This window comes from Actinoplanes utahensis (assembly GCF_016862455.1).
Lineage (GTDB): Bacteria > Actinomycetota > Actinomycetes > Mycobacteriales > Micromonosporaceae > Actinoplanes > Actinoplanes utahensis.
Genome location: NZ_BOMZ01000042.1, coordinates 56,989 through 169,151 on the forward strand (window position 1 = coordinate 56,989; position 112,163 = coordinate 169,151).

Annotated in this window: 103 protein-coding genes and 2 pseudogenes (2 of these 105 only partly in view); 45 read left to right on the plus strand and 60 right to left on the minus strand. The window is 72.2% G+C overall.

Annotated features, from left to right (window positions below; translation table 11 throughout):
• Positions 1 to 268, minus strand: partial view of a glucose-1-phosphate thymidylyltransferase RfbA gene (rfbA, locus tag Aut01nite_RS15535; protein ID WP_043531933.1) — the 5' end (the start) only. Its footprint begins 587 nt before the window's first position; only the first 268 of its 855 coding nucleotides appear in the window; it begins with the start codon at positions 266 to 268; its stop codon lies beyond the left edge, outside the window.
• A 45-nt stretch (positions 269 to 313) separates the two neighbouring features.
• On the opposite strand from rfbA, the gene rfbB reads away from it, so the two are divergent.
• The 5 genes from rfbB (at position 314) to Aut01nite_RS15560 (ending at position 4,139) form a co-directional block, all read left to right on the plus strand.
• Positions 314 to 1,291 (plus strand): dTDP-glucose 4,6-dehydratase, encoded by a 978-nt coding sequence (rfbB, locus tag Aut01nite_RS15540; protein WP_043531935.1) that lies wholly within the window; start codon positions 314 to 316, stop codon positions 1,289 to 1,291.
• Positions 1,291 to 2,136, plus strand: coding sequence for a dTDP-4-dehydrorhamnose reductase (gene rfbD, locus Aut01nite_RS15545; protein ID WP_173476736.1), 846 nt, complete (start codon positions 1,291 to 1,293; stop codon positions 2,134 to 2,136). Before rfbB ends, rfbD begins: the two co-directional genes overlap by 1 nt.
• Positions 2,137 to 2,262: 126 nt before the next feature.
• Entirely contained in the window at positions 2,263 to 3,018 is a 756-nt protein-coding gene (locus tag Aut01nite_RS15550; protein ID WP_043531937.1) for a sulfite exporter TauE/SafE family protein, read from the plus strand.
• Between the two features lie 209 nt (positions 3,019 to 3,227).
• Positions 3,228 to 3,935 (plus strand): sulfotransferase-like domain-containing protein, encoded by a 708-nt coding sequence (locus Aut01nite_RS15555; RefSeq protein ID WP_043531939.1) that lies wholly within the window; start codon positions 3,228 to 3,230, stop codon positions 3,933 to 3,935.
• A gap of 12 nt (positions 3,936 to 3,947) precedes the next feature.
• Positions 3,948 to 4,139 (plus strand): hypothetical protein, encoded by a 192-nt coding sequence (locus Aut01nite_RS15560; RefSeq protein ID WP_043531941.1) that lies wholly within the window; start codon positions 3,948 to 3,950, stop codon positions 4,137 to 4,139.
• A gap of 29 nt (positions 4,140 to 4,168) precedes the next feature.
• Here the strand turns inward: Aut01nite_RS15560 and Aut01nite_RS15565 are convergent, their stop codons facing one another.
• On the minus strand, positions 4,169 to 5,074 hold the full coding sequence (locus Aut01nite_RS15565) for an aminotransferase class IV (RefSeq protein WP_043531943.1): 906 nt from the start codon (positions 5,072 to 5,074) through the stop codon (positions 4,169 to 4,171).
• A gap of 622 nt (positions 5,075 to 5,696) precedes the next feature.
• Entirely contained in the window at positions 5,697 to 6,392 is a 696-nt protein-coding gene (gene deoC, locus Aut01nite_RS15570) for a deoxyribose-phosphate aldolase (RefSeq protein ID WP_043531945.1), read from the minus strand.
• 69 nt (positions 6,393 to 6,461) lie between these two features.
• On the opposite strand from deoC, the gene Aut01nite_RS15575 reads away from it, so the two are divergent.
• On the plus strand, positions 6,462 to 7,184 hold the full coding sequence (locus Aut01nite_RS15575) for a GntR family transcriptional regulator (RefSeq protein WP_043531947.1): 723 nt from the start codon (positions 6,462 to 6,464) through the stop codon (positions 7,182 to 7,184).
• Between the two features lie 68 nt (positions 7,185 to 7,252).
• On the opposite strand, the gene Aut01nite_RS15580 is transcribed toward Aut01nite_RS15575, so the two are convergent.
• Entirely contained in the window at positions 7,253 to 20,680 is a 13,428-nt protein-coding gene (locus Aut01nite_RS15580; RefSeq protein ID WP_204037545.1) for a non-ribosomal peptide synthetase/type I polyketide synthase, read from the minus strand.
• 132 nt (positions 20,681 to 20,812) lie between these two features.
• Here Aut01nite_RS15580 and Aut01nite_RS15585 point away from each other — a divergent pair, with 132 nt between their 5' ends.
• The 4 genes from Aut01nite_RS15585 to Aut01nite_RS15600 are packed head-to-tail and all read left to right on the plus strand — an operon-like array spanning position 20,813 to position 24,250.
• On the plus strand, positions 20,813 to 21,748 hold the full coding sequence (locus Aut01nite_RS15585; protein WP_043531949.1) for an ABC transporter ATP-binding protein: 936 nt from the start codon (positions 20,813 to 20,815) through the stop codon (positions 21,746 to 21,748).
• Positions 21,745 to 22,497 carry an ABC transporter permease gene (locus Aut01nite_RS15590; protein WP_043531951.1) on the plus strand — a complete coding sequence of 251 codons (753 nt, stop codon included), beginning with the start codon at positions 21,745 to 21,747 and terminating at the stop codon, positions 22,495 to 22,497. The genes Aut01nite_RS15585 and Aut01nite_RS15590 overlap by 4 nt, the downstream gene beginning before the upstream one ends.
• Before the next feature lie 17 nt (positions 22,498 to 22,514).
• On the plus strand, positions 22,515 to 23,660 hold the full coding sequence (locus Aut01nite_RS15595) for a sensor histidine kinase (protein WP_152629071.1): 1,146 nt from the start codon (positions 22,515 to 22,517) through the stop codon (positions 23,658 to 23,660).
• The gene (locus tag Aut01nite_RS15600) at positions 23,657 to 24,250 is read left to right on the plus strand and encodes a response regulator transcription factor (protein WP_043531953.1); all 594 of its coding nucleotides are present in this window, start codon (positions 23,657 to 23,659) and stop codon (positions 24,248 to 24,250) included. Before Aut01nite_RS15595 ends, Aut01nite_RS15600 begins: the two co-directional genes overlap by 4 nt.
• 122 nt (positions 24,251 to 24,372) lie before the next feature.
• Here Aut01nite_RS15600 and Aut01nite_RS15605 read toward each other — a convergent pair whose 3' ends face one another.
• Positions 24,373 to 24,519, minus strand: coding sequence for a hypothetical protein (locus Aut01nite_RS15605; RefSeq protein WP_173476737.1), 147 nt, complete (start codon positions 24,517 to 24,519; stop codon positions 24,373 to 24,375).
• 131 nt (positions 24,520 to 24,650) lie between these two features.
• Between Aut01nite_RS15605 and Aut01nite_RS15610 the strand changes: the two genes are divergently transcribed.
• Positions 24,651 to 25,394, plus strand: coding sequence for an SDR family NAD(P)-dependent oxidoreductase (locus Aut01nite_RS15610; RefSeq protein WP_043531954.1), 744 nt, complete (start codon positions 24,651 to 24,653; stop codon positions 25,392 to 25,394).
• Between the two features lie 25 nt (positions 25,395 to 25,419).
• Here the strand turns inward: Aut01nite_RS15610 and Aut01nite_RS15615 are convergent, their stop codons facing one another.
• On the minus strand, positions 25,420 to 27,552 hold the full coding sequence (locus Aut01nite_RS15615) for a molybdopterin oxidoreductase family protein (RefSeq protein WP_201775629.1): 2,133 nt from the start codon (positions 27,550 to 27,552) through the stop codon (positions 25,420 to 25,422).
• A 110-nt stretch (positions 27,553 to 27,662) separates the two neighbouring features.
• Between Aut01nite_RS15615 and Aut01nite_RS15620 the strand changes: the two genes are divergently transcribed.
• On the plus strand, positions 27,663 to 28,175 hold the full coding sequence (locus Aut01nite_RS15620; protein WP_043532149.1) for an RNA polymerase sigma factor: 513 nt from the start codon (positions 27,663 to 27,665) through the stop codon (positions 28,173 to 28,175).
• Positions 28,172 to 28,750, plus strand: a complete 579-nt coding sequence (locus Aut01nite_RS15625) for a hypothetical protein (RefSeq protein ID WP_043531957.1) — start codon at positions 28,172 to 28,174, stop codon at positions 28,748 to 28,750. Before Aut01nite_RS15620 ends, Aut01nite_RS15625 begins: the two co-directional genes overlap by 4 nt.
• On the opposite strand, the gene Aut01nite_RS15630 is transcribed toward Aut01nite_RS15625, so the two are convergent.
• Both Aut01nite_RS15630 and Aut01nite_RS15635 read right to left on the minus strand, forming a co-directional pair.
• Complete coding sequence (locus tag Aut01nite_RS15630; RefSeq protein WP_043532151.1) at positions 28,732 to 29,385, minus strand: DUF3159 domain-containing protein; 654 nt, start codon at positions 29,383 to 29,385, stop codon at positions 28,732 to 28,734. The two genes, Aut01nite_RS15625 and Aut01nite_RS15630, sit on opposite strands and share 19 nt — an antisense overlap.
• Before the next feature lie 177 nt (positions 29,386 to 29,562).
• Complete coding sequence (locus Aut01nite_RS15635; protein ID WP_043531961.1) at positions 29,563 to 30,165, minus strand: MBL fold metallo-hydrolase; 603 nt, start codon at positions 30,163 to 30,165, stop codon at positions 29,563 to 29,565.
• Positions 30,166 to 30,233: 68 nt separating this feature from the next.
• On the opposite strand from Aut01nite_RS15635, the gene Aut01nite_RS15640 reads away from it, so the two are divergent.
• A complete protein-coding gene (locus tag Aut01nite_RS15640; protein WP_043531963.1) occupies positions 30,234 to 30,722 on the plus strand; it encodes a SigE family RNA polymerase sigma factor in 489 nt (162 codons plus the stop codon).
• On the plus strand, positions 30,719 to 31,786 hold the full coding sequence (locus tag Aut01nite_RS15645; protein ID WP_043531965.1) for a hypothetical protein: 1,068 nt from the start codon (positions 30,719 to 30,721) through the stop codon (positions 31,784 to 31,786). The genes Aut01nite_RS15640 and Aut01nite_RS15645 overlap by 4 nt, the downstream gene beginning before the upstream one ends.
• Before the next feature lie 67 nt (positions 31,787 to 31,853).
• Here Aut01nite_RS15645 and Aut01nite_RS15650 read toward each other — a convergent pair whose 3' ends face one another.
• The 3 genes from Aut01nite_RS15650 to Aut01nite_RS15660 all read right to left on the minus strand — a co-directional run bounded on the left by Aut01nite_RS15650 (position 31,854) and on the right by Aut01nite_RS15660 (position 34,011).
• A complete protein-coding gene (locus Aut01nite_RS15650) occupies positions 31,854 to 32,681 on the minus strand; it encodes a DUF4142 domain-containing protein (protein WP_236643116.1) in 828 nt (275 codons plus the stop codon).
• 190 nt (positions 32,682 to 32,871) lie between these two features.
• Entirely contained in the window at positions 32,872 to 33,459 is a 588-nt protein-coding gene (locus tag Aut01nite_RS15655) for a hypothetical protein (RefSeq protein ID WP_043532154.1), read from the minus strand.
• Positions 33,460 to 33,633: 174 nt separating this feature from the next.
• Positions 33,634 to 34,011: a YccF domain-containing protein gene (locus Aut01nite_RS15660; protein WP_236643117.1), complete on the minus strand. Its 378-nt coding sequence runs from the start codon at positions 34,009 to 34,011 to the stop codon at positions 33,634 to 33,636.
• Between the two features lie 56 nt (positions 34,012 to 34,067).
• On the opposite strand from Aut01nite_RS15660, the gene Aut01nite_RS15665 reads away from it, so the two are divergent.
• Both Aut01nite_RS15665 and Aut01nite_RS15670 read left to right on the plus strand, forming a co-directional pair.
• Complete coding sequence (locus tag Aut01nite_RS15665) at positions 34,068 to 34,751, plus strand: LamG-like jellyroll fold domain-containing protein (protein ID WP_052164470.1); 684 nt, start codon at positions 34,068 to 34,070, stop codon at positions 34,749 to 34,751.
• Between the two features lie 125 nt (positions 34,752 to 34,876).
• Entirely contained in the window at positions 34,877 to 35,200 is a 324-nt protein-coding gene (locus tag Aut01nite_RS15670; RefSeq protein WP_043531969.1) for an MFS transporter, read from the plus strand.
• 170 nt (positions 35,201 to 35,370) lie between these two features.
• Here the strand turns inward: Aut01nite_RS15670 and Aut01nite_RS15675 are convergent, their stop codons facing one another.
• A complete protein-coding gene (locus Aut01nite_RS15675) occupies positions 35,371 to 35,967 on the minus strand; it encodes a TetR/AcrR family transcriptional regulator (RefSeq protein ID WP_043532158.1) in 597 nt (198 codons plus the stop codon).
• A 143-nt stretch (positions 35,968 to 36,110) separates the two neighbouring features.
• Here Aut01nite_RS15675 and Aut01nite_RS15680 point away from each other — a divergent pair, with 143 nt between their 5' ends.
• The gene (locus Aut01nite_RS15680) at positions 36,111 to 37,109 is read left to right on the plus strand and encodes a lysylphosphatidylglycerol synthase transmembrane domain-containing protein (protein ID WP_236643118.1); all 999 of its coding nucleotides are present in this window, start codon (positions 36,111 to 36,113) and stop codon (positions 37,107 to 37,109) included.
• A 197-nt stretch (positions 37,110 to 37,306) separates the two neighbouring features.
• Here the strand turns inward: Aut01nite_RS15680 and Aut01nite_RS15685 are convergent, their stop codons facing one another.
• Positions 37,307 to 37,996: a TetR/AcrR family transcriptional regulator gene (locus tag Aut01nite_RS15685; protein WP_052164471.1), complete on the minus strand. Its 690-nt coding sequence runs from the start codon at positions 37,994 to 37,996 to the stop codon at positions 37,307 to 37,309.
• 66 nt (positions 37,997 to 38,062) lie between these two features.
• Here Aut01nite_RS15685 and Aut01nite_RS15690 point away from each other — a divergent pair, with 66 nt between their 5' ends.
• Complete coding sequence (locus tag Aut01nite_RS15690) at positions 38,063 to 38,941, plus strand: NAD-dependent epimerase/dehydratase family protein (RefSeq protein WP_043531975.1); 879 nt, start codon at positions 38,063 to 38,065, stop codon at positions 38,939 to 38,941.
• Positions 38,942 to 38,992: 51 nt separating this feature from the next.
• Here the strand turns inward: Aut01nite_RS15690 and Aut01nite_RS15695 are convergent, their stop codons facing one another.
• Positions 38,993 to 39,535: a DUF5565 family protein gene (locus Aut01nite_RS15695; RefSeq protein WP_043531976.1), complete on the minus strand. Its 543-nt coding sequence runs from the start codon at positions 39,533 to 39,535 to the stop codon at positions 38,993 to 38,995.
• Positions 39,536 to 39,607: 72 nt separating this feature from the next.
• Between Aut01nite_RS15695 and Aut01nite_RS15700 the strand changes: the two genes are divergently transcribed.
• Together Aut01nite_RS15700 and Aut01nite_RS15705 are read left to right on the plus strand one after the other, a co-directional pair.
• Positions 39,608 to 40,168 (plus strand): HAD family acid phosphatase, encoded by a 561-nt coding sequence (locus Aut01nite_RS15700; protein ID WP_152629072.1) that lies wholly within the window; start codon positions 39,608 to 39,610, stop codon positions 40,166 to 40,168.
• A 17-nt stretch (positions 40,169 to 40,185) separates the two neighbouring features.
• Positions 40,186 to 41,376 carry an MFS transporter gene (locus tag Aut01nite_RS15705; protein ID WP_043531978.1) on the plus strand — a complete coding sequence of 397 codons (1,191 nt, stop codon included), beginning with the start codon at positions 40,186 to 40,188 and terminating at the stop codon, positions 41,374 to 41,376.
• A 506-nt stretch (positions 41,377 to 41,882) separates the two neighbouring features.
• On the opposite strand, the gene Aut01nite_RS15710 is transcribed toward Aut01nite_RS15705, so the two are convergent.
• From Aut01nite_RS15710 to Aut01nite_RS15730, 4 genes are all read right to left on the minus strand, one after another.
• Complete coding sequence (locus tag Aut01nite_RS15710; protein ID WP_236643119.1) at positions 41,883 to 42,530, minus strand: response regulator; 648 nt, start codon at positions 42,528 to 42,530, stop codon at positions 41,883 to 41,885.
• Positions 42,530 to 44,878 carry a sensor histidine kinase gene (locus tag Aut01nite_RS15715; protein ID WP_204037547.1) on the minus strand — a complete coding sequence of 783 codons (2,349 nt, stop codon included), beginning with the start codon at positions 44,876 to 44,878 and terminating at the stop codon, positions 42,530 to 42,532. Before Aut01nite_RS15715 ends, Aut01nite_RS15710 begins: the two co-directional genes overlap by 1 nt.
• A 177-nt stretch (positions 44,879 to 45,055) precedes the next feature.
• Positions 45,056 to 46,660 (minus strand): AMP-binding protein, encoded by a 1,605-nt coding sequence (locus Aut01nite_RS15720; RefSeq protein ID WP_043531982.1) that lies wholly within the window; start codon positions 46,658 to 46,660, stop codon positions 45,056 to 45,058.
• Positions 46,661 to 46,663: 3 nt separating this feature from the next.
• Positions 46,664 to 49,738, minus strand: a complete 3,075-nt coding sequence (locus Aut01nite_RS15730) for a type II toxin-antitoxin system Rv0910 family toxin (protein WP_043531983.1) — start codon at positions 49,736 to 49,738, stop codon at positions 46,664 to 46,666.
• 121 nt (positions 49,739 to 49,859) lie between these two features.
• Here Aut01nite_RS15730 and Aut01nite_RS15735 point away from each other — a divergent pair, with 121 nt between their 5' ends.
• The 3 genes from Aut01nite_RS15735 (at position 49,860) to Aut01nite_RS44300 (ending at position 53,337) form a co-directional block, all read left to right on the plus strand.
• Positions 49,860 to 50,498 (plus strand): TetR/AcrR family transcriptional regulator, encoded by a 639-nt coding sequence (locus Aut01nite_RS15735; protein WP_043531985.1) that lies wholly within the window; start codon positions 49,860 to 49,862, stop codon positions 50,496 to 50,498.
• Positions 50,498 to 51,634, plus strand: a complete 1,137-nt coding sequence (locus Aut01nite_RS15740; RefSeq protein ID WP_043531987.1) for an acyl-CoA dehydrogenase family protein — start codon at positions 50,498 to 50,500, stop codon at positions 51,632 to 51,634. The genes Aut01nite_RS15735 and Aut01nite_RS15740 overlap by 1 nt, the downstream gene beginning before the upstream one ends.
• Before the next feature lie 236 nt (positions 51,635 to 51,870).
• Positions 51,871 to 53,337 carry an aminotransferase-like domain-containing protein gene (locus tag Aut01nite_RS44300; RefSeq protein WP_152629074.1) on the plus strand — a complete coding sequence of 489 codons (1,467 nt, stop codon included), beginning with the start codon at positions 51,871 to 51,873 and terminating at the stop codon, positions 53,335 to 53,337.
• 114 nt (positions 53,338 to 53,451) lie between these two features.
• Here the strand turns inward: Aut01nite_RS44300 and Aut01nite_RS15750 are convergent, their stop codons facing one another.
• Entirely contained in the window at positions 53,452 to 54,126 is a 675-nt protein-coding gene (locus Aut01nite_RS15750; RefSeq protein ID WP_236643120.1) for a TetR/AcrR family transcriptional regulator, read from the minus strand.
• A gap of 144 nt (positions 54,127 to 54,270) precedes the next feature.
• Here Aut01nite_RS15750 and Aut01nite_RS15755 point away from each other — a divergent pair, with 144 nt between their 5' ends.
• Entirely contained in the window at positions 54,271 to 55,695 is a 1,425-nt protein-coding gene (locus Aut01nite_RS15755; RefSeq protein WP_052164475.1) for an NAD(P)/FAD-dependent oxidoreductase, read from the plus strand.
• A gap of 56 nt (positions 55,696 to 55,751) precedes the next feature.
• Here Aut01nite_RS15755 and Aut01nite_RS15760 read toward each other — a convergent pair whose 3' ends face one another.
• The 5 genes and pseudogenes from Aut01nite_RS15760 to Aut01nite_RS43500 form a co-directional block, all read right to left on the minus strand.
• Positions 55,752 to 55,967, minus strand: coding sequence for a hypothetical protein (locus tag Aut01nite_RS15760; protein WP_152629075.1), 216 nt, complete (start codon positions 55,965 to 55,967; stop codon positions 55,752 to 55,754).
• A 36-nt stretch (positions 55,968 to 56,003) separates the two neighbouring features.
• Positions 56,004 to 56,669, minus strand: coding sequence for a TetR/AcrR family transcriptional regulator (locus tag Aut01nite_RS15765; RefSeq protein ID WP_043531993.1), 666 nt, complete (start codon positions 56,667 to 56,669; stop codon positions 56,004 to 56,006).
• Positions 56,670 to 56,704: 35 nt separating this feature from the next.
• Complete coding sequence (locus tag Aut01nite_RS15770; RefSeq protein ID WP_204037549.1) at positions 56,705 to 57,163, minus strand: DUF4265 domain-containing protein; 459 nt, start codon at positions 57,161 to 57,163, stop codon at positions 56,705 to 56,707.
• A gap of 129 nt (positions 57,164 to 57,292) precedes the next feature.
• Complete coding sequence (locus tag Aut01nite_RS43495; RefSeq protein ID WP_236643130.1) at positions 57,293 to 57,661, minus strand: cyclic-phosphate processing receiver domain-containing protein; 369 nt, start codon at positions 57,659 to 57,661, stop codon at positions 57,293 to 57,295.
• Positions 57,662 to 57,790: 129 nt separating this feature from the next.
• Positions 57,791 to 58,174, minus strand: a pseudogene (locus Aut01nite_RS43500) (GNAT family N-acetyltransferase); the annotation flags it as partial.
• A gap of 165 nt (positions 58,175 to 58,339) precedes the next feature.
• Between Aut01nite_RS43500 and Aut01nite_RS15780 the strand changes: the two are divergent.
• Complete coding sequence (locus tag Aut01nite_RS15780; protein WP_083999948.1) at positions 58,340 to 59,050, plus strand: carbonic anhydrase; 711 nt, start codon at positions 58,340 to 58,342, stop codon at positions 59,048 to 59,050.
• 53 nt (positions 59,051 to 59,103) lie between these two features.
• A complete protein-coding gene (locus Aut01nite_RS15785; RefSeq protein ID WP_043531997.1) occupies positions 59,104 to 59,670 on the plus strand; it encodes a DUF6346 domain-containing protein in 567 nt (188 codons plus the stop codon).
• On the opposite strand, the gene Aut01nite_RS15790 is transcribed toward Aut01nite_RS15785, so the two are convergent.
• From Aut01nite_RS15790 to Aut01nite_RS15810, 5 genes are all read right to left on the minus strand, one after another.
• Complete coding sequence (locus tag Aut01nite_RS15790; RefSeq protein WP_152629076.1) at positions 59,639 to 60,022, minus strand: STAS domain-containing protein; 384 nt, start codon at positions 60,020 to 60,022, stop codon at positions 59,639 to 59,641. The genes Aut01nite_RS15785 and Aut01nite_RS15790 overlap by 32 nt on opposite strands.
• 69 nt (positions 60,023 to 60,091) lie before the next feature.
• Positions 60,092 to 60,409: an antibiotic biosynthesis monooxygenase family protein gene (locus Aut01nite_RS15795; RefSeq protein ID WP_043532001.1), complete on the minus strand. Its 318-nt coding sequence runs from the start codon at positions 60,407 to 60,409 to the stop codon at positions 60,092 to 60,094.
• A 4-nt stretch (positions 60,410 to 60,413) separates the two neighbouring features.
• Positions 60,414 to 62,171, minus strand: coding sequence for a cellulase family glycosylhydrolase (locus tag Aut01nite_RS15800; protein ID WP_043532003.1), 1,758 nt, complete (start codon positions 62,169 to 62,171; stop codon positions 60,414 to 60,416).
• Between the two features lie 41 nt (positions 62,172 to 62,212).
• Positions 62,213 to 62,938 (minus strand): matrixin family metalloprotease, encoded by a 726-nt coding sequence (locus Aut01nite_RS15805; RefSeq protein WP_043532005.1) that lies wholly within the window; start codon positions 62,936 to 62,938, stop codon positions 62,213 to 62,215.
• A 28-nt stretch (positions 62,939 to 62,966) separates the two neighbouring features.
• Positions 62,967 to 63,299: a diguanylate cyclase domain-containing protein gene (locus Aut01nite_RS15810; protein WP_052164476.1), complete on the minus strand. Its 333-nt coding sequence runs from the start codon at positions 63,297 to 63,299 to the stop codon at positions 62,967 to 62,969.
• 355 nt (positions 63,300 to 63,654) lie between these two features.
• Here Aut01nite_RS15810 and Aut01nite_RS15815 point away from each other — a divergent pair, with 355 nt between their 5' ends.
• Entirely contained in the window at positions 63,655 to 64,095 is a 441-nt protein-coding gene (locus tag Aut01nite_RS15815) for a DUF2231 domain-containing protein (RefSeq protein WP_043532180.1), read from the plus strand.
• 1,010 nt (positions 64,096 to 65,105) lie between these two features.
• Here the strand turns inward: Aut01nite_RS15815 and Aut01nite_RS15820 are convergent.
• The 4 genes from Aut01nite_RS15820 to Aut01nite_RS15835 are packed head-to-tail and all read right to left on the minus strand — an operon-like array spanning position 65,106 to position 67,495.
• Positions 65,106 to 65,666: an HdeD family acid-resistance protein gene (locus Aut01nite_RS15820; protein ID WP_052164477.1), complete on the minus strand. Its 561-nt coding sequence runs from the start codon at positions 65,664 to 65,666 to the stop codon at positions 65,106 to 65,108.
• The gene (locus tag Aut01nite_RS15825) at positions 65,659 to 66,333 is read right to left on the minus strand and encodes a potassium channel family protein (RefSeq protein WP_236643121.1); all 675 of its coding nucleotides are present in this window, start codon (positions 66,331 to 66,333) and stop codon (positions 65,659 to 65,661) included. Before Aut01nite_RS15825 ends, Aut01nite_RS15820 begins: the two co-directional genes overlap by 8 nt.
• Before the next feature lie 12 nt (positions 66,334 to 66,345).
• The gene (locus Aut01nite_RS15830) at positions 66,346 to 66,576 is read right to left on the minus strand and encodes a DUF8691 family protein (protein ID WP_043532007.1); all 231 of its coding nucleotides are present in this window, start codon (positions 66,574 to 66,576) and stop codon (positions 66,346 to 66,348) included.
• 55 nt (positions 66,577 to 66,631) lie between these two features.
• Complete coding sequence (locus Aut01nite_RS15835) at positions 66,632 to 67,495, minus strand: M48 family metallopeptidase (protein ID WP_052164493.1); 864 nt, start codon at positions 67,493 to 67,495, stop codon at positions 66,632 to 66,634.
• 137 nt (positions 67,496 to 67,632) lie between these two features.
• Between Aut01nite_RS15835 and Aut01nite_RS15840 the strand changes: the two genes are divergently transcribed.
• Entirely contained in the window at positions 67,633 to 68,919 is a 1,287-nt protein-coding gene (locus Aut01nite_RS15840; RefSeq protein ID WP_043532010.1) for a diacylglycerol/lipid kinase family protein, read from the plus strand.
• 167 nt (positions 68,920 to 69,086) lie between these two features.
• Here Aut01nite_RS15840 and Aut01nite_RS15845 read toward each other — a convergent pair whose 3' ends face one another.
• Entirely contained in the window at positions 69,087 to 69,635 is a 549-nt protein-coding gene (locus Aut01nite_RS15845) for a hypothetical protein (protein WP_043532013.1), read from the minus strand.
• 115 nt (positions 69,636 to 69,750) lie between these two features.
• Here Aut01nite_RS15845 and Aut01nite_RS15850 point away from each other — a divergent pair, with 115 nt between their 5' ends.
• From Aut01nite_RS15850 to Aut01nite_RS15860, 3 genes are read left to right on the plus strand one after another with little or no spacing between them, the layout of a single operon-like run.
• Positions 69,751 to 70,155 (plus strand): hypothetical protein, encoded by a 405-nt coding sequence (locus Aut01nite_RS15850; RefSeq protein WP_152629077.1) that lies wholly within the window; start codon positions 69,751 to 69,753, stop codon positions 70,153 to 70,155.
• A gap of 25 nt (positions 70,156 to 70,180) precedes the next feature.
• The gene (locus tag Aut01nite_RS15855; protein WP_043532018.1) at positions 70,181 to 70,594 is read left to right on the plus strand and encodes a DUF7144 family membrane protein; all 414 of its coding nucleotides are present in this window, start codon (positions 70,181 to 70,183) and stop codon (positions 70,592 to 70,594) included.
• Complete coding sequence (locus Aut01nite_RS15860; protein ID WP_052164478.1) at positions 70,591 to 71,481, plus strand: YhjD/YihY/BrkB family envelope integrity protein; 891 nt, start codon at positions 70,591 to 70,593, stop codon at positions 71,479 to 71,481. The genes Aut01nite_RS15855 and Aut01nite_RS15860 overlap by 4 nt, the downstream gene beginning before the upstream one ends.
• A gap of 5 nt (positions 71,482 to 71,486) precedes the next feature.
• On the opposite strand, the gene Aut01nite_RS15865 is transcribed toward Aut01nite_RS15860, so the two are convergent.
• Both Aut01nite_RS15865 and Aut01nite_RS15870 read right to left on the minus strand, forming a co-directional pair.
• Positions 71,487 to 72,893 carry an MFS transporter gene (locus Aut01nite_RS15865; RefSeq protein WP_043532019.1) on the minus strand — a complete coding sequence of 469 codons (1,407 nt, stop codon included), beginning with the start codon at positions 72,891 to 72,893 and terminating at the stop codon, positions 71,487 to 71,489.
• Between the two features lie 63 nt (positions 72,894 to 72,956).
• Positions 72,957 to 73,505 carry an Rv1733c family protein gene (locus tag Aut01nite_RS15870; RefSeq protein ID WP_052164479.1) on the minus strand — a complete coding sequence of 183 codons (549 nt, stop codon included), beginning with the start codon at positions 73,503 to 73,505 and terminating at the stop codon, positions 72,957 to 72,959.
• Positions 73,506 to 73,619: 114 nt separating this feature from the next.
• Here Aut01nite_RS15870 and Aut01nite_RS15875 point away from each other — a divergent pair, with 114 nt between their 5' ends.
• Positions 73,620 to 74,120: a hypothetical protein gene (locus tag Aut01nite_RS15875; protein WP_043532022.1), complete on the plus strand. Its 501-nt coding sequence runs from the start codon at positions 73,620 to 73,622 to the stop codon at positions 74,118 to 74,120.
• Here the strand turns inward: Aut01nite_RS15875 and Aut01nite_RS15880 are convergent.
• From Aut01nite_RS15880 to Aut01nite_RS15910, 7 genes are all read right to left on the minus strand, one after another.
• Positions 74,092 to 74,991, minus strand: a complete 900-nt coding sequence (locus Aut01nite_RS15880; RefSeq protein ID WP_236643122.1) for a metallophosphoesterase family protein — start codon at positions 74,989 to 74,991, stop codon at positions 74,092 to 74,094. The two genes, Aut01nite_RS15875 and Aut01nite_RS15880, sit on opposite strands and share 29 nt — an antisense overlap.
• Positions 74,948 to 75,895 carry a carbamate kinase gene (locus Aut01nite_RS15885; RefSeq protein WP_043532026.1) on the minus strand — a complete coding sequence of 316 codons (948 nt, stop codon included), beginning with the start codon at positions 75,893 to 75,895 and terminating at the stop codon, positions 74,948 to 74,950. Before Aut01nite_RS15885 ends, Aut01nite_RS15880 begins: the two co-directional genes overlap by 44 nt.
• Before the next feature lies 1 nt (position 75,896).
• Positions 75,897 to 76,898 (minus strand): ornithine carbamoyltransferase, encoded by a 1,002-nt coding sequence (gene argF / locus Aut01nite_RS15890; RefSeq protein WP_043532028.1) that lies wholly within the window; start codon positions 76,896 to 76,898, stop codon positions 75,897 to 75,899.
• An 11-nt stretch (positions 76,899 to 76,909) separates the two neighbouring features.
• Positions 76,910 to 78,130, minus strand: a complete 1,221-nt coding sequence (locus Aut01nite_RS15895; RefSeq protein WP_043532030.1) for an arginine deiminase — start codon at positions 78,128 to 78,130, stop codon at positions 76,910 to 76,912.
• Entirely contained in the window at positions 78,127 to 79,461 is a 1,335-nt protein-coding gene (locus Aut01nite_RS15900; RefSeq protein WP_052164480.1) for an amino acid permease, read from the minus strand. The genes Aut01nite_RS15895 and Aut01nite_RS15900 overlap by 4 nt, the downstream gene beginning before the upstream one ends.
• A 64-nt stretch (positions 79,462 to 79,525) precedes the next feature.
• Positions 79,526 to 80,362, minus strand: a complete 837-nt coding sequence (locus tag Aut01nite_RS15905) for a class II glutamine amidotransferase (protein WP_043532032.1) — start codon at positions 80,360 to 80,362, stop codon at positions 79,526 to 79,528.
• Between the two features lie 13 nt (positions 80,363 to 80,375).
• The gene (locus Aut01nite_RS15910) at positions 80,376 to 82,349 is read right to left on the minus strand and encodes a phage holin family protein (RefSeq protein WP_043532034.1); all 1,974 of its coding nucleotides are present in this window, start codon (positions 82,347 to 82,349) and stop codon (positions 80,376 to 80,378) included.
• 52 nt (positions 82,350 to 82,401) lie between these two features.
• On the opposite strand from Aut01nite_RS15910, the pseudogene Aut01nite_RS45120 reads away from it, so the two are divergent.
• Positions 82,402 to 83,232, plus strand: a pseudogene (locus Aut01nite_RS45120) (YhjD/YihY/BrkB family envelope integrity protein); the annotation flags it as partial.
• A gap of 42 nt (positions 83,233 to 83,274) precedes the next feature.
• Here the strand turns inward: Aut01nite_RS45120 and Aut01nite_RS15920 are convergent.
• Positions 83,275 to 83,847 (minus strand): HdeD family acid-resistance protein, encoded by a 573-nt coding sequence (locus Aut01nite_RS15920; protein ID WP_161790747.1) that lies wholly within the window; start codon positions 83,845 to 83,847, stop codon positions 83,275 to 83,277.
• A gap of 169 nt (positions 83,848 to 84,016) precedes the next feature.
• Between Aut01nite_RS15920 and Aut01nite_RS15925 the strand changes: the two genes are divergently transcribed.
• Positions 84,017 to 84,571, plus strand: coding sequence for a hypothetical protein (locus tag Aut01nite_RS15925; RefSeq protein WP_161790748.1), 555 nt, complete (start codon positions 84,017 to 84,019; stop codon positions 84,569 to 84,571).
• A 151-nt stretch (positions 84,572 to 84,722) separates the two neighbouring features.
• On the opposite strand, the gene Aut01nite_RS15930 is transcribed toward Aut01nite_RS15925, so the two are convergent.
• Positions 84,723 to 87,320 (minus strand): winged helix-turn-helix domain-containing protein, encoded by a 2,598-nt coding sequence (locus Aut01nite_RS15930; protein WP_239124601.1) that lies wholly within the window; start codon positions 87,318 to 87,320, stop codon positions 84,723 to 84,725.
• A 321-nt stretch (positions 87,321 to 87,641) separates the two neighbouring features.
• On the opposite strand from Aut01nite_RS15930, the gene Aut01nite_RS15935 reads away from it, so the two are divergent.
• Positions 87,642 to 88,100, plus strand: a complete 459-nt coding sequence (locus Aut01nite_RS15935) for a DUF7144 family membrane protein (protein WP_236643123.1) — start codon at positions 87,642 to 87,644, stop codon at positions 88,098 to 88,100.
• A 1-nt stretch (position 88,101) separates the two neighbouring features.
• Here Aut01nite_RS15935 and Aut01nite_RS15940 read toward each other — a convergent pair whose 3' ends face one another.
• The 4 genes from Aut01nite_RS15940 to Aut01nite_RS15955 all read right to left on the minus strand — a co-directional run bounded on the left by Aut01nite_RS15940 (position 88,102) and on the right by Aut01nite_RS15955 (position 95,567).
• On the minus strand, positions 88,102 to 90,705 hold the full coding sequence (locus tag Aut01nite_RS15940) for a winged helix-turn-helix domain-containing protein (protein ID WP_052164481.1): 2,604 nt from the start codon (positions 90,703 to 90,705) through the stop codon (positions 88,102 to 88,104).
• Between the two features lie 130 nt (positions 90,706 to 90,835).
• Positions 90,836 to 92,308 carry an alpha-amylase family glycosyl hydrolase gene (locus Aut01nite_RS15945; protein ID WP_043532043.1) on the minus strand — a complete coding sequence of 491 codons (1,473 nt, stop codon included), beginning with the start codon at positions 92,306 to 92,308 and terminating at the stop codon, positions 90,836 to 90,838.
• Positions 92,305 to 94,956, minus strand: coding sequence for an MGH1-like glycoside hydrolase domain-containing protein (locus Aut01nite_RS15950; RefSeq protein WP_043532044.1), 2,652 nt, complete (start codon positions 94,954 to 94,956; stop codon positions 92,305 to 92,307). The genes Aut01nite_RS15945 and Aut01nite_RS15950 overlap by 4 nt, the downstream gene beginning before the upstream one ends.
• 116 nt (positions 94,957 to 95,072) lie before the next feature.
• Positions 95,073 to 95,567 (minus strand): DUF1269 domain-containing protein, encoded by a 495-nt coding sequence (locus Aut01nite_RS15955; protein ID WP_043532046.1) that lies wholly within the window; start codon positions 95,565 to 95,567, stop codon positions 95,073 to 95,075.
• Positions 95,568 to 95,703: 136 nt separating this feature from the next.
• Here Aut01nite_RS15955 and Aut01nite_RS15960 point away from each other — a divergent pair, with 136 nt between their 5' ends.
• Genes Aut01nite_RS15960 through Aut01nite_RS15980 form a run of 5 tightly spaced genes read left to right on the plus strand, consistent with a single transcriptional unit; the run spans position 95,704 to position 99,384 of the window.
• Positions 95,704 to 95,976 (plus strand): hypothetical protein, encoded by a 273-nt coding sequence (locus Aut01nite_RS15960; protein WP_063958876.1) that lies wholly within the window; start codon positions 95,704 to 95,706, stop codon positions 95,974 to 95,976.
• Entirely contained in the window at positions 95,973 to 96,419 is a 447-nt protein-coding gene (locus Aut01nite_RS15965; RefSeq protein ID WP_043532048.1) for a DUF7144 family membrane protein, read from the plus strand. The genes Aut01nite_RS15960 and Aut01nite_RS15965 overlap by 4 nt, the downstream gene beginning before the upstream one ends.
• A 55-nt stretch (positions 96,420 to 96,474) precedes the next feature.
• Positions 96,475 to 97,521 (plus strand): AI-2E family transporter, encoded by a 1,047-nt coding sequence (locus Aut01nite_RS15970; RefSeq protein WP_236643124.1) that lies wholly within the window; start codon positions 96,475 to 96,477, stop codon positions 97,519 to 97,521.
• Between the two features lie 5 nt (positions 97,522 to 97,526).
• Positions 97,527 to 98,024, plus strand: coding sequence for a DUF1269 domain-containing protein (locus Aut01nite_RS15975; RefSeq protein ID WP_043532050.1), 498 nt, complete (start codon positions 97,527 to 97,529; stop codon positions 98,022 to 98,024).
• Positions 98,005 to 99,384, plus strand: a complete 1,380-nt coding sequence (locus Aut01nite_RS15980; RefSeq protein ID WP_043532052.1) for a DUF2252 domain-containing protein — start codon at positions 98,005 to 98,007, stop codon at positions 99,382 to 99,384. The genes Aut01nite_RS15975 and Aut01nite_RS15980 overlap by 20 nt, the downstream gene beginning before the upstream one ends.
• Here the strand turns inward: Aut01nite_RS15980 and Aut01nite_RS15985 are convergent.
• Positions 99,374 to 100,882, minus strand: coding sequence for a hypothetical protein (locus Aut01nite_RS15985; RefSeq protein WP_236643125.1), 1,509 nt, complete (start codon positions 100,880 to 100,882; stop codon positions 99,374 to 99,376). The two genes, Aut01nite_RS15980 and Aut01nite_RS15985, sit on opposite strands and share 11 nt — an antisense overlap.
• A gap of 220 nt (positions 100,883 to 101,102) precedes the next feature.
• Between Aut01nite_RS15985 and Aut01nite_RS15990 the strand changes: the two genes are divergently transcribed.
• Complete coding sequence (locus Aut01nite_RS15990) at positions 101,103 to 101,555, plus strand: DUF6325 family protein (RefSeq protein ID WP_201775632.1); 453 nt, start codon at positions 101,103 to 101,105, stop codon at positions 101,553 to 101,555.
• Between the two features lie 5 nt (positions 101,556 to 101,560).
• A complete protein-coding gene (locus Aut01nite_RS15995) occupies positions 101,561 to 101,839 on the plus strand; it encodes an SHOCT domain-containing protein (RefSeq protein ID WP_043532208.1) in 279 nt (92 codons plus the stop codon).
• A 184-nt stretch (positions 101,840 to 102,023) separates the two neighbouring features.
• Here Aut01nite_RS15995 and Aut01nite_RS16000 read toward each other — a convergent pair whose 3' ends face one another.
• The 8 genes from Aut01nite_RS16000 to Aut01nite_RS16035 all read right to left on the minus strand — a co-directional run bounded on the left by Aut01nite_RS16000 (position 102,024) and on the right by Aut01nite_RS16035 (position 110,365).
• Positions 102,024 to 103,064 carry a carboxylate-amine ligase gene (locus tag Aut01nite_RS16000; RefSeq protein ID WP_063958877.1) on the minus strand — a complete coding sequence of 347 codons (1,041 nt, stop codon included), beginning with the start codon at positions 103,062 to 103,064 and terminating at the stop codon, positions 102,024 to 102,026.
• Positions 102,958 to 103,533 (minus strand): RDD family protein, encoded by a 576-nt coding sequence (locus Aut01nite_RS16005; protein ID WP_063958878.1) that lies wholly within the window; start codon positions 103,531 to 103,533, stop codon positions 102,958 to 102,960. The genes Aut01nite_RS16000 and Aut01nite_RS16005 overlap by 107 nt, the downstream gene beginning before the upstream one ends.
• Positions 103,530 to 103,961, minus strand: coding sequence for a hypothetical protein (locus Aut01nite_RS16010; RefSeq protein WP_152629078.1), 432 nt, complete (start codon positions 103,959 to 103,961; stop codon positions 103,530 to 103,532). Before Aut01nite_RS16010 ends, Aut01nite_RS16005 begins: the two co-directional genes overlap by 4 nt.
• Positions 103,958 to 106,675, minus strand: a complete 2,718-nt coding sequence (locus Aut01nite_RS16015) for a cation-translocating P-type ATPase (RefSeq protein ID WP_043532060.1) — start codon at positions 106,673 to 106,675, stop codon at positions 103,958 to 103,960. The genes Aut01nite_RS16010 and Aut01nite_RS16015 overlap by 4 nt, the downstream gene beginning before the upstream one ends.
• A 195-nt stretch (positions 106,676 to 106,870) precedes the next feature.
• Positions 106,871 to 107,368, minus strand: a complete 498-nt coding sequence (locus Aut01nite_RS16020) for a DUF6069 family protein (RefSeq protein ID WP_043532213.1) — start codon at positions 107,366 to 107,368, stop codon at positions 106,871 to 106,873.
• A 123-nt stretch (positions 107,369 to 107,491) separates the two neighbouring features.
• Entirely contained in the window at positions 107,492 to 108,787 is a 1,296-nt protein-coding gene (locus Aut01nite_RS16025; RefSeq protein ID WP_043532061.1) for an MFS transporter, read from the minus strand.
• Entirely contained in the window at positions 108,784 to 109,323 is a 540-nt protein-coding gene (locus Aut01nite_RS16030; RefSeq protein WP_043532063.1) for an ArsR/SmtB family transcription factor, read from the minus strand. Before Aut01nite_RS16030 ends, Aut01nite_RS16025 begins: the two co-directional genes overlap by 4 nt.
• A gap of 85 nt (positions 109,324 to 109,408) precedes the next feature.
• A complete protein-coding gene (locus tag Aut01nite_RS16035; RefSeq protein WP_043532065.1) occupies positions 109,409 to 110,365 on the minus strand; it encodes a helix-turn-helix transcriptional regulator in 957 nt (318 codons plus the stop codon).
• Positions 110,366 to 110,453: 88 nt separating this feature from the next.
• Between Aut01nite_RS16035 and Aut01nite_RS16040 the strand changes: the two genes are divergently transcribed.
• On the plus strand, positions 110,454 to 110,984 hold the full coding sequence (locus tag Aut01nite_RS16040; protein ID WP_043532067.1) for a mycothiol transferase: 531 nt from the start codon (positions 110,454 to 110,456) through the stop codon (positions 110,982 to 110,984).
• 19 nt (positions 110,985 to 111,003) lie between these two features.
• Here the strand turns inward: Aut01nite_RS16040 and Aut01nite_RS16045 are convergent, their stop codons facing one another.
• A complete protein-coding gene (locus Aut01nite_RS16045) occupies positions 111,004 to 111,516 on the minus strand; it encodes a PaaI family thioesterase (RefSeq protein ID WP_043532069.1) in 513 nt (170 codons plus the stop codon).
• Positions 111,517 to 111,572: 56 nt separating this feature from the next.
• Here Aut01nite_RS16045 and Aut01nite_RS16050 point away from each other — a divergent pair, with 56 nt between their 5' ends.
• Positions 111,573 to 112,055 (plus strand): winged helix-turn-helix transcriptional regulator, encoded by a 483-nt coding sequence (locus Aut01nite_RS16050; protein WP_043532070.1) that lies wholly within the window; start codon positions 111,573 to 111,575, stop codon positions 112,053 to 112,055.
• Here the strand turns inward: Aut01nite_RS16050 and Aut01nite_RS16055 are convergent.
• On the minus strand, positions 112,000 to 112,163 hold the final stretch of the coding sequence (locus Aut01nite_RS16055) for an arylamine N-acetyltransferase family protein (RefSeq protein ID WP_052164483.1). The gene runs 709 nt beyond the window's last position; the window shows 164 of its 873 coding nt (coding positions 710-873); its start codon lies off the right edge, out of view; its stop codon occupies positions 112,000 to 112,002. The genes Aut01nite_RS16050 and Aut01nite_RS16055 overlap by 56 nt on opposite strands.

Below are 112,163 nucleotides of genomic sequence, written 5' to 3' on the forward strand. Positions count from 1 at the left end.
ACGCCTGGGCGATCCCGTCCGGTCTCGGCTGAACCGCGTAGGTCAGGTCGAGCCCGAACCGGCCGCCGTCCCCCAGCAGGCGCTGGAAGTGCGGCTGGTCCTCCGGGGTGGTGATCACCATGATCTCCCGGATCCCGGCCGACACCAGAGTGCTCAGTGGGTAGTAGATCATCGGTTTGTCGAAGATGGGCATCAACTGTTTGGACATGGCCATGGTGATCGGCCAGAGCCGGGAACCGGTACCTCCGGCGAGCAGAATTCCGCGCACCGGGCGACCCTAAACGGGGGTGGTGAACGTCTACACTCGCCACTCGTGCAGATTTTCGTGACCGGTGGTGCCGGTTTCATCGGATCGGCCTACGTCAGGGCCCTCTTGCAGGACGAGTACGCAGGTGTGACCGGCTCGTCGGTGACCGTCCTGGATCTGTTGTCCTATTCGGGCAATCGTGCCAACCTGCCCCTGTCGGATTCCCGACTACGATTCGTACAGGGCGACATCTCTGATTCCGGACTACTCCGCGAGCTACTTCCCGGACACGACGCGATTGTGCATTTCGCGGCCGAATCACACGTGGACCGGTCTATTTCGGGCGCATTGCCGTTCGTCACCACGAATGTCGTCGGAACGCAGATTCTGCTCGACGCCGCCCGTGCGGCGGGCGTCGGCCGGTTCGTGCACGTCTCCACCGACGAGGTGTACGGGTCGATCGACGAGGGCTCCTGGACCGAGACGTGGCCACTGGCGCCGAACTCGCCGTACGCCGCCTCCAAAGCCGGCTCCGACCTGCTCGCCCTCGCCGCCCACCGCACCCACGGCATGGACGTGGTGGTCACCCGCTGCTCCAACAACTACGGGCACCACCAGTTCCCGGAGAAGGTCGTCCCGCTCTTCGTGACCAACCTCCTCGACGGCAAACCGGTCCCGCTCTACGGCGACGGCGGCAACGTCCGCGACTGGCTGCACGTCAGCGACCACTGCCGGGGCATCCAGCTGGTCCTGGAGAAGGGCCGGCCCGGCGAGGTCTACAACATCGGCGGCGGCACCGAGCTGAGCAACCGCGAGCTCACCGGACGGCTCCTGGAGGCCTGCGGCGCCGGCTGGGACATGGTCCGCCCGGTCACCGACCGCAAAGGCCACGACCGCCGCTACTCCCTCGACATCACCAAGATCGGAGACGAGTTGGGGTACGCCCCGCAGGTCACCATCGACGAGGGCCTGGCCGCCACCGTCGCCTGGTACCGCGACAACCGCTCCTGGTGGGAGCCGCTGAAGTCCCGGGCCGGCCTCTGATGCGCTGGCTGATCACCGGCGCGGGCGGCATGCTCGGCCGCGACCTGCAACGCGTCCTGGCCGAACACGGCGAGACCGAGGTGGCCGCCGCCACCCGCGCCGACCTGGACATCACCGACCCCGCCCGGGTCCGCGAGGCGGTCGCCGGCGCCGACGTCGTCCTGAACGCCGCCGCCTGGACCGACGTCGACGGCGCCGAAACCGACGAGGACGCCGCCACCGCCGTCAACGGCCACGGCGCCCGCCTGCTCGCCGCCGAAGCCGGCAAGCGCCTGATCCACGTCTCCACCGACTACGTCTTCGACGGCGCCGCGACCGCCCCCTACCCGGAGGACACGTCGCACGCGCCGGTCAACGCCTACGGCCGCGGGAAGGCCCTGGGCGAGGCGGCGGTGCTCGGCCACGGCGGCTACGTGGTCCGGACCGCCTGGCTCTACGGCGAACACGGCCCCAACTTCGTCCGGACCATGCTGCGCCTCGCCGCCGACCGGGACACCCTCGACGTGGTCGACGACCAACTCGGCCAGCCCACCTGGTCCTACGCCCTGGCCCAGCTGCTGGTCGACCTGTCGCACGCCGCGATCGACGGCCGTGCCGCCCCGGGCGCCTACCACGGCACCGCCGGCGGCTCGGTCACCTGGTGCGGCCTGGCCCGCGCGGTCTTCATCGAGGCCGGCCTCGACCCCGACCGCATCCGGCCGACCACCAGCGACCGTTTCCCCCGCCCGGCCCGCCGGCCCGCCTACAGCGTCCTGGGCCACTCCCGATGGTCCGGCACGGGCGTCGCCCCGCTCCCGCACTGGCGGACCATACTCACTCAGGCGATGCCCCGCCTGCTCCGCTGATCTCCCCACCCGCCACGTTCCGGGACGTCCGTACCACGGACTGGCGAGCCCCGCCGAGATCCGGGGAGCGCGCCGCACGTGACGAAGGCGACAGCGTGCCGGGCGGGGACGCTTCAGACTCATCGGGTGGATCTCGATCATGCGGCCCTGCTCGTCGCCGGCGGTGTCGGGTCCGGGCTGACCGGCTCGATGGCCGGGCTCGCCTCGCTCATCAGCTATCCGACGCTGCTGGCGGTCGGGCTCCCGCCGATCGCCGCCAACGTGACGAACTCGGTGGGCCTGCTCGCCAGCGGCGCCGGTTCGGCCGCCGGCTCCCGCCTCGAACTGCGCGGCCAGGGCCCGCGGATCCTGCGGCAGAGCTTCTTCGCGCTGCTCGGCGGCGTCGCCGGGGCCGTGCTGCTGATGAACACCGCGGCCGAGGTGTTCGAGCGGATCGTGCCGTTGCTGATCGCCCTGGCCGCCGTCGTCCTGCTGCTGCGCGACCGGCTGCGCGGCTGGTACACCCGGCCGAAGGCCCGCTTCGCCCAGCCCCCACTGGGTCTCGCGGTGTTCCTGATCGGCATCTACGGCGGCTACTTCGGCGCCGCCGCCGGCGTGCTGATGCTGGCCGTGATGTCGATGTCGGTGGTCGAACCGCTCGCCGTGACGAACGCGGTCAAGAGCGTCGTGCTCTGCGCCGCCAACTTCGCGGCCGCCGCCCTGTACGCCGTCGTCGCCCCGGTGAACTGGACGGCCGCCCTGCTTCTCGGCTTCGGCTGCCTGATCGGCAGCTGGATCGGCCCGGCGCTGGTGCGGCGTACCCCCGAACGCCCGCTCCGGATCGTGATCGCCGTCGCCGCCCTGGCCCTCGCCGGCTACCTCTGGCACGACGCGACCGGCTGACCTCAGTCGAGGTGGTTGAGCGCGGCGTACCGCCCGCGAGCAGGGGGACGCCGTCCGGCCCGGGCCGCCAGGCGCCGTGCACGGCGAGCCGGTCGATGCCGCGGGTGGCGAAGGTCCGGGCCACGTGCTGCTGCTCCTGACCGAGAACGTGCACCGAGGTTCAGACCGGCTTCGTAGCGGTGGACGGCGGAGAATGCGACAGTGATCCGATGACGATCCGGGTGGCGATGTGGTCCGGTCCGCGCAACATCTCCACCGCGATGATGCGCAGCTTCGGCTCCCGCGCCGACACGGTCGTCGTCGACGAGCCGCTGTACGCGCACTATCTCGCCTTGACCGGTCTCGATCACCCCGGCCGGGAGGCGATCCTGGCCGCCCAGCCGACCCGCTGGCAGGACGTGGCCGCCGCGCTGACCGGCCCGGCCCCCGGCGCACCCGGCGTGCAGTACCAGAAGCACATGGCGCACCACCTGCTCCCCGCGATCGGCCGGGACTGGCTGGGCGGCCTCACCCACGCCTTCCTGATCCGCGACCCCGGGCACGTGATCACCTCGTACGCCAAGGTCCGCGGCGAACCCACCCTCGACGACCTCGGCTACCCGCAGCAGCTGGAGATCTTCCGGACGTTCGGCGGCCCGGTCGTCGACGCCGCCGACGTCCTGCATGACCCCGAGCGCACCCTCGGGCTGCTCTGCGACGCCCTCGGCATCCCCTTCGACCCGGCGATGCTGCACTGGGCTCCCGGCCCGCGACCGGACGACGGCGTCTGGGCCCCTTTCTGGTACGCCGCGGTCCACGCCTCCACCGGCTTCGCCCCCTACGACCCGTCCCCCGCCGACGTCCCCGCCCACCTGCGCCCGCTCGCCGACGCGGCCCGCCCCTACTACGAGGAACTGGCCGCCCTCCGCCTGACCTGACAGAGTGGCCACATGAGATGGATGCTGCTCGTCGCCGGCGTCCTGCCGGCCTTCGTCGGCGCGGTCTGGACCCTCCAGGGCCTGGGCGTCCTCGGCGGCAGCTCGATGACCGGCGACACCACCTGGGCCCTGATCGGCCCCGTCGCCGCCCTCCTCGGCGCCGCCCTGATCGTGGCCGGCTTCCGCCACTCCCGCCGCCGCTGACCCCGGCACCCCCGCCGCCGGCCGGCGCCTCAGACGTCGAGCACCCGCACGCCGTGCGTGGCCGCGTGCTCCTGATAGATCTTCGCGATCCGCCTGGTCAGCTCGCCCACCTCGCCGTCCCCGATCCGGCGCCCGTCGATCGTGGTGACCGCCGCGATCTCCCCCATCGTGCCGGTGCAGAACACCTCGTCCGCCGCGTAGAACTCGGTCAGCGACACATCCCGCACCACCGCCGGGACGCCGTGCACGGCCGCCAGGTCCAGCACCGTCTGCCGGGTGATCCCTTCCGGGCATGCCGCCGTCGTCGGCGTGACCAGACCCGCACCGATGACCGCGAACAGATGGGTGGCGTTGGTCTCGGCGACGAACCCCCGCCCGTCCAGCATCAGCGCATCGTCCGCCCCGGCCGCGTTCGCCTCGATCTTGGCCAGGATCGAGTTCAGCAGATTGTTGTGGTGGATCTTCGGATCGAGCACGTCCGGCGAAGGCCGCCGCACACTCGACGTGACGAGGGCCAGCCCACCGGTGTCGTAGACCGGCGCCTTGTGCTCGGCCAGCACGATCAACGTCGGCCCCGCCTGGTTGAGCCGCGGATCCATCCCGCTGGTCACCTTGATCCCACGGGTCAGGGTGAGCCGTACGTGCACCCCATCGGTCATCTCATTGGCCCGCAACGTCGCCGCGATCGCCGCGATGATCGCCTCATCGCCGGGGATCTCCGCGAACCCGAGCGCCAGCGCCGACCGCCGCAACCGTGCCAGATGCTCCGTCAGCCCGAAGATCGCGCCCCGATAGAGCCGCAACCCCTCCCACACCGCGTCCCCGCCCTGCACCACGGAGTCGAACGGCGACAACCCCGGCCGGCTGCGATGCACCAGCTCCCCGTTGACCCAGTAGAGGACATCAGCGTTCCGCTCGTCATACCGCTGCAGCATCGCCCCAGCATAGGCGCGCCACCGACCCCCGATCCGGGCCCCACTCACGGCCTTCCCTGCTCACAAACCCTATTCCGGTACGCCGTGAGCAGCCCCGACCGCACCACCCCTTCCACACGGGACCCGCGACATCCGAACAGAACCGTCCGCGCAGCCCGCAGATCTTCCCCGGCTGGTCGTCACGTCTGCCTCGCCCGCTCCGAGACGGCCAGAAGAGCCAGCCGGGGTTTGCCAGCTGGTCGACACTGCCGCCTTCCGCGCTTTCGGCCACCGGTCCGGATGCGGGGCGGCGAAGAGCCGGCCGGCCCGGCTCGCCGTCGATGGGGGCGGATGAGGTGACGGCGATCGGGCCGGCCGGACGACATGGGGGAACGGGCGGCCGGGGGACGAGTGGCGGCCGGTGGCGGTGTCCGGCACCGGCCGCAGAGGGCCGGCCGGGAGACGAGGGCGAGCGGGCTGACCGGAGGAGGGACGAGCCGGCGGCGGAAGCTGACGAGCGCCGAACCGGTCGTCCGGACGTGACGGGCGGAAGGCTGCCGGGGTGTGGAGCGACGGCCCACCGGATCGGAAACGGCAGGGGTGCGGGAGCGATGGGGCGTGCCCTACGGCGTACGACGAAGGATCAAGCGCGGCCACCGGGGACCGAAACCTGGCGGCGGGCCAGGTCCTGGAGGATCTCGCCGGTGGAGGACGTGCCGAAACGCGTCACGCCGACCGCGGTCATCGCCATGATCGCGTCCAGGGTCCGGACGCCGCCGGAGGCCTTGACCTGCACCTTCGCCGATACGGCGGAGCGCATCAGGGCGAGGTCGTCGATGGTGGCACCCTTGGGCGCGAAGCCGGTGGAGGTCTTCACGAACGCCGCCCCGGCCCGCTCGGCGGCCCAGCAGGCGGCGAGTTTCTGCTCGTCGGTGAGGTACGCGGTCTCGAGGATGACCTTCACGTGCGCGGTGCCGGCGGCCTTCACGATCATGCCGATCTCGTGCTCGACGGCGGCGATGTCGCCGGAGCGCAGCCACCCGATGTTGAGCACCATGTCGATCTCCTTGGCGCCCTGGTGCACCGCGAGCTCGGTCTCGGCGACCTTGATCTCGGTGGCGGAGTCGCCGTGCGGGAACCCGATCACCGTGCCGACGGCGACGTTGGTGCCGCGCAGCAGGTCGACGGCGACGCTGACGTCGCAGGGACGGACACAGACCGAGGCGACGTCGTACTTCTTGGCGATCGCGCAGCCTTCGCGCACGTCCTCGAGGGTGAACTCGGGCCGGAGGATGGAGTGGTCGATCATCTTCGCGATCTGCGGCACGGTGAAGTTCATGGCACCGGACCTTAGCTGTCTAGACAGGTAGCTGTCTAGACAGGTTGTAGGATCTGTAAGGTGAGCGGCATGTCCGGGGACCCCGATTTCGCGCCGCGCTACTTCCGCATCGAACAGACGCTGCGCGCGCTCATCGCCAAGTCCCGCCCGCACGACCCGCTGCCGTCGGAGCCGGAGCTGGCCCGGGAGCACGGCGTCAGCCGGATGACCGCCCGCGCCGCGGTGACGCAGCTGGTCAACGACGGTCTGGCCTACCGGGCGCCGGGCCGCGGCACGTTCGTCGCCGTCCCCAGCGGCCCGCGCCGCGCCGACCATCTGATCCGGCTCAGCGAGGAGATCCGCAAGCAGGGCAAACGGCCGTGGGCCAAGGTGGTGGTGGCCGAGGTGCGGCAGCCGACCACGATGGAGGCGACCCGGCTGCGGCTGCGCAAGGGCGACGTCTACGCCATCCACCGGGTGCGGTTCGCCGACGAGGAGCCGATCGCGTTCGAGCGGGCGATGTACCCCGGCACCATCCCCGGCCTGCTCGACTTCGACCTGTCGAAATCGGTGCACGAGGCGCTGGTCGCGATCGGTCACACCCCGGTCCGCGGCACCGCGACGATCGGCGCACAGCAGGCGACCGAGGAGGACGCCCGCGAGCTCGGCGTCCCGGTCGGCTCGGCCCTGCTGGTCGAGGAACGCCTCATCCTCGACCAGCACGAACGCCCTCTCGAACTCAGCGAGTCACGGTACGCGGGCGACCGCTACCGCCTCGACGTCGCCTTCGGTGTCGAGCCACTGATCCAGTAGGTCCCGTCGGGTCGCCGGCCAGCAGGCTCCATCGGGTCTCTGGTCAACAGATTCCGTCGGATCGCCGGTCAGCAGGCTCCGTCGAGTCGCCGGTCAGCAGGCTCCGTCGGATCGTTGGTCAGCGGGATCCCGTCGAGTCGCTGGTTCAGCAGGTGCAGCGGGGCCGCCCGTACCCCCGCCGCGTCCAGGGCGTCCCAGTAGGCGGCCGCGTGCGCCGCCTCCACCGGCCCGGTGACCAGCGGCAGACCCGGTACCGCGGCATGCAGCAGCGACTCCATCCGGCACGACGCGATCGCCCCCGGCAGCCCCACCACGACCGGCGGCAGCCCGTCAGCGACCGTGCTGTCGACAAGCCCGCAGTCGAGCAGCCCACCGCCGACGATCAGAACGTCACCGCGTTCCCGCATCCGGGCCAGCGCCCGCCCGGTGTCGAAGCAGTGCGGGAACGAGTCGTCGACCACGATCGTCCCGGGCCGCAGCCGCTCCACGTCCAGGGTGGACGCCCCACCACTGGTCGCGGCCACGATCAGATCCGCCCGGTACACGTCGTCCTGCGCCGTCGCCCCCACCTGCGCCGTCACCCCGGCTTGCGCCCCGATCTCCGCCGCGAGTTCTCTCAGCCGGGCCGCCGCCGACGGCAGGTCGCACAGGATCAGCCCCGCCGGCTTCTCCCCGGACCGCGCCAGCAGCAGCCGCAACGCCGACGTCCCGATCGACCCCACCCCCAGGATCGCGACGACACTGTCCCGCAGCCGCCGCCCGTTCGCCGCCAGCGCGGCGTGGACGGTGCGCACGACGGCTGCCGCGGTGACCGCATGGCCGCTGGTCAGGCCGACCCCGTTGCGGAGGTACGGGGAAACCGCCGCGCCGAACCCCGTACGCGCCGGAATCATCCCCGCCAACGAGACGGTCCGCGCCCCGAGACCCGCCGCCAGGTCCACCGCCGCCGCCGTCTCCCGCGCGAGCCCCGCCCGCCCCAGCTCGTCCGCGAACCGTGGCAACGCCACGAACCCCGACCGCCCCAACGACGTACCCACCACCTCCAGCAGCCGCGCTTCCCCGTCCGGGAACAGCAGCCCCCGCAGCCCTTCACGGTCCAGCCCCGGCAGCATCCGCCGCACACTCTCCGGCAGCCCCACGGCAAGCCCGCCCAGCTGCTTCGGCCCCGGCAGATACCCCACCAGCCCGGCATCCACCGCCGACCCCGCGCCGCCCCAGACGTCACGGCGCGTGCCGCGCGCCACTCCACCAGCGATCTTGGACGATCCACCACCGGAAACGATGGTCGATCGTTCAAGATCCGCAGCAAGGGTGGCAGGCACGGGCACCAGCCCGGGCGCGGGCGCGGGCGCGGGCGCGGGCGCGGGCGCGGGCGCGGGAATGCGCGCGCCGCGCGCCGCGTCGTCGGCGGCAGCGGCAGCGGCAGCGGCAGCGGCAGCGGCAGCGGCAGCGATCTTGGACGATTCACCATCGGTAACGACGGTCAATCGTTCAAGATCCGCGGCGCGGGCCGCGCCCGCGGACGCAAGCGCAGGTCCGGACGCAAGGGCTGAGATGCGCGCGCCGCGCGCCTCGACATCGGCGATCTTGGACGATTCACCATCGGAAGCGGTGGTCAATCGTTCAAGATCCGCGGGCGCAGGTCCGGAACCGGGCGCAGACCCGGGCGCGGGCGCAGACGCAAGGATGCGCGAGCCACGCGCCGCAACACCGGCGATCTTGGACGATTCACCATCCGAAACGGAGGCCAATCGTTCAAGATCCGCGGGCGCGGGGGCAGGCCCAGGCGCGGGCCCAGGCGCGGGGGCAGGCCCAGGCGCGGGGGCAGGCGCGGAAGCGGGCGCGGAAGCGGGCGCGGGCGCGGGCGTAGGCGCGGGGGCGGAAGCGGGCGCGGGGCCAGGCGCGGGCGCAGGCGCGGGGGCGGAAGCGGGGATGCGCGAGCCACGCGCCGCAACACCGGCGATCTTGGACGATTGGCCATGGGGAGCGGTGGTCAATCGTTCAAGATGTGCGGCTAGGGCGGTGAGTGCGGGCGCGGGGATGCGGGCGCGCAGCGTCATGCGCAGGCCGCCGTTGTCGACGGGGCGGACGGCGAGCAGGATGTCGGTGCCGGGTGGGACGGCCAGTTCGGCGTCGCTGTCGTCCCAGGTCAGCCGCAGATTCCTGCCCTGAGCCGAACCCAGGGCGCCGAAGTCCAGGTAGGTGAAGAAGTACTGCCAGCCGTACGGCGCGGTGAACGTCCGGCCGCGCGCCGCGGTGACCGCCGCCGCCACCTCGGCCAGGCTCGCCTCGGGCCCGGGCCGGACCGCGACCGCCGTCGCGCACGGCCCGAACAGACGGCCCACATCCGGGAGCGCATGATCGCGTCCGGTCACGGCGACGCCGATCACCGGATCGGTACGGTGCGTCGCCGCGGCCAGCGCCCGGTGATAGGCCGCGAGCACCGGCGCGAACGGTGTGGTTCCCGCCGCCGTGGCCCGCTCGCGCAGTGCGGTGACATGCTCCGGGCCGACCGTGAACCCGGCGGTGGTGATCTCCCCGCCGGCCGCCGGCCCACCGTCGTGCGGCGCCACTTCCGGGGTGTGCCCGTCGAGCAGGGCCACATAGTCCCGGAACGTCGACCGCAGCGGCGGGAGCGGAGTTCCGTCGTAGGCGGCGAGCAGTTCCCGCATGAGCAGCGCGACGCTGTAGCCGTCGCCGATGAGGTGGTGCGCGTGGGTCAGCAGCACGTGCTCGCCCGGGCCGTAGCGCAGCAGCCGCAACCGGACCAGCGGCCACTGTGCGGGGTCGAAGCGGTGTTCCCGTTCCGCCGCCAGTTCCTCGCCGAGCGGGCGCGGTTCCGGTTCGTAGCCGACGGTCAGGCGGACCGGATGAATCTCCCGCTGGACGGGTGGCCGGACGCCGGCCGGAAAGACGGTCCGGAGCATCGGATGCCGCTGGACCAGCACGTCGACGGCCTGCTGAAAGCGTTCCGGGTCGAGCGGCCCGTGCAGGCGTGGCGCGGCCAGCCAGGTCGGCGCCCTCCCGATCGCGTCGGCGAGCAGGAATCCGCGCTGGGTGAGGCTGACCGGGTACTCGGCACCGACCGGCCTCGAGCCGTCGGCGGGCTGGCCGAATCCGGCGGCTCCAACAAGCCCAGCGGCTTCAGCAGGTCCAACTGGCGCAGCGGCTCCAGCAGGTCCAAGAGCTTCAGCAGGTCCACCAGGCCCCGCGGCTCCAGCAGGTCCAACTGGCCCAGCAAGACCAACCGGCCCAGCCGGTTCAGCAGGTCCAACAGGCACAGCCGGTTCAGCCGGTTCAGCCGGTCCACCGGGTTCGGTGGGTTCAGCGGATTCGGTGGGTTGAGCGGGTTCGGTGGGTTGAGCGGATTCGGTGGGTTCAGCGGATTCGGTGGGTTCAGCGGGTTCGGTGGGTTCAGCTGGGTCAGCCGGTTCTGTGGGTCCAGCGGGTTCGGTGGGGTCGGTGGGGTCGGTGGGGTCGGTGGGGTCGGTGGGGTCGGTGGAGAGGGTGTCGATGGCGGCGGCGAGGGCGGCGACCGTACGCCGCCGGTAGAGAACCGTGGGCCGCGGCAGGGCCGTGCGGTGCTCGCTCAACAGCGTGAACAGCTCCAGCACGGCAATGGAATCTCCGCCCAGGGCGAAGAAGTCGTCGTCCCGGCCGACCTCCGGCACGTCGAGCAACCGTCGCCACAGCTCGGCGAGCAGCCGTTCGGTGTCCGTGACCGGCGCGGTCCCTCGCGTGGCGGCGGACACCGCGAAGCCCGGTGTGACCGCCCGTCCGGCGGGGACCGGGGCGGCTCGGAGGGCCGCCCGGTCGATCTTGCCGGTGGTGGTGAGCGGCAGCTCCGGGACCACGGTGATCCGGGCGGGCACCAGATGGTCGGGGAGCAGCGTCGCCAGGTGGGCACGCAGCGCGGGGCCGTCCACCGACGACGACTGGGCCCAGGCCGCGAGCCGCCCCCGGTCGGCGAGGACGACGGCCTGCCCGACCGCCGGATGCTGCCGCAGCACCGCTTCCACCTCGCCCGGCTCGATCCGGTAACCGTGGAGTTTCACCTGGTCATCGGCTCGCCCACGGAACCACAGCACCCCGTCGGCGTCGCGGGCGCCGAGGTCGCCGCTGCGGTACCAGCGCTGCCCGTCGCGTATCACGAACTTCTCCGCCGTCTGTTCCGGGTCGTCGAGGTACCCGTCGGCGAGCCCGGTGCCGCCGATGTAGATCTCCCCGTCGACCACGTCGACGACCGCGCCGCCGACCGGCCGACCGATGGGGAGTCGGTCCACGTCGTCGCCCGGCCGTTCGGTGATCAGGTGCCAGGTGGCGTTGATGGTGGTCTCGGTCGGCCCGTACAGGTTGGTGATCCGCTGTTCCGGCCCGAACAGGTCGAACCAGCGCCGTACCGGGGCCGGCGACAGCTCCTCCCCGCCGACGTGCACCCACCGGAGCGGCAGGTCGGGCCGGCTCTTCTCGGCGGCGGCCAGCACCCGTTCCCACAGTGACGGGACGGAGCTCCACACCGTGACGCGGTCCCGTTCCAGGCGGGTGACGAGGAGTTCCGGGTCGCGTACCGTGTCCCGGTCCCAGGCGACCACTGTCGCTCCGACCAGCAACGGTGCCAGCAGTTGCCGCACCGAGGCGTCGAAACAGATGGACGCGGTCTGCGCGAGCCGGTCGCCGGCCCGGTAGCCGAAGGCTTCGATCGCCCAGTCCAGGTAGTTCGTCATCGCGCGGTGGCTGACCGGGACGCCTTTCGGGCGCCCGGTCGACCCGGACGTGAAGATGACGTACGCGGTGTCCCCAGGCCCGGTCCGCACCGGCGGCGGCGCACCCGTTCCGGCCTCACCCACGTCGACCAGCGTGAACCCGGCGCCGAGCGCTTCCGCTCCCGCCCGCGAACCCGGATCGCAGACGACCGTGTCCACCCCGGCCCGGCTCAGCTGACTCGCCACCCGGGCCGGCGGGTGCGCCGCGTCGGCCGGCACCCAGGCGGCACCGGCTTTGAGGATGCCGGCCAGGCCGACGACGGTCGCCGCGCCCGGGCCGGTGAGCAGCCCGATCCGGCCCGCCGGCCGCTGTGCGATCCCGGTCAGCCGGGTAGCGAGCCGGTCCGACGCCTCGTCCATCTCGCGGTAGGTCAGCGGTACGCCGTCGGTCAGCACCGCGATCCCGTCCGGCGTACGCCTGGCCTGCTCCCGGATCCGCTCGGCCACCGGCGTCCCCCGGTCCCCCGCCAGCGTGGTGATCTCGGCCAGGTGCTCGCCGGCGAGCCGTTCCACCGTCGCCCGGTGGAAGAGTCCTTCCGGATAGTTCCACGAGAAGTGCAGTGTCCCGTGCGCCTCGAAGCAGACCAGCCCGAGCCGGGTCGCCGCCGACGCCGTGCCCGCCGTCGTGACCAGCACGTTCGCTCCGGTGACGCCGGTACCCGGGAACCGCGCGAAACTGAAGCCGGCGGGGCTCGCCGTCCGCGGTCCGGCGTCGTCGGCGGCCAGCATCCGGGCCAGGTCCACCGTGGACACGCTGCCGTGCCGTTCCGCCTCCAGCCACCGGTCCCGCAACCGGGCGGCCAGCTCCACCGCCGTCTCCCCGGCCCGCACCTCGGCCAGGACCGGCAGGGTGTCCGCGAACGGCCCGATCATCCGCTCCACCTCTGGCAGCCGAGCCTCCCGCCCGGCCCGCGCCACCGAGACGGGCACGGTCTCCTGCCCGCTCCACCGCGCCAGGCAGCGCGCATATCCCGCCAGCAGCAGGTGGAAGAGCGAGACTCCGGCCTGCCTGGCCTGCGCGGTCAGCGCACGGCTCGCCTCCACCGGGAGAACCCTCTGGTGTACGCCGTACGGCCCTCGCGGCTCCGCCCCGGCGTCCCCGTCGAACGGCAGCTCCAGCCGCGGGTATCCGGCCAGCTGCGCCCGCCAGTAGCCGACATCGGCCGTGGCCGGCCCGCTCTGTCGGGCCGCATGGTCGGTGAACGTCGCCTGCGGGGCAGCCGTCGACGGCTCCCCGCGGTACAGCGCCCACAGCTCGTCGCCGAGGACCGCGAGGCTGAACCCGTCCGCGGCCGCGTGATGCACCACGACCACGAGGTACGCGAGTTCCGGACCGGCCGTCGCGAGCACCGCCCGGACCGGCGCCTCGTGTTCCAGGTCGAACGGCCGGTTCCGCAGCTGCCGGTCCAGCTCCTCGATGGAAGCCACCGGATCCGGTTCCCCGGCTTCCGCCGGGCCGGGCGGACCGGACGGCCGCGTCAGGTCGACCACGGTGAGCCGGCCGGGCCGTCCGCTGCCCGGCGCCTCGAACCACTGGCCGGCCGGACCGATCCGCACGCGCAGCATCGGATGCCGCCGCTCCAGCTCGGCGAAGACGGACGCCAGCCGCCCGGCGTCGACCGGCCCGGCGAGGGTCTGCCGGACATAGGCGTACGCCCGGGTCTCCGGATAGAGCCGGCCGTTCGTGACGAAGGCGCGCTGCACCGGGCTCAACGGGTACCGCACCGGTGGTGCCGTCAGGCGCGCGGCGAGCTCCTCGATCGTGCGGCACTCGAAGAACAGCGTCGTCGGCAGGTCCCGCCCGAGGCGCTTCTCCAGCTCCTTGACCAGGTCCACCGCCGTCAGCGAGTCCAGCCCCATCACCAGGAACGGCTCGTCGGAACCGATGCTGCCCGGCTGGCGGCCGAGTGGTCCGGCGAGCAGTTCCCGCACCACCGCGACCAGCTCGGCCCGGTCCCACGCGGGAACCGGCTCGTCGTCCGCCATATCCGGTCCGCCGTCCGCCATACGCGGTGTGTCCGCCCCTGAGCGCCCGGCCACCGCACCGGCGACCGGTAGGGCCGGGCCTGCGGTGGGCCGCTCGGCACCCGCACCCGTCCCCCGATGGCCTCCGGCGGAACGTGCGGACGGACGGACGAGCACCTGCGCGGCGCCTGTCCCGGCAGCCGCCCAGAGCACCTCCGGCAATCGATCGATCGGCAGTCCGTCACGCATGGCCGCATGCGCGGTGGCGAGCCCACCGCCGAGCAGCGCCGGCAGGCCGACCGACACGAACGGGCGCCCGGCCGCGCGCTGGGCCGCCGCGAAAGCGTCCAGGAAGACGTTGCCGGCAACGTAGTCACCGACCGCGCCGGCCAGTCCCGGAACCGCCGCCGAGATCGACGACAGGGCGACGACGAGGGGGCGCCGGTCGCCGAGGGCTTCGGTGAGCAGTGCCGTGCCCCGTACCTTGGCGGCCGTTCCGGCCTCGGCCTCGTCCGGCGTCTTCCGGCGCAGACTGCCCGGCCGCACCATCCCCGCCGCCTGCACGACGACGTCGAAGTCGCGCCCGTCGAGCAGGGCGTGCACGTCCCGTTCGACGGTCACGTCCGCCACCCGGTATTCGGCGGACGCCCCGAGCTCCCGCAGCTCGCGCAGGAGGGCGACCGGTTCCGCGGAACGCCCGGCCAGCAGGAGTCGCGGCCGGCCCCGGCGAGCCAGGTCGCGGGCGATCTCCGCGCCCGCCGCCCCCGCGCCCCCGATCAGCAGATAGCTGCCGTCCGGCGGCGGAACGAGCGGGTCGCCGCCGGTCACCGGCGTGAACGACCGGGTCAGCCGCCGCCCGCCCCGCCAGGCGACGATCTGCGCCGGGCCGGCCTGCGGAGGGTAGGCGACCTCCTCCTGGACGGCCGCCCGCCGTTCCTCCTCCGAGTCGTCCGAGGACAGGTCGACGACCCGTACCCCAGCCGAGGGGTTCTCGTCCGCGAACGCCATGCCCAGCCCGGCCCAGACGGCATGCCGGGCATCCGGGCGCTCCGCCCCTGTCGCCCATAGATCGCGCGTGACGATCAGCAGAGGCCCGTCCGCCGGGACCGCGGTGATCGCCGACAGCGCGGCCGCCGCATCCCCGGTCCCGGCCGTCACCACCGCCACCACGGGATCGCGGCTCTCCGCCGGCGCCCGGCCCTCCACCCCGGCCGCGGGGAGGGGCCGTCCGCTCGGCGGCGCCGTGGCCGCGTTGCCTGCCGAACGAGAACGGTCGTCCCCGGCAGGCGCACCACCCGGCACCATGCCCGCGGTGGACTCGGGCGCCGGGACACGCGAACCGCCGTCCGGCACGAGACCAGTGGCCGGAGTGGCAGCCGGACGGTGCGAACCACCGCCCGGCGGATGCTGACCGTCGGGCACGAGAGCCACGGAGAGGGCGGCTGACGGGGCCGGAAGTGGGACCTCGGTCCAGATCGGAACGGCGAGAGCCGGCCGCGGCGGATCACCGATCCAGAAGCGGCGCCGCTGGAACGGGTAGGTGGGAACCTCGACACGGCGGGTGCCGTGATCGAGCCGGGTCCGGTCCAGGTGGGCACCCCGCGTCCACAGAGCACCGGCGGTGGCCAGCAGCGCGGAGGCGCCCACACCCGCCGGCCGGGCAACCGTCTCAGGGGCGGAGGAGGACGTGGTGGAGGAAGCCGGTCGGCGGGCCCCTCGCCGTACGAAAGCGGAAAGGGTGTCCGCCCCGCCCATCTCCACCATCGTGTCGAAGCCGGCGGCGCGGAGCCCGGCGGCGGCGGCGGCGAACCGGACCGGACGCACGGCGTGCGCGGCCAGGTAGGACGCGTCGAAGGCCGGGTTCCAGTCGGTGGTCACGGTGCTGATCAGCGGAATCGTCGCCGTCCGGTACGCGGGTGCGAACGCGCCGAGCGGCTCGGTGATCGGCTGCATGGCCGGGGAGTGGAAGGCATGCGACACCGCGAGCCGGCGGGTCGCCACACCCCGGGCGGCCAGCCAGGACTCCGCGTCACCGATCGCTTCCGGGGACCCGGAGAGGACGATGCGGTCAGCGGCGTTCTCCGCAGCGACCGTCAACCCGGCGGCGTTCTCAGCGGCGACCGTCGACCCGGCACCGTCCTCCGCGGCGACCGTCAACCCGGCGGCGTTCTCAGCGGCGACCGTCGACCCGGCACCGTTTTCAGCGGCGACCGTCAACCCGGCGGGGAGCATTCCGGCCACGTCGGCGGCGGTGGCGGCCACGGCGAGCATCGCGCCGGGCCCGATGCGCTCGGCGGTGAGGCGGCCTCGTTCGACGGCGAGCAGCACCGCCTCGACCGGGGTCAGACGACCGGCGCAGGCGGCTGCGGCGATCTCCCCGATGCTGTGGCCGGCGACCGCGCCGGGCCGGATGCCGTAATCGGCCAGCTGCGCGGCCTGCGCCACCCCGAACGCGACGACCAGCGGCTGAGTCACCTCGGTGCGGGCCAGGTCGGCGGCGGGCACGCCCGGGTCGGTGCACCACTCGACCAGTGTGCGGCCACGGATCACGCCGGCCGCGGCGGAGACCTCGTCGAGGACCGCGCGGAACCGGGGCGCGGTGGCGTAGAGCCCGGCGCCCTGCCCGGGACGCTGGATGCCCTGCCCGCCGAAGAGGAAGGCCACCCGGGCGGGCCGTCCCGGCGGCGGGCCCGGCTCCGCCTCGGCCAGCCGCGCCGCGAGATCGTCGCCGGTCACGAGCGCGATCCGGTACGGGCCCTCGTCACGAGCGGCCGCCACCGTCGCGCACACATCCGCCACCCGTAGCCCGGGATGTGCCCGCAGGTGATTCGTCAGGTCACCGGCTGCCGCCCGCAGTGCCGTCCCCGACCGGGCCGAGAGCGTGAACAGGTGCGGCCCGCTTCCACTGCCGTCCCGGGCCGCCGGTCGGCGGCTCTCCCCGGCCCGCTCCGGTGAGCGCGGTTCCGCAGCCAGTCCTGGAGAGCCGGATACCACGACCGGCTCGGATGAGCGGGCTTCCGTGGTCCGCTCGGATGAGCGGGCTTCCGCGGTCCAGCCGGCTTCCGCGGTCCGCTGGGGTGAGCGGGCTTCCGCGGTCCGCTCGGGCACGAGGGCTTCCGTGGCTTTCTCCGGTGGGGCGGAGAGGATGACGTGGGCATTCGTGCCGCCGAAGCCGAAGCCGTTGATGCCGGCCACGTACGGTCCGGTCCAGGGCCGGTGTTCGGTGATCACCTCGAAGCCGGCGGCGGTCAGGTCGAAGCGGGGTGACGGGCGGTCGTAGTGCAGCGACGGCGGCAACTCCCGATGCTGCAGAGCCAGGACGACCTTCACCAGTGCGGGCAGGCCGGCGGCGTTCAGCAGGTGGCCGATGTTGGTCTTGACCGAGCCGAGCAGCCGCGGCTCGCCGCCGGGCCGCGGGCCGAGAGCGTGCGCCAGGGAACGCGCCTCGATCGGATCGCCGACGGCGGTTCCGGTGCCGTGGGCCTCCACGTAGGTGACGTCGGCGGGGTCGACGCCACCGTCCCGGTAGGCGTCCGCGATCACCTGTTGCTGCAGCAGTGGGTTCGGGGCCATCAGACTCAGGGATCGACCGTCGTTGTTGACCGCGGTACCCCGGACCACGGCGAGGACACGAGCGTCACCGGCGTCCGCGCGACGGGTCAGGACCAGGGCGGCACCGCCCTCCCCCGGCACGAAGCCGTCGGCGCCCGCGGCGAAGGCTCGGCAGCGGCCGGTCGGCGACAGCGCCCGGGCGTCGTGGAGCAGTTCCTCGGCGGTGGCGGTCAGGTTGAGGCTGACGCCACCGACGACGGCGACGTCACAGTCGCCGGCGGCGAGGCTGCGGCGGGCCAGATGCACGGCGACCAGAGCCGAGGAGCATGCGGTGTCGACCGCCAGAGCGGGCCCGTGCAGGTCGAGCATGTGTGACACACGCGCGGCGATCAGGTTCCGGAGTCCTCCGGTGAGCGCGTGCCCGTCCGCCGGCGTACCGTCCCGGCCGGCTGCCCGATCCGCGGCGACGAGCTCGGGGTGGCCGCTCTCCCCGACCGCGGCGAAGACGCCGATCCGCTGGGAGCGGCGGCGCAGACCCGCGTAACCGGCCCGTTCCAGGGCTTCGTGCGCCAACTCCAGGAAGATACGGGCGTGCGGGTCGAGCAGCCGGGCCTCGTCCTCCCCGATTCCGAAGAACCCGGCATCGAACAGCGTGGGATCGTCGAGGAAGGCCCCGTGGCCGCCCGGCCGGCCGGTGACGGACACGACGCTGTCCCGGCCGGCCACCAGGTTCGCCCAGAACCGCTCGGGTGTGTCCGCGTCGGGGAACCGGCACGCCATCCCGATGATCGCCAACTGCTCCCGGTCACCGGGCCGGCCGTTCGCCGGCTGCCGCCGCTCCGGCTCGTCAACGGGACGACGTTCCGCACCGATGGCGGAAGACGGCTCCGCACCGGTGGCGGAAGCATCGAGGGCGGAAGCATCGAGGGCGGAAGCATCGGGGGCGGAAGCATCGGGGGCGGGAGAAGGCTCCGGCCGGTGCTCCGGGATGGCGCCGATGGCCAGCAGCCGGTCGGCGATTTCGGGCACGGTGGCACAGTCGCGCAGCAATGACGGATCGAGGGTACGGTCGCACGCTTCCTCCAGCCCCACCAGCACTTCCATCGCGGTCAGCGACGAACCACCGATGGCCAGGAAACGGTCATGCGGGCCGATCGTCTCGGCGGGAACACGCAGCACCCCGGCCCACACCGCCCGAACGGCCAGTTCCACCTCCTGCCGTCCCGCCGGCGCACGGACCTCTTCCCGGGGCGGTACACCGACGGCGGCGGGGGCGTACGCGCTGCTAGGTGTCGGGGCGTGCGCCCGGCCAGGTGCCGGGGCCTGCACGCGGCCAGGTGCCGGGGCCTGCACGCGGCCAGGTGCCGGGGCCTGCGCGCGGCCAGGTGCCGGGGCTTGCACGTGGCCGGGGGCCGGGGCCTGCACGTGGCCGAACTCTCCCGCCGTGGCGGAGCCCTCGATGTGGTGCCGGGAGCCGGCCGCACCGGGCTCGGCAGGTGACGGAGCGGTGAGACGGTCGCGGAGGGACTGACGGCGCAGTTTGCCGCTGGTGGTTCGGGTGAAGGCACCGCTCGGCAGCACCTCGGCGGCCACGTTGTCGTAGGCCAGGGCTTCGGTGACGCGGGAACGGACGGACTCGGTGAGTCCGGCGGGATCGGGCCGGACCGCGGGAGCCGAGAGGAAGACGGCGATCCGCTCCCGGCCGGTCTCCTGATCCGTCACGCCGACCACCGCGATCGGCCCGGAGCCCAGACCCGGCGTCGCCGCGGCCACCTCCTCCAGGTCGGCGGCGTGGAAGTTGCGCCCGTTCACGAACAGCACGTCCTTGTGGCGACCGGTGACACACAACCGTCCCGCCCGCAGGAAGCCGAGGTCGCCGGTGCGCAGCCAGTCGCCGTCGCGTGCCTCCGCGGTGGTCTCCGGGTCACGGTGGTATCCGCGCGTCACGTTGGGCCCGCGTACCTGGAGGTGGCCGACGATCCCGTCCTCCAGAGGCAGCCCCTGGTCGTCGACGATGCGCAACTCACATCCCGGCACCGGGTAGCCGACATCCATGATCTCCACGACAGCGGAAGCGGTGACGGAAGCGGGGACGGAAGCGGGGACGGGAGCGGCGACGGGAGCGGGGACGGGAGCGGCGACGGCAGAACCGGGAACGGCGACAGCGGAAGCGGCGGGAGCAGCAGGCGCGGCGGGAGCCGGAGCCGGAACAGGAGCGGCGGGCGCGGGGACGGCGACGCCGCGGGACAGCGCGGCGCGGGACAGCCGGAGCGGGACCGCCGGTTCGCCGAGGGGCGGGCAGGCGACCGCGACGGTGGCTTCGGCGAGGCCGTAGACCGGCTGCATGGCGCCGGGCGCCAGCCGGGAGCGGGCCGTCAGCCGGTCGGCGAAGGTACGCCACGCGGACGGGGAGATCGGCTCGGCACCGACCATCAGGAGCCGGACGCTGCTCAGGTCGAGACCGTCGAGCACCTCGTCGGGCACTCGGCGGTTGACCAGGGACAAGGCGAAACCGGCGGCCGACAGGACGGTTCCGCGGTGCTCGGCGGCGGCGCGCAGCCAGGTCTCGGGGCGTTTCGCGAAGGTCAGCGGTGGGATGCGGACCTGGCGGCACCGGACGTACAACGGCGCGAGGTGGGTGCCGATCAACCCCATGTCGTGGAAGTACGGCATCCAGGTGACGAACACGTCGGCGCTGCTGAGCCGGCCGGCGCGGGCGGCTTGGGCCAGGTTGGCGGTCACGTTGGCGTGGGTCAGCTCGACGCCTTTGGGGTTGCCGGTGCTGCCGGAGGAGAACTGCAGGAAGGCGAGGTCGTCCGGGCGTACCGCAACGGGGGTGGGAAGTGGAAGGGCGGACCGCAGCGCGCTCGGGGACAGCGGGATGGCGCCGGGCGTCGCGGTGTCGCCGGCGATCGGCGGGTGGCCGAGGTGGCGCCAGACGGCGGCGAGGCGGCGGGGCTCGGGTGGGAGCGGCACGGGTACGGCTCCGGCGACGACGGCGCCCCAGAAGAGCCCGAGGAAGTCGGCGCTGTCGTCGGCGACGACCATGACGATGTCGCCGGCGCCGATGCCGGCGTCGCGCAGGCCGCCGCCGATGCGCAGGGCGTCGGCGAGGAGCTCGGCGTGACCGGTGAAGCGGGCGGTGCCGCCGACGTGGACCACGCCCTGACCGGGTTTCTCGGCAGCGGCCCTGGTCAGCACATCGGTCAGCGTCATGATCAAACTGTATCGGCGCGGGCGATCTCAGATGATCTTGACATCGGCCCCGGCGAACTCATGACATCTGTCATGGATGATCGCTGATACCCGCGACTGCCACCGCCTCCCGTTCTCGCGAACCATTGAGGCATGAGCACACAGACCATCGAAGTGGACGGGCTTCGCCAGCGGTACGGCGATTTCGAGGCGGTTCGGGGCATCGACTTCGAGGTTCCGGCCGGCGGGCTGTTCGCCCTCCTCGGCACGAACGGGGCCGGCAAGACGACCACGATCGAGGTGCTGGAGGGTTTCCGCAAGCCGACCGGAGGCACCGTCCGGCTGCTGGGCGCCGACCCGTGGCGGCAGCGCAAGGCTCTGCGCCCCCGGGTCGGGATCATGTTGCAGGAGAGCGGCCTGATCGGTGACCTGACCGTCGCCGAGACCGTCGACCTGTGGCGTGACCTGCACGAGCAGCCGCTGGACGCGGACGACGCCCTGAAACAGGTGGATCTGCTGGACAAGGCGGGCGTTCAGGTTCGGCAACTGTCCGGCGGGCAGAAGCGCCGCCTCGACCTGGCCCTCGCCGTCGTCGGCCGTCCCGAGGTCCTGTTCCTCGACGAGCCGACCACCGGTATGGACCCGGAGGCGCGGCTCGCCACCTGGCGGCTGATCCAGGATCTCGTCTCCGCCGGCACGACCGTGCTGCTGACCACGCACTATCTGGAGGAGGCGGAGCGCCTCGCCGACCGGATCGCGATCATGCACCGGGGTGAGATCCGGATCCTGGGGACGGTGCCGGAGGTGGTCGCCGGCCACGGTGACCGGATCACGTTCCGGGTCCCGTCGCACACGCCGATCGACACGCTGCCCCGCCTCGACGGCCTGGCTCCGGAGATCGCCGTCGCCGACGGCCTTCCGACCGCGAGCTACACGCTGTCCGGCGGTGACCCGGACGCCCGCGCCCACCGCGGTGTCGCGTCATTGGTGGCCTGGGCCGCGGAGACCGGCGTGACGCTGGACCGGCTCGCGGTCCGCCCCGCCTCCCTGGAAGACGTCTTCCTGAGCATCGTCGAGGAGACCAGATGAAGACCGAGCTCAAGCACACCGCGCGGCTGGCGCGGGTCGACCTCACCCTGATCGTGCGCAATCGCTCCGCGCTGACCAACGCGGTGCTGATGCCACTGCTGGTCACCGCCTTCCTGATCTTCTCCGTGCGGGAGCAGGGTGGGAAGGAGGAGCTCGACTACATGGTGACCGGCCAGTTCGCGGCCCTGCTCGTCTATGCCCCGCTGGTCAACCTGGCCGGCTTCTACACCTCCCGCCGCGAGGAGCTGGTGCTGAAACGGCTGCTCGGCGGGCCGGCTTCGGCGCTCGCAATCCTCGGCGGCAGCGCGCTCGGCGCCGCCGTGGTCTATCTGGTGCAGGCTCTGGCGGTCGGGGTGGCGGCGGTGGCGCTGGGCGTCGGGCTGCCGACCAATCCGCTGCTCGTGCTGGTCGCGGCGCTCGGCGGACTGGTCCTGTTCAGTCTGCTGTCGATGGCCGTCTCCGGGTTCAGTTCCAGTGGTGAGCTGGCGCAGCTGGCGACCGTACCGGTGATGTTGCTCTCCCTGATCCTCTCCCCCGTGATCGTGCCGCTCGACGCGCTCCCCGAGCAGTTGCAGCGGATCTCCGAGTTCCTGCCGATGACCCCGGTCGCCGAGGTGATCCGGGCCGGCTATCTGGGTGACGTCGTGTGGTCGGAGACGCTGCGCTCGCTGGCGGTGCTGGCGGTGTGGGTGGGTGTCGCGGCCGAACTGGCCCGGCGGTACTTCCGCTGGGATCCCCGGCGCGGCTGAAAGTTAAGGTGTTCGCCATGACCGGCGCGGTGCATCGAGCTCAACGCATCACCATGTGGAGTCTGCGCTCCAGCCTGTTCCTCGGCTGGTTCGGTGTCCTCGCCGGTGTGGGTTACTACGTCGCCGAGGACGCGGTGCAGCCGGTCCGCATCGCCGTCGCCCTTCTCGGCCTGGGGGTTTTCACCTGGTCCGGCTTCGCTCTGGCGCGCGACCTGTCGATCGGCTGGCCGAGCCGGGACCGGCGCAGCCGGTGGCACGCCGTGGCCTCCGGGGTGGCCGTCCTGGTGGTGCTGATCGCTCTGGACGCCAGCCCGGCCGGCGCCGGGCTGCTGGCGGCCGCCTGGATCAGCGTGGTCCCGGTCCGCGCCAGCCGGCCGGTGACGATCCTGCTGTCGGCCGGCACCGTCGCGGTCTGCCTGCTGGTCTACCGGTTCAACCCGGGCCTGGATCCCATCCCGCTGGCCGCGGTGGCGGTCATCTACTCGGCTCTCTGCTTCGCCCTGCCGTGGGCGAACCGGCTGTGGGTGTGGATCCTCGACCTGACCGAGCAGGCGCACGCCAGCAAGGACGCCGAGGCCCGGCTGGCGGTCACCGAGGAGCGGCTGCGGTTCGCCCGCGACCTGCACGACCTGGTCGGGCACAGCCTGTCGGTGATCGCCGTGAAGAGTGAGCTGGCCGGCAAGCTGACCACCATCGACGCCCAGCGGGCCGCCGGGGAGATGGCCGCGGTCCGCGGGCTCGCCCAGGACAGCCTGCGCCAGATCCGGGAGGCCGTCCGCGGCTACCGGGTGCTCGACCTCTCCTCGGAGGTGGCCAGTGTGCGGGCGATCCTGGAGGCCGACGGGGTGCGCTGCGACGTCGACCTGCCGGACGGTGGTGTCAGCCCGGAGGCGGCCGGCCCGCTCGCCTGGGTGGTCCGGGAGAGCGCCACGAACATCCTGCGGCACAGCAAGGCCCGCTGGTGCACGATCACGTTGCGGTCCGCGGACGGGTCCGCGGTCCTCGAGGTGATCAACGACGGGGCCGCGGAGAGCGTGCCGGGCGGCACCGGTCTCGCCGGGCTGGCGGAGCGGCTCGCCGCGGTCGGCGGCTCGCTCACCGCCCAGCCCACCGGCGACGGCCGGTTCCTGGTCCGCGCGGTCGCTCCGGCCGGTGCCGCATGATCCGAGTGCTGCTGGCCGACGACCAGCATCTGATCCGCGAGGCTCTCGCGATGATGCTGGAGTTCGAGGAGGACCTGACGGTGGTCGCGCAGTGCGGCCGCGGGGACGAGGTGGTGGCCGCGGTCGCCGCCCACGACCCGGACGTGATCGTCCTCGACATCGAGATGCCCGGCCTGGACGGCCTGTCGGTGGCCGAGCGGCTTCCCGGCCGGGCGATGCTGATCCTGAGCACGTTCGCCCGTCCCGGCTATCTGCGCCGGGCCATCGCCGCCGGGGTCCGTGGCTTCATCCCGAAGGACTCGTCCAGCGCCGAGCTGGCCTCCGCCATCCGCAAGATCCACGCCGGGGGCCGTTACCTGGACCCGGAGCTGGCGGCGTCGGCGATGATGGCCGGCGACAGCCCGCTCACCGACCGCGAACGCGACACCCTCGCCCTCGCCGCCTCCGGGCTGCCGGTCTCCGAGATCGCCGCCCAGCTGCACCTGAGCGAGGGCACGGTCCGCAACTATCTCTCCAACGCGATGACCAAGCTGGGCGCCCCGAACCGGCTCACCGCCATCAACCACGCGCAGAGAATGGGCTGGATCTGAGGGAAACGCCGGCTGGACGCCGTCCTCGCCGGCGACGAGTACTTCACCTGACGAGCACGGACTTCCCGTCGATCAAGGCTGCCCAGCCCACCGGGCTCGTGCTGGGCAGCCGCGCCGAGTGCTCAGGCGGTGATGGTCTCCCAGGAGTAACCGAGCAGCGCGAAAGCCGCTCCGAGCAGCGCCAGGTTGAGTCCACGCGTGGTGATCGGCAGCGCCGCCACGACCAGCAGGATGACGGCGATGATGTAAAGGAATCCCTGGATGGACATGTTCGCTCCTCGGGTCGGGGGTGGAGAGCGGCGTCGCTGTACCCCGAGGGCGGGAACCGCCAAACCACCCGGCCACCGCCGGGTCCGATTGCCGCCAGACTCCGCACGTGCGTGTCGACGACAGTGGACGCATGACGAACGATCTCGACGGCAGAGTGGCATTGGTGATCGGCGGGAGCCGAGGGATCGGCGCCGGCGTGGCGGCGCGGTTGGCCGAGGACGGCGCTGATGTGGTGCTGACCTTCCAGCACCGCGACGATCAGGCCGCGGTCGTGATGAAACAGATCGAGGGCTTCGGCCGCCGCGGTATGGCGCTGCAAGTCGACTGCGCCGACCCGGCGGCGGTGACCACCGCGGTGGACCGTACGGTCGCCCAGTTCGGGCGGTTGGACGTCCTGGTCAACAACGCGGCGGTGTTCTTCGTCGGGCCGGTGGAGGATCTCGGGCGGGAGGAGTTCGACCGCATGATCGCGGTCAACGTCCGCGCGCCGTTCCTCGCCTCGAAGGCCGCGGCCGGGCACATGGGTGACGGCGGGCGGATCATCACCATCGGCAGCAACATGGTGGAACGTACGGTGTTCCCGGGCTTCTCGCTGTACTCGATGAGCAAGACCGCCCTGGTGGGGCTGACGAAGGGTCTCAGCCGGGACCTCGGCCCGCGTGGCATCACCGTCAATCTGGTCAACCCCGGCCCGATCGACACCGACATGAACCCGGCTGACGGCCCGGCCGCGACAACGATCACGGGCTTCACCGCGCTCGGCCGGTACGGGACACCGGCCGAGATCGCGGCGGCGGTCGCCTATCTCGCCGGCGACGGCGCCCGGTACGTCACCGGCGCGGTGATCAACGTCGACGGCGGTTTCTCGGTCTGACGACCGGGTTCGGCGCGGTGGACGGTCACGGCGCCGGTTTGATCTCGACGGGGATGCCGTTGAGGACGCTGTTGCCGGAGAGCGGGTCGATGACCAGTTCGTCGGTGAGGACGTTGGAGTTGACGCCGGGCCTGGTCGCCGCGACGGACAGGCGGGTGCCGGGCAGGTCGTGTCCCCAGCCGTGCGGGAGGCTGACCACGCCGGGCATCACCCGGGCGGTCACCTCGACCTGTGCGATCAGGCTGCCGGCCCGTGAGGTGACCTGGGCGGCGTCGCCGTCGGCGAGGTCGAGCCGCCCGGCGTCGTCCGGGTGGATCTGCAGGGTGCAGCGGTCCCGGCCTTTGATCAGGGCCGGCACGTTGTGCATCCAGCTGTTGTTGGAGCGCAGGTGCCGCCGCCCGATCAGGACGAGGTCGTCGCGGCGCCGGTCCAAGGCGGCGAGCAGACGGGACGTCTCGGCGGCCAGTTCCGGCGGGCACAGTTCGACCTTGCCGGAGGCGGTGCGCAGCAGGTCCGGGAGGCGGGGTTGCAGCGGCCCGAGGTCGACGCCGTGCGGGTTGTCGAGCAGCTGGCGCAGGGTGAGCCCGTACGCCCCGGTCCGCAACGCCACGTCCAGCAGCCGCTCGGCCGGGTGGTCGCCGGTGATCTTATCGTGCTGGTCGGCGGGCAGCCGGGTCAGCGCCTGCCGCAGCAGGTGGTCGTGGAAGAGGGCGGGGTCGCCGTCCGGCTGCCCGGCGAGGATCAGCGACAGACGGGCCAGGATGTCGCACTCGTCGGGGGTGCCGGGGTCGCGGGGCAGGACCGGCGGGGAGTACGCCGCGAAGTTGCGCACCGACAGGGTCAGGAACGCGAAGTCGTAGTGTCCTTTACGGGTGGCGTCGGCCGGCGACAGCACCACGTCGGCGTGCCGGGTGGTCTCGTTGAGGTACGGGTCGACGCTGACCATGAAGTCGAGCCCGCCGAGCGCCCGGTCCAGCCGCCCGCTGTTGGGGGTGGACAGCACCGGGTTCCCGGCGACCGTGATCAGCGCCCGGACCTGCCCGTCGCCGGGCGTCTCGATCTCGTCGGCCAGGGTCGCGACCGGCAGTTCGCCTTTGACCTCGGGCAGGCCGCGGACCCGGCTGTGCCAGCGCCCGGTGGTCCAGCCGGTCTTCTTGCCGGGCCGTCCGGAGGTGTGCGCGGCGAGGGGGAACATCACCCCGCCGGGCCGGTCCAGGTTGCCGGTCAGCGTGTTGATCACGTCGACGAGCCAGCTGGTCAGGGTGCCGAACTCGACGGTGCACGTGCCGATCCGGCCGTAGACGGCCGCGGTGGGCGCGGCGGCCAGCTCCCGGGCGAGCCGTCGGATCCGGTCGGCGGGGATCCCGCAGACATCGGCGACCGCGTCCGGGGTGAAGGCCACGGCGAGGTCGCGGACCTCCGGAACGCCTGCCACATGCTCCGGGACGTCGAGCAGATCCTCGCCGAAGAGGACGTGCACGATGGCGAACAGCAGGTACGCGTCCGCACCCGGCCGGATGTAGAGGTGCTCGTCGGCGTGCTCGGCGGTCCGGGTGCGGCGCGGGTCGACCACCACGAACCGCCCGCCCCGCGCCTGGATCGCCTTCAGCCGGCCCGGGAAGTCGGCGGCCGTGGCCAGGCTGCCGTTCGACTCCCACGGGTTGGCGCCGAGGACGAGCAGGAAGTCGGTGCGGTCCAGATCGGGGACCGGGATCAGGTTCGGGTTGCCGAACATGAAGCCGCACGAGACGTGTTTGGGCATCTGGTCGACCGTGCTGGCCGAGTAGACGTTCCGGCTGCCCAGCGTCCTGATCAGCGGAGGGACGTAAAGGCCGCCGGACATGGTGTGGGCGTTCGGGTTGCCGAGGTAGAGGGCGACGGCGTCGGGCCCGTACGTCTCGAGAACGGGCCGCAACCCGGCGCGGACCGCGGCGAAGGCGTCCTCCCAGCTCGCCTCCTCGCCGTTGACCAGCGGCGAGCGGAGCCGGTCCGGATCGTCGACGAGCTGCCCGAACGTCGCGCCTTTCGGGCAGACGAACCCGTGGCTGAAGACGTGCTCACGGTCGCCGCGGGCCGCCGTCACCCGGTCGCCGTCGACGGTCAGCGCCAGGCCGCAGGCGGCCTCGCAGAGCGGGCATGTTCGATACGCGGTCCGCACGGTGAGCCTCCCCGGCACTGGGTTACTGACCGGTATCCTGCCACGGCCCGGCCAAGATCGGACCCATGAAAGACCTGTCCGCCTGCCGGACATGTACGAAGGTGGACCCCGTGAACATCGACTCGCGCCGGGCGCGATTCGAGACCCTGGCGCCGGCGGTGATCGACGCCGTACGCCGCTATCTGGCCCGGCGCACCGATCCGGCGACCGCCGACGACGTGCTCTCCGAGACGCTGCTGATCTGCTGGCGGCGTCTCGACGAGATGCCGGAGGAACATCTGCCCTGGGCGTACGGGGTGGCCCGCAACTGCCTCGCCAACGCCGAACGCGGTCACCGCCGCCAGTTCCGCCTGCTCTCCCGGATCTCCCGCCTCGACCCGCCGCGGGCCGTGGTGGACGGCCCGGTCCCGCCGGAGGAGGACCTGTTGAAGGACCTGCGGGCGGAGGACGCCGAGTTGCTGCGGCTGTGGGCATGGGAGGACCTGACCCCGGCCGCGATCGCCGTGGTCCTCGGCATCACCCCGAACGCGGCGTCGATCCGGCTGCACCGGGCCAAGGAGAAACTGCGAAAGCATCTGACCGCTTCCGGACATGAGGGTGCGACAGAGAGGAGCCGGCCGTGACCGACGACGACGATCTGCGGGCGCGCCTGCGCCGGGCCGACCCGGCGGCGGCGCTGGAACCGGCCGCTCCGGAGCAGGTCTCACGCCTCGTGGAGGAAACCATGTCCCGCACACACACCCGCCGGTGGGCGCTGCCCGTCGCCGCGGCCCTGGTCCTGGTCGCCGCGGGCACGGCGTGGGCGATGACCCGGCCGTCCGAACCGGCGCCCGTCGTGAAGACGACGCAGGCGCTCGAGGCCGAGCTCACCGCGAGCGGCGTCAGCGCCAAATGCCGCGAACCCGAGGCCGGCCGCTTGTCCGAGATCTCGGACTTCGCCTTCGAGGGAACGGTCACCCGCATCGACGGGGGCACGGTCCACCTCGACGTCACCGAACTCTTCCGCGGCGATCGTCGGACCACCAGCGCCCGGGTGGCCCAGACCGGGGAGACGTCCGAGCAGATGCTCGGCAGCGGCACGTTCGAGCAGGGCAAGAAGTACCTGGTCGCCTCGACGAAGGGCACCGTACTGATCTGCGGTTACAGCGGTGAGGCCGACGCGGTCGGGCTGCGGGAGCTCTACGAGGCGGCCTTCTGAACCGGCGCGTCGACGACCGGATGACGCAGGCCCGGGTGATCCGCCGGCAGGGTGCGGCGGATCACCCACCAGCTCACCGCCAGACACCCCGCCACCAGCGGCCCGCTCAGCACGACCCGTGCGGTGCCCAGCGCCGCCATCTGCCCCGCCTGGTAGAGCGGCAGGAACACGGCCACCCGGATCACGTACTGCGCGACCCACACCCAACTGCCCCGCGAGTACGCCTTGAGCAGCGCCGGATCGCGCCGCCACCGCGTCCGCTGGCCGAGCACGGTGCCGACCACGAGGCCGAGCAGCGGCCACCGGATCACGATGCTGATGATCCAGGCGAGCGCGCTGGCGCCGTTGCTGAGCAACTGGAGCAGGAAGAAGTTCTCCGCCTTGCCGGTGACGAGCGCGATCAGGGCCGCCACACACACCACGAACAGGCCGATCAGCACGGCCCGCGGCTTGTCGCCCTTGCGCAGCCGCCACACCGACAGGCCGATCGCGACGATCACCGCGGCGATCGAACCGGCCCAGATCGACTCGGCGAACGCGAGCCAGCCGGCCACGAACCCGATCGCCGGCAAGGACGCGTCCACCGCGGCCCGCCGCCCGTTGAGCAACTCCGCCAGCGATTCCGGTTGCGCCATCTCCACCCGCCCCCTGATGAGGTTAGGGCAGCCTAACAGGTCAACGTCAACACCATGATTTCGTACGGGCCACCCACGTCCCGTGGCAATCCCCGCGACGTGGGCGACGGTTACGGCCGCAGCGCCCGCTGCGGGCCGGATGCGGTGGCGCCGGCTACCCCTTCGGCCGGCAGAACCCTAGCGGGACCGCTCCGCGTCGATGGTCGTGTCGTCACCGTGGCCGGTGTGCACCACGGTCGACCCCGGCAGGGCGAACAGCTTCTCCCGGATCGACGCGACGATCAGATCCGCGTCCGAGTAGGAACGGCCGGTCGCGCCGGGACCGCCGTTGAACAGCGTGTCGCCGGTGAACACGCAGCCCAGGTCGGGGGCGTGCAGGCAGACCGCGCCCGGGGCGTGGCCGGGCGTGTGCAGCACCTCCAGGGCCGAACCGGCCACCTCGATCCGGGCGCCGTCGGCGAGGTCGATGTTCCACCACACGTCCGAGCCATGGGTGAGCTCCCACAGCGGCCACTCGGCCGGGTGCAGCAGGATCGGGGCGCCGGTCCGCTCCCGCAGGTCGGGCGCCACCCGGACGTGATCGTCGTGGGCGTGGGTGCAGACGATCGCCATCAGCCGGCGCTCACCGACCACCGCCAGGATCGCGTCCACGTCGTGCGGGGCGTCGATCACCACGCACTCCTCGTCGTCCCCCACCACCCAGATGTTGTTGTCGACATCGAAAGTCTGACCGTCCAGGCTGAAGGTGCCCGCGACGACACCGTGATCCACTCGCAGCATTCCCCGGATTCTCCGGCAAAAGTCCGGCAACCGCTAAACACTTCTCCCCATCGGAGCGTCTTCCGGGCATGACATTCGAGGAATTCGTGGGGGCACGGCTGCACGCCCTGCTGCGGTACGCGACCGTACTGACCTGCGATCCACATCAAGCCGACGACATCGTCGGGGAGGTGATGGTCCGGGCGTCCGCGCGGTGGCGGCGGATCGCCGCCACGGATCAGCCCGAGGCGTACGTCAAACGCATGGTCCTGAACGAGTTCCTCTCGGTCCGCCGCCGCTGGGGGCGGGTCGTGCCGATGACCCACGAGCAGCTCGATCACCGGGCCGGCACGGTGGACCCGCACGAGGCCCGCACCGACCGCGACGACCTGATCCGCCGGATCGCCGCCCTGCCGCCCCGGCAGCGCGCGGTGATCGTGCTGCGCTACTTCGAGGGTCACACCCACGAGGAGATCGCCGACCTGCTGGGCTGCCGCCCCGGGACGGTCCGCGCCCACGCGTCCACCGCCCTCGCCCGCCTCCGCCTGGAAGCCGCCACGCTGGGAGAAGCCCGATGAACGAGCTCCACGACGCCCTGCTCACCATCGCCGGCCGGGCGCACGACCCGGCCCCGCTGGCCACCCGGATCATGACCCGGTCCCGGAACCAGCGGCAGCGCCGGAGTCTGCTGGTCGCGGCCGCCGCGGCCGGGACCGCGGCCGCCGGCGGGATCGCCGCCTGGCCCCGCCGGCCCGCTCCGCCGGCGCCCCCGGCCACGACGGCCGGCCTGCCCTCGAGCCCGGCACCGTCGCTGTCCCCGTCACCGTCCGCGGGCCCGGCCGCCGCCCGGGCCACGATGCTCTACCGGCCGACCTGGATGCCCACCGGGTACGCCGAGACCAGCCGTGTCGCGACCGTGCCGGGCACCGGGCCGGTCGCGCAGACCCGCTCGTGGTTGCGCGGTTCGGACGAGGAGCACCCGATCCATCTCTTCCTCGGCGCCCGCACCGCGGACAGCGTGACGGGGATGAAGCCCGGCACGCTCGGTGGCCGGAAGGCCTGGCTCAACCCGGACGGCGCCAACCCGCACCAGGTGTCGGTGGAGGTCGGCGACGGCCTGATCCTCAACGTGTCGGTGCACCAGGAGAAGGACCGGGTGGAGATCGCCCGGCACGTCGCCGCCTCGATCCGGCCGGACGGGCAGTCGGCCGTCGCGGTGTCGCTGTCGTTCGGATGGCTGCCGGAGAACTGCGGCGGCCCCCTCCAGGTCGACGTCAACGGCACCGGCCGCGCCTACGACCAGGCGTTGCGCCGCCGCGAGACCGGCGGCGAGGACCGGGACGCCGTCGAAGCGCTGCTGACGTCGCTGACATGGCCGGATCGGGACGCCGAGAAGGTCACCCTGCGGGGGCGGCCGGGGCTGCTGTGGGCGTACGAGGAGGCGCCCTGCTCCTCGGACAGCCCGGCCGGCAGCGCGACCTCGTGCGGGTTCCGGGTCCCGAACGCGGTCGTCGACCTGGGCGGCCGGCGGCTGCACGTCCGGCTCATGCCGTGGGCGTCGAAACGCCGCGAGGACCTGATCCGCGTGGTCGACGAGATCCGGATCGGCCCGGCCCCCGACGTCTCCTGGCTCCCCCGCTGACCCCACCCCCGAGCCGTGTGGAGTCCGGCCGCCCTACGCGCCGTGACTCCACACGCGGGATACCGGGTCAGCCGCCGTAATACCGGTGGCGCCGTGAGCGGTAGCCCGGGCGGCGGCTGCCGGCGATCCGCCAGGTCACCAGCCCACCCGCGAGCAGGCCACCGACCAGCGCGGCGATGATCAGCGGCATGTTCCCGCCGGCCAGCTGGGTCTGATCATTGGCGGACAGCACCTGGGCCGGAGCCGACGCCTTGGCGTCCACCGCCTTACCGGCCGCCGACGGGGCGGGCACGGTCGGCAGGGCGGCGAAGTCGACGATGCCGCTGCTCTCCAGCAGCGTCATGTGCGTCATGACGAACTGGTTCGCCTGCTGGGCCAGCTTGCGGACCGTGTCGTTGCGGGTACCGGACCGGATCGACGCGATCGCCGGGAAGATCTTGCCGTGTGCCGCCCGCAGCCGGTCGATGTAGATGGCGTCGAACTCCTCGCCCTGCGCCGCCTCCATCTCGTCGAGCCAGCCCTGCTGGTCGCTGTTCGGCTCGTTCGGCAGGCTGATCTTCAGCTTCTTCGCGGCGTTGCGGGTCAGCTCGTCGAGCGCCCGGTGCTGGTCGGCGATGCTGCTGCCGATCTGCTTGATCCGTGCCGTGGTGGTCTTCTCCTGCGCCATCTCGCCGGCCGGGATCTCCCACAGCCCGGCCAGCCGGACCTTGACGACGAAGTCCTTGTCGGCGGCCGAGAGCGCGCCCGCGCCCCGATCGGTCAGCAGGCCCTCGGGCGGCACCGGCACGTCCGGAGCGGCCAGACTCTTCTCCGGAACCAGCAGGACCAGCACGGCGGCGAACAGTGCCGTGCTGCACAGACGGCGCCACGCGGACGGGGAACCGGCAGATGCCACGCGAACCTCCATGACTCAAGCAACACGCCGCCGGAACGATCATTGAACGCCGTCGACACGTGCGGGACGCCTGGAGATACGCAGGTCCGACCGGAACGGATCACCTCTGTCACCCGAAATCTGGAAGATCGTTACGCGGCGGACTCCCGGGCGCCGGGGCGTGGGCCCGGCCCGGCCACCGTCGGCGAGATCACCGGGGCGTGGCCGGCGCTCGCGTCCACATCGACACATCGCTGCTGGTCGCCGCGATCAGGGTGTCCCCGGACGGGGAGAATCCGGCGGCCCGCAGCTCGGTCACCCCGGCGTGGAAGACGTGCCACCAGGTCTCACCGTGGTCCCCGCGCCAGGGGCCGAAGCCGGTCGCCAACAGCACCCGGCTCTTCGGCCAGTCCGGGGTGACCACGTCGACCACCCAGCCGCCGGGCGCCACCCGGTGCAGGCCGCCGCCGAGCAGTCCGGCCATCCGCACCCGCGTCCCGGCGAGCGCGCCGATCCCGGCACAGGTCAGATCGTCGTCGGCCGGCCAAGCGAGTTCATTGTCGTAGTCCCGGGCCAGCCGCTCCCCGGTGACCGTGTCGAACAGCCCGAGCCCGCTGTGCGACGCCGCCAGCAGCAGATCCCGGCCGGTCCCCGGATGCACGCCGAACCCGGCCCCGATCAGCCCGCCCACCGCGATCGGCCGGCCGGCCCGCCGCCACGGCTCCGGCGGCGCCACCACCGGCGCGGCCAGGAACTGCGGCCACGGCCCGCTCTGCGATTCCCCGAGATCCTCCGGCACGCGCGCCACTCTGCCGGAGCCGGCCCGCGGCATCCTCCCGCTGTCCCATCCAGCGGGAAGCCGGGCGGGACAGCAGCGGGAAGCCGGGCGGGACAGCAGCGCGACGGCGAGCGGAACAGCGAAGCGAAACCGAGCAGAACAGCGACACCGGGCGGGACAGCGGCGGGCCGGATGTCAGTCGACGTCGACGATCTCCCGGCCCAGTGGCCAGAACGCCATCGGGACCAGCTTGAAGTTGGCGATGCCGAACGGGATGCCGATGATCGTCACGCACTGGGCGATCCCGGCGAGCAGGTGGGTCAGGGCGATCCACCAGCCGAACAGCACGACCCACAGCACGTTGGCGATCGCGGACGGCGCGCCCGCGCCGGGCCGGGTCACCACGGTGCGGCCGAACGGCCACAGCGAGTAGACGGCCAGCCGCAGCGACGCCACCCCGAACGGGATGGTGACGATCAGGAGGAAGCAGACGAGGGCGGCCAATCCATACCCCAGGGCGAGGACGAAACCGCTGCCGAAGATGAACCACAGGATGTTGAGAATCAATCTCACCGCTCCAGCATGACTCGGGCCCGCCACCGCCGTACCACCTCACGCGTTGATCAGGTGTGCACGCGGCGCTGATCGCCCTTCTCCTGGGCCTGCCCGCGGCCGTTCCCACACCGCCGGAGGTGGCCCGTTACGGTTTCGACGGCGAACGGCCCTGGGCCGACTCCTCCGGCAACGGCCATCACCTGACCCCGTTCGGCGGCAACCAGGGCCGTCCCCGGCGTGTCCCGCACGGCGCCGGGAAGGCCGTCCAGTTCCCCGCGCCGTGCTCGCGCGAGCCATGCCGCCGTCTGATCCTGCGCGTCCTCAGCCGGGCGGGCCTGAACCCGGGCGCTAGCCCGTTCAGTTACGGCGCGACCGTGCGCCTGGCCGCGCGGGACACCAGCGACGGCCAGAACGTGCTGCAGAAGGGCTTCGCCGCCGAGGGCAGCCAGTACAAACTCCAGATCGACGGCCGGGCCGGTCAGCCCAGTTGCGTCCTGGTCGGCGAGGCGGCCCGCACCATCCACCTGGCGATCTCCGACATCGGTGTCGCCGACGGCCGGTGGCACCGCGTCGAATGCCGCCGGGAGCAGCACGCTCTCACCGTCCTGGTGGACGGCACGGCGCGTACCCGCACTCCCGTCCCGCCGGCCCTGCGCATCGACAACAACGAGTCCCTGAACATCGGCGGCAAGAGCGCGTTCGCCCACAACGACCAGTTCCACGGCGCGGTCGACGACGTCTGGATCAGAAAACCCTGACCCGGTACGGGGCGCGCGCCGTCTCACGAAGCGACGCGATGTTATGTAACGTCCGTAGACCGCTCGGACGGGGACACCTAGGTTGCCTAAGTCAGTGCATGTTTACTTCTGCTTCCGGGGATCTGATGACGCAAACCCTCGCCGAGCCGGTCAAGAGCGGCGGGAGGCACGCGAACACCACGCTCGTCGTGCCGTTCCTGTCCCTGGGCGGTCTCGCCTTCGCCGTGCTGCAGTCGCTCGTCGCGCCGGCGTTCCCGACGATCGCCCGCGAGTTCGGTGTCGACACCGGGCAGATCAGCTGGATCCCGACCGCCTACCTGCTGTCCGCCTCGGTCCTCACCCCGATCCCGGGACGCCTCGGCGACATGATCGGCAGACGGCGGGTGCTGATCCCCGTCCTCGCGGTCCTCGCCGCACTGCTGGTCCCCGGCACCCGCCGCCGCCCCTGACGCCTGGTGATGTGCGGCGCACCGCCCCACCACACATCACCACACCCGGCCCGCAACCCCAGCGTGGCGATGTACGGCGAGACGACCTGCCGCACGTCACCACGCCCAGCCCGCAACCCCAGCGTGGTGACGTGCGGTCAGACGGCCCGCCGCACATCACCACGCTGGGGTCAGCGCGGCTTGAGCAGGGCCTCGACCAGGTCGCGGAGCGGTGGCACGAAGTCCGCCTCGGTGGCGGACGCGAGCGGCTCCATCCCGGCCTTGGTCCGCAGCAGCGCGATCCCGGCGGCGGCTGCCAGCACGACCTGGGCGCGCAGCAGCATGTCCTGGTCGCCGGGCGCCGCACCGGCCGCCGCGGCGAGCCGCTCGCTGTAGGAGTGCAGCAACCCGAGCCGGATCCGGTCGGCGGCCTCGTCGCCGGAGGAACGGAGCAGGAGCACCAGGTGGTACGGCACACCCCTGCTGCACGGGCCGGCGATCTGGCGGGCGATGGCCTCCGGCGTCCGGTTCAGCGGGGTGTCGTCACCGGCGGTGCGCCGCATCTCGTCGACGCTGCTGGTCAGGCAGGCCTCGAACAGGCCTTCCTTGCTCTTGAAGTACCGGCTGATCAGGGCGACGTTGACACCCGCGTCGTCGGCGATGTCGCGGACCGTGGTGGCCGCGTAGCCGTCCCGGGTGAAGCGCTGGATCGCCGAGTCCAGCAGGAGCTGCCGGGTCTTCGCGGCATCCCGGCGCCGCGGCGGCGTCTCCGTCTCCCCAGTTGTCACCAGCCGTCCTTCCACTCGATCGTGCCAGCTTATCCAGCGTATTGATGTGACGTAAACGGCTGTTGACCGACATGCCGTACGCCGGTACGGTTTTGAAGTCAACATCTGTTTACCAGCGTTCGGGCACGTGCATGACGACATTCGTGGAAGAGCCTCCCCCCACCCGCCGCAAGGTGGGCAGGGCCGCCGCCGCCGCCGTCGTCACCGCCGTCCTCGGCGCCGAGCTGATCCTCGGCTGGCGCTCGCTGGCCGACGCCCTGACGCAGCTGCGCGCGCCGCACCTCGGCTGGCTGGGCGCCGCGCTGCTCGCCGGCACCGCCGCCATGCAGTCCTACGCCCGGATGCAGCGCCGCCTGCTGCGCTCCGCCGGCGTACGCGTGCCACTGCTCCGGCACGTCGCCCTCGCCTACGCCGCCCATTCGCTCAGCGTCACCCTGCCCGGCGGCCCCGCCTTCGCCACCGCGCTGAACTATCGCCAGATGCGCCGATTCGGCGCCTCCCCCGCGGTCGCGTCCTGGTGCATCGCCCTTTCCGGCATCCTCTCCGCCGCCGCCCTCGCCGCGATCACCGCGTTCAGCACGATCACCGCCAACGGCGCCCCCGACTGGCACACCTTCCTCGCCCTGGCCGTCGCCGTCCTGATCGCCGTCCTCGGCGCCCGCCGCCTCGGCGATCTCACCGCGGTCACCCGCCCCGTGCTGCAATTGATCAACCGGCTCCGCCGCCGCCCCGCCGACCACGGCCAGGACCGCGTCCAGGGCTTCCTCGACCAGCTTCGCGCCGCCCGCCTCACCCCCGGCAACGGCGCCGCCGCGGTCGCCTTCGCCCTGCTGAACTGGCTCTTCGACGCCGCCTGCCTGTGGCTGTGCTGCATGGCCGTCGGCGGCGGCACGATCAGCGCCGGCCAACTGCTGCTCGCCTTCTGCGCGGGCATGGCCGCCGGCTCCATCACCATCGTCCCGGGCGGCCTGGGCATCATCGACGGCGCCCTGATCCTGGGCCTGATCGCCGGTGGCATCCCCACCGACGTCGCCATCGCGGTCGTCGTCCTCTACCGCCTGATCACCCTGGGCTTCATCATCGGCCTGGGCTGGCTCTCCTATCTGGCCATCCGCCGCCGCACCCGCGCCGCCCACCCCTGACCCCCGACCCGGAACATCCACCGCACGGTCGCGGCACCCGCACGCGGCGGCGGCCAGCCTGCGCGGCAAATGCAAGGGCAAGGGCAAGGGCAAGGTGGGGACGGGGGCGGCACGAGCGGCACGAGCGGCACGAGCGGCACGAGCGGCACGAGCGGAGGCGACCGAGGTGCAGGCGGTACGGGCGCGGGCGTCGCCGGTCAGCTTGCGGCGAGGGCGCGGGCGGCGCGGCCGAGGGTTTCGATCAGCGCCGGGACCGGGCGGCCGTCGGTGACCGTCCAGTGCTGCAGCTGCTCGGCGGAGAGCATGGCCAGCAGAGCCTCCGCGCGTACCCGGGGATCGGGTGTGCCCGCGGCCTCCATCAGGACCTCCACATGGCGACGCCAGAACGGGTAGACCGGTTTGGCGAGACGGCCGCCGGGGGTGCCCGTCTCCGACAGCAGGACCAGGTCCAGGGAACGGACCGTGTGCTCCACGTAGGCGGCCACGAACGCGGTCAGCCGCTCCAGGCCGGGCGCGCCGGGACCGAGGGGTGCGGGCCCGTACATCAATCGCTCGTGCAGTTGACGTCCCCGCTCGTCGAGCAGGGCCGCGGCCAGGCCGGCCTTGTCGGTGAACCGCCGGTAGAGGGTCCCCTTGCCGACGCCGGCGGCGGTGGCGACGTCGTCCATGTTGAGTCCGGCGATGCCGTGTTCGGCGTGCAGGCGGGCGGCCGCGTCGAGGATGCGCAAGCGGTTGCGGGCGGCGTCGGCGCGTTCCGGCGCGGGCTGCCCCAGGACCGGCAGGGAGCCCCGTGCCGGCGCCTCCCGGGCCGGCCGCTTTCCGGCCGACGGCTTGCTCTCCCCCGACGCCCTTGCCGAAGCGGACTCGAGTCCGTTACTGTTCTCCACAAGCGGACTTTAGTCCGTTTGGCCTGTGGCCGCTACTCGGCCACCCCGATTCACCAGGAGTTCCTCATGAACGTGCTCGTTCTCGGCGCCACCGGCTACATCGGCTCCACCGTCGTCGCCAAGCTGGCCACCGCCGGTCACCGGGTCACCGCGGTGTCCCGGTCCGCCCCGGCCACCGACCTGCCGGGCGTCACCCCGGTGCGCGGCGACCTGCTCGATCCGGACGCCGTCGCCGCGCTCGTCACCGGCGACATCGACGCCGTCGTGCACACCGCCGCCCCGCAGGGCGAGGCCGACCTGCCGGTCGTCGGCGCGCTCACCCGGGCGCTCGCGGGCAGCGGCCGCCCACTGGTGTGGACCAGCGGCGTGTGGGTCCTGGGCGAGACCGGCGACGGCCCGGCCGACGAGACCTCCCCGGCCGCTCCGATCGCGATCGTCGCCGCGCGGCCGGCCGCCGAGTCCCTGGTGCTCGCCGCCGCCGATCAGGGCGTGCGCGCCGTCGTCCTGCGGCCCGGCGTCGTCCACGGCGGCGGCGCGGGAATCCCGGCGATGCTCGCCGGCTGGGCACGGGAGCTCGGTCACGGGCGCTGGGTCGGCGGCCCGGCGGCGAGCCCGCGCTGGCCGCTCGTGCACGTCGACGACCTGGCCGACCTCTACGTGCTGGCGGTGACCGGCGCCGCGTCCGGATCGATCCTGCACGGTGTCGCCGAGCCCGGCGTGCACACCGAGGACCTCGCGATCGCCGCGGCGCGCGGGGCCGGCGCCGCACCGGTCGCGCACGCCTGGCCCGAGGCGGAAGCCGCCGCCGAGCTGGGAGCGCCCTTCGCCGAGGCTCTCGTCCTGGACCAGGTGGTCGGCGCCGAGCGGTCCTTGGCGCTCGGCTGGAAGCCCAGCGGCCCCACCGCCGCCGAGGACCTGGCCACCGGTTCCTACGTCACGGCTTGACCGGAGACGCCCGGTCGGCGAGAAGACGGGGCCGGCGACCGCGGGGAGGGATCAGGCGAAGTCCCGGTATTTGATCTTGGCGCGCCTGCCGTCCCCGTGGTGCCAGACGATTCCTTCGATCGTCGGGTGGGCGAGGAGCCAGGTTCGGAGGCCGTCGAGATCACGCGGGACGTCGAGGTGCTCGGCGTCGGCGTGGGCGATGAGCGCGTGGCCGCGTACCCCCTCGGGATTGCCGTTGATCTTCTCGCCGACGAGTTCGTAGGTGCCGGGCTTCCGGGTCTGTGGCGACGCGGCGAGGGCCTCGGCGTGGTAACGCGCGTACGCCGACTGGGCGATCGGCTCCCACCCCATGGTCTTGCCGGTGTTCTCGTCGGTGACGACCGCGCGGTAGCCCGGCGGGGTGGCCCGGCCGGGGCGGACCTCGCGCCGCGCCCACCAGGCGCCGTCGTCGTCGAGCAGCACGCAGGTGCCGTCGTATTTGCGGGTGGCGACCCCCTCGCCGTCGAGCACCCACTGGCATACGGGGTCGGCCTCGGGCAGCACGTGCCGACGGTCGTCCGGGTCGCGCTGGAACAGCGTGGGGATCTTCTGCATGAACGCCATCTTCGCAGGGAGACAAAACGGATTTCAGTTTCCGTTCATCTACGTCCGTCGATAATGTGCGGCATGCGAACCCTCCGTGCTCTCGTCGTCACCCTCGCCGCCACCGTGGTCACCGGTGCCGCCGCCACCCCGGCGCAGGCCGCCGCCCTGCCGTCCTACGAGACCTGGATCACCGACGTCACCACGGTCACCGACCAGGCCTCCGATTACCTCGACGACCGGCTGCCGGCCGGCGGCGCCCGGGCCGCGATCGTGCTCGACATCGACAACACCGCTCTGCAGAGCAAGTATCGGCCGTACGCCGCCACCCCCTCGGTGCTCGCCCTGGCCCGTCAGGCCCGCGCCGACGGGGCCGCGGTCTTCTTCGTCACCGCCCGCCCGGAGATCATCGAGGCGGCCACCGAGGCCAACCTGAGCATCGTCGGGTACCAGTGGACCGACCTCTACACCCGGCCCACCTTCAACTTCGAGGACAACCAGACCTTGAAGACCAAGGCGCGCATCGCCATCGAGCGCCGCGGCTACACGATCGTCGCGAACATCGGCAACAGCGCCACCGACCTGGGCGGCGGGCACGCCGAGCGCACCTTCAAGCTGCCCGACTACGGCGGACAGCTGGACTGATCTATATCGTTGCGGGGGTGACCGAGACCGCCTCCCGGGGACAGACGCTGCGCCAGCTCGGCCCCACCGTCTACCTCCCCTCGGCGGTCTACTCGATCGGTCAGGGCGCCGTCGCGCCGGTCATCGTGCTGACCGCGACCGGCCTCGGCGCCTCCCCCGCGGCCGCGGCGGTCGTGGCCGGCCTCCTCGGGCTCGGGCAGATCAGCGGGTCCCTGCCGGCCGGTGTGCTGATCTCCCGGGCCGGCGAGCGGCGCACCATGCTGCTCGCCGCCGGACTCGCCGTCCCCGCGCTGGTCGCGTGCATGCTCGCGCCGAACGTACTGGTCCTCGGCGCCGCGGTGATGCTCTTCGGCGTGTGCTTCTCGGCGTGGGGACTGTCCCGGCTGTCCTACCTGACCGAGGCCGTCCGCCCGGAACTGCGCGCCCGCGCCATGTCCACCCTCGGCGGCGTCGGCCGGATCGGCACGTTCGGCGGCCCGTTCCTCGGCGCCGGGGCCATGCACCTGGCCGGCCTCGACGGCGCCTACCTGGTCGCGATCACCGCGGTCAGCCTGGCCGCGCTGGTGCTGGTGATCAGCCCGCCGGTCCCGCACGACCGGGCGCCCGTGCCCGGCGCCGAACGCCCCGGCCTCTTCACGATCATCCGCGCCCACCGGCACACCCTGCGCACCCTCGGTTCCGGCGTGCTGCTGGTCGGCGCGCTCCGTTCGTCCCGCCAGATCATCGTGCCGCTGTGGGGCGCGTCGCTCGGCCTCGACCCGGCCACCATCGGCCTGATCTACGGCGTCTCCGGCGGCATCGACATGCTCCTGTTCTACCCCGCCGGCAAGATCATGGACCGGTTCGGCAGACGCTGGGCAGCCGTGCCGGCGATGACCCTTCTCGGACTCGCGCACCTGCTGCTGCCGCTCGCCGGGAACGCCTGGGGACTCGCGGCCGCCGCCCTGCTGATGGGCTTCGGCAACGGTTTCAGCGCCGGCCTGGTGATGACCCTCGGCGCGGACGCCTCCCCGTCCGTCGGCCGCGCCGAGTTCCTCGGCGCCTGGCGCCTCTGCTCCGACCTCGGCCAGGGCGGCGGCCCACTGCTGATCGGCGCGGTGACGGCGGTGGCATCCCTGACGGCGGCGGCCCTCACGATGGGCGGCGCGGGCCTGCTCGCCGCTGGGCTGCTCTACCGATGGATCAAACCCCGGCAGTTGTACGGATAGATCGCCCTCCGCCGGATCCCGGCCGTCCCGTGACCCCGGGCGGCTGCGGCAGGCGTTCCCTCACGACCGTTTCCCGGTGCCACTCATGCATGCCCCTCCCGGCCACCCCGGCCAGGCACCGACCACCCCACGTTCTCGGCCCGGGCCCGGCGAACAGACACCACAACGTCAAGATCGCCGGGTGACACCGCCGGCCGGGTTTCCACCTCCGACGGCAGGCCAAGGCCCTGAGCTCCTAGTCCAGCGGGTCCGGCAGGTCAGCCGACTCCGGCACGCCCGGCAACTTCAGCAGGTCCGGCACGTCCAGCGAGTCCGGCGGGTTCGGGGGTTCGGGGGGTTCGGGGGGGTTCGGGGGGGGTTCGGGGGGCCCGCGGGTTCGGGGGCCGGGGGGTTCGGGGGGGCCGGCTGGTCCGGCTGGTCCGGCGCGCCCGGCGGGTCCGGCTGGTCCGGCGGGTCCGGCGCGCCCGGCGGGTCCGGCGCGCCCGGCGGGTCCGGCGGGAGCCGGGTCAGCGTGCCGGGCTGACGAGGCCGGTGTCGTAGGCGATGATCGTCGCCTGCACCCGGTCGCGTGCCCCCAGCTTGCCGAGCAGGGCGTTGACGTGGGCTTTCACCGTTCCCACGCCGATGCCGAGGGCGGCGCCGATCTCCGCGTTCGACAGGCCCCGGGCGATCGCGGTGAGCACGTCCCGTTCGCGGGGGGTCAGCGCGTCCAGGCGCGGGTCGGCTGTGGGCGCGGCGGTGACCGTCCCGGCCGCGAAGGCGTCGATCAGGCCACGGGTCACGGCGGGGCTGAGCATGGCGTCACCGGCGGCGACGGTCCGGACCGCGGCCACCAGTTCGGCCGGCTGGGCGTCCTTGAGCAGGAACCCGGAGGCCCCCGCCCGTAGCGCCTGGAAGACGTAGGCGTCCTGGTGGAACGTGGTCAGCACGAGAACCCGCGGCGGGTTCGGCCCGGCGGTCAGGCGGGCGGTCGCGGTCAGCCCGTCGACACCGGGCATGCGCACGTCCATCAGGATCACGTCGGGCCGCAGTTCGGCGGCGAGGGCGATCGCGGCGGCGCCGTCACCGGCCTCCCCCACCACCTCGATGCCGGGTTGCGAACCGACGATCACGGCGAGCCCGGCCCTCACCATCAACTGATCGTCGACGACCATCACTCGGATGCTGATGACGACACCTCTTCCACACGCGACGGGCCAGGCCCACCGGAATCGCGGCCCGGATCCGGGGCACCGGATCCGGTGAGCGAGCCGCCACCCGAGCCGCCCGACGGACCAGGACCCATGGAGTCGTGGAGCGGGCCACCACCCGAACCGCCCGACGCGCCGGGGCCGGCGGACTCGTGGAGCGGGCCACCACCCGAACCGCCCGACGGACCGGGACCCACGGATTCGGGAAGCGAGCCACCACCCGAGGCGCCCGACGGACCGGAGCCCACGGATTCGGGAAGCGGACCACCAACCGAGGCGCCGGGACCGGCGGGTTCGTGGGCCGGGCCGGAGCCGGCGGGACCGCGGGAAGGGGTCAGGCCGTCGAGGAGGGAGCGCATCGCGGTGAGGGCCTGGCGGGCTGCGCCGAGGACGCCGGGCAGGTCGCCGCGGTCGGCGGCGCCGGGCACGTCGGCGGCGTGGCGCAGAACCTCCTCGTGCAGGCCGGCGGCGATCCGCAGCCGTTCCGCGCGGGCGTGCAGCGCTGCCTGGTGCAGGGCGGCCGCCACGCCGCCCTCCTCACGCTGCTGTCGCCGGTCGCGGCGCCTCCGGGCGGCGAGGCCGGTTCCCCAGCAGGCCGCCGCGGGCACTGCCAGCAGGATCGCCAGGATCGGGGTGAGCAGGACGACCGTAGCCGGCAGCAGTACGGCGCGGTCGTCGCCGAACTCCGGGTCGTCGGCCATGTCGGCGGCGATCATCACGGCCATGGTCAGCGCCCAGGAACCGGCGGCGGCCGGTACGGCGAGCCAGGTCACGGCGGGTTGCGCGCCACGGGAGCCGACGGCGTGGACCATCGCCAGTTCGGCGACGCAGCCGAAGACGAACACGTAGGCCAGACCGGCCGGTACCACCCCGGTGAGTACCAGCAGCGGGCCGAGGAGGCCGGTGAGAGCGGTCGCCAGCAGCGCCCACCACGGGGCGCGGCGGCGCAGCAGGATCGGGGCGGTGTGCGCGGCGTGGGCGAGCAGCACCAGCACGGTCGCGGCCGGTGACAAGCCCTCCTCGACGGCCAGGCTGATGCCCAGCAACTGCACGGCCATCAGGGCGGCGGCGATGACCCCGTCGATCACGGTACGGCTGCGCAGTCCCGGCTTCGCCGCGTGCGGAACGGCCGCGTCCGGGAAGGTCACCCGGACCCGCCAGCCGCCACCGTCCCGCGGCCCGGCCTCGAAGACGCCACCGGCCGACTGGGCCCGTTCCCGCATCCCGCCGAGGCCCCGCCCGCCACCGAGCCCGACCATCGGGACCCCGCCACCGCGGCCGGCAGCCGGGGCGCCGCCGGGGCCGGCAGCCGAGCCGCTGTCACCGGCTCCGGCCACCGGGGCGCCGCCGCCGTCGTCCTCGACGAGCAGTTCCGCTTCCGTGTAACGCACCGTCACCCGGCCGCCCGGCGCGTACCGCAGGGTGTTGGTGAGCGCCTCCCGCACGATGCCGTAGACCGCCGCGGAGATCGGTGGCCCGGCGGACGGGATGTCGAGGGTGATCCGCTGGCCGAGCGCCCGGAACCCTTCGGCCAGGTCGGTCAGGGCCGGTTCCTCCGCGGGCGCCGGGGCGGCCGGCATGATCGCGACGAGGCGGCGCAGGGCGTCGAGGGTGTCCCGGCCGGTACGCGCGGCGAAGTCGAGCGCCTCCGTCCGCAGGTCGGGCCGCTGGTCGCCGAGCATCTCCGCGGCCGACGCGTTGACCACGATGGACGTGAGGTGGTGCGCGGTGACGTCGTGCAGTTCGCGGGCGAGACGGCGGCGTTCGGCGTCGGCGGCCTCACGTTCGGCCTGCCGGGCGGAGGTGAGCCGGCGGGCGGCGGCCGCGCGTTCGGTGTTCCATCGGGCGCGCCGCCGGCCGAGCGCGGCGACCACACTGTGCATCACGACCGCCAGGCCGACGAGGTACGGGTAGTCGGCGCCGATCCCGTCCTGCACGGCCGCGAGGGCGCTGTCCCAGACGATCAGGGCGAGCACCGCGTACAGGACCTGCCGGGCCGGCGCGCGAACGGCGACGCTGAACAGCGCGACGACCGTGGTCAGCGAGATGATCAGCAGTGCGTCGCCGGTCTCCAGCCACTGCCGCCCGGTGGGTGCCGCGACGGCCGCGAGCACGTTGCCGGCCAGCACCCCGGCGAACGCGGGCACCGGCCGTTCCCGGCGGAAGCCGAGCGCGAACCCGGCGAGCAGGCAGGCGGCGGTGGCCCCGGCCGCGGCCAGGGCCGGTACGGGGTCACCGCGCAACAGTGGGAACCCCGGCCAGAAGAGCAGCTGTCCCGCCACGATCAGCACGGGAAGCGTCCATCTGGCCATGCGCGAGATGCTATCGACAAGCCGGCGTGCGAGGTCCGGCCGCCGCCCGCGCCCCACATGGGGTCGCAGCGTCCGGGCGTGCGGAGTCCGGCCGCCGTCCGCGCCCCGCACGGGTCAGAGCGGCCCGGTGTGCGGAGTCCGGCCACTTCCGTCCGCGCCCGAACTCCGCACGCGGGGTCAGAGCGGCCCGGCCGGGAGTTCGCGGCGCAGGAGTTTGCCTGTCGGGTTGCGGGGCAGGTCGTCGACGAACACCACGTCGCGGGGCACCTTGTAGCGGGCCAGGTTGGCGCGGACGAACTCGCGGATCTCCTGCGGGTCCCGGGCCGATTCGTCGGTGGGGACGATGAAGGCCCGCAGCCGGGTGCCGAAGTCCGCGTCGTCGACGCCGATGACCGCGGCGTCGAGGACGTCCTCGCGGGCGGCGAGCAGGTTCTCCACCTCGAGCGGGTAGACGTTCTCACCCCCCGAAATGATCATGTCGTCGTCCCGGCCGTCGATGTAGAGCAGGCCGTCGGCGTCGAAGTGGCCCTGGTCGCCGGTGGCCATGTACCCGTCGATGATCTGCTTGTGCTGGCCGTCGGTGTAGCCCTCGAACGGGATGCCGGTGCGCACGAAGACCCGGGCCTTGACGTCCGGTTCGGTGACCGCTGCGTCGTTCGCGTCGTAGAGGGCGACCTTCACGGTGACCGGGGGCCGCCCGACCGTACCCGGGGATCTGCGCAGCTCGTGGGGTTGTGCGACGGAGGCGACGGCGACCTCGGTGGAGCCGTAGACGTTGTACAGCACGTCGCCGAAGGTGTTCTGGAACCGCTCGCACAGGTCGGGCGGCAGCGCGGACCCGGCCAGGAACACCGTCCTCAGCGACGACGTGTCGTACTTGGCGATGACGTCGGGGCCGAGCGCGAGGATCCGGTTGAGCACGGTCGGAACGGCGACGAGCATGTGCGCCCGGTGCTCGGCGAGGGCGGCGAGGATGCGTTCGGCGTCGATGCGACGCAGCAGGACGGCATGGTTGGCCAGCGAGAGCCCGACCGTCCAGGCGCCGAATCCGGTGGCGTGGAACAACGGGGACGCGATCACCGCCGTACCCTGCCGGGGGAAGTCGATCCGGTCCGCGATCACGGCGCTGGCCAGCGGCGACACCTTGGTACGCGGCGCCCCTTTGGGCAGGCCGGTGGTGCCGCTGGTGAGGATGATGAAGCCGCCCGGCTTGTCCGGGAGCGGCAGCGGGATCGTGGTCGGCTCGGCGGCGGTGAACTCGTCCACCGACAGCAGCCCGGCGGGCCGGACGTAACCGTCGTCCTCCCAGCTCAGGTAGCGCGGCAGGTCGTCCGGGAGGCCGTCGACCAGGTCGGCGAACTCACTGTCGTACATCAGGAATCGGACGTTCTCCCGCTTCATCACCTCGGCGAGCTGGGACGCGGCCAGGCCGGTGTTGAGCATGGCCAGCCGCCGTCCGGCGCGGGCGGTCCCGGCGATCGCCAGGGCCAGGCCGCGGTGGTCCCGGGCCAGCACCCCGATGATCGACTTCGCTGGCAGGTCCACCTTGCGCAGTGCGTGCGCGAGAGCGTTGGAACGCTGGAAGAACTGCTGGTAGGTCCAGGTCCCGCGCTCGTCGGTGAGGGCGGGCAGGTCGGGGTGTTCGGCGGCGGCCTTCTCGACGAGGGCGGCCTGCGGTCCGAGTCTGGCGTTGTTGCCGGCCGCCTTGATCAGGCGGTCCGGGCGCAGAAGGTTGACGATGCCTATCTGGTGCATCCGCAGCACCGCTTGCAGCGTGCTCACAGTTCAGCCCTTCCATTGGGGTGGCCGGTTCTCGGCGAACGCGCGGACGCCCTCGACGGCGTCCGCGGAGCCGATCACCTCGCCGGCGATGTCGGAGAGACGGTCGAAGGCCTCCGCGGCGCCCCAGTCGCGGTGTTCGTCGACGATGCGTTTCGAGAGCAGGACGGCCAGGGGCGCGTTCGCGGCGATGTCCTGGGCGAGCTCCAGCGCGGTGCTGAAGGCTTTGCCCGGTGACGTGACACGGTTGATCACGCCCAGTTCGTGCAGCCGGCGGGCGGGCATCGGCTCGCCGGTCAGGGCCAGTTCCAGGGCGGTGCTGCGGGGCAGGCTCTGCGCGAGCCGGAGCACCCCGCCGGCCGCGGCGACCAGGCCGCGTTTCACCTCGGGGATGCCGAAGGCGGCGTCCTCCGCGGCGACGATCAGGTCGGCGGCGAGGGCGAGTTCGCACCCGCCGGCCAGGGCGGCGCCTTCGACGGCCGCGATCAGCGGTTTCACCGGCGGCCGGGCGGTGATGCCGAGCAGGCCGCGACCTTCGGTGACCGGGTACTCGCCGCGGGCGGCGGCCTTGAGGTCCATGCCGCTGCTGAACACGGTGTCCGAACCGGTCAGCACCGCCACCCGGGCGATCGGGTCGGCTTCGAAGTCGTCGACCGCCTTCTCCAGAGCACGGGCAAGAGCAAGATCGATGGCATTGCGTACGGCGGGCCGGTTCAGCCGCCACACGGTCACCGGTCCGTGCCACTCGACGATCAGTCCCGGTTCCGGTGGCGCCGGGAACGCGGCCCGCCCGGTGTCCACCACGGTCACCGCGGTCCCGTCGATCTCCAGCCGCCACCCGATCGGATCCACCCCCGAACGTGTGGGGTTCGGCCGCCCATCGCGCCCGAAATCCACATACTCTCCGGCACCGGAATCACCGTCAGCGCCCGCCGAACCGCCCAGCCCCAGCGACGGGTCAGCCGCATCCACCGCTGCGGCTTCGGCCGGAGACCCTGTCAGCAAGTCCGACATTTTAGAAATGCCGGCTAGGCGGAGGACCACCCGGTCGCCGGCGGGCGTGAGGGCCGTGATGACGGCGGCCTCGGCGCGGCCGTCACGGGCGTACGGAATCGTGTACGCCTCGAGAACCGCCGGACCTCGATACGAGCTCAGCGCGCGCCGGGCCGGGGGCCGCGGCAACCGCGGATCCACGTCGATGTCCCGGAACAGCGCGCGGGGCGGCCGGGCCGACAGCACGGTCGCCGCGTGCTTGGTCAGGTACCAGCCGAGCGCCGTCGCCAGTCCGTGGCTCGACGGGTCGGCCCGCAGCAGCGGCACCAGGTTGGCGATCGCGTGACTGGTGTAGTTGTTGCCCGGCCCGCCCGCGAAGGTCAGCCCGCCGGTGACGGTGAGCGGCCGGGACGGGTCGTCGATCGGCAGCCCGAGTTCGAGGGCCGCGATCTGCACGGCGGACGGGAAGCACGCGTACAGATCGATGTGCTCGACCTGGTCGATGGTGAGCCCGCTGTGCCCGAGGACCGCGTCACCGATCGCCTTGATCGCCGGGGAGCCGGCCAGGTCGGCACGCTCGGTGACGAACCATTCGTCGGCGCCGTGCGCTCCGGCGTGCAGGAACACCCACCGGCTCTGATCGATCCCGGCTTCCTGAGCCGCCTCAGCACTGCACACGATGAGCCCGGTGCCCTGGTTGACCTGGAGGTTCGCGGTGAGCAGCTTCGGGTAGGGCGCGGCGATCATGCGGTTGGCCGCGCTCGGCGTGGCCAGTTCCCCGGCGGTGCAGGCGGTGGGCTGCCACGCGTGCGGGTTGGCCGCGGCGATCGCCGCGTACCCGGCCCACAGTTCGGTGATCCGCTTCAGGTGCTCGTCCGGGGTGAGGCCGAGCCGCCCGCGGACGGCCGATTCGATGAGCGCGTAGAGGTAGATCGGCGCGACCAGCCCGGCGGCGGTCTCCGGATCGTTGTTGGCGGGGGCGTCGCTGCCGACGGTCCGGCCGGGTTCGGTCCCGTCCGGCTGCACCGGCCAGCCGAGCGGGCGGGCGGCGCGTTCGGCGGCCGCCGCGGTGGAGGCGGCTTCCGCGCCGCCGACCAGGGCGATCGAGGCGCGGCCCGCGGCGATGTCGGCGGCCACGTCGTTGAGCAGCCGCAACGAGCCGTCGCCGCCGAAGATGGTGGTCTGCACGGTGCGGCCGGGCCGGGCGCCGGCTTGCTCGGCGAGGAGCGCCGCGCCGTCCGGGTATTGCCACGAGACGCTTGCCACGTACCCCGCAAGGTCTGCTTCTCTCAGGATGCCCTCGGCGCCGCTGTCGGTGGCGGCCAGCCGCAACGCCCGCACCGCGAGGGAGACCGGATCGCCGCCGGCGGGGTCGGTGGACTTCTCGGTGACCTGCCCGGCGCCGACGATCACCGGCGTCCAGGGGTCGATCTCCTCGCCGGTGCGCTCGAAGAGGACGGGTGCGGGCTTGGGCTTGGGCGCCGCGCTTGCGGCTTTTCTAGGGGTACGGGGTGAGCGTTCCGCCGACAGCGCCGCCGACCCGAGCGCGTGCAGGGAATTGCGCATGGCGTCGGCGAGGTTCCGCGCGACCATCGGCCCGAGCGGCCCGTCCGCGGAGCCGCCCTCGACACCGCCGTCGAACCGCACCACCGAACCGCCGTCACCGGGCGTCACGGACAGGTAGAAACCGACGGTGATCCCCATCGGGGCGGTGCCCTCGAACCAGACGGCCCGGTCCGGCACCACGCCGGTGACCGTCCAGCGGACCTCGCTCGGCACTCCCATCATCTTGATCCGCTGCCGGAACCGCACCCCCTCGGCGAACCCGGCGGGCGGCTGGTCGATCCATCCGGCGTGCTGGAGCACCCAGTCGGGCATCCGTTCCGGGTCGACCAGCACCGCGTACACCTGCTCGGCGGTGGCCTCGACCCGCACCGTCACCGAGCACGGGTGGGCGAGCCGGCGGGGTGGCTCGACGGCGGCGGGCGGTGCGGGCGGCTCCGGCCGGCTGCGGCTCAGCACCGTGGCGGCGGCCGCGCGGGCGACGGCCAGGCCGGCACGGAGTCTGGCGGGATAGGACCCAGGCATCGACGCCCCCTAACAGTCTGCCGTGACGGTAAGGGCGTGACGTGGGTCACGGCAAGAGCCTGGCGAGCGCCGAGCATCAGCTGTATGGACGCAATTAACCGTCAAGTCGTACGGTAAAGCGGTGAAACGCACCCAGGCACAGCGCAGCGAGGCCACCCGAGGCAGGATCCTGGAGGCCACGATGCAGTGCCTGGTCGAGCGCGGTTACGCGGAGACCACCACCGCCGAGGTCCTGGCCCGCGCCGACGTCCCCCGCGGCACGCTGCTGCACCACTTCCCCACCAAGGTGGACCTTCTCGTCGCCGCGGTGCAATATGTGGCGGGCCGTCGCACCGAGGCCCTGAGCGCCGAACTGGCCGCCGTCCCGTCCGAGGTGGACCGCCTCGACGCGCTCGTCGACATCATCTGGCGGCACTTCTCCTCGCCGCTGTTCTGGGCCGCGCTCGAGCTGTGGAACGCGGCCCGCACCGACACCGAACTGCGCGCCGCGCTGCTCCCGGTGGAGAAAGAGATCTTCGCCGTCCTGCACGACCGGGCCCGCGATCTGCTCGCCGAGAGCTCGCCCGGAGATCCACGGGTGCCGACCGTGGTCGAGTTCAGTTACGAGGTCCTCACCGGACTGGCCATGACCGGCATCGTCAGCGGCGACCTGGGCCGCCGCGAACTGCTCATCCGCCGCTGGAAGCGGGCGGCCGCGATCCTCCTCGGCCACCGCGATCCGTCCACCCTCGTTGAACGTGCCCGCTCGAAGGAGAGTTGATGTTCGACACCCCGGAACGTCTCGACCTGCGCGCCTCCATGAAACAGTTCGTCACCCGTGAGATCCACCCCCACCTGGCCGACTGGGAGCGGGCCGGGGAGATCCCCCGCCACGTGCACGCCGACCTGGTGAAAGCCGGGCTCTACGGCATCGGCTTCCCGGAAGAGACCGGCGGCGACGGCGGCGACACCATCGACACGGTCGTGGCCACTGAGGCGTTCCTGGAAGCGGGCGGATCGTCCGGCGCGCACGCCTCGCTGTTCACCCACGGCATCGCGCTGCCGCACATCATCGCCGCCGGGGACACCGGGCTGATCGACCGGTTCGTCCGGCCCACCCTGGCCGGCGAGAAGATCGGGGCCCTCGGCATCACCGAACCCGACGCCGGGTCGGATGTCGGGTCGCTGCGCACCACGGCGGTCCGCGACGGCGACTCGTACGTGGTGAACGGCGCGAAGATGTTCATCACCTCCGGCATCCGGGCCGACTTCGTCACCACCGCGGTCCGCACCGGCGGGTCCGGCGCGGCCGGGATCAGCCTCCTGGTGATCGAGAAGGGCACGCCCGGGTTCACCGTCTCCCGCCGGCTCGACAAGATGGGCTGGCTCTGCTCCGACACGGCCGAGCTGTCGTTCGCCGACTGCCGGGTCCCGGCCGCGAACCTGGTCGGCCCGGAAGGCTTCGGGTTCGCGCTGATCGGGCAGGCGTTCGTGTCGGAGCGGGTGATCGCGGCCGTGCACGCCTACTCGGTCGCGCAGCGCTGCCTGGACCTCACCCTGTCGTACACGCGGGACCGGGAGACGTTCGGCCGGCCGCTGATCAGCCGTCAGGTGGTCCGGCACAAGCTGGTGCTGATGAGACAGCGGATCGACCTGGCCCGGCAGTACACCCGGTGGGTGGCCGAACGGCACGCCGCCGGCGAGCCGATGATCGGCGAGGTCTGCCTGGCGAAGAACGCGGCGGTGGAGGCCTGCAAATTCGTCGTCGACGAGGCCGTCCAACTGCACGGCGGGATGGGATACATGCGGGAGTCCGAGGTGGAACGGCACTACCGCGACACCCGGATCCTCGGCATCGGGGCCGGCGCCACCGAGATCATGACCGACCTGGCCGCGAAGATGTTCGGCTACCAGTAACGACCGGCTCCCGGCGTGTGGGTTCCGGGGTCGCCACGCGCCCGGACTCCACACCGGCCACCGCGTGTGGGTTTCGGGCACCGGCCCGCCCGGAATCCGCACCGGAACGAACCACGGTATGGGAGTTCGGTCGACAGGTGGCCGAACTCCCGCACCGGAATAGACCACCGCCTGGGGAGTGCGGTCGAACTCCCCAGGCCAGAATGAACCGATCGGCACGGCGTGAAGGGGTGTCCGTGATCCAGTTCGAGCACCGGCCCGGCATCCTCGATCTCTCCTGGGGGCATCCGCGGCCGGATCTGCTGCCGGTGCGGGAGTGGGCGGCGGCGGGCGCGGACCTGGACTGGAAGGCGCTGACCTACGGGTCGTCGGCCGGGCCGGACGCGCTGCTGGAGTCACTCGGGGATCCGGAACGGACGTTCGTCACCGGTGGGGCGTCGCACGGGCTGGCGCTGCTCACCCAGGTCCTCACCCAGCCGGGCGACGTGGTGCTGCTCGACTCCCCCACCTACCACCTGGCCTTCCCGATCCTCACCGACCGCGGTTTGGAACTGGCCCACACGATCCCCAGCCCGACTACGCCCGGTCCCTCCACCGCCGGCCCCACCACGCCCGACGCCACCACGGCCGCTCCCCTCACTGTCGGTCCCACCATCGCCGGACCCAGCACGCCCGGACCCGCCACCGCCAGCACGCCCGGACCCACGACCGCCAGCACCATCCCGGCCGAACCCACCACAGCTGGTCCCACTACGGCCGCTCCCACCACCGCCAACACCATCCCGGCCGAACCCACCACGGCTGGTCCCACCACGGCCGGTCTCACCACCGCCGCCACCACCACCCTCGAACCCACCACCTCCGGACGCGTTACGGCCGAATCCATTACGGCCGAACCCACTGCGGGCGGAGGGAGCACGGCAGCGGCGGGTCCCGACCCCGCCCTGCTCGTCGCGCAGATCCGACATTTCCGGAAAGCCGGTAAGAGGGTGCGGCTTCTCTACCTCGTGCCCACCTTCGGCAACCCCACCGGCGCCAGCCTCCCCGACCAGCGGCGGCGCGAGCTGATCGAGATCGCCCGGCAGGAGGGCGTGACGATCGTCGAAGACGACACCTACCGGGAGCTGGCCTATGACGGACCGGCCCCACCGTCCCTGTGGGAGATGGCGGGAGGTGATCCTGTGGTCCGATTGGGATCATTCGCCAAGACCGTGGCGCCGGGCCTGCGACTTGGCTGGATCAACGCCGAACCGGAGATCATCCGACGGCTCACCGGGCTGGGCTACGTGCACAGCGGCGGCGGGGTCAATCACACCACCGCGGTGACAATGGCGGCGTTCCGGACCGGGGGCGGTTACTCACAGCATGTGGCAAGAATCCGGCGCGAATACCGTACCCAAAGAGATGTCCTGGTCAACGCACTCCGCAAGCGAATCGCAGGCCGGGACGTGCCGGTTCCCGCCGGGGGCTGGTTCGTCTGGTTGCCGCTGCCCGCGGGACTCACCGCAAGCGCCCTGCTGCCCCGCGCCGAGGAACGAGGCGTCTCTTTCGTGCCGGGCTCCCGGTTCTGGGCCGACGGCTCCGGCGGTGCCGGCCGGATCCGGCTGAGTTTCTCCCACCTGTCCGCGATTGATCTGGAGCGGGCAGCCGATCGGCTGGCCGCGGCGATCACCGCGACGCCGTCACGACAAGGGCGTCGATGAGCCGCCCGATCGAACTCCCGACGGCACCACCGCAACCAGAACGACCACGAGCCGCCCGGCCGATCACCGCGACGGCACCACCGCAACCAGAACGACCACGAGCCGCCCGGCCGATCACCGCGACGGCGCTGCCGCGACCAGGGCGGCGATGAGCTTCTCGACGGTGCCGGGGAAGGCCGAGTTGTACATGGACGGCAGGTGTTCGCGGACCAGGTGCACGTTCGGGTACTCCCCGGCGGGCAGGGACGCGTAGACCCGGGACCAGGCCTGCTGCTCGGCCTCCTCCTGTTCGTCGGTGAGGGGCGCGGCATCGACGGCGGCGACCGCGAGGACGGTGTCGACGAAGTCGCGGTAGTGCCGGACGGCGTCGGCGGGCGCGAATCCGGCGTTGAGCATGATGCCGATGCCGGTGTCGACGGTTCGCATCTCGTGCGGGCCGGCGGTGACGCGGACCGCCCGCAGGTGGGCGAGCCGGGGGTGGAGCCGCATCGAGCGGCGCAGCGAGTCGGCGAGGTAGCGCAGCGAGTCGGCCCAGTGGTCCTGGGGGACGAAGTCGTTGAGCGCGTCGCCGATCAGCCGGTCGGCGACGGCGAGCAGCAGCGCGTCCATGTCGCGGAAGTAGCGGTAGACGGCGGTCGGGTCGGCGCCGAGTTCGGCGCCGAGCCGCCGGACGCTGAGTTTGTCGCCGCCGGGCGCGTCGATGAGCCGCAGCGCTGTGTCGACGATCATGTCGGCGGTGAGCACGACTCCGGCGCGGGTTTTCCGGCGCCGGGCTCCCACGCTGCGCACACGTTCCACTCCAGCCACCCCACCACCATAGGCTCTCCTTATGTCAACGCATTGACATAAGCATGACGGGAGCGGTTTCATCTGTTCACGAGATCTCCACCGGCCGACACCTGGAGATCTCGAGAAGAGTTGAAAGGACTCACCATGGCGGCGACACCCCCCGCTTATGACCTCGCCATCCGCACTGACGTGAAACGCATCCGCAAGGCCCTGGACGGCGCGTCCCGGACCCCGTTCTGGCTGGAGGACCCGGGTCGGCCGGCGCCCGAGCCCGCGCTGAACGGTGCTACCGACGCCGACCTGCTGGTCATCGGAGGGGGTTACTGCGGGCTGTGGACCGCCCTGATCGCCAAGGAGACCGACCCGGCACGTGACGTCGTGCTGGTCGAGGGCAACGAGATCGCCTGGGCGGCGAGCGGGCGCAACGGCGGGTTCGTCGAGGCGAGTCTCACCCACGGCACGGAGAACGGGCGCCGGCACTTCGCCGACGAGCTGCCGATCCTGGATGCTCTGGCGGCGGAGAACTTCGCCGAGTTCGAGGCCGCGATCGTCCGGCACGGCATCGACGCGGAGTTCGTCAAGGAGGGCGTGCTCGCCGTCGCGACCGAGCCGCACCAGGTCGACGAGCTGCGGGCCGCGGCCGGGCCCGGCACCACGTTCTACCGGCGTAAGGAGCTGACCGAGCTGGTGCGTTCCCCGCTGTTCCGGGCCGGCCTGATGCAGCACGAGGGCGGCGCCCTGGTGCACCCGGCCAAGCTCGCCTGGGGCCTCAAGGCGGCCTGCCTGCGGCTCGGCGTGCGGATCTACGAGAACACCCCGGTCACCGCGATCAAGGAGAAGGAGAAGTCGGTCCGGGCCACCACCTGGGCGGGCAGCGTCAAGGCCCGCAAGGTCGCGCTGGCCACCAACGGCTTCCCGTCGCTGCTCAAGCGCAACCGGCTGCTGACCGTGCCGATCTACGACTACGTGCTGATGACCGAGCCGCTCACCGACGCCCAGGTCGCCGAGATCGGCTGGACGAAGCGGTTCGGCATCTCGGACACCTCACGCCAGTTCCACTACTACCGGATGACCTCGGACAACCGGATCCTGTGGGGCGGTTACGACGCGGTCTACCACAAGGGCGGCGAGATCCGGCCGGAGCACGACCAGAACCCGGAGACGTTCGCCCGGCTCGCCGACCACTTCATGCGGACGTTCCCGCAGCTGCGGGACGTGCGCTTCACCCACGCGTGGGGCGGCATGATCGACATGTGCACGCAGCTGGCCGCGTTCCAGGGCCGGGCGATGGGTGGCAAGGTGGCGTACAGCAGCGGCTTCACCGGGCTCGGCGTGGCCGCCACCCGGTACGGCGCGACAGTCATGCTCGATCTCCTCGACGGCCGCGACACCGTGCGTACCCGGGTGAAGATGGCGAAGAAGAAGCCGCTGCCGATCCCGCCGGAGCCGATGCTGTACCCGGCGGTGCAGGTGATCCGCAACGCGATCGCCCAGTCCGACCGCAACGGCGGCCGTGACGGTTTCATCCTGAAGGCGGCGAACGCGTTCGGTTTCTCGTTCGACTCCTGAGCCCGCTCAGGCGGGGCGACTCCCGAGTCCTGAGTCCGCTCAGGCGGGGCCGGCTGTCATCTCCGGCGGCCCGGCTCCGCCTCCCGGACGCAGTGGTCCGCGTCCTCGGCCGACAGCCCGTGCGCCACCAGCGCGGCGACCGCGTCCGCCGGGCGTGCGCCGCCGTCGGTGACGCTCATCCCGCCAGTACCTCGAATCAGATGCAGCCGGTACCGCGCGCCGGTCCACTCCACGCGCACCGCGGTGACCGGGCCCTCCCCTGGATCGCCCATGCCGATCATCCTAGGGATCCGCCCGGAGCCGCCCGCCTACTCCCCTCCCTTCGGGGCCTCCCCGTCGTCGAGGAGCGAGGGCAGAAGACCACGCAAGGTGCGTTCGAACAGATCGGGGCGCGGCGGTTCCGGTCTCCCCAGAGCGGCGACCAGGTGGGGGTACGCCGTGAGCGCCATCCCGGTGAACGCCGGAGGCGCCTGCGCCCGCTCCCGCTGAGCGAACAGGGTCACTACCCCGGTCATCATCGCCAGGGTCTCGAACTTGGCGCCGGTCCCGCAGCGCACCGGCTCCAGCACCGCCAGGCAGTGGTCGAACCAGCCGAGCCCCTCCGGCCCGATGCCGCTCGCCCGTGGCAGCAGCTGCACCAGCCACGGGTGCCGCCGGAAGAGCCCGAGTTGCGCCCGGGCCAGGTCGAGCAGCGAGTCGAGCCAGTCCGGGCCGGGCTCCGGATAGGGCCGCAGCTCGGCGATGGCCGCGTCGGTCATCAGGTCGAGCAGGTCGTCCCGCGACGACAGATAGCGGTAGAGCGTGCCCGCGCCGGTGCCGAGCGCCGCCGCGACGGCCCGCATCGAGACCGCGGCCAGGCCGTCGGCGTCCGCGATCGCCATCGCGGCCGTGACGATCTCGGCCCGGGTGTGGGTGGCCTGCGGGCCGCGGCTGCCGCGCTCCGGGCGGTTCCAGATCGGGGGCGCTTCCGTCACCGCTCCACTCTAAACCGCAAACACCGTTCGCCCTTTCATCCGGGTGCCGCCGCCAGCCAGGCGTCGCCGACGCAGCCCTCCTCGTAGTCCCACCAGCCGTCCCGGGCGCCGGTCCGAAGCACCCGCTGCACCCCGGTCAGGTCGGCGTCGGCAGGCACGTCGAGCGTCACGATGCCGTACTGCTGGATGCCCTCGCCGCAGACCCCGAACAGCTCGAAGGCGTCGAGCACCCGTTGCAGCGAGCCCCGCAGCGGGCCGCTGCCGAACGGCACCACCCGGATCGTGCAGCGGCCCGACCACGCCACCAGCTCGGTCGCCCAGTGCCTGCCGTCGGCGTCCCGCTCCACCCGGATCAGGTCGCCGGAGGAGACCCCGAAGGCGAACCGCGGCGGGCCGCTGAGCCGCACCACATCGTCCCCGACCGGCTCGGCCCGCAGGCTCTCCACCGTGACCGGCGGCCAGCCGCCGTGCTCCACCGGAAGATCGAAATGCACCTGGACCACGGTCATGACGGCGGCGTCCCGAACATCGTCATCCCGCACTCCCCTGGGCCCGCTCACGCGGCCGCAGTCTTCCAGAAGATCCAGTTCCGGGGCCGGCGGGCACCCCTCTCCGGCAGCGGCTCACGACCGGCCCACCTCGGCGGTTCCGGTGACGATCCGGACCGGGTAGCCCCACCGGTCCAGGGACCGGCGCATCCTGGCGGCACCGGCCGGGTTGGACGAGTGGACGCGGATCAGGCCGATGTCGTACGGCCGCTCCTCGAAAGCGGCCCGCTCCAGCACCTCGACGACCGGCCAGATGGTGTCGTCACCGCCCAGATCGTGGTCGAGCCACAGCTCGTCGATCCGGCGGTCGCGGTGCGCGGTCAGCAGCGCCACACCCTCGGCGCTGGTTCGCGCCACCTCGGTGGGCCGCCCGTCGGCGAACGAGCGCAGGTCGTCGACGAGGATCACGAGCCGGTGCCGGGCGAGCCATGCGGCGCGGGTGATCGCGTACTCCACCTCGCCCTCGTCCGAACCCGGGATCGGCGGACAGTCGGGGAAGAACGTCCGCACCAGGCGCAGGCCGGCCTTCTCCAGGACCGCCCGGGAGCCCGCGTTGACCGTCATGGTCTGCGCGGTGATCCGGTGCTGCCCGGCGGTCTCGAAGCCGTGCCGCAGCAGCTCCCCGGCCGCCTCCGAGGCCAGGCCCCGGCGCCAGTGCCGGCGCAGCAGCCGGTAGCCGAGCTCCGCCTCCCCCGGCTCCGCCGCCGGTGGCAGCATCATCACCCCGATGAAGTCGTCGCCGTCCCCGAACGCCGCCCAGTAGCCCAGTCCGTCCACCCGGCGGCCCAGTTCCATCCGCTTCTCGTGGTACTCGACGACCTCCTCGCGGGTGCGGGCCCGGCCGTCGATGTAGCGCAGCACCTCGGGATCGGAGTCGAGTTCGGCCTCCAGGTCGAGGTGCCGGTCCTCGAGGGGGACCAGCAGCATCCGTTCGGTACGCAGGATCGGTTGCGGCATCTGATCACGATCACACACGGCCCCGCCACCGCGCGACGGGAAAATCGCCGTACCCCTGGTCCATCCTGACGCGGATGCCGAAGAGAGACGCTGTGGGTTTCAGGCGGCCTACCATGGTCGGGGCACCCCTCTCCCGGCCACCGCGCCTTGCCTCTGGAGGTCTGGATGCCCGCGCTCCCCGGCAGGCCCTCGGGCGACGCGCTCACCGGCGATCCGCTCGCCTTCGCCGCGCGCCCCGACCCGCTCGCCGTGATCGCAGGGGCGGACCCGCTCACGGCCGGGCCGGCCGTCACCGCCCGGTCCGGCGCGCTGGAGGCGCTGCTCACCGGCAACCGGCGGTTCGTCGCAGGCCGGGCGACGCGCCCGCGGCAGGGCCCGGACCGGGTGCGTGAGGTCGCCGCGTCCCAGCGGCCGTTCGCGGTGGTGCTCGGCTGCGCCGACTCGCGGGTGCCGCCCGAGATGCTCTTCGACCAGGGCGTCGGCGACCTGTTCGACAATCGGGTCGCCGGCAACGTGGTGGACGATCTGCTGCTCGGCTCGATCGAGCTCGCCGTGGCGGAGTTCGCCCCGCCGGTGGTCCTGGTGCTGGGCCACGAGCGCTGCGGGGCCGTGGCCGCCGCCCTGGCCGCGGTCAGCGCCGGCACGACACCGCCCGGCCGGATCGCGGCGATCGTCGCGGCGCTGCGGCCGATCGTCGCGCCCTACGCCCGCGATCCGGACGGCCTGGAGAAGGCGGTGCAGGCGAACGTCCGGGCGCAGACCCGGGCGCTGATCACCCACAGCGAGATCATCCGGTCGGCGGTGGACCGGCACGAGACGGTGGTCAGCGGCGCTCGCTACGACCTGGACACCGGCGTCGTCACCCTGCTCGGCTGAGCCCGGCCCGCACCGGCGTGCCCGCGTGACGGCATGGGGCAGCATGGATGGGCATGACGGGGAGACGGGAGACGGCGGAGCAGCGGCGCGCGGCGGTGCGCGCCATGGCCGAGGCCGACAGGTGGAGGAAGGCGCGGTGGACGTCCCCGCGAACCGTTCCCGGCGACCGCCGGATGCCGACGTGGGGGCTGCTGCTGGCGACGGTGGCGGGATGGCTGGTGTTCAACGCCGGGGCGACGATCGGGCGGCACACCGGTGGTGACTTCGGTGACGCCTCGGTCGAGGGCACCGCGACCGTGGAGCGGTGCGAGCGGCGCGGGCCCCTGACCGTATTGCAGGGCATCGGCTTCTACGACGTCTGTTATCTGTGGGTGGAGTGGGACCGCGAGGGGTGGAGGCAGTACCCCGCCGAGCGGATCCTCGTCGAGGAGGCCGGCTTCTTCAAAGGTGAGCAGCCCGGCGACCGGATCCGGATCGGCTACGGCATCTCCCGGCCGGAGTTGCGCGAGTCGCCGGCCCACGTGCTGGCGATGATCGCCCTCTGCGCGGCCGGCGGCTCGATCTTCCTCGTCGGCAGTCTCGTCCTGCTCAAACGCTATATGGCGTGGGCGTTCCGATGAGGTCGCCGGTCCAGTCGTCGGGGGCGTAGAGGGTCTCGGGCTCGCAGAGCCCGGTCAGGGCGAGCGCCTGCCGGATGTGGCCGTGCGCGTTGACGATCTCGTACCCGTGGCCGGCGCGCAGCGCTCTGGTGTATCCGACGAGCAGCAGGTCGATGCATTCGCTGCCGATCGACTCGACAGCCGACACGTCGACGAAGACGCGCAGGCCCCGGCGGCCGGAGGCGAAGGTGTCCCGCATCGCGGTGCGCAGCACCCGGCCGGCGTCGCGGTCGAAGGCGCCGCTCAGGTGCAGATGGACGGTGATTCCCGTCCGGCCGCGGGTTCGCTGGATCTCATAATGCGGGTCGGTCATGTACACGGATGTACTCGCCGATGATTACAGCGGCCCTAACGGCGCATGACACGTGACCAGGCTTACAGGTCAGGACGGACCGTAATCACGCTCCACGGTGGCGACCCGGACCCGGTAGTCGCGGTACCAGATCTCGCGTCCGCGCTGCTGAGCGACCAGATGGGCGGCGACGTCCTTCCAGGCGCGGGCGGCTGCCTGATCAACCCAGTAGGAGACCGTGATTCCGGTCTCCTCCCGGGCCGATTCGATGCCCAGATAGCCGGGTTGGCGTTCGGCGAGCCGCTCCATGGCGGCGGCCATCGCCGCATATCCCTGATCACCCTCCGTACGCAGCGACGTGAAGATGACCGCTACGTACGGCGGTTCCGGTGTGGCCGCGATCGACATCCGCTCATCCTGGCACGACCGCCGCCCAGGCCAGGAGTTCGGTCCGCACGGCGGCGAGGGTGGCCGCCGGCACCGTCGCCACGTCGGCGGCGTTCACGACGAGGGCGACGTGCACGGTCCCCGGCGCCGAGCCGCCCGCGTCGAGCAGCAGCCGCCGGGCGGTGGTGGCGCCGACCTCGGTGGCGACCGCGATCGGGCCGCTTCCGGCGAGCCCGGACCGGGTGCCGAGGTCGGAGACGACGACGGTCCGGCCGGTGGGGAACGATGCGGGCAGATGCAGTTCGGTGGGCGCGCCGATCGGGGTCGCCGGTTCCCGCCAGAGCAGCACGCCGTACTGCCGGCCGGCGACCAGCCCGGCGATCGCCGGCAGCCGGGACGGCACGGTCAGCCACGCCTGCTGACGGCCGGCGCCGGCGAACCCGTCCCGGGCCAGGTCCTCGTACCCGAAGGCGATCGTGGATCCGGCCACCGCGCTGGGGAAGAGCCGGTCGAGCACCCGCCGGTCCAGCCGCAGCGCCCCGTTCGCGATGACCGAGTGGTCCTCGCCGTTCCAGGCGTCCCCCTCGGTCTGAATCCTGGCCGGGTTCCCGTTCATCGCCTCGCGGTGCTGCCCGCTGTAGACGTCCCACTGCCACTGGGTGGCCGACAGCACCGGGCCGGACGCGGCCGGGTCGTTCCAGAACGCGCTGCCGGGCAGCCGCGAGTCGAGCCCCTGGTACATGGCGCGGATCATCCACGGGGTGCGGGAGGCGTCCATCGAGTTGCCGAACTCGGAGACGAACGCGCTGGTGCCGAGCGCGGCGGCGCGGTCGCGGATCCGGTTCATCGCGGCGCTGTAGGTGCCGTCGGCGGCCGCGGTCGGGTCCAGGGTCATCCGGGCGCCGTCGTAGTAGTGGCTGTTGAACACGTACCGGGTGCCGAGCGGCGGGATCGTGCTGAAGCCGCCGGCCTCGCCGAACGTGGTGTTCCAGAAGACCAGCGGTTCGGCGTACACCGGCAGCGACGTCCAGCCGGCGGCGTCCATCACGGCCCGGAACCGTTGATGGAACGGCAGCAGCCAAGTGGCCTCCCAGGTGGTTCCGGAGGCGCCGTCGAGCCCGCCGTCGAACGGCTCGTTGAACGGGTCGACGCCGAGCATCATCGACAGGTCGAGCCGTTGCCGCAGGTGGGTGAGCGCGGTGCGGGCCTGGGCCAGGTACGCGTCCTGCACCCCGTGCCGGTTGCGCCAGAAGTCGTACATCGCCGACCGGACGGCGCCGTTGGTGAGCATGTTCTGGCCCCACAGCAGGCAGATGCCGCAGGACTCGTCCGGATAGGTCCCGGCGTCGATCACCCATTTCGGGGCGCCGTCGCCGGTGTACCAGCTGTCCGGGTCGAACAGGTGCGACGAGTACAGATCCTGGTGGTAGTCGAGCAGCACCCGGATGCCGCGGTCGGTGAACTGCCGGATCTGGTCGGCGGCCCGGTCCAGGTACGCGGTGTCGATCCGGTCCCGGGCCGGCTGCACCCCCTCCCAGCTGATCAGGAAGCGGATCGCGTTGGCGCCGGTCAGGTCGCGCATCAGGGTCGCGGCACCGGCCGCGTCGGCGGTGGTACGAAACGGCAGGAGCCCGTTCTCGTACAGCTTGGTGCTGCCGGAGACGTTGAAGCCGCGCAGCACGATCTGGCGGCCGGAGGGATCCGTGGGGGCGGCTTCGACGGGTTGCGCCGGAACCGCCACACCCACCACGAGCAGCAGAAGTGTGACGAGGAAGGCCCGCATGTATCGACGGTAATCACTTCGTCACATTATCGATACCCCCCTCAGCGGCGGTCCTTCAGGCAACCGGACGCCTTGCCGACCCGGCGCAGGCCGGTCAGGTCGCCGGCGCCCCACACCGCCTTCTTCGAGGTGATCGTGTGGTACATGATCTGGCTCTTGTCGTTCTGGTCCGGGTGGCCCAGGCCGATCGCGTGCCCGATCTCGTGCATCAGCACCGCACCGGTGGTGCCACCGCGGACCGCCCCGAACCCACGTGCCATCGACTTGACCGCGGGCGCGTTGAGCACCACCGAACCCTCGACCATCCGCAGCGCGTCGGCGCCGGTCGTGGTGTACGCGGTCTGCCAGGCGCCGCCGCCCATGCCCAGCGCCTTCGCGCCGGACGGCAGCCACTTGCTGTGCGTGCCCGGGTTCACCCAGGCGACGACGATCTCGGTGCCCGCCGGGTACTTCCCGGTGAAGCCCTTGTTCGCCTGCGGGATCACGGTCGTCGTCCCGGCGTACCGGAAGGTCAGGCCGGTGGCCGCGGCGATCCGGGCGAACGCCGTCTTGACCTCGGGCAGCGAGTTCTTCGGGGCCCGGTCCAGATTGACCCGGTAGTCGATCGCGCCGCCGCAGGGGTTCCAGCGGGCGATCAGCCCGGCGCCCCGGGTCTGGCTCATGAACGCGAAGGACCGGGCGCTGCCGGCCGCGGCGGCCTGCGCCACTCCGGGCAGGGCGGTCACCAGCGCCGTGACCGTGGCAAGGAGGAGCAGGGCACGCTTCATCTGCAGGCGATTCCGTTCTGTCGTGGAATCACCAGGATGTGAGCAGCCCGGTGCCGTCCTGGTCGGTGTGTGGTTGCCGTCCGGTTGCGTGTTTCTTCTGCTGGTGGAGCCGCGCGTCGGCGACGGCGTAGAGGCTGTCGAAGTCCGCGCCGTCGACGTCCAGGACCGCGACGCCGATGCTCGCCCCGGTCCGCGCGGCCAGCGCCGAACGCACCCGGGCCGCGCTCGACGGATCACCGAGCAGCGCCACGAACTCGTCGCCGCCCAGCCGGCCCACGATGTCGTGCGCGTGGACCTGCTCGCGCAGCGTCGCCGCCACCCAGGTCAGCAACTCGTCACCGGCCGCGGCACGACGCGGCACCTCCCCTGCTGGCCTGGACCCCGCATTCATCGGCGCGCCCCGGCCGGGCTTGAGGCTTCCGCTCCAGCGATGCGCAGCCTCCAGACCCGCACCCCGCAGAACCCTCGTCCCGAAGACCCTCACCCCGGAGAACCGTCACCCCCAGAGAACCTTCACCCCGGAAGGCCCTCGCCCCCGAGAACCGTCACTCCGGAAGACCCCTCGCCACCGGGAAGGCCCTCGTCCCGGAGGACCCGGCAGGTGGGTTTCACCCCTGCGCGCCACCCGTTCACCCGCTCGGGGTGACGCCTGACGGGCCTCGCCGATCGACCGTGAGGTGTTCCGTTCCGACCGGCACGCCAGGGGGAACCGTCGCATGCAGAGCCGTCTCCGTCTCGGGGGTCACGGGGTGCAGCCGTTGCTGCTGATGTTCCCGCTCGGCCTGTTCTGGATGGCGTTCGTCTTCGACCTGGCCACCCTGCTCGGCGCTCCCGCGATGATCGGCACCGTCGCCTACTGGAACATCGTGGCCGGCCTGGTGGGCGGCCTCCCCGCCGCGGTCGCCGCCGGCGTCGACGCCTTCTCCGCGGTGGGCCCGGAGTCGACCCGGATCGGTTTCCTGGCTCTGCTCCTCGACGTCGGTGTGCTGATCGTCTTCGCGGTGCTGGCCCTGATGCGCGTCCGCACCCCCGACCGCGCCGCCGATCCGGGCCTGCTCCTCCTCGAACTGTGCGGCCTGCTGGTGGCCGCCTTCGGCGCCTGGTTCAGCGGACGCTTCGCCGACCCCCGCGCCCCCGTCGCCGAGTCCCTCCGCTGACCGCCGTAGCGACCACACTGATCACTTCCGGTCCGCGGCGCTTCTCTCCAACCTTTCGCCGGTACGGGCCACGCACCGTCCCGTGCCTCGCGGCGGCCACGGCAGGCGTCCCCTCACGACCGTCCCCCGGTGCCACTCATGCATGCACGGCGCGGTCACCCCACCGAGCGCGGTGAAAGGAAACCTCGTCCGCCTACCGGCGGCGTATGGTCACCCCTTCTTCGCACGTCACGTACGAGATCTGAGCGAACCGGTGGGTCTGCTCCCCCCGGTTCACCAGGACCTTCTCCGTCACGTCCTCAGCGGGCGTCTCGTCTCCGGGGCGCCGTGCGGCGATCTTGATCGATTCACCCCGTTTTTCAAGTCTTCTGCTCGGTTGCCGAGGCGGCGGGCGCCTCGCCGTCCCGCCGTCCCGCGGTCCCGCGGTCCCGCCGTCCCGCCGTCCCGATCTTGGACGATAGACCACCGGAATCGATGGCAAATCGTCCAAGATCGCGGCGCGAGGTCGATAAACGCCAGTCTGGCGAGACGGCGGAGCCGCGAGACAGCGAGGCGGCGAGGCGGCGAGGCGCAGCCGAGAAGAAGGCTCGTTTCCGAAGGCGAATCGATCACGATCTCGGTGGTCGGCGCTGAATCGGCTCACGACATCGAGGAATTGACGAGATCAGTAGAGAGTCGAGCAGAAGGCCCCGGTTCACCGCGGCCTCACAAGATCGACAAGGGGTCGGGCAATCGGCCAGCAGGGTCAGTGCTGTCTCAGCGTGCGGGAGCAGCGGTGAGAGCCGGCCGGACAAGGTTCGCCGCTGCACGCGCGGACGGTCCCCATCTACGGTTTGGTACGGGCCGCGGGTCGCCGCGCATGGCGGTTGGGGGCCGTGAGGGGCATGTATGAGTGGCACCAGGGGGGGCGGCCGTGAGGGGACGCCTGCCGTGGCCGCCGCGAGGCACGGGACCGTGCGTGGCCCGTACCGGCGAAAGGGTGGAGAGCAGCCCGCGCGGACCGCGAGTGGTCAGGGGTGGGCGGTGCGGAGGCCGGCGATCGCCGCGAGGACCAGGCAGATGCCGGCGAAGACCAGGGTGGTGGCGCCGATCAGGACGAAGGTCGCCAGACCCAGGCCGGGCCAGACCAGGACGGCGATGGAGGCGAGGACGATCAGCACGCCGACCGCGATCCGCCAGCCGCCGCCGGGCTCGCCGCGGCCGATGGTCAGGAAGATCTCGCCGAGGCCGTCGACGATCCAGCCGAACGCGACGATCAGCAGCAGCAGGGACAGGGAGGTGGCCACGTTCGCCAGGCAGAGCACCCCGGCGACGAAGGCGATCAGGCCGAACAGGATGCCGAGGACCCGGTGCAGCGCGGGGACACCGGTGGTGACGAGCATCTGCATGATCCGGAAGGCGCCCAGGATCAGCAGGTTGATGCCGAAGACGAAGGCGACGACGCGCAGGGTGGCCTGCGGCCAGGCGAACGCGACGATGCCGAGGATGATGGTGGCCACGCCGGCGATGAGGCGCAGCCAGACCCGGGTGCGGGACGGTCCGATGGTGGTGATGTGGGTCGGCTCAGTCATTGCCGTCTCCTTTGGGTACGGGCTTCCAGGCCCGTGGACGCCAGTTCTCCACCACCTTGGCGACCGCGGTGACCAGGAACAGCTGTCCGGTCAGGGCTTGGACGACGGCGATGGTCTGTGCCGGGTTCCCGGCCGGGACCATGTCGCCGTACCCGGTGGTGGTGAGGGTGATGAAGCTGAAGAAGAGGACGCCGGGGAGTCCGGGGTCGCCGTCGTCGCCGAACAGTGGTCCCGGCTGGATCGCGGCGAGGCATTCGTAGGCGAACGCGAACGCCATGCCGATCAGCAGGTACGCGGCCAGAGCGCCCTGCATGGTCTGCACGTCGACGCCGCGGTGCCGGCCCAGGTCCCGGACGATCGAGAACGGGGCCAGCAGGTAGAGGACGCTGGCGGCCAGGAACGTGTAGCCGACCAGCGGCGAGTTCTGGGCGACCAGGTTGAGCACGGCCGCGGCAAGGGCAAGCGCAAACACCGCGGCGGCGGCCAGGCGCATGCCGGCCCGCGCCCCGGACACCCGTAGCGCCTGCCACACGGTGAGGGTCTGCACGAACAGCAGCAGCACGACCATCCACCGGTTCGTGGCCAGCAGCGCGATCAGGTACGTACCGATGATCATCAACAGCACGAGCCCGTAGCCGCCGCGCGGCGGCCGGCCGATCGCCATCATCCCCGGCCCGATTCAGAAACCGGGGCCGGGCACGTCCGACGACGGCAGCCGCCGCACCTCGATGAGGCGCAGGCCGAGCCCGTGGATCCGGGAGATCAGGCCGACGACGGCCGACTGGTCCGGTAAGGATCCGTGCAGCACGGTCTCCGGCGGTTCCACGGTCACCGTCAGATCCCGCAGGTCGGCGAGGATCTCCTCAGGGATCACTCCCGATACCCGTACCTGATATGTCGCCTCCGGCATGACCCGCCCCTCCCGTCGTTCCTGCCAGCTTTCGCCTCGTCCCGGATCGGCCACGTCATCCCGGAGGGATGACGGATTCGGGGCCCCGCACCCGGGCGTGGAACAGCCCGGCCCGGAACAGCCGTTCCAGACGCCGCACGGTGAACGGGTGCGACATCGGCAGTTGGGCGATCTCCACCCAGAAGCCCCGCAGCTGCTGTCCCTGCCGGACCAGTTGCTCCACGTCGGTGGTGTGCTCGGTGTGCCGTCCCGAGGCGAGCAGGACCAGGCCGGACGCGCCGCCCGGGGCGAGCCGGGCGCCGTGCCGGTCGCAGGAGTACTCGCGCAGCCGGGACAGGGCCGGGCCGAGCAGCGGGATCCGCTCTGAGTAGGCGACCGACAGCTGGTACCAGAGCGACACGTGGTGCAGCCGGATGTGGCCCAGTTCGTGGCCGAGGATGAACCGCAGCCCCTCCCGGTTGTTCTGCTGCAGGTTGACGAACAGCTCGTTGGCCAGGACCACGTAGTCGTGGCCGGTGGCCTGGGCGGCGAACGCGTTGAGGGTGCCGTTGCCGTTGGCCAGGTAGAGGTTCGGGCGGCGCTTCAGGCCCAGCTCGTGGGAGAACTCGTCCATGGTGCGGTAGAGGTCGCCGTACTGGCGCGGGGACAGCTCGACGGCGGTGCCGCGGATCGACGCCCGCTGCGTCTCACGGATCACCACCAGCGCCGGGACCAGCAGCAACAGCCCGATCACCGCGGACCGGACGGCGGCCGCCCAGCCGGTGCCCTGGAAGCGTTCCAGCAGCAGCGGCAGCGTGATCGCGGCCTGGACGATCAACGCGATGATGATCACGTTGAGGACCACCATGAAGATGTAGAAGGGCAGCTCGGCGGGATGCCGCAGCGGACCTTCCGGTCGGTGCCGTGAGGACGTGGACACGACGGATCTCCTGTTCTGCCGGTTTCCGGTGACCATCCGCCGTGCGGCGCCCGCGCGCCTCATCCCGCCGGAATGAGGACCGGTCCCGGCCGCGGCGGGAGGCTGCACATCACGCAGGTACGCCGGAGGAGGAACCCATGTCCACAGCAGCCGTCTGGCAGGCCCGGCTCGCGTTCGCGGCCGTGACCGCCGCTGTCGTCCTCGTGCTCGCGGTCGCCGGGTTTCGGGGCAGCCTGGGCCTGTTGCTGACCGGAGCGCTCGGCGCCGCGGCCGGGCTGGCCGCGGCGTGGTGGTTCCTCACTCACCGGGGACTGTTGCGGTGGCTGGCGGGGGCGGTGGTGGCGCTGGTCCCGATCGTGGTGGCGATCGTCTACATCCGCCATCGACTGCTGTGGGTGGCGGTGGTGGTGGGGCTGCTGTGGGTGGTCGCGGTGGCGGCCGGGCGGCGGGCCCTCGTGGATCCGGGGCACGGGCCGGAGGAGTTCCCGACGCCGGCGCCGCAGAACCCGTACCTGATCATGAATCCGCGCTCGGGCGGCGGCAAGGTGGAACGTTTCCGCCTCGCCGAACGGGCCCGCGAGTTCGGCGCCCGGGTGTTCCTGCTGGACGGGCCCGCCGTCGACGTGGCGGAGGTGGCCCGACAGGCGATCAAGGACGGCGCCGACCTGCTCGGGGTGGCCGGCGGCGACGGCACGCAGGCGCTGGTCGCCGGGGTCGCCGCCGAGCACGGGGTGCCGTTCCTGGTGATCTCGGCGGGCACCCGCAACCACTTCGCGCTCGACCTCGGGCTGGACCGGGAGGATCCGGCGACCTGCCTGGACGCGCTCACCGACGGTGTGGAGATACACGTGGACCTGGGTCTGATCGGGGACCGGACGTTCGTCAACAACGCGTCGTTCGGGGCGTACGCGTCGGTCGTGCAGAGCCCCGCCTACCGCGACGACAAGGTCGGCACCACGCTGGAGCTGCTGCCGGGCGCGCTGACCGGGACCACCGGGCCGCGCCTGCGGGTACACGCCGGCGACCTGGTGATCGACGGGCCGCAGGCGGTGCTGATCAGCAACAATCCGTACACCACCGGCGACGTGGCCGGTCTCGGCGAACGGCCGCAGCTGGACCGCGGCGCGCTCGGGGTGCTGGCGGTGACGGTGCGCGGGGCCGCCGACGCCGCCCGGCTGATCGGCGGTCGTGGCCGGGCCCGGTCGCTGACCGTGCGGACCGTCACCGAGGCGGTGGTCGACGCGGACGCCCCGGCCGTGCCGGTCGGCGTCGACGGCGAATCGGTGCTGCTGCCGACGCCGGTGCGCTGCACGATCCGGCCGGCCGCGCTGCGCGTGCGGGTGCCGCGGCAACGTCCCGGCGTCCGGGCGGCGCTGCCCGAACTGGACTGGACACGACTGCGGCGCCTGGCCCTGTCCCGCTGACCCGAGCCACAGAAGAAGTGTGTGGTTCGGGCGCCCCTGGCGTCCGAACCACACACACGGGAATCTCAGCGGCGGCGGACGACGCGGCGGGTGACGCGGCGTGCGGTCCGGCGGCCGGTGCGCCGGGCGACCCTACGGGAACCGAACATGTCGAGCACCTCCTCTGATCAGTTGCCGGAGGCGGCCGCGGCCGTCTCCAGGTCGTGCAGTTCCTTGGCCTCCTCGGCCGCGAGCAGGCCGATCGCGACCAGATCGAGCGGGCTGACGAACCCGTCGGACAGCCGGAAGCCGCCGGCCCGGGCGATCGCGTCGCGCAGCGGCACCGCCCAGTGATGCTCGATGAGCAGCAGGGCCGCGGCGGTGCCGGGCGGGATGTCGCCGAGCACGTCCCACGTCTTCGGGGTGTCGAGAACGTCCACGCCGTCCTCGGCCGCGGCGGCACCCAGGGCCGCGCCGGCCACCGCGCCCTCCTCCCCCTCGATGCCGAGGCCGATCAGTGCGCCGACCTTGCTGCCCAGCTCGACCGCCTCCTCCTTGGTCAGGTTGCTCAGGTGCTCGACCTCCAGCTCGCCGTCCTCGTCCTTGTAGACCGCGAGGGCGTCGATCACCCGTACGGTGTCGCTCTTGCGCAGCCGTTCCAGCTCGGCGATGACCTCGCCGTGGAAGTTCGGGTGCGGGAAACCCAGCACGATCAACTGGACCGGACCGATGGCCATCTTCGACTCCTCACCTCAGCGTGATACCGGCTCCGATCCTCCGGCCCGCCGGTGGCCCGGCGCCTCATCCGGCGGGGGTGACGTGCCGGTCGGCGCGGCGGGCGACCCTCACCTCATGAAGCGACTACTCCCGATCGCCATGGGCCTCCTGCTCGCCGGATCCACCGTTGGATGCGCCGGGGACGAGCCCGCGGTCCCTGCGGTGTGTGAGAGCGCCGAGGCCGTGCAGAGAACCGTGGACCACATCAAGCAGACGAACGTTTCCGAGAACGGGCTGAGCGCGCTCAAGCCGTACGTGAGCGACCTGCTGGAACAGCTCAACGTGCTGGTCGGCAACGCGAAAGCCCAGTTCGGCAACCAGGCGGACGCGCTGCGGGCGTCGGTGACGGCGCTGCGGGCCAGCGTCGACGCGGCGCGCGAGGATCCCAGCCGGGACAAGCTCGCCGCCGTCCGCACCTCCGTCGAGGGCGTGCGGTCCAGCGCCCGGACGTTGCAGGACGCCATCCAGCAGACCTGCTGACCCCCATTCGTACGAGGAGACGGCGATGCGTGTGGAACAGAGCCGGGCGACCGGATGGGTCGCCTGGGTGCTCTTCGGCGGCGTGATGCTGGTGCTCCTCGGCACGGTGCACGCCTACACCGGGCTGGTCGCGCTGGCCCGCCCGGCGGTGCTCGCCGGCACCCGCGCCGACCTGCTCCTCCCGATCCCGCTGACCGGGCTGGCCTGGGCCCACCTGGTCACCGGAGCCGTCCTGATCGTCGCCGGCGTCGGGCTGATCCGGGGGCTGAGCTGGGCGCGGGTGACGGCGATCGTCCTCGCGACCGGCTCGGCCCTGCTGAACTTCACGTTCGCGGCGACCCACCCGATCTGGTCGATCATCGCGATCGCCCTGTCCGCGGTGGTGATCTACTCGGTCGCGGCGCACGGCGGCGAGGTCGCCGACGCGTACGGGAAGTGATCCTCCGGCGACTGGACGAGCTGCAGCGACGGCGGCCCGCGCTGGGGTTCGGGTGGGCGGTGATCCGCAAGTACCTCGACGACGGCGGGCCGCGCGAGGCAGCCCTGATCACCTACTACGGGTTCCTCAGCCTCTTCCCGGTGCTGCTGCTCGGCGTGGCCGCGGCGTCGCTGGTGCTGGCCCGGCGGCCGGAGCTGCGCCGGGAGCTCGTCGCCGCGATCGTGCCGCCGAACCTGCAACCGGACATCGAGACGTCGGTGGCGGCCATGTCCGGCTCCGGCACGGCGCTGGCGCTCGGCGTGGGATGGCTGGTCTATGCGGGGATCGGGGTGGCACTCAGCGCGTACGAGACCCTCAATCACCTGGCCGCCGTGCCGGTCCGGGACCGGGCCGGCATCGTCTCGTGCTACCTGCGGGCGACGGCGGCCCTGGCGGTCGTGCTCGCCGGGGCGGTGGCCGTCGGCGTCGTCAACGTCGCCGCCGTGCCGTGGCTGTCGGTGCCCGGCACCTGGGCGGTGGTGGCGGCGGTGCTGGCGGTGACGGCCCGGATCCTGCTGATGCGGCCGGCCCCGGTCGCGGCGACCGCGCCGGCGGCGGTGATCGGGGCGGCCGGGGTGACCGGGGTGCTCAACCTGGGCGCCGTGGTGCTGCCGGAGCTCGCCCGCCGCGCCGGCTGGATCTACGGCGGGTTCGCGACCGTGGCCGGCGCGTTCACCATGCTGTACGTGCTGAGCAACGTGCTGGTCCTGGCGGCCGAGGTGGCGGCGGTCCGGCACGCCCGGCTGTGGCCGCGTTCCCTGGATCCGTCCCGGCCCACCCGGGCCGACCGCCGCGCCATGGCTCTGCTGATCCGCGAGCAGACGCGCGAGCCGGCCGGGTCGCCTTGAGCCGCTCAGACGACGGCGCCGGGCCGGGTACGCGGCAGGAAGGTCGCCGCGATCAGGCCGATCACCCCGGCCCCGGCGACCGCGGCCATCGCCCACAGGTAGGCGCGGTCGGGGTTCGCGCTGTCCACCCCGGCGACCAGGATGGTGCCGGCCAGCGCCGCGCCCAGCGACGACCCCAGGTTGGAGACGCTGCGGGACAGCCCGGAGATCTCCCCCTGCAGATCCTCGCCGAAGCTGGACTGCACCACGTTCACCGACGGCGTCAGCATGCCGCCGAGCCCGAGGCCGATGATGAACAGGCCGGGGATCATGCCCCCGATGCCGCCCGTGGCGCTGCCCAGCCACAGCAGCAGGACGATGCCGGCGACGGTGACGGCGAACCCGGCCATGATCAGGGTGCGCTGCGGGCGGCGGCGGGCCATCCGCTCGGCGAACACCGACGACAGCAGCACGCCGACCGTGGTGGCGGTGAACACGGCGCCCGTCTCGATCGCGTTGTAACCCTTGATCACCTGCAGGTACGTCGACACCACGAACGAGGTGCCCATCACCATCAGCCACTGCATGTTCTGGGTGATCAGGCCCAGGTTGGAGGCGCGCTTGCGGAACAGGGCCAGCGACAGCAGCGGCTCGCGGCCGGCCCGCTCCATCGCCCGGACCCGGAGGAAGAACCAGACCAGCATCAGGACACCGGCGATCACCAGGGCCGGGGTCATGGCGGCGTTCTCGTCGGCGACCAGGATGCCCATCACGATCAGGACCAGGCCGGCGGCGGACAGGATCGCCCCGGCCACGTCGAACGGCAGGGACCGGTCGGCCGGCAGCGGGTCGTGCACGGCCTTGCGGGCGAGCAGCACGATGGCCAGGACGATCAGGGTCTGCAGGACGAAGGCGGCGCGCCAGCTCACGGCGTACGCGATGAAGCCGCCGATCAGCGGCCCGGCGACGGCGCCGATGCCGCCCATCGCGCTGATCGCGCCGAAGGCCCGGGCCCGGGAGCCGATGTCCTGGAAGAGCAGGGTGGTCAGGATGTAGACGGGTGGGATCAGCAGGGCGGTGCCCACCCCCTCCAGGATCGAGTACCCGATGATCAGGACGCCCAGGCCCGGCGCGAACGCGCTGATCAGCGCGCCGCTGCCGAACAGCAGCAGACCGAGTTGCAGGCACCACTTGCGCCCGAACACGTCGGTCAGTTTGCCGCCGGGGATCATCAGCGCCGCCATCACCAGCAGGAACAGGGTGATGGCCAGTTGCACGCCCTGAACTCCTGTGTTCAGGTCCTTGCTGATGTCGGTGATCATCACGTTCATGTTGGAGCCGGCGAAGCTGCAGATGAACTGCGCCAGGGCGAACGCGACGAGCGCCCGCCGCAGCCCGGCCGGGAACCGGCCGGTGCTGGTCCGTTCCGTCATGGTGCACCCCTCAGATCGGAAGGATTTCAGCCAACGCCCGGACGGACCGCGAGGGCATCCTCCTCAGGGGAGTAGGTCGCGGCTCCAGCGCGGGCCGACCTCGCTCCATTCCCGCTGCCAGCCGCGGGCCCGGTGGCGTTCGAGTACTGCCGTGCCGAGGCGGCGCAGCGCGTTCATCGCGGCGGCGACCGCCGCCACCACCACGACGGCGATCAGCGCGGCCCGCGCGACCGGGCTCCGGTCGCCAGGCGCGCCCCGCTGGTCGCCGTCCCGCTCGACCCAGATCATCACCCGGTCGCCGGGCCGCTGCCCGGCCACCACGGTGACCAGGCCGCTGCGTTTCGTGCCGTTCGGCGCCGTCCAGGAGGCCCGGGACCAGCCGGGCGTCGCTTCGGTCCCGGGATCGGTTCCGGGCATCAGCTCGGCCTCCACCCGGAACACGTTCTGCCGCTCCCAGGCGATGGCCTGCTGGTCGGCCCGGTAACTGACACCGGCCGCCCACCAGGCCAGGATCGGGGCGGCGAGCAGGGTGCACACGAAGAGGGACAGGAGCATGCCGGCCTCGAACCGGTCCGAGCCGCGGCGCAGGGGATTGGGTTTCCGGGCGAACATCCTCGCAGCATCGCGAATTTTCTCGGCGCGGGTTTCATCCGTGCCGGGTGAGGATCGGCCACGGCGGCCCGGCGACGCTGACGTCGGCAGGAGAAACCACGGGAGGGGGCGGGCATGCCGGCGACCGGCTCGATCTGGGTACGTCTGCGGCACGACGACATGGAGGCCACCGCCTCCGGAATCTACGGACTGATCGTCGGCGCGGCCGTGCTGGTCGCCTCGCACGCGCTGACGGCGCTGCGGATGTCGGTCGCCGTGCTGGTCACGTTGACCATCTACTGGCTGGCCGAACGGTACGCCCGGATCGTCGCCGAACGACTCCACGAGGGCCACCGTCCCACCTGGCACACCGTGCGGCGTCAGCTCACCACCGGCTGGGAGATGGTGACCACGAGCGGCCTGCCGTTGCTGGTGCTGGTCGGCGCCCGGCTGGCCGGGGCTCAACTGGAGACGGCGGTGATCGCGTCGCTGGCCTGCACCACCGGGCTGCTCTGCCTGTCCGGCTGGCTGATCGGTTCGGGCGGCCGCCTGCGTGCCGCGGAACGCCTGGTGTCGACCCTTGTCGCCGGGAGTTTCGGCGCGGCCCTCATCGTCCTGAAGACACAGCTGCACTGACCGCGCTGACCACCCGGCCGGTGTGCCAGCCGCCCGGCCCGAGATAGCGCTCGCGCACCACGACCTCGCCCCGGTCGGCGCTGATCAGGCTCCACGAGCAGGCCGCGCCGCGGGTCCGCCGGCTGGTCGCGGTGCCGGCGACCACGAACACGTGCCGGCCGCGCACCCGCACGTCGGGGAGGTGGGTGTGCCCGGCCAGCACCAGGTCGACACGCGCGGCCCGGACCGCGTCGAGCAGCCGGCGGGCGCCGAACAGCCGGGCGGTCCCGGTGGCCAGCGGCGGATGGTGCAGGGCCAGCACGCGCAGGTCACCGGCGGGCGCGCCGCCGAGGATGCGGACCACCGCGGCGGCGTGCCGGGCGTCGACCCGCCCGTTCTTCCAGCGCCAGCGCGGCATCGAGGTCAGGCCCAGGGCGGTGATCCCCGCGGCGTGGCGGACCGGTTGCGGGTCCGCGTCGATCCAGGTCTGCCAGCGGTGGTACGGCAGGAACAGCCGCCGCCAGCTCACCAGCGGCAGATCGTGGTTGCCGAGCACCGTCAGCCGCGGTTCCGGCAGCGTCTCCAGCAGGGCCCGCACCTGCCGGAACTCGGCGGTACGGGCCCGCATCGTGAGGTCGCCGGTGACGACGGTGAGGTCCGGCCGCGCCGCCGCCACGTCCGCGGCGAGGCTCGCCACCGCGGCCGGGTCGTGTGCCCCGAGGTGCAGGTCGGAGACGTGCGCGACGACGACGGGCCGGTTCATGGGGTGGCCGGCCCGGCCCGGCGGCATCGGGTCCGGGCCGGCGTGGCGGGCGCTGTGGCTGCGCCCGCCGGTGGGGTGGCCCTTCTCACCGGGGCGGGCGCAGGTCGTGTGGTCCCCCGTAGTCCCCACCCGGGGTGACGACCGTGCCCGCTTTCCCGGCGAGGATGGCGGCGGCGTCCTCGAGAGCGCCGATCGCCGCCAGGTCGCCGGTGAGTTCGACGAACCGGCAGACCGCCTCCACCTTCGGCCCCATCGAACCGGCCGCGAAGTCCTCGCGGCGCAGTTGCGCGGGGGTGGCCCGGCCGATCGGCTGCGGATCCGGCCCACCGAATCCGCGGACCACCGCGGGCACGTCGGTGAGCAGCAGCAGCGCGTCGGCCTCCAGGGATTCGGCGAGGACCGCGGTGGCCAGGTCCTTGTCGACGACGGCCTCGACGCCGGCGAGGTTGCCGTTCTCGTCGCGGATCACCGGGATGCCGCCGCCGCCGGCGCAGACGACGATCGCGCCGGAGAAGAGCAGTTGCCGGATGATCCGGGTCTCGACGACCCGCTGGGGTTGTGGCGACGGGACCACCCGGCGCCATCTGTCGCCGTCCGCCGCGATCGACCAGCCGCGCTCGTCGGCGTACCGGCGGGCGGTCTGCTCGTCGTAGACCTGGCCGACGAACTTGGTGGGCTCGCCGAAGGCCGGATCGGCGGCCGAGACCAGGGTCTGGTCCAGGATCGCGGCGACCTGCCGGCCGGGCAGCGCGTTCTGCAGGGCCTGCAGCAGCCAGTACCCGATCATGCCCTGGGTCTGCGCGCCCAGCACGTCGAACGGGTACGGCACGGCGAGCGCCGGGTCGGCGGCGCTCTGCAGCGCCAGCATGCCGACCTGCGGGCCGTTGCCGTGGGTGATGACCACCTCGTGCTCGGCGGCGAGCGGGGCCAGGGCGGCGACCGCCCGCAGCGCGTTGGCCCGCTGCACCTCGGCGTCCGGTTTCTGACCGCGTTCCAGCAGCGCGTTCCCGCCGATCGCGATGACGATGCGCATGTCAGGACCCGAGGGTGGCGACCATGATCGCCTTGATCGTGTGCATGCGGTTCTCGGCCTGGTCGAAGACGATCGAGTACGGCGACTCGAACACCTCCTCGGTGATCTCCAGCGACTCCATGCCGGTGTGCTCGTGGATCTCCCGGCCGACCTTGGTGTTGCGGTCGTGGAAGGCCGGCAGGCAGTGCATCACCTTCACCGCCGGGTTCCCGGTGGCCCGTACCGCCTCGATGTTGATCTGATAGGGCTTCAGCAGCCGGATCCGCTCGTCCCACGCCTCCTTGGGCTCGCCCATCGACAGCCACACGTCGGTGTAGAGGAAGTCGGCGCCGCGGACGCCCTCGGTCACGTCCTCGGTGTGGGTGATCCGGGCGCCGGTGGTCTCGGCGATGCTCTGCGCCGCCTTGATCACCTCGTCCGGGTTCCACCGGGACTGCGGCGCGACCATGCGCACGTCCATGCCCATCATGGCGCCGCCGATGAGCAGCGAGTTGGCCACGTTGTTGTGCGCGTCGCCGAGGTACGCGAAGGCGATCTCGTTGTCGTGTTTGACGGTGTGCTCGCGCATGGTGAGGATGTCGCAGAGGGTCTGGGTGGGGTGCCACTCGTCGCTGAGCCCGTTCCACACCGGCACACCGGAGTGACGGGCCAGGATGTCCACGTTCTCCTGGCCGAAGCCGCGGTACTCCAGGGCGTCGTAGAAGCGGCCGAGCACCCGCGCGGTGTCCTTGACCGACTCCTTGTGGCCGAGCTGGGTGCTGCCCGGGTCGAGGAAGGTGACGTGCGCGCCCTGGTCGTGGGCGGCCACCTCGAAGGCGCAGCGGGTCCGGGTCGACGTCTTCTCGAAGATCACCGCGATGTTCTTGCCCTTGATGCGTGGCACCTCGGTGCCGGCGTATTTCGCGGCCTTCAGCTCCGCGGCGAGTCTCAGCAGGAACTTCCACTCCTGCGGGGTGAAGTCGAGTTCCTTGAGGAAGCTGCGGTTACGCAGGTTGAATGACATGTCCCATCCCCTCAGATGGCGTCGCGTTCGATCGGGCAGGTCATACAGCGAGGCCCACCCCGGCCCCGGCCCAGCTCACCGCCGGCGATGGTGATCACTTCGATGCCCTGACGGCGCAGGTACGTGTTGGTGGTGACGTTGCGCTCGTAGCCGACGATCACGCCGGGCTCCACGGCCAGGAAGTTGTTGCCGTCGTCCCACTGCTCGCGCTGGGCGGCGCGGATGTCCTCGTTGGTCTCCAGCACCTGGATCTTGTCGATGCCGAGGGTCTCCGCGATGGTGGCGAACAGGTCGGGGTTGCGGATCACCTCCAGCCCGTCCGGGTCGCCCGAGGGCAGCACCGTCCAGGACCGCAGCGACTCCTGCAGGTACGGGTACATCACGAAGGTGTCCCGGTCGATCATCGTCATGACCGTGTCCAGGTGCATCATGGCGTGCGAGTGCGGCAGCTCGATCGCGATCACCTTGGTCGCCACGCCGTTGCTGAACAGGCTGCGGGCCAGGTTCTCCACCCCCATCGCGGTGGACCGCTCGCCGAGGCCGATCATCACCGCGCCGTTGCCGAGCACGTGGATGTCGCCGCCCTCCAGGGTGGCCGGCTGGTGCGGCTGGTCGTCGCCGCCGTACCAGATGGTGAAGTCGGCGAGGGTGAACATCGGGTGGAAGCGGTAGATGGCGGCGCTGTGCACCGACTCGCGCAGCCGGGCCGGCATCGCCATCGGGTTGATGCTGACCCCGCCGTAGATCCACGCCGAGTTGTCCCGCTGGAACAGGTGGTTGGGCAGCGGGGTGAGCACGAAGTCGTCGGCGCCCATCAGCTCCCAGCGCAGGCTGTTCACGGTGAACCCGGCCAGCTCGTTCTTCAGCACGCCGCCGATCAGGTAGTCGGCGAGTTTCACGCTCTCGGCCTGTTCGGCCAGCCGGCGCAGCGGCCCGGCCAGGGTCGGCCCGACGGTGTCGTCGGTGACGATCCGGTCCAGCACCCAGTTGCGGGCCTGCGGGATGTCCAGCACGTCGGCGAGCAGTTTGGCGAAGTAGTGCACCTTGATCCCGCGCTCGCGCAGGACCTCGGCGAAGGCGTCGTGCTCCTCACGCGCCCGGCGGGCCCAGAGGATGTCGTCGAAGAGCAGGTCGCGGACGTTGTCGGGGGTGAGCCGGCTGAGTTCGACACCGGGCCGGTGCAGGATCACCTGACGCAGCCGGCCGGTCTCGGAGTCGACGTGGAAACTCATGGGGTGCTCCTTCTGCGCATGGACACGTAGACGGGTATGCCGAGCAGGAACGCGCCACCGGCCATCAGGAACGGGCCCCACACGACGAACCAGTCGTCACCGGAGTTGCGCGAGTACCAGATGAAGAGGATCGAGAAGATCAGCGCCACGATGGCGATGATCAGGTCGCCGATGCCGCCCTCCCGGCGCCACTTGATCTTGGCGAGGGCGGAGAAGGCGTACGGGATCGCGGCCGTGATCCCGCTCATCAGCACCAGCGTGTTGAAGACCGTCGCGCCGCTCGCCCCGGCGTAGCTGACCACCATCGCGACCGTCGCGAACAGGCTGGAGCAGATGATCCCGGCGGCCGGCACCCCGCGTTTCGAGATCCGCCCGAACAGCGCCGGGAACAGCCCGTCCTTCGCCGCGGCCAGCGGCATCTCGGCGCAGATCATGGTCCAGCCGTTGAGCGCGCCGATGCCGGACACGATCACCGCGAGCGCCACCAGGTCACCGGCCCAGTCGCCGCCGGCCATCGTGGTCGCGGCCACCGAGTAGGAGGCCTTGTTCGCGTCCTCGGCCAGCACCGTCGTCGGCACGATCCCGAAGACCGCGACCATCGACAGCAGGTAGACGACGGCAGCGCCCAGCGTCCCGATCACGGTGGCCCGTGGCACGTTGCGGCCCGGGTCGCGGACCTTCGCGGCGGCCACCGCGGCGCACTCCACGCCGAGATAGCTGAACAGGCAGATCGCCATGGCGCTGCCGACCGCCCTGAGGTCGGTCTCGCCGCTGACGTTGGCCGGGCTGTAGTTGGCGGTGCTGATGAAGAACAGCCCGACAGTCGACATGATGATCAGCGGGATGAACTTGATGACCGTGGTCCAGACCTGGACCACGCCCATGCTCTTCACGCCGGTCAGGTTGATCGCCGCCGGGATCCAGATCCCGATCAGGGCGATCACGATCGACCAGCCCACCACTCCGTCGGAGTTGACGAAGTTCTCCACGTAGAACACCCAGCCGGTGACGATCGCCGCGTTGCCGGCCCACGCGGTGATCCAGTAGGACCAGGCGTTGAGGAAGCCGACACCGTCGCCGAACGCGGCGCGGGCATAGGCGTACGGGCCGCCGTCGGCGGGCATCCGCCGCGACAGCGACGCGAACATCACCGCCAGAGCGAGCGCGCCCACCGTGGTCAGCGCCATCGCGACGATGCTGATCGGCCCGATCGAGGCGAGCGAGTACGGCAGATTGAAGATCCCGACGCCGATGATGGTGCCGAGGATCAGCGCGGTGGCCTGCGGCAGGCCCAGAGTGTGGGTGTCCTCGGCCAACTCCTGCTGCGTCATGGCGCCAGCCTCTCCGCCGGACCGTCCGGCGGGCATCACTCGCGCCGGATGAACGAATCTCGGATCAGGGCATCGACGGCTCGAAGGAGCCCAGCTCGTCGTCGCCCTTCTGAATCACGCCGTAACTGGACTCCGGCACCGGCTGCCAGGCGCCCTCCAGCTCACCGAGCGGCTCGGAGACGATCAGCCGGGTCTCCTCGGAGAGCCCGTGCAGCATCTTCTGATCCGGGTAGAGCGTGCGGAGGGCGGAGATGGCGGTGCTGTAGAACAGCGTTCGGCTGCGCCTCTCGCTCGAATAGCGGAAACACCAGGTGCGGTCACCGTCGGTGGTGGCCACGGTCATCTGCAACGGATCGGGTACGCCGTGCTCACGGGCCGTCGACTCGACCAGACCCGCCATCCGCTCCACCGCGGCGACCGGCCGGTCCCGGAGCCCGTACGTCAGGGCCAGGTAGAACATCACCTCGGAGTCGGTCGAACCCGCCATCGACGAGTACAGCTTCGGGTCCACCGCCATCACCAGGTCCCGTTTCAGGCGGGCGAACTCCCGGATCGAGCCGTTGTGCACCCACAGCCAGTTGGCGTACCGGAACGGGTGGCAGTTGGTCTGCTGCACCGGAGTGCCGGTGCTGGCCCGGATGTGGGCCAGGAACAGCGGGGACGAGATGGACCGGGCGATCTCCCGGAGGTTGGCGTCGTTCCAGGCCGGGCCGACGCCACGGATCAGCGCCGGCTCGGGGGAACCGTCGACGGGGTACCAGCCGACCCCGTACCCGTCGCCGTTGGTCGTCTCCACCCCCATCCGGGAGTGCAGGCTCTGATCGATGAGGGAGAACCGAGGCCGGTAGAGCAACTCCTCGAGCCGGATCGGCGACCCGGAATACGCAAGCCAGCGACACATGGCGTCATCGTGGTCATCGGACCGCCCATCGGGGCTCACCCTCGGCGGATGAGGCCGCGCCCCGGCAGCCGGATTTCTCCATCCAGCCGCACAGCACCCGGTGCACCTGGTCGGCGCCGACGATCCCGCTCGGGCCCGGCAGCGCCCGCGGATGGATCAGCACCGCCCGGTTCTGCCAGCCGCCCAGGCCGCCGTGACATCCGATCAGCTCCTCGAACGCGGCCACCTCCTGCGCCACCGGATCCCACAGGCTGTTGATCACCAGGTCGCCGGTGTGCTCCAGGCCGTCGTGGCGCAGCAGGTCGGAGGCGGCGTGCGGACCGTACCCCAGCAGGGGGTCCAGGCCCTCCACCCGGTCGCCGGCGAGCCACCGCCGGCCGGCCCGGCCGAGTACCACCGGCCCGTCCACCCGGGACCGAACCAGGACCCAGCCGATGCCCGGATGCCCGGTCAGCCCGGTCAGCAGGGCCGGATACCGCTCCTCGATCTCCTCCAGGGTGACCCGGCCGGGCAGCTGCGTGAAGTAGACGAGCGCCAGGTTGCCACCGGCCGCCACCACGATCTCCGGCCGCTCCCCCGTGGTGGCCGTCTCCGCCTCCGGCTCCGGCGCCGTGCTCCGGATCCCGGCGCGCAGCACCCCGGAACGGCCGCGCTGCTCGGCGTCCCCCGACCCGCCCGCCGTCTCCGCGGCGGTCGCGGTCAGCCGACGGATCAGCTCCTCCAGGCGCAGGCCGTACCGCTGCAGGAACGTCGCGCCCTGGCTCTGCCCGTGATCGGAGAGGATCACGAAGTGGTACGGCCGGGGCGCAGCCGCCGCCACCTCCTCCAGGGTCGCCAGCACCTGGTCGATGCCCTCCAGCGCGGCCAGCGCCTCCGGCCGGGCCGGGCCGGCGTGGTGCGCGATCTCGTCGTAGTCGACGAAGTCGCAGAACACCGACGGCGCGCCCCGCATCATCTGCTCGGCCAGGATCGCCACGTTGAGGTGGCGCAGCAGCACGTTGGTGGCGCCGCGCAGCAGCACGTACCGCCAGTCGCGGCGCATCCGCGGCTGCACCTGCCGCAGCCGCTGCCGCCGCGCCTGATGCAGCTCCTTGACGATCTCGCCGACGGTCAGCACCAGCGACCGGGTCAGGCCGAACGGGTCGAGCAGGTACGCGCTCAGGTACCGGGCCGGGCCGGTACGCCGCCGCGGGACCGTGCTCATCGTCAGCAGCGAGGTCGGCGCGTCCCCGGAGAACACGTTGCTCACACTCACCCCGCCCTCGGCGAGCAGACCCCTGCCGTTCGAGCAGCGGGACTCGACGAGAGCGCTGTCCTCCGGGTGGTTCGTCACGACGAGACGGCCGGCGGATTTCTCGTACCACCGGAAAGCGGGAACCCGGTCGCTCGCGCCGTGCAGCAGCCCCGCCTGGCTGGCCGGCGTCGTCGCCGGCAACTCCACGTGCCACTCGGTGAAGGTGTGCCCGCCGGACCGCAGCCACCGGCCCAGGGTCGGCAGGTTGCCGGCCTCGATCGCCCAGCGGGCCAGCGGCGCCGACAGCCCGTCGATCTGGATCATCAGGAGGCCCGGCGTGCTGATCGGCGGCACACTGCGCCGGAAATGCCGGTTCACCCGCAGCAGGTGCCGGGTGGCCGCGCCCGGCTGGCCCGCGGTGATCAACCACAACCCGATGCTCATCAGGACCGCGCCCAGCCAGGACGCCCAGAACGCCGGCCAGAACCCGTCCACGTGCACACCCGGAGTCAGGTGCAGCGCCGCCCACACCAGCAGGGCCTGCGTGACCAGCCAGCCGAACAGCACCGCGACCCAGCCGGCCGTCGACAGCAACGTCACCAGCAGCGGGCGCAGCAGTGCGCCCATCAGCCCGAGCAGGATCGCGGCGGCCAGCACCGCCCAGGCGTCGTCGGCGGAGATGCCGGGCAGGACACCGATGACGGCGCCCGTCACGGCGACGCCGAGAACCACGGTCACCAGGGCGCGTGTCATGGCAGCCAGTGTCCGGCCGCCCGGCCGGGCCGGTCCCCATCCGTGCCGGATGATGCCGCGCCCCGGACCCGGCCTCGACCATGGCAGAGTGAACGAGCCCGATGACCTGACCCCGAGGGTGCTGGACGCCGTGCCGCGGTGGCTGCGCCCACGGGCCGCGCTGGTGCTCGGGCACCGGACCGGGGCGGTGCTGCTGCGGACCGCCGGCGAGCTGGTCCGGGTGCAGATCTTCGACCGGTCGATGACCCTCGCGGCGCAGGCGTTCACGTCGGTGTTCCCGCTGCTGATCATGCTGGGCGCGCTGGCCGGCAGTGGCCTCCGGGACGATCTGCACGGCCTGCTCCGGATGCCGGACGTCAGCGCCCGGCTCCTCGACGAGGCGCTGAGCGACCGGCAGAGCAACGCGTTCGGGGTGGCCGGCTGCCTCATCGTGATCCTGTCGGCGACCGGGCTGGCCCGGGCGCTGGTCCGGGCGTACCGGACGGTGTGGACCGTCCCCGGCCGCCGCGCCGGAGCGGCAGCGACCGGATGGCAGATCGGCTCGGTGCTGATGCTCGCCGCGTTCCTCATCGTGATCCGGCTGCTCAACGGCCTGGTCGGGATGCTGCCCGCGCCCCGGGCCGGAACCGTGCTGCTCACCGTCCTGGCCGACCTCGCACTGGCCGTCGCGCTGCCGCGGATCCTGCTCGGGCCGGTGGTGCCGTGGCCGAAACTGCTGATGACCGGCGGGCTCTTCGCCGTCGCCATGATCGGGGTACGGGCGGCAGGCGCCGTCTATCTGCCGCGCGCCCTGCAGTCCAGCGCCGACCGGTACGGGACGATCGGGTTGGCCTTCACCTACATCGGCTGGCTCTATATACTGTCGTTCTGCCTGCTCCTGACCGCCGTCCTGGGCGGAATCCTGACCTCCACGGAGAACCCGGGATCAGCCCTGGTCCCGCCGGATCACGAAAGCCAGGATCACCTCGGCCAGACCCACCACGATGCTGCCGGCGCCCGTCATCAGGATCAGGGTCCCGAGCGACAGAGCGGGCGTGACGACGAAGACCACCCCGGCCAGGATCGAGATCGCGCCCACGATCACCAGCGCGGCCCGTGACGGCCCGCGCGCCGGCGCCGCCGCCAGCACCAGGGCGAGGCCGCTGAGGATCCAGGTGGTCGCGAAGACCAGCGCCAGCACCGCCAGCCCGGTCACCAGGTTCCGCAGGCAGAGCAGGCCGGCGATCAGCACGACGATGCCGACGATGCCGGACAGCACACTCCGCCCGACACCGGCGCCGGTCGGCAGGAACGCCGCGACGATCCGGGCCAGGCCGCCGAACAGCAGCCAGACGCCGGTGAGCGCGGCCATCACCCGCAGCGAGATGTCCGGCCAGATCAGCACGGCGAGCCCGAGCAGCACCGCGAACAGGCCGGTGACCAGCAGGGTCCACCAGGGGAACGGCTGCTTGCGGAATTCGGTGGCCACACCCGGCCACGGCTCTGCGACATCGGTCATGCCCCCAGCGTCCGGCCCGCCGCACCACCCCGACATCACCCCACACGAGTGATCCCCCGAACCCACCGCCGGCCGCCGGTGGGCACGAGCGAGGGGAAGGAATGCGGCGAGTACTGCCGGACCGGCCGGGCGCACCGCGTATGGCGGGCGGCCGGTACGCTTCGCGTCGATGAGTGATCGGCGTGACGGACACGGCCCCGTCGAGCGGGTGAACGAGGGCCCGCGCTGGGCCGGCCTGGTGGTCGTGGCGGGCGCCGCCGCATTCCTGGCCATGGCGTGGGTCGTCGTGGGTTACGGACTGCGGGTCCGCGACGGCTCGGGAGAACTCGCCTGCGCCGTCACCACCTGCACCCCGGTGGCGCTGACCCTGTCCGGGCTGGCGACGGCGCTGTTCCCGGCCGTCTGGTGCGCGCTCTTCGCCGTCTGCTACCGGCGACTCAACACCCTCCTGCGCCGGCTGGGAGCGGGGTTCACCGTCCTGCTGCTGGCGTTCGGGCTCTTCTACCTGCCGGACGGCGAAGCGGTCGCGACCACCGGGCCCGGCGAGCAGTTCGGGCACGGAATGGCGCTGGGATTCTTCGCCCTCTTCGTCGACCTCGTCATCCTGGCGCCCGTGCTGGTGTGGGTGTGGCAGAAGCGGGGCAGACCGGCATTGTGGGTGTGGCTCGTCCTCTTCGGCGTGCCCGTCGCGTTCGTCACCCTGGCCGCCGTGACCAACCCGTAGAACCCTTCCCCCGGCCGTCACACGCACCCCGACCCCACACACCCGAGAGCGTGTGGAGTACGGCCGTCATGCGCGCCCGAAACCCACACACCCGACAGCGTGTGAAATACGGCCGTCATGCGCGCCCCAAACCGACACGCCCCGAAGGGGGTCAGAGGAGGCCGGACTGGCGGGCCTGGATGACGGCCTCGCGGCGGCGGGCCGCGCCGAGCTTGCGGTAGATCGAGCGCATGTGCGCCTTCACCGTGTTCACCGAGATGCCGAGGTTCTCGGCGATCTCGGCCGCGGTCAGGACGGTCGGCAGGTACTGCAGCACGTCCACTTCACGTTCGCTGAGCGGCCCGGACTGCGCCGCCGCGGACACCAGCGGGAGCTCCCCGGTGATCTCGGCGAGCACCCCGTCGCCGGCTGCCCCGCGCAGTTCGGTGAGCCATTGCTGGCGTTCCGCCAGGACGAGCACACGCTGGGCGTCGAACCGGTGGAACGGCCGCCGGATCCGTTCCGGTTCGGCGGCGGCGAGCGCGTGGCCGAGGGCGTCGCTCGCCACCGAGCTGCGGCCTTGCGCGTCGGCGGTGAGGGCGGTGAAGATCCAGGCGCCGACGGCGGAGATCCGGTCGGCGCCGTCCCGGACCCGGGCGAGCAGGATCTCGGCGATGCCGAGGTCGCCGGTGGCGAGGTGGGCGCGGGCGAGGCAGAGCTGTTCGGCGGCGGACAGCGGGGACCGGCCGGCGTACCGGCTCAGGACCGCGTGCGGGTCGCCCATCGCGAGCCGGATCTCCGCGGCGGCCAGGTCGAACAGGCGGTCCACCTGCGGCGCGATCAGCAGTGGCCCGGCTTCGGCGCGTAGCTGGGTGAGGAGGGCGCGGGCGCCGGAGACCTCGCCCCGGTCCAGGGTCAGCCGGACCCGGACCAGTCCGGCCATCATCGCCTGGGCCGCTTCGGGGAGTTCGCCGAGCGCGCGCAGGGCCCGGCGCAGGGCTTCCTCGGCTTCGGGTTCCCGGCCGCGTTCCGATTCGATCAGGGCTTCGGCCAGGTAGGCCGGTCCGATCGCGGCCCGGCCCTCGGCGTCGATGCGGCGGGCGATGCCGCGGGCGGTCGCCACGTGTTCGGCGGCTTCCCGCAGCGAGCCCTGGAAGACGGCGAGCTGGCTGAGCAGCGCGTACGAGTTGATCTCGAAGTAGGGGACGTCCGCGGTCCGGGCGGCGGTGGCGGCGGCCCACAGATAGCGGTCGGCGTGGTCGAACCGGCCGCTCCACAGCATCGCCGCGGCTTTCTGGTTGAGGGTCATCGCGCGGTACTGCAGCAGGGCCGGCGACTGGTCCCAGGTCAGCCCGGCCAGTTCGGTGAGCAGGTCGGTGGCGGCCTGGTGCAGGTACGGCATGTCGCCCTGCCAGCGGATCACGGCGGCGCTCTCCAGGACGCTCAGCGCCGCGCCGATCTCCGACCGGGCGATGTCGCCGCGGCCGGCGAGCATGGCGCGGGCTGCGGTGATGCGGCGCTGCACCCCCACGAGATCACCGCGGGCGTACGCCAGCAGCACCGCGCACACCGCGAGTTCGGCCGTGGCCGGGAGCATCTCGGGCGGGATGCGCCGCAGCACGCCGACGAACTGCGCCAGGTCGGCGGAGACGAACAGCGGCAGGCCGCGCCGGACCACGATCCGGGCGGTCAGTTCCCAGTCCTCGCCGGCCGCGGCGTGGGTGATCGCGGCCAGGGCGTTGCCGTTCTTCTCGTACCAGTGGGCGGCGGCCAGGTGCAGCCGGCGCGGCGCCTCGGGCCAGCGCAGCGCGGCCCGGCGGCGCAGGGCGGACCGGAAGAGCGGGTGGTAGCGGTACCACCGGCCGTCGCCGGACCGCTTGACGAACAGGTTGGCCCGGGTGAGCTCTTCCAGCATCCGGCGGCCGTCGTGCCCGCCGGTGATGGCGTCGGCGAGTTCGGCGCAGATCCGGTCCGGGATGCTGGTGCGCAGCAGGAATCGCCGGACCTCGTCGTCCTGGCCGGGCAGCACCTCGCGGAGCAGGTATTCCTCGACGTCCTCGTCGGCGGCGGCCGGGTCGGTGCTGTCGGCGGCCAGGCGCAGCCCGGCGGCCCAGCCCTCGGTCCGGCGCACCAGGGCGGCGAGCGCCTCCGGGGACCGGCCGCGGCCTCGCCCGGCGAGCAGGGCGGCGGCTTCGTCGGCCCGGAACGCGAGGTCGCCGGCGTGGATCTCGGTGAGGTCGCCGGCGGCCCGCAGCCGGTGCAGCGGCAGGGCCGGCTCGCGGCGGGTGATCAGCACGAACCGCATCCGCTCGGCGAGGTGGCCGAGCATGCCGCCGAGCCCGTTGAGGACGCGCGGGTCGGTGATCTCGTGCAGGTCGTCGAGGACGACGGCGACGGGGGTGGTCAGGCCGGTGACGGCCGCGCCGAACTCGCGGCGGAAAGCCGGCTCGTCGCCGTTGCGGGGGCCGGCGTCCGGGAAGGGCAGGCCGGATGGGATGGCGCCGGCGGTGCGCAGGGCCAGGATCAGATCGGACCAGAAGGCGTACGGCTGGTTGTGCTGGGCGCCGGCGGTGAGCCAGGCGACCGGCCCGGACATCGAGCGGGCCGCGGCCCAGGAGGCGGCCAGCGCGGTCTTGCCCCAGCCCGGCCCGGCGCAGATCGTGGTGGCGGCCCGCCGTACCCCGGTGTCGAGAGTCTCGGCGAGGCGGGCCCGCCAGATCAGCCCGGCGGGAAGCCGGGGCGGGCCGATGTGTTGGACCCGTATCGCCACGGGTGCACGGCCGGTGACACGTTCCTGCATTGTCCATCCCCCAAGACCCCGGCGGGCATGCCGGATCGCACCGCTTCGCGTGCGGTGACCCCGACCCGCTGCCCTCGTGAAAAAGAAACGACCGCCCCCAGCCGTCCCGGTCACGGAAACACAATCCGTTCAGGGACGACAACAGCCGGTATTCGCGCGCACCGGGGAACAAAGAGTTTCCCCAGCGTGCAAGTTGCATGTTTCGCCGTGCTTCTCATCCGCCCCGCACGAGGCGCCTCCCACCCGGTGGGCCGCACGCTGACCCGGACGGATCGACGAAGGAGGACCTCGATGACGATCGACCACCCCGCCGCCCCCGGGAGCCGCACCCCACCGGGCACGCCCGGCTCGGCCGGCATGTCCGGCGGCGCCGGCCTGGCGGTGTTCGGCGGGATCATGCTGCTCTGCCTGGGCACGGCCCAGCTGGTGGAGGGCATCACCGCGCTGGCCCGCGACCAGGCCTACATGGTCACCGGGGACGGCATGCTGTTCGAACTGGACGCCACGGCGTGGGGCTGGGGTCATCTGATCTGCGGCCTGATCAGCATCGCGGCCGGCGTCGGCGTGCTGCGCGGGCTGATCTGGGCCAGGATCATCGCCGTCCTGTTCACCGCGGCGGCCGCCCTGGTCAGCTTCCTGCTCCTGGCCAACTCGCCGTTCTGGTTCAGCATCATGATCTGCGGTCAGCTCCTGGTGATCTACGGACTCTGCGCGCACGGCGGCGAGCTGCGCCGCCACCGGCACGCCTGAGTCAGATCAAGCGCATCGCCCGCGCCCGGCGCACCGCTTCGTTGCGCCGGGACGCGGACAGCTTGCGCAGGATGCTGCGGACGTGGGTCTTCACGGTGTTGACCGAGACGTACATGGACGCGGCGATCTCCTCGGTCGGCAGCATGTCGGCCATCCCGCGGAGCACGTCCAGCTCCCGCCTGCTGAGCGACTCGACCACCACCGGTTCGGCGACCGACGTCCCGGTGGCCGGCACGCCCAGGTTGCGGTACTGCTCGGTGAGCGCGCCGTCGTCACGCAACAGCCGCCGCAGATCGCTCCACACCTGGTGCACCGGCCGCCGGTACGACTCCGGGGCGGCCACCCGCAGCGCCCGCCGCAGCGCCTCCCGGGCCTCGGCGGCGTCGTTGCGGCCGGCCGCCAGCATCGCCAGCAGCAGCCACGCGTCGAGGGCCACCGGCGCCGGCACGCCCGCCGCGTCGGCCACGGCCCGTGCCATGGCGTACGCCGCCGCGGTGTCCCCCCGGGCCATCAGCAGCGCGGCCCGGGCCACCGACACGTCGGGGCCGGCCGTCTCGGCGTACCCCACCAGAAGTTCCTCGGCGTCAGCCGGCCGCCCGGCGGCGATCAGCAGGCGGGCCCGGCTCAACCGGATCTCCCGGCTCAGCCAGCGCGGCGCCGCGTCGCCGTTCTCGGCGGCCGCGGCCAGCACCGTCCCGGCCTGCCGCAACTCCCCGCGGGTCTGCAACCGCCGGGACCGGACCAGGGCGAACGCCGCCGGCGCCGGGCCGGTCGCGTTCGGGCCGCAGTGCGGCTGGGCGGCGCGCAGGTGCCGGTCGGCGGCCTCGATGTCGTAGCGTTCGAGGGCCACCCAGGCCAGCGCCACCTCGGCGCCGGCCGGCCGGCGGCCCCGGTCCAGCCCGCACTGGCCGGCCAGGTCGTTCGCCTGGCGGGCAGCCGTCTCGGCCCGCCCGAGCCGGCCGCGGTACGCCTCCAGCAGCGCGATGTGTTCCAGGCAGCCGATCCGCACCGTCTCCGCGCCGGGCGGCGCGATCGCCGCCGCCTCGGTGAGCACCGTGACCGCCTCGTCGACGGCGCCGCTGCCGCTGCGAGCCGCGCCCTCGGCGGCCAGCAGCAGCATCCGCAGTTCGGGATGACGCGCCAGCCGTTGTTCCGGCGCCACGGCCAGGAAGGTCTGCGCGACCGGGGCCAGGTGGGCGACCTGCTCGGGTTCGGCGCCGTGGGCGAGCAGCAGCAGCCGCATCAGGAAGCAGGACACGGTCAGACCGTCGCCGCAGTTGCTGCCGCGGATGCTGAGCAGCTTGCTGGCGTAGGTGAACTGCTCGGCGGCCCGATGGTGGTCGCCGTCGCCGTACGCGATGGCCGCCCGGACCATCACCGCCTCGGGTGACTCCAGGTGATCGGGCATCCGGGCGAACAGCGCGCCGAGCCGGCCGGATCCCCCTTCCAGGACGAGGGTGCCGAACGCGTAGTCCTCGATCACCATGCCGGCCGCGCCGGCCCAGTCGCCGGCCTGGACCGCGTGCCCGACCGCCTCGGCCAGGTGCCCGTGGGCGGCCAGCCACATCGCGGCCCGCTGGTGCAGCAGGGCCACCTCGTCGGGTTCGCTCCAGGCCAGCTGGGCGCGCAGCAGTTCGGCGAAGAGCCGGTGGTAGCGGTACAGGGTGCTGCCGGTGGCGACCGGCTGGATGAACGCGTTCTCCCGGGTCAGTTCGGCGAGCATGCGTGACGCGCCGGGCCGGGCGGTGACGGCGGCGGCCAGCTCCGGGGTGAAGGTGTCCAGGACGCTGGTCTCCAGCAGGAACCGCCGGGTCTCCGGCGGCTGCCGGCGCAGCACCTCGCCGATGAAGTACTCGGCGATCGTGGACTCGTCCCCGGAGATCGTGCCGACCAGGCGCGCGGTGTCCACGTCGCCCTGCAGCACGCAGGCGCAGAGCCGGATCCCGGCCGCCCAGCCCTCGGTGTGCTCGACGAGCATGGCCACCTCGGGCTCGCCCAGCTCGACGCCGTGCAGGCGCATCAGCCGGGCCACCTCGGCCGGGGTGAACGCCAGGTCGGCGGTGCGCAGCTCGTGCAGTTCGCCGGCCAGCCGGTACCGGTAGAGCGGCAGCGGCGGGTCCCACCTGCCGGTGAGCACCACCCGCAGCCGGTCGGCGTGGCTGATCAGGAAGTCCAGGCCGGTCGCCCAGTCCCGGCCAGGCAGCTGGGAGGCGCCGTCGAGGATCAGGACGACCGGTGTGGGGTGTTCCCCGACAGCCGCCGCGAGACGGCTGAGCACCGGACGGCCGACCACGCCGCCGGTGATCGCCGGAACCGCCACACCGGCCCGGCGCAGCCCTTCGGCCACATAGGTCCAGAACGTCGGCGCCTGCTCGTCGCCGTGTTCGAGGGTGATCCAGGCGATCGGCCAGTCCACCGCCCGGCTGCGCGCCCAGGAGGCCAGCAGCTGGGTCTTGCCGCTGCCGGCCACGCCGGTGACCAGGGTGACCGGGGCTTGCACACCCGCGGTCACCCGGTCCATCAGGGCCGGCCGGGCCACCATGAACGGCGGTGCCGCCGGAACGGCGAACTTCGAAGCGAGCAGCGAAGCGTCCGGATCATTCATCGGTTCAGTCGACACGTCGGCTACCCCCAGAAAAGTCGCCTTGTTCGATCTCCTCGTTCAGAGTCGTCGCGTCGCCCGCATCGCACATCGTCCGGATCGGATAGTTCGGTTACGGTGAGTGCTTTTGACGTTAACTTAGCGTCACAATATGCGATCCCCATGCAGGAAGATCGATGTACAGGCCGGCGCCGGCCAGCTCGTCACCGTCCCGCTCGAAGACCTGGCCGCTCAGCTGATCGGCCAGCCGCCAGGACCGCCCCGCCAGCCGCGGCCAGGGCAGTTCGACCATGGCCTGGGCCGGCCGGTCACTGAAATTGATCACGACGATGTGGTGTGGCGTCTCGTCGCCGTGCCAGGCCCAGGTCAGCACCTCCCGGTGGGTCTGGTTGTCCGGCCAGCCACGGGTGTCGAGCTGCCGCCAGCGTCCCTCGCGCACCGGCCGGGCCACGGCCAGCAGCCGGTGGTGGAAGGCCGCCAGGTCCGGGTCGGCGGGCTCGTCCGGGAAGCGGGCCAGGAACACCGGCAACCGGGTACGCCGTCCCTCGAACTGCCCGTCGTGCCAGAGCACCGCACCCGGCAGGGTGGCGATCGCCACAGCGGCGGCCCGGCCCCGCCCGCCCGGCAGGGTCGCCGCCGCCCGCGGCTCGTCGTGGTTCTCCAGGAACCGGATCAGCCCGTCCTGGTAGTCCCGGTCGGCGGCCAGATGCTTGCGCACCGACTCGGCGTCCTCATGCGCCAGCCGGTCGTAGAGCCGCTTGTCGTAGCAGAAGTCGAAGCCCTGCCGTTGCAGCGTCCACTCCATGTCCCAGTACGCCTCGGCGATCAGTACCAGGTCCGGGTGCCGCCGGTGTACCCGCTCGATGACGGCCGGCCAGAACTCCGCGGCCGGCGCCTCCCCCACGTACCTGCCCCAGGTCCGGGCGAACACCTCGTTGGTGAGCAGCATCGCCATGTCGCAGCGGATCCCGTCGCACTGCTCGCCGATGCCGGTCAGCACCTCCACCGCCGCGTCCCGCAGCCCCGGGTCGAACGCGTTGAGCTGGGCCACGTCCGGCCACGGCGGGAAGTACGGGTCCCTGCCGTTGGCGAGCACCCGACCGGCCACGGTGAACCAGCCCGCCGGATCGGCCGCCTGATCCTCCGGGCCGCCCTGCACGAACCACTCCGGATGCTCGATCGTCGCCGGATGGTCCGGGGCCACGTGGTTGGGCACGTAGTCGAGCACCAGCCGGACCCCGCGCGCCCGCAGTTCGGCCCGGGCCCGGGCCAGCCCCTCCGTCCCGCCGAGCCGCTCGTCGACCCGGTAACGGCGCACGCAGTACGGCGAACCGACCACGTCCGCCTCGGCCAGGTCCGGCAACGCCTCCCGGAAGGACCGTTGCAGGCCGTCGTTCGCGTGCGCAACGGCCAGACCGGCCGGGCTGCGTTCCCAGACGCCCATCAGCCAGACCGCGTCCACGCCGGGCACGGCCACCTCGTCCCACACCTCACCGGGCACGTCGCCGAGGGTGACGTCCCTGCCGTACCGGCGGCTCAGGCCGGTCAGCCAGGGCCAGGTGAAGATCTCGTACACCGCCGGCGCCGCCGGCCATCCGCTGCTCATCGCTCCTCCTTGACGCCGGGCGCCTGCTGCAGGACGCCGGCCATGCCGTTGTCCAGCAGGTCCACCCCGGACAGCCCGGCGAACACGTTCGGGAAGACGGCGACCAGGCCGGTCCAGCCGGTCTGGTGGGCGGCGCCCAGGCCGGCCCCGTTGTCGCCGTGGAAGTACTCGTTGAAGGTGATCAGGTCACGCCAGTGCTCGGTGGCGTAGACGTCCTGGCCGCCGTGCACCGGGCGCCTGCCGTCCGGGCCCGGCAGGAAGATCGCGGTGAGCCGGCCGGAGATCTCCCGGGCCACCTCGAACAGCGTCATCTTCACCCCGGAGCCGGTCGGGCACTCCACGGTGAAGTCGTCGCCGTAGCCCACGTACAGGTTCATCAGGGCACGGATCACCAGGACGTTGGCGGGGAACCAGATCGGGCCGCGCCAGTTGGAGTTGCCGCCGAACATGCCGCTGTCGGACTCGGCCGGCTGGTAGGTGACCGAGTACGTCCGGTCGGCGACGCGGAACTCGAACGGGTGGTCGCGGTGGTGCCGGGAGAGCGAGCGGATGCCGTACGGGCTGAGGAACTCCTCCTCGTCGAGCAGCCGGGCGAGGATGCGCCGCAGCCGGTTCTCGTCGAAGAGCGCCAGCAGGTGCTGCCCGTGCCGGCCGAGCGCCCGCCCTCGCGACAGCACCGAACTGACGCTGGGATGCCGGTTCACGAAGTCCTGCACACCCTCGATGAGCTGCGGGTACCGGGACGTGACGAGGGATTCGTACACCGTCGTCGCCGCCAGCGGCAGCAGGCCGACCAGCGACCGCACCCGCAGCCTCTCCGCGCTGCCGTCCGGCAGCCGCAGCAGGTCGTAGAAGAACCCGTCCTCCTCGTCCCACATGGCCGCGCTGCCGGTCTCGTGGCCGACCGCCACCGCGATCCAGGCGAAGTGCTCGAAGTACGCCTGCGCCTGCTCCAGGTAGACCTCGTCGCGCTGGGACAGCTCCAGGGCGATCTGCAGCATGCTCTGGCAGTACAGGGCCATCCACGCGGTGCCGTCGGCCTGGTCCAGGTAGCCGCCGGTGGGCAGCGGCGCGCTGCGGTCGAAGACGCCGATGTTGTCCAGGCCGAGGAAGCCGCCCTGGAAGACGTTGTTGCCGTCGTGGTCCTTGCGGTTGACCCACCAGGTGAAGTTCTTCGCCAGCTTGTGGAAGATCGCCTCCAGCCAGGCGTGGTCGCCGTGCCCGCCACGGCGTGCCTTGTCCAGCTCGTACACCAGGTAGGTGGCCCAGGCGTGCACCGGCGGGTTGACGTCGCTGAAGTTCCACTCGTACGCCGGGATCTGCCCGCTCGGATGCAGGTAGCGGCGGCTCAGCAGCAGCTCCAGCTGGCCCTTGGCGAACTCCCGGTCGACCACGGCCAGCGGGATGGTCTGGAACGCCAGGTCCCACGCGGCGAACCAGGGGTACTCCCACTTGTCCGGCATGGAGATCACGTCGTTGCAGATCATGTGGAACCAGTCGCCGTTGCGGATCCCCTTGGCGGCGAGCGGGTCCAGGCCGTGCCCGGTGAGCCAGCGTTCCACGTCGTAGCCGAAGTACTGCTTGCTCCACAGCATCCCGGCCAGGGCCTGCCGGACCACCTGCCGCTCGTCGTCGCCCAGGCGCGGGTCGAGCATGCCGGCGTAGAACTCGTCGGCCTCGGCCCGCCGCATGTCGACGACCTCGTCGAACTCGGCCTCCGACGAGGACGCGGGCTGCTCGGAGAGCCGGAACCGGACGGTGACCGAGCCGCCGGCCGGCACGTCGAGGGCCACGTCGGCGGCCGTCTTGGTGCCGGTCCCGTCCGGGTTCACGGCGCCGGTGTCGCCGTGCACCACGTACCGGTGGAAGGCGTCCTTGCCGGGGTCCTCGTTCTCGGTGAACAGCATCGGGAACCCGCCGAGCACGGTGAACCAGCGGGTGCCGAGCTTGTGGTGGACCGCCTCGACGTGCTCGCCCGCGGCCCGCAGCGCCGGCTTGGGCTCCGGCCGGTCCCACGACCAGGTGTTGCGGAACCAGCACGTGGGCAGCAGGCGCAGGCTCGCCGCCTCCGGGCCGCGGTTGTGCACGGTGATCCGGCCCAAGATGTCCTCGGGGCCGGCCTTCGCGTACTCGACGACCACGTCGAAGTACCGGTCGCCATCGAAGATCCCGGTGTCGAGCAGCTCGTACTCGAAGTCCTGGCGGCCACGGTCGCGGTTGTTGACGATCAGATCCTCGTACGGGTACGCCGCGTGCGGATACTTGTAGACCATCCGCTGGTAGGAGTGGGTCGGCGTGGCGTCGACGTAGAACCAGTACTCCTTGACGTCCTCACCGTGGTTGCCCTCGGCGTTGGTCAGCCCGAAGAACCGTTCCTTGAGGATCGGGTCGTTGCCGTTCCACATCGCCACGGCCAGGCAGAGCGACTGCTCGTCGTCGCTGAACCCGGCGATGCCGTCCTCACCCCACCGGTACGGCCGGGACCGCGCGTCGTCGTGACTGAGATGGGTCCAGGCGTCCCCGCCCTGGCTGTAGTCCTCCCGGACCGTGCCCCACTGCCGCTCGCTGAGGTACGGTCCCCACATCCGCCAGGGCACGGCGGATGTATCCGCATCGTGAAGGCGCCGTTGCTCACTGTTGATGGCCATGCCCTCAGGCTCGTCCCGGCCGGCCCGCCGCTACGTCCCCCGGCACGGATGAATCGCCATACGCGCCAAGACGCCGCCCGGGGCAACCCGGGCGGCGTCTGGTGAGAGGGCGGACGTTACCGCTGCTCACCGCCGTGCAGAGCCTCCTGCAGCTCGGCCTCGGTCTCCTTCGGCAGGGAGGACTTGAGCACCGTGCCGCCGTACTTGCTGAGCGCCTCGACGGCCTTGTCCGGCGTGACGGCCTCGACGACCAGGAACAGCGCCGAGGTTCCGGGCTGCAGTTCGTCGCGGATCCGTTGCTGGAACTCCTTGTTGATGGCGCCCTTGGCGAGCTTGCCGGTGAGAGCACCGAGGCCCGCGCCGACCGCCATGCCGAGGATCGGGATGAAGAACAGCATCCCGAAGAGCAGGCCCCAGAACATGCCCCAGGTGGCGCCACCGCCCACCGCGTGGTGGTTGGTGGTCACGTGGAACTTGCCCTCGCGGTCCCGGATGATCACCGCGATCGCGTCCGGCTGGATGATCAGATCCTTGGCCAGTCGGTTCGCCTCCAGCGACGCCGCTGTCGCCGTGGTCTCGTCGGGGTACCCGATGGCGACCAGTGTTGCCATGTCGAACTCCTTCCGTGCCTCATCACGTCCCGATCAGTCAGCCACGGGCCGGCGGTGACCGGCCTCATCCCTGTGGGAGGAAGTACGGCGCCGCTTCCGGAGGCGACTCTGGGATCCGACGGAAGGAGAGGACGCCATGCAGGAGCGTTACGAGATCAGGGTTCGCGGTTTCCTCGGCCCACTGCTCCGGATGGCGCTCAGCGACCTCCGTTGCCGGACGCTGCCCTACCAGAGCACCATCCACGGGCGGCTCTCGCACACCGATCTGGAACTGCTGCTGTCGCGGCTCACCGGGTCCGGTGTGGAGCTGGTCAGCGTTTCATCCGTCACGGATGGCGTGACCGTGACCGGTCCGGCGACAGGATCGGCCCGCAACCACGGACCCCGTACGAGGGAGAGACAACCATGACCGACACAGAGGCGTCGCGGCAGTCGTTCGACGAGCCGTATGGGCCCTCCGGACGCCGGCAGCCCACCGGCTGGGTGGGGATGGTGGTCTTCGCCGGCGTCATGCTTCTGATGCTCGGCGGATTCCAGGCGATCGAGGGTGTGATCGCCCTGTTCCGTGACGAGTTCTATCTGACCACCGAAGCCGGCCTGGTGGTGCCGGTGGACTTCAGCGCCTACGGCTGGACCCACCTGATCCTCGGCCTGATCGCGGTCGGCACCGGCCTCGGCATTCTGGCCGGGCAGACCTGGGCCCGGGTCGTCGGCATCATCATCGCGGTGCTGAGCGCTCTGGTGAACCTGGCTTTCCTGCCGGCCTACCCGATCTGGTCCACCATCGTGATCGCCCTGGACGTCATCGTGATCTACGCGCTCTGCGCCCACGGCCGTGAGGTCAAGTACTGATCTCCGCCCGGCCGGCACCGATCACGGGATCGGTGCCGCCGGGCTTCCGCGTGGCGTGATAGTACTGCTCGGCTCGGCCTGCCTGGTCGTGCTGGTGGCCGGGATGCGCGGCGTCGCGGACATCGTCGGCCCGGTCTTCCTGGCCCTGATGCTCGCTGTCACGGCCAGCCCGATCACCGGCTGGCTGCGCGCCCGGGGCGCGCCGGTCTGGGTGGCCGCCACGGCCACCATCGTCACCGTCTACGCGGGACTGTTCGCCCTCGGCACGGCGCTGGCCGTCTCGGTGTCCCGGCTGATCGAGCTGCTGCCGCAGTACCAGGCGCAGTTCACCGCCCTGCGCGACGACCTGGTCGCCACGCTCAGCGGGTTCGGCATCGACGCCGAGCAGCTGCGCGGCGCGGTGGCCGGGGTGGAGCCGGGCTCCTTCGCACGTCTGCTGGAGGTCCTGTTCGGCGGCCTGGCGAGCGCCCTGTCGAACTCGGTGTTCGTGCTCGCCGTGCTGCTGTTCATGTGCCTGGACACGGTGGGTTTCCCGGCCAAGCTACGGACGGCCGGGGCGGAGCGCCCGGAGGTGATCGGGGCGCTCCACTCGTTCGCCACCGGAACCCGGCGCTACCTGCTGGTGACGACGGTGTTCGGCCTGATCGTGGCGGCCTTCGACACGGTGCTGCTGTGGGCGATGGGGATTCCGCTGCCGCTGCTGTGGGGGCTGCTGTCGTTCATCACCAACTACATCCCGAACGTCGGCTTCGTGATCGGGCTGATCCCGCCCGCCCTGCTCGGCCTGCTGCAGGGTGGGCCCGATCTGATGCTGTGGGTGATCGCCGTCTACTGCGTGGTCAACTTCATCATCCAGTCGGTGATCCAGCCCAAGATCGTCGGGGACGCGGTGGGGCTGTCCGCGACCGTCTCGTTCCTGTCGCTGATCTTCTGGGCCTGGGTGCTCGGGGCGCTGGGGGCGCTGCTGGCCATCCCGCTGACCCTGCTCGCGAAGGGCCTGCTGATCGACGTCGACCCGTCGACGCGCTGGCTGAACGGGCTGCTCGGCGGAGGATCGCTCCCCCGGGATGAGGTGACCGGGGACGGCACGGCCGGACGATGACGGCCATGACGACGTTCACGGTATGGAAGTTCGACGAACCCGAACGGGCCGAACGCTACGCCCACATCCTGAAGGACGCCGCCGCCGAGGGCCTGGTGCACATCGTCGACTACGCGGTGGTCACCTGGCCGAAAGGCGCGGCCAGACCGGAGACCCACCATGAACACTCCAGCACCTGGCGGGTCACCGGCTGGGGCGCGTTCTGGGGCATCGTGATCGGCGGCCTGTTCCTGGTCCCGGTGATCGGTGGCGCGGTCGGCGCGGGCATCGGCGCCCTGGTCAAGGCCACCGAGGGCACCGGTATCGACCGCGAGCAGCTGGAGACCATCCGGCTGGAGGTCACCGAGGGCACCTCGGCGCTGTTCCTGGTCACCGACCACGGCAACCTGGACCGGCTCGGCGAGCGGTTCCACGGGATGCACCAGAAGCTGATCGCCACGAACCTCACCGATGAGGAGAAGGGCATGCTGATGGAGACCTTCGGTGACCACACCGTCGCGTGACCCGGCCGCTCGGGAGGCGGCCGGGCGGGCGGCTCGCGACCGGATCGCACCGGGCGCGCACGCCGACTTCAGCCCGGCCGCCGACCGGCCCGACCCGGTCGCGCTGCTCACCGCCCAGGAGACCGGCCGGGTCCCGGAACTGCTGCCGATCCGGCACCAGCGGATGGCGGCCTCGCCGCTGGCCTTCTACCGCGGCGCCGCCGTGCTGATGGCCGCCGACCTGGCCGCCGCCCCCTCCACCGGGCTGACCAGCCGTCTCTGCGGCGACGCCCATCTGTTCAACTTCGGCGTCTACGCGTCACCGGAACGCCGGCTGGTCTTCGACCTCAACGACTTCGACGAGACCCATCCCGGCCCCTTCGAGTGGGATGTCAAACGGCTCGTCGCGAGCCTCGCCCTGGCCGGGCGGGAGAACGGCTTCAAACGCCGCCAGCGGGCCGCCGTGGTGCTCGCGGCCGCCGAACGCTACCGGGCCGCCATACGGGAGTTCGCGGCGATGCGCGAACTCGACGTCTGGTACGCCCGCGCCGACATCGACGAGCTGCGCGAACGTCTCGGCGACGGGCTCGGCAGGCGGCGCAGCGATCGGATCGCCCGGGCCGGGGCCAAGGCCCGCACCCGCGACAGCCTGCAGGCCTACCACCGGCTGACCGCGGTGACCGACGCCGGCCGGCGGATCGTCGCCGACCCGCCGCTGGTGGTGCCGATCGGCGACCTGCTGCCCGGGGTGGCCCGCAAGGTCCTGGAGGACCAGATCCGCGAGCTGCTGGCCGGGTACCGCGACAGCCTCGCCGACGACCGGCGGCACCTGTTCGACAAGTTCGAGTTCGTCGACCTGGCCCGCAAGGTGGTCGGCGTCGGCAGCGTCGGCACCCGCTGCTGGATCGTGCTGCTGACCGGCCGCGACGATCAGGACCCGCTGCTGCTGCAGGTCAAGGAGGCCGGGCCGTCGGTGCTGGCCGGCATCTCCGGCGCCGAACCGGCGCCGGACTGGGGCAGCAACGGCCGCCGGGTCGTCTCCGGCCAGCGGATCCTGCAGGCGGCCAGCGACATCTTCCTGGGCTGGCACACCGTCGAGGGCTTCGACGGTGAGACCCGCGACTTCTACGTGCGCCAGCTGCGCGACTGGAAGGGGTCGGCCGCGGTCAGCGAGATGGACCCGGCGGGGATGACCGCGTACGCGAGGCTGTGCGGCTGGACCCTGGCCCGCGCCCACGCCCGCGGCGGCGACCGCCTCGCGATCGCCGCCTATCTGGGCAAGAGCGCCAAGTTCGAACAGGCGATGGTCCCGTTCGCGGAGGCCTACGCCGATCGGACGGAGGCCGACCACGCGGCCTTCGCCGCCGGCCTCACGGGATGACCGGTTCGGCGGGCACACCGTCGTGGTTGCGGGCGATCAGGGTCACCCCGATCTCGTACGCCACCAGCAGCACCGCGATCACCAGCAGCGACTGCCACGACGACAGGATCAGTGCCGGCACCGCCGCGACGGCGAGCCCGCCCACCCGGAAGGCGTCGAGGTGCCCGGCGATCAGGCCGGGCCCGCGGCGCACCGCGTACGTCCCGCCCTGCCGGGTCCACCGCCACCCGGCGACCGCCCCGCGCCGGACGCCGCCCCGCAACCACACCGGGATCCGCCCCGGCCCGGCCAGGTACGCCAGCAGCGCGATCAGCGCACCGATCACGATGAGCTGCACGCCACGCTCCCGGAGCAGGCTGAACACCGTGGTCATGGTCGCGTCCACGCCGTCGCGGTACACCCCGGCCGGCACCTCCCCGAGGATGTGCCGGCGGACCGCCCGCAGCAACGCGGTGATCGCCACCGCCGCCACCACCAGCCACAACCCGAACTGCACCGCCGTCCGGCGCCGCCCCGGCGAGATCACGAACGCGGCGAGCAGCAGCAGGATCGTCCCCGCCACGAACAGCGCCAGGTACCGTTTCGCGGCCGCCACCGCCTGCTGCGCCTCCCACAGCTGCCCGGAGTCGTAGACGGTGAACTGCGCGAAGTTCGCCGGCAGGCTCACCCCGAGCGCCTCCTCGACCCGCAGCCGCAGATTCTCCGGGATCGCGCCGCTGCTCAGGTCGGGCAGCATGATCTGCTTGCCGAACAGCGTCGGCAGCTGCTCACTCAACTCCCGCAGCACCTGATTGATCAGCGGCAGCAGATCGATCTCGATCCGGTCCTCACGTGCGGTGATCACCGCGCTGGTCCCCTCGATCACCGCCACCATCCGCTGATGCACCTGCCGGTTCAGCTCCGCCCAGATGGCCTGGAAACGGTCGCTGCTCAGCACCCGCGTCACCGTCTTGTCGACCTGCTCGCGCAGCTGGCCGGTGATCGGCCCGACGACGAACCCGGCCTGCGGCGGCAATACGTCCCGCAGCCGCTGCTCGACGTTCAGCACCCGGAACACCTCGGTGGTGGCGTACTGCGCCACCGCCGTGTTCACCCGCGGGTCCTGCGGCAACGGCGCGACGGTGGCCACCCACCGGTCGGTGTTCAGCGTGGTACGCGCCGCCCACAACCCGACGACGCTGGTGACCAGCGCGAACGCCGCCACCGCGGCGAGGATCGCGGCGACGGTCCGGCGGATCGCGCCACTTCTCGGCGGCCTCCGGCGCCGGGTCTCCAGCTGGCCACGCAATGCGGCGACCTCCGCGCGCAGCCGCTCCAGCTCCTCGGCATCCCTTCCCGGTACGGTCGCCGCGCTCGCCGGCGCCCCGGCCCCGGTCTCCCCCGGCCCGGTCCCGCCTTCTTCAGCGGCACCCTCCCGCGGCACGGTCTCGTCGGCGGGGTGGGGCACCGGTTCGCCGGGCGCTCCGGACCCTGTCGTCGTCGATGACGAGCTGGTCATCTCTCCTCCTCGCCGAGACGTGTGGGCCGGGCGTGCCCCGCCCCACCCGCCGACGGTCCCGCCGAGCCCACCGCGGTCGCCTCATCCGGCACGGGTGAACCCCGCATGCACCCGGAATGACCGAAGGATCCGATTCGACGATTCACCCGTACCGGATGAGGCTCTTCCGCTCCGAGCCGAGCAGTCTGACCCCACCGCTACGAGACGGGAGAGCGATGAGATGGAACTGCAGGAGATGGGACCGGTCGACTACCTGTGCGTCGAGTTCCCCGACGGCAGCCTGAACGGGACCGCGTTCCCCCTACTGATGGACCTGGTAGATCGCAAGATCATCCGGGTGCTGGACATCCTCTTCGTCCGCCGGCGGGAGGACGGCGGCGTGGTCGCCGTCGAAGGACGGGAACTCGAACTCAGCGGGCTCGGCGCATTCCACGGCGCCGCCTCGGGCATGCTCGGTGGCGACGACATGCGGGACCTCGGCGCGGTGCTGGAACCGGGCTCCGCCGCCGTGATCCTGGTCTACGAGAACACCTGGGCGGCGCCGCTGGCCGTCAAGCTCCGGGAGAACGGGGCGCACCTGGTCGCCGGCGGCCGGATCCCGGTGCAGTCGCTGATCGCCGCGCTGGACGAGACCGAGAAAGAGCACAGCAGCATCTCCCCCGGAGGATGGTGATCACGATGCCCGGACTTCTGCGTGGTATCGCCCGCACCGCTGTCGTCGCGGGCACCGCGACCGCGGTCTCCAACCGTGTCTCCCGCCGTCAGGTGGGCCGCTGGTCCCGCCAGTCCGACGAACAGCAGTACTACGAACAGCAGCCCGCCTACCCCGAGCAACCGGAACCCGATCCCACCACGGCCAAGCTCGAACAGCTGCGCCGGCTCGGTGAGCTGAAGGCACAGGGCGTGCTCACCGACGCCGAGTTCGAACAGCAGAAACAACGGATCCTGGCCTCCTGACCCGCTCCACCCCGGAACCCGCGCCGGTCACCGTCGTGCATGCCCGCCACGGTGGCCGGTGCGCCTCTTTCCGTGTCGACTTCAGCCGCCATACACGCCCCAAACCCACACGCGGGAAGGGCAGCACCCCGCGTGTCGACTTCAGCCGCCATACACGCCGCAAACCCACACGCGGGAAGGCGGGTCAGAGGCGGAGGGGGGCTGTCTCGCCGGCGAGGGCGGCGACGAAACCGCTTGTCGGCCCGTACCTCTCGAAGAGCATCCGCTGGCGCTGCGCACCGGTGCCCTCCCGTCGCAACCGCTCCACCTCCGCGTACACCTCGCCGGTGTCGCCTGCCGCGTCCAGCTGCGGGGTGATCTTCGCGAGCAGCCGGTCCGCTTCGGCGCCGGTACGGCCCCCGCCCCGCGCCACCGCCAGCAGTCGTTCGCTGACCAGGCTGCCCGCCGGCGGCGCCACTTTCGCCCCGGCTTCGACGTCCTCGACGAGGGTGGCGACGAGTGCCCGGGTGACAGAGGCGAACAGGACGGTGTCGGCGACGCTGAGCCCGGTGTCCGCGACCCGTACCTCGATGGTCGGGAATCGGGCGGAGAGCCGTGCCAGGAAGTAGATGCCGGACGCGTCGATGGCCGTCCCCGCGGCGAGCAGCGATCGCACCTCCCGGTCGTACCGTTCGGCGCTGGGCCACACGCCCGGCGGCCGGAACGTCGGCCAGTGCAGCTGGGTCTGGTACCGGTAACTGGCCCAGCCGGTGTCGCTGGCTCCGGCGACCGGCGAGTTGACGGTGAGCGCCAGCAGGCCCGGCAGCCAGGGCCGGATGCGGGTGAGGACGGCGGCGGCCAGTTCCCGGTCGGGCACCCCGATGTGGACGTGGCAGCCGCAGGTGGCGCCGGCGGCGGTCGCCTCCGGGAACCGGCGGGCCAGTTCGGTGTAGCGGTCGTCGGCGCTGAGCGCGTCCAGCGGCCCGCCGGGGAACGGCGGTGACCCGCTGGCGACCAGGTGGACACCGGCCGCCTCGGCGGCTTCGGCGGCGATCAGCCGTAGCCGGATGAGTTCGCTGCGCAGCTCACCGAGGCCGGTGCAGACGGATGTGGTGGTCTCGACCTGATAGGCCATGTACTCAGGTTTGATCCGGTCGTCCCCGCCGATGTTCCGCATCACGGCCGGGGCCTGTGGAGACACCGCCCCATCCGGATCCAACAGCAGGAACTCTTCCTCGACTCCCATGGTCAGCACGCATGGAGGATGCGATCCGGGTCGTCACGGTCACCTCATCCCCGCGGGGTGAGCGCAGCACCGACGTACGGGCCAGTTTGTCGTGAAGTCCCTGGTGGCGCCGGTCGACCAGCAGCCACAACGCCAGCACCGGCAGGTATGCCGTCAGCAGGCCGCGGACCAGCGCCGCGTACCAGCGTGGCGGCCGGCCGAAGCGGTCGACGACGCGCAGGCCGAACACCGCCATTCCCGGCGTACGCCCGGCCAACATCCAGAAGAGCGCGCAGTAGACCGCCATGATCGCCGGCAGGAACACCACGGAGGACGTCAGCACGACCCGGGCCAGCTGCCGCCCCTCCGCGCCGAGGACCGAGGCGGTCAGCGCGAAGGTGATCGCTGCCGCCCCGGTCGTCACGGCCACGATCAGGACGTCCAGAAGGTACGCCGCCGACCGGCTGACCAGCCCGGCGTACGGGTTCATGTCGGTGTCTCGGCGTTCCCGTTCCGGGTCCAGCGCAGTGTCAGCCGATCCACCGCGTCGTCCCCGGCGGCGGCGCCGGCCCGGAACCGCCCGACCACGTCTCCGACCATGCTGTCCCGCTGCCCGCGGACCAGTGCCCGGATCCGGTCCGGTTCGCGTTCCAGCAGCTCCAGAACCCGGTCCAGCTGGATCTCCACGACCCGGTCGACGATGGGGGAGGTGGCCAGGGCGATGATCGCCGAGTCCACGATCCGGACCCGTTCGGCGGCGCCGCGCCGGGCCAGGACGTCCAGCCGCTCGTTGAGCCGGGGGCTGGTCAGCTCGGTGGAGGCCACCGCGGTACGCAGCCGGGACAGTCGCTGCCCGGCGTCCTCCCCGGCCCGGACCAGCACACCGATCGCCACGTCACCCCACTGAGACAGTCTCATCGCCGCCTCCTCAGGAACACCTTCCGGATCTCGGTGGGCACGATCACGAGCGCCCCGGCGACCAGGCAGATCAGCCACTGCCGGAGGTCCAGCTCGGTGGTCTGCAGCATGCGCTGGAACAGCCCGAACTCGGTGGCCAGCACGATCGCCGCCGCCGACATCCCGGTGGTGATCACGAACCGCCGGTCGCCGAAGGTCTCCAGGCTGAACAGCGAGCGGACGTCACTGCGTACGGTCAGGGAGAAGGCCAGGTTGGCGATGGAGAACGCGGTCAGGCCCATGGTCCGGCCGGTGTCCAGGTCCCAGCCGCGGTCCGCCCACCAGATCACCAGCAGGGTGAGCCCGCCCATCACCAGGCCGAGGAAGCTCAGCCAGCCCAGCGCTCCCCTGGTCAGCAACGGCTCGTCGGACTTGCGGGGCTTGTGTTTCATGATGTCGGCCTCGGCCTTGCCGTACCCGAGCCCGACCGCCTGGAAGACCTGGGTGGTGAAGTTCAGCCACAGGCTCTGCAGCGGCAGGAACGGCACGCCGGCCGCGATGTTGCCGACGCTCGCCCCCAGGAACGTGATGATCATGCCGACCAGCACGCCCATCTGGAAGAAGATGTACTTCTTCAGGTTGGCGTAGAGCGCCCGGCCCAGCTCGACGGCCTTGACGATGGTGGCGAAGTCGTCGTCGGTGAGGATCATCGCCGCGGCCTCTTTGCTGACCTCGGTGCCGGTGATCCCCATCGCGATGCCGATGTCCGCCTTCTTCAGCGCGGGCGCGTCGTTCACCCCGTCGCCGGTCATCGCGACGATGTGGCCCTTGCGTTTGAGCACCTCGACGAGCCGCACCTTGTGTTCCGGGGTGACCCGGGCGATGACGCCGATCCCGTCGATCTCCCGGTCCGCCTCCTCGTCGCTCATCGCGCCGAACTCGGCTCCGGTGATCGCCCGGCCACGGATGCCCAGCTTGCCGGCGATGGTCGCGGCGGTGACCGCGTGATCGCCGGTGATCATGCGGACCTCGATGCCGGCGGCGTGCGCCTCGGCGATCGCGGCGAGGGCTTGCGGGCGCGGCGGGTCGACGATCCCGACGAGGGTCAGCACGGTCAGGCCGTCCAGCATCTCCAGGAGGTCGCCGTCCGGGTCGAAGCCGGCCGGGTCGAAGTCCTTGCGGCCGGTCGCCATCACCCGCAGCCCCTGCTCGGCGAGCCGGGTGTTCTCCGCCAGGTAGCGCTCGCGGAAGTCGTCGTCCACCGCGGTCAGGGCGAGATCCTCCGGCCGCGGACGATGACCGGCACGGGCGAGCACCTGGTCCGGCGCACCCTTCACGAAGCAGCGGATCACCTCGGCGCCGTTCGCATCGGTCATCCGGTGGAAGGTCGCCATCATCTTGTACGCGGCGTCGAACGGCAGCTCCGCCACCCGCGGATAGCGTTGCCGGGTCGCCTCGGTGTCCAGCCCGCCCTTCTCGGCGAGCACCACGAGCGCGCCCTCGGTCGGGTCGCCGATCAGGTTCCCGTCGTTGATCACCGCGTCCGAGGCCAGGATCATCGGCAGCAGGAAGTCCTCGAGGGGCACGTCGGGCTGCCCGGCCACCCGCTTGATCACCCCGTCGGTGCGGTAACCGCCTCCGGAGATCGTGTACCGCCGCCCCGGGATCGTCATCTCCACGGCGGTCATCTGGTTCAGCGTCAGGGTCCCGGTCTTGTCGGAGTTGATCGCCGACGTCGACCCGAGGGTCTCGGTGGACCGCAGCCGTTTGACGATCGCGTTCGCCTTCGCCAGCATCTGGGTGCCGAGCGACAGGATCGTGGTGACCACCGCCGGCAGGCCGGTCGGGATCGCCGACACCGCGAACGCCACCGCCGCCGTGAACACCACCGCGAACTCGTTGCCCCGCGCCAGGTTGATGGCCACCGACGCGAGCAGCGCGATCCCGGCGATCACCAGGATCTGGTTGGTGAGCTTGCTGAGCTGCCGGGTCAGCGGCGTCTCGGCGTCCTTCTCGGTCTGCAGCATGCCGGAGATCCGGCCCACCTCGGTCGCCATGCCGGTCGCGGTGACCAGCAGCTCCCCGGCCCCGCGGGTGACGTTGGTGTTCATGTACGCCATGTCCGACCGGTCGCCGAGCGGGGTGTCCGCCGCCCCGACCGGGGTGACGTCCTTGGCCGCCGGCAGGCTCTCCCCGGTCAGCGCCGACTCGTCGATCTCGAGGGTGGCCGCGCGCAGCAGCCGCCCGTCCGCCGGCACCACGTCACCGGCCTCCATCACGACGACGTCCCCCGGCACCAGCTCCTCCGCCGGGATCTCGGCGAGGGCCCCGTCCCGGCGCACCTTCGCCTTGATGATCATCATCTTCTGCAGGGCGTCGATCGCCGCCGCGGCCTTACCCTCCTGGTGCAGGCCGAGCGCCGCGTTCAGCAGGGTCAGCGCGATCAGCAGGATGCCGGTCCCCCACTGCTTCAGCGGGTAGAGGCTGCCGATCCCGGCGGCCAGCAGCACGATCTGCATCGGATCCGCGTACTGCCGCAGGAACGAGCGCCACCACGGTTCCTTCTTCGCCTCCGCGAACCGGTTCGGCCCGTACTTCGCCCGCCGTTTCACCGCCTCCTCGGCACTGAGCCCACGCTGTCGGTCTACCTTCTCCGCTTCCAGTGCCTCCGGAACGGAGAGCACGTGAAAAGCCAGCGCCTCCTCGACTTCCGGCGCGGAGGTCATGGTGGCCATCGCATGCTCCTTCCCCCCTTCACGGGGCGCTCTCCTGACGCCCGACGGCGCCTCCGGCCCCGGGCTCTTCCCGCTTCCGGTCCGCCCGGCGGCTCACGGTCCGCCCGGCTCGCGCTCCGGGCACGGCATCATCTGGTACGGCCTCACCTGGTACGGCCTCACCTGGTACGGGCTCACCTGGTACGGGCGAAGCACTCAGCCGTACTGACCGGGACGAGGCCGCGGCGCCGGCCGCACGACGACCGGGATGACAGCCGTCTTGGCCGTTCCCGCCACCAGCGACCCGATCGCCATGCCGAGCACGAAGTTCAGCCCCGCGGTGTACATCCGGGACCCGAGGCTCTCGTCCGTCACGAACGGCGCGAGCATCGCCACCACCGTGGCCAGCGCGACCACCCAGCCGAAGAACCGCATCGGCCGCGGCGTGGTCAGGATCAGCACATGGATCAGCCCGGTGGCCGCCAGCGCCGCCAGGGCGGCGCCCAGCGCGTACCAGCCGGTGGAGGCGTCACCCCAGGTGCCCTCCCCTTTCGGCGCGAGGACGTCCACCCCGAACAGTCCTCGGCCGAGCAGTAGACCGGCGATCGCGATCAGGGCCGCCACGGCTGCCGTCGCCGCACCTCCGGCCCATAGTTTCCCGGCGTTGATCGTGGGACTCGGGCGCGGGTCTCCCGGCGGGTACATACCGGACATGAGGTCCTCCTCCAGCAACACGAACTGCCGGAACAGAGCCTCTCCGCCACCCCTCTCCCCCACCTCATCCGGCGAGGATGAACCACCACCCGCACCGCCCGCCACGGTCGGAACGCCACCGTGTCACGGCGAGTCGGCGGCACCCTGCCGAACGGGGTCGCCGGGCTCGGGGCCGGCTGGACCGCGGGCCGGGGCGACGCCGCGCAGCGCCGCCTCGACCCGGCGGTTGCTGGTCATGGTCGCCGTGACGGCGGTCATGGTGAGCAGGAGGCCGCCGGCGGTGTAGAGCGGGGTGCGCACGTCGAACGTGGCGGCCAGCCAGCCGCCGAGGAAGGCGCCGAACGGGGCGGCGCACATGGCGAGCATGCGGGAGGTGGAGGTGACCCGGCCCATCAGGTGGGCGGGGACGATCGCCTGCCGCAGGGAGGGGGCGAGCACCATCGTGGCGCCCATGCCCGCTCCGCAGACGGCGAGCGCGATGCCGGCGACGTACGGATCCGGGGCGGCGGCCAGTCCGAGGACGGCAAGCCCTTCGACCGCGGCCGTGCAGGTCAGCGCGGTGCCGGTGCCGAGTCGCCGGCCGAGGAAGGAGGCGATGCCCGCGCCGACCAGACCGCCGGTGGCCTCCGCCGTGAGGAGCAGACCGAAGCCGACGGTGGCGAGGCCGAGACGGTCGTGCGCGAAGAGCGCGAGCACGGTCTCCACGGCGACGAAGGCGATGTTCCCGACCGCCGGCCGCAGCGCGAGCCCGAGCAGCAAGCGGTCCCGGAAGACGTACGCGGCGCCGGCTCGCGCCTGCCGCAGCAGCGACTCACCGGCCTGTGTCACGGGCCGGGACGTGGCGGGCAGCGACCGTACGAGCAGCGCGGAGAGTGCGAACGACACCGCGTCGGCGAGCAGCGGAACCGCCCGCCCGAGCGCGAGCAGCGCACTGCCCGCGGGCGGCCCCGCGAAGCCGGACGCGGCGGTCTGGGTGGCGCGCAGACGGGCGTTGGCGCGCTCCAGCAGTGCGGGGTCGCGGCCGAGCAGATCCGGCAGATAGGCCGTGGCGGCCGTGTCGAAGAAGAGCCCGCCGAGGCCGAGCAGGAAGGCGACCGCCGCGAGCAGGGGAATGCTCAGAACGTCGAGCGCGGCCGCCGCCACCGGTATCGCCAGCAGCACCGCGCGCGCCGCGTCCGTGACCCACATCGTGCGCCGACGGTCCCAACGGTCCACCAGCGCACCGCCGAGCACCCCGAACAGCAGCCACGGCAGCGTCCCGGCGGCCGTGACGACGGCAAGCGCCATCGGATCCCGTGTCAGCGTCAACGCGAGCAACGGCAGCGCGGCATGCGTCACCCCGTCACCGAACGAGGAGATCGTCTGCGCGGTCCACAGCCGCCCGAACCCGGTCGGCGACTTCCCGGCGCCCGAGATCATTTCGCGTCCCCCTCGGCCCGCTCGGGTCGCGCCGGCCGGAACAGCGCGAAGACGAGTGACACGTCCGGCAGCGACGGATCGGACCGCTCCCGGTACTCGTCCGCCAGGGCCTGCAACCGCGCACCCAGTTCCGCGAACTGCTCCTCGGTGAGCCGCAGATGCGCCATCCGTACGTGCCGCTCGCCATCCACCGGCGCGGCCTCCAGGTCCGCCACCGCATGCCGCATGAGCACGTCGGGGCCGCCCTCGCCCGGATCCGGCAGTTCGATGGACCGCGCGGCCATCGCGTAGTACCGCTCGGTGACCCCGCGGACCTTCCGCGTTCGGACCACCTTCACCAGGCCGGCCCGTTCCAGCAGCCGTACGTGGTAGCTGGAACTTCCCTTCGCGAGGCCCACGCGCTCGGCGATCTGCGTGATCGTCGCGGGCTCGAAGCGCAGCACGGCCATGATCCGGTGGCGGGTGAGGTTGGAGACGGCGCGGAGCTGCTCGTCCGTGGTGACGTGGAACGTATCGGGAAGATCGTCGGCAGGCATGCGCCCAATGGTCAACGTTTCTTGACCATTGGGCAACCGCATTTGGCGAAGACCCGCCCGCGGGAAGGGCGACGAGCCGGCGGGGCTAACCGTCGGCGGCGGTGCGGAGACGGTCGGCGATCCGGCGGGCGGCGGCGAGCAGCTCGGGGCCGCCGAGGATGCGGTAGGGGTTGGGGATGGCGGTGAGCTGGTGGGCGTACCAGAAAGGATTGTCGGTGGTGCCGGTCAGCAGGCTCGCGCCGGAACGGCCGAGGGCGGGCCGGAGAGCACCGAGGGCCGGGCTGATCCACTCGTGGATCTCGGCGGGTGAGGCCTCGATCAGGATTTCGGCGGTGTGCGCCCAGCCGGCGGCGAGGTGTTCGTCCAGGGCGGCGACCGGGTCCAGGCCGTCCGGTGGCCGGAAGGCGCCGGCCAGGATCTCGACGGCGGCGATACGGTCGATGCGGTAGGCGCGGCGGGCGGCGGCGGTGTGCGAGTGGCAGAGCAGGTACCACCGGCCGTGGCGGACGACGATCGCCCACGGGTCCACTTCGGCGGTCCACTCCCGGCCGGTCCCGGTGCGGTAGTCCACCCGTACCCGCAAGCTCTGGGCGCAAGCCTGGACCAGCCCGGACGTGATCTCGGGGTCGGGCCGTGCGGCGGACCGGTCGGGTGCGGGCGCCGCGGTGTGCCGCATCGCCTCGACCTGGGCGCCCAACCGTTCCGGGAGGACCCGGACGATCTTGCCGAGGGCGCTGCCGACCGGATCGGCGGCGTCACCGGCCTGATGATGACCGTCCAGGACGGCCATGACCAGGCCGAGCGCCTCCGCCTGGGTGAAGATCAGCGGTGCGGGGCGGGCGCCGCGGCCGACGCGATAGCCGCCGTACGGTCCCCGCACCGACTCGATCGGGATGCCGGCCTCGCGCAGGATCGCGATGTAGCGGCGCGCGGCCCGCTCGGTGACGCCGCCCAGCCGCTCGGCGAGCCGGTCCGCGGTGATGCCGGGGCTGCCCTGCACGGCCTCGTACGCCATCAGCGCCCGCGCCGTCGGACTCGCCATCGGTGACCTCGATCCCGCGGAGGACTCCCCGGAAGAGGCTTGGGGAACCGGAAGCACATCGTCCGGAACCGAGGTTACCGTTCGCGGCATGATCCTGACGGAACCGCCCCTCGACGGCACCGAGGCCGAGACGCTGATCGGATCGCTGGAACGCCAGCGGCGCACGTTCATCTGGAAGGCCGGCGGCCTCGACCGGGCCGGGCTCGGCGCGACCGCCCCCGCCGGCACGATGACGCTGGGCGGGCTGATCAAGCATCTGGCCCTGGTCGAGGACATGTATTTCTCGATCCGGCTGGGCCGGGAACCGGCAGCCCTGTGGCGAGGCGTGGACTGGGACGCCGAACCGGACTGGGCATGGCGCAGCGCGGCGGACGACAGCCCGGCCGAGCTGTACGCCCTCTGGCACGACTGTGCCGCCAGGTCCCGCACGAACCTCGCCGCCGCCCTGGAGCGGGATGGCCTGGATCAGCCGGCCGGCGACACTGGGCCGGACGGCCGGGCGCCCCGTCTGCGGCGGGTGCTCATCGACGTGATCGAGGAGTACGCCCGGCACACCGGGCACGCGGACCTGCTACGCGAGGCGGTCGACGGCCTGACCGGTGAGGACCCGCCGATTTAAGCGGCGAGGACCCGCCGGTTCAGGCGGCCGGCAGGTCGAAGATCATGCAGCTGGATGTGGCGTGGGCGATCAGGCGGCCGGTCCCGTCGGTGATGCGGGCCTCGGCGAACGCGGTCCGCCTCCCCCGCTGCAGGACGGTGCCGGTGCAGGTGAGGCGGCCGGAGGCGATGGTCGCCGGGCGCAGGAACTTCACGTTGAGGTCCATGCTGGTGTAGCCCACCCCGGCCGGCAGGGTGCTGTGCACCGAGCAGGCGGCCGCGGTGTCGAGCAGGGTGGAGAGGATGCCGCCGTGCACGCTGCCGAGTGGGTTGTAGTGGAACTCCTGCGGCTCGAGCTCGAGGGTGACGGTGCCCTCCTCGGCGTGGATGCCCTCGCCGCCGATGAGGTGCATGACCGGCGGCGGCGGGAGCTCACCGGACGCCATGGCCCGCAGGATCTCCATGCCGCTGCGCCGGCCCAGCAGGTGGGCGTGCTCGGCGGGGTCGGTCCAGCCGAACGTGCGGGTACGGGTGTCATCCTGAGTCTGCGTCATGGATGCAGGCTGGCAGAGCCTTGCTGCGTCTGTCAACGAGACTTAGCCTTCTTCACATGTTCCCGGAGACTCCCCCCGCCCCGCTGGATTGGTCCTTCGACAACTGCACCATCGAGCGGGCCATGGGCGTCCTCGGCGAGAAGTGGACCCTCGTCGTCCTGCGCGAGATCTTCACCGGCGTCCGCCGTTTCGAGGACATGCGGGTCCGCACCGGCATCCCCCGCCAGGTCCTCACCAACCGCCTGTCGAGCCTGGTCGAGAACGGGGTGCTGCGCCGGGAGCCGTACCGGGAGCCGGGCGCCCGGGTCCGCCAGGAGTACCGGCTCACCCCGAAGGGCTTCGAGCTCTACCCGGTCCTGATGGCCCTGGCCGAGTGGGGCAACCGTTACCTGGCCGACCCCGAGGGTCCGCCCATCCAGTACGCCCATCGCGACTGCGGCGCCGAACTGCACCTGGAGATCGTCTGCGCCGACGGGCACGCCATCACGGAGAAACGCGAGGTGCAGCCCCGTCCCGGTCCGGGCGCTCAGCTTCGCTGACCCGCCGCCACAGGGTCTCCCGGTCGGCGGCGGAGAAGGTCAGCCCGAAGACCCCGGACAGCGCCTCGAAATAGGCTCCCGGCGTGGTCAGCTCGGCACGCGACGGGT

Bases quoted from the DNA above. Each gene is read 5' to 3' on its own strand.
- rfbD (WP_173476736.1), top strand. From the start codon at position 1,291: ATGCGCTGGCTGATCACCGGCGCGGGCGGCATGCTCGGCCGCGACCTG.
- Aut01nite_RS15555 (WP_043531939.1), top strand. From the start codon at position 3,228: ATGACGATCCGGGTGGCGATGTGGTCCGGTCCGCGCAACATCTCCACC.
- Aut01nite_RS15560 (WP_043531941.1), top strand. From the start codon at position 3,948: ATGAGATGGATGCTGCTCGTCGCCGGCGTCCTGCCGGCCTTCGTCGGC.
- Aut01nite_RS15565 (WP_043531943.1), bottom strand. From the start codon at position 5,074: ATGCTGCAGCGGTATGACGAGCGGAACGCTGATGTCCTCTACTGGGTC.
- deoC (WP_043531945.1), bottom strand. From the start codon at position 6,392: ATGAACTTCACCGTGCCGCAGATCGCGAAGATGATCGACCACTCCATC.
- Aut01nite_RS15575 (WP_043531947.1), top strand. From the start codon at position 6,462: ATGTCCGGGGACCCCGATTTCGCGCCGCGCTACTTCCGCATCGAACAG.
- Aut01nite_RS15580 (WP_204037545.1), bottom strand. From the start codon at position 20,680: ATGACGCTGACCGATGTGCTGACCAGGGCCGCTGCCGAGAAACCCGGT.
- Aut01nite_RS15585 (WP_043531949.1), top strand. From the start codon at position 20,813: ATGAGCACACAGACCATCGAAGTGGACGGGCTTCGCCAGCGGTACGGC.
- Aut01nite_RS15590 (WP_043531951.1), top strand. From the start codon at position 21,745: ATGAAGACCGAGCTCAAGCACACCGCGCGGCTGGCGCGGGTCGACCTC.
- Aut01nite_RS15595 (WP_152629071.1), top strand. From the start codon at position 22,515: ATGACCGGCGCGGTGCATCGAGCTCAACGCATCACCATGTGGAGTCTG.
- Aut01nite_RS15600 (WP_043531953.1), top strand. From the start codon at position 23,657: ATGATCCGAGTGCTGCTGGCCGACGACCAGCATCTGATCCGCGAGGCT.
- Aut01nite_RS15605 (WP_173476737.1), bottom strand. From the start codon at position 24,519: ATGTCCATCCAGGGATTCCTTTACATCATCGCCGTCATCCTGCTGGTC.
- Aut01nite_RS15610 (WP_043531954.1), top strand. From the start codon at position 24,651: ATGACGAACGATCTCGACGGCAGAGTGGCATTGGTGATCGGCGGGAGC.
- Aut01nite_RS15630 (WP_043532151.1), bottom strand. From the start codon at position 29,385: ATGGCGCAACCGGAATCGCTGGCGGAGTTGCTCAACGGGCGGCGGGCC.
- Aut01nite_RS15635 (WP_043531961.1), bottom strand. From the start codon at position 30,165: ATGCTGCGAGTGGATCACGGTGTCGTCGCGGGCACCTTCAGCCTGGAC.
- Aut01nite_RS15640 (WP_043531963.1), top strand. From the start codon at position 30,234: ATGACATTCGAGGAATTCGTGGGGGCACGGCTGCACGCCCTGCTGCGG.
- Aut01nite_RS15645 (WP_043531965.1), top strand. From the start codon at position 30,719: ATGAACGAGCTCCACGACGCCCTGCTCACCATCGCCGGCCGGGCGCAC.
- Aut01nite_RS15670 (WP_043531969.1), top strand. From the start codon at position 34,877: ATGACGCAAACCCTCGCCGAGCCGGTCAAGAGCGGCGGGAGGCACGCG.
- Aut01nite_RS15690 (WP_043531975.1), top strand. From the start codon at position 38,063: ATGAACGTGCTCGTTCTCGGCGCCACCGGCTACATCGGCTCCACCGTC.
- Aut01nite_RS15695 (WP_043531976.1), bottom strand. From the start codon at position 39,535: ATGCAGAAGATCCCCACGCTGTTCCAGCGCGACCCGGACGACCGTCGG.
- Aut01nite_RS15700 (WP_152629072.1), top strand. From the start codon at position 39,608: ATGCGAACCCTCCGTGCTCTCGTCGTCACCCTCGCCGCCACCGTGGTC.
- Aut01nite_RS15710 (WP_236643119.1), bottom strand. From the start codon at position 42,530: ATGGTCGTCGACGATCAGTTGATGGTGAGGGCCGGGCTCGCCGTGATC.
- Aut01nite_RS15715 (WP_204037547.1), bottom strand. From the start codon at position 44,878: ATGGCCAGATGGACGCTTCCCGTGCTGATCGTGGCGGGACAGCTGCTC.
- Aut01nite_RS15730 (WP_043531983.1), bottom strand. From the start codon at position 49,738: ATGCCTGGGTCCTATCCCGCCAGACTCCGTGCCGGCCTGGCCGTCGCC.
- Aut01nite_RS15740 (WP_043531987.1), top strand. From the start codon at position 50,498: ATGTTCGACACCCCGGAACGTCTCGACCTGCGCGCCTCCATGAAACAG.
- Aut01nite_RS15755 (WP_052164475.1), top strand. From the start codon at position 54,271: ATGGCGGCGACACCCCCCGCTTATGACCTCGCCATCCGCACTGACGTG.
- Aut01nite_RS15760 (WP_152629075.1), bottom strand. From the start codon at position 55,967: ATGGGCGATCCAGGGGAGGGCCCGGTCACCGCGGTGCGCGTGGAGTGG.
- Aut01nite_RS15780 (WP_083999948.1), top strand. From the start codon at position 58,340: ATGCCCGCGCTCCCCGGCAGGCCCTCGGGCGACGCGCTCACCGGCGAT.
- Aut01nite_RS15785 (WP_043531997.1), top strand. From the start codon at position 59,104: ATGACGGGGAGACGGGAGACGGCGGAGCAGCGGCGCGCGGCGGTGCGC.
- Aut01nite_RS15790 (WP_152629076.1), bottom strand. From the start codon at position 60,022: ATGACCGACCCGCATTATGAGATCCAGCGAACCCGCGGCCGGACGGGA.
- Aut01nite_RS15795 (WP_043532001.1), bottom strand. From the start codon at position 60,409: ATGTCGATCGCGGCCACACCGGAACCGCCGTACGTAGCGGTCATCTTC.
- Aut01nite_RS15800 (WP_043532003.1), bottom strand. From the start codon at position 62,171: ATGCGGGCCTTCCTCGTCACACTTCTGCTGCTCGTGGTGGGTGTGGCG.
- Aut01nite_RS15805 (WP_043532005.1), bottom strand. From the start codon at position 62,938: ATGAAGCGTGCCCTGCTCCTCCTTGCCACGGTCACGGCGCTGGTGACC.
- Aut01nite_RS15815 (WP_043532180.1), top strand. From the start codon at position 63,655: ATGCAGAGCCGTCTCCGTCTCGGGGGTCACGGGGTGCAGCCGTTGCTG.
- Aut01nite_RS15820 (WP_052164477.1), bottom strand. From the start codon at position 65,666: ATGACTGAGCCGACCCACATCACCACCATCGGACCGTCCCGCACCCGG.
- Aut01nite_RS15825 (WP_236643121.1), bottom strand. From the start codon at position 66,333: ATGATGGCGATCGGCCGGCCGCCGCGCGGCGGCTACGGGCTCGTGCTG.
- Aut01nite_RS15830 (WP_043532007.1), bottom strand. From the start codon at position 66,576: ATGCCGGAGGCGACATATCAGGTACGGGTATCGGGAGTGATCCCTGAG.
- Aut01nite_RS15840 (WP_043532010.1), top strand. From the start codon at position 67,633: ATGTCCACAGCAGCCGTCTGGCAGGCCCGGCTCGCGTTCGCGGCCGTG.
- Aut01nite_RS15845 (WP_043532013.1), bottom strand. From the start codon at position 69,635: ATGGCCATCGGTCCGGTCCAGTTGATCGTGCTGGGTTTCCCGCACCCG.
- Aut01nite_RS15850 (WP_152629077.1), top strand. From the start codon at position 69,751: ATGAAGCGACTACTCCCGATCGCCATGGGCCTCCTGCTCGCCGGATCC.
- Aut01nite_RS15855 (WP_043532018.1), top strand. From the start codon at position 70,181: ATGCGTGTGGAACAGAGCCGGGCGACCGGATGGGTCGCCTGGGTGCTC.
- Aut01nite_RS15865 (WP_043532019.1), bottom strand. From the start codon at position 72,893: ATGACGGAACGGACCAGCACCGGCCGGTTCCCGGCCGGGCTGCGGCGG.
- Aut01nite_RS15870 (WP_052164479.1), bottom strand. From the start codon at position 73,505: ATGTTCGCCCGGAAACCCAATCCCCTGCGCCGCGGCTCGGACCGGTTC.
- Aut01nite_RS15875 (WP_043532022.1), top strand. From the start codon at position 73,620: ATGCCGGCGACCGGCTCGATCTGGGTACGTCTGCGGCACGACGACATG.
- Aut01nite_RS15885 (WP_043532026.1), bottom strand. From the start codon at position 75,895: ATGCGCATCGTCATCGCGATCGGCGGGAACGCGCTGCTGGAACGCGGT.
- argF (WP_043532028.1), bottom strand. From the start codon at position 76,898: ATGTCATTCAACCTGCGTAACCGCAGCTTCCTCAAGGAACTCGACTTC.
- Aut01nite_RS15895 (WP_043532030.1), bottom strand. From the start codon at position 78,130: ATGAGTTTCCACGTCGACTCCGAGACCGGCCGGCTGCGTCAGGTGATC.
- Aut01nite_RS15900 (WP_052164480.1), bottom strand. From the start codon at position 79,461: ATGACGCAGCAGGAGTTGGCCGAGGACACCCACACTCTGGGCCTGCCG.
- Aut01nite_RS15905 (WP_043532032.1), bottom strand. From the start codon at position 80,362: ATGTGTCGCTGGCTTGCGTATTCCGGGTCGCCGATCCGGCTCGAGGAG.
- Aut01nite_RS15910 (WP_043532034.1), bottom strand. From the start codon at position 82,349: ATGACACGCGCCCTGGTGACCGTGGTTCTCGGCGTCGCCGTGACGGGC.
- Aut01nite_RS15920 (WP_161790747.1), bottom strand. From the start codon at position 83,847: ATGACCGATGTCGCAGAGCCGTGGCCGGGTGTGGCCACCGAATTCCGC.
- Aut01nite_RS15925 (WP_161790748.1), top strand. From the start codon at position 84,017: ATGAGTGATCGGCGTGACGGACACGGCCCCGTCGAGCGGGTGAACGAG.
- Aut01nite_RS15935 (WP_236643123.1), top strand. From the start codon at position 87,642: ATGACGATCGACCACCCCGCCGCCCCCGGGAGCCGCACCCCACCGGGC.
- Aut01nite_RS15940 (WP_052164481.1), bottom strand. From the start codon at position 90,705: ATGAATGATCCGGACGCTTCGCTGCTCGCTTCGAAGTTCGCCGTTCCG.
- Aut01nite_RS15945 (WP_043532043.1), bottom strand. From the start codon at position 92,308: ATGAGCAGCGGATGGCCGGCGGCGCCGGCGGTGTACGAGATCTTCACC.
- Aut01nite_RS15950 (WP_043532044.1), bottom strand. From the start codon at position 94,956: ATGGCCATCAACAGTGAGCAACGGCGCCTTCACGATGCGGATACATCC.
- Aut01nite_RS15955 (WP_043532046.1), bottom strand. From the start codon at position 95,567: ATGGCAACACTGGTCGCCATCGGGTACCCCGACGAGACCACGGCGACA.
- Aut01nite_RS15960 (WP_063958876.1), top strand. From the start codon at position 95,704: ATGCAGGAGCGTTACGAGATCAGGGTTCGCGGTTTCCTCGGCCCACTG.
- Aut01nite_RS15965 (WP_043532048.1), top strand. From the start codon at position 95,973: ATGACCGACACAGAGGCGTCGCGGCAGTCGTTCGACGAGCCGTATGGG.
- Aut01nite_RS15975 (WP_043532050.1), top strand. From the start codon at position 97,527: ATGACGACGTTCACGGTATGGAAGTTCGACGAACCCGAACGGGCCGAA.
- Aut01nite_RS15985 (WP_236643125.1), bottom strand. From the start codon at position 100,882: ATGACCAGCTCGTCATCGACGACGACAGGGTCCGGAGCGCCCGGCGAA.
- Aut01nite_RS15990 (WP_201775632.1), top strand. From the start codon at position 101,103: ATGGAACTGCAGGAGATGGGACCGGTCGACTACCTGTGCGTCGAGTTC.
- Aut01nite_RS15995 (WP_043532208.1), top strand. From the start codon at position 101,561: ATGCCCGGACTTCTGCGTGGTATCGCCCGCACCGCTGTCGTCGCGGGC.
- Aut01nite_RS16000 (WP_063958877.1), bottom strand. From the start codon at position 103,064: ATGGGAGTCGAGGAAGAGTTCCTGCTGTTGGATCCGGATGGGGCGGTG.
- Aut01nite_RS16005 (WP_063958878.1), bottom strand. From the start codon at position 103,533: ATGAACCCGTACGCCGGGCTGGTCAGCCGGTCGGCGGCGTACCTTCTG.
- Aut01nite_RS16010 (WP_152629078.1), bottom strand. From the start codon at position 103,961: ATGAGACTGTCTCAGTGGGGTGACGTGGCGATCGGTGTGCTGGTCCGG.
- Aut01nite_RS16015 (WP_043532060.1), bottom strand. From the start codon at position 106,675: ATGGCCACCATGACCTCCGCGCCGGAAGTCGAGGAGGCGCTGGCTTTT.
- Aut01nite_RS16020 (WP_043532213.1), bottom strand. From the start codon at position 107,368: ATGTCCGGTATGTACCCGCCGGGAGACCCGCGCCCGAGTCCCACGATC.
- Aut01nite_RS16025 (WP_043532061.1), bottom strand. From the start codon at position 108,787: ATGATCTCGGGCGCCGGGAAGTCGCCGACCGGGTTCGGGCGGCTGTGG.
- Aut01nite_RS16030 (WP_043532063.1), bottom strand. From the start codon at position 109,323: ATGCCTGCCGACGATCTTCCCGATACGTTCCACGTCACCACGGACGAG.
- Aut01nite_RS16035 (WP_043532065.1), bottom strand. From the start codon at position 110,365: ATGGCGAGTCCGACGGCGCGGGCGCTGATGGCGTACGAGGCCGTGCAG.
- Aut01nite_RS16040 (WP_043532067.1), top strand. From the start codon at position 110,454: ATGATCCTGACGGAACCGCCCCTCGACGGCACCGAGGCCGAGACGCTG.
- Aut01nite_RS16045 (WP_043532069.1), bottom strand. From the start codon at position 111,516: ATGACGCAGACTCAGGATGACACCCGTACCCGCACGTTCGGCTGGACC.
- Aut01nite_RS16050 (WP_043532070.1), top strand. From the start codon at position 111,573: ATGTTCCCGGAGACTCCCCCCGCCCCGCTGGATTGGTCCTTCGACAAC.